Below are 115343 nucleotides of genomic sequence, written 5' to 3' on the forward strand. Positions count from 1 at the left end.
GCGACAAACCGCCTACGAGCTCTTTACGCCCAATAATTCCGGACAACGCTTGCACCCTACGTATTACCGCGGCTGCTGGCACGTAGTTAGCCGGTGCTTATTCAAAAAGTACACTCACTCTCGCTTGCTCCTTAATAAAAGCGGTTTACAACCCGAAGGCCGTCATCCCGCACGCGGCGTCGCTGCATCAGGGTTCCCCCCATTGTGCAATATTCCCCACTGCTGCCTCCCGTAGGAGTCTGGGCCGTATCTCAGTCCCAATGTGGCCGGTCGCCCTCTCAGGCCGGCTACCCGTCGAAGCCTTGGTAGGCCACTACCCCACCAACAAGCTGATAGGACGCGATCCCATCACATAGCACACAAGGCTTTCCCACACTCTCATGCGAAAGCGTGGAGCATAGGGCATTACCACCCGTTTCCAGGAGCTATTCCCCACTATGCGGCAGGTTGATCACGCGTTACTCACCCGTTCGCCACTCTCACCACCCTAGCAAGCTAAGATGGATCCCGTTCGACTTGCATGTGTTAAGCACGCCGCCAGCGTTCGTCCTGAGCCAGAATCAAACCCTCCACAAAAAAATCGTGAAAGAATCCAATCAAAGACTCTTAAAATAATAAAAAATCAACGAAAAACAACTAAAAAGTCATTCAACGCACAAAAATAGACACTCATTAAACTCTTCCAAGTACCCATATACACGGGCGAGTATCACTGGCATTATCAAAACATAAAAAGTAGTACAAAACACGCTCTTGAGTTCTCAAACCACCACAACACAAACACACACAAAACACTAAGAAAAATGATTCATGCCGTATCAGGCAGCGAATAAAAACAATACACCACCACACCCCTCCCACGCAACCACGGCGTGTCGCAGCCAGAATTCACCGCGAACTAGCACAGGACAGAGTGTGATGGTGTATATCCTACCTTCCCTTATGCCTTACGCTTCCGATACGCCCGTATGATGAGTACCTCTACACCGACGGCTACCAGTGCCAGTACTACATCGAGACCTATGGCCACCTTCATCCAGGTTTCCATCCCGCTCCGCGTATTACCAGCCGCATATGCGCGAGAATTGACCACGGTATAGAAGATGTCATGAGCCGCGCGACGCATGTACTGTACGTATACCGGGTTCGTCACATCGGACACGTAGTTCGTCCCCACATCGAACGTGGACAGCGTATTCGCACCACCTGCCGCGATAACCTGGTCTGCGCTCATGTAATATGAGCCCGCGAAGTAATCCGTATCGACGAAGCCACGGAATCCCCACTCATCGCGCAGAACAGTGGTCAAAAGCTGCTTATTACCACCAGCCCAGATAGGCCCGATGTAGTTAAACGAGCTCATGACTGCCTTCGCGCCGCCCTGCTTCACACTCATTTCAAATGGTTTCAGATAGAGCTCACGCAGAGCCTGCTCCTGAATCCATTCACAGATCATAGACCAGCGGTTCGTCTCCTGCTCATTCAGCGCGAAGTGCTTCATATAGCCATACACGCCCTTCTCCCAGGCTGCAGAAATAGCCTGCGAAGCCATGACACCAGAGATAACAGGATCTTCCGAGAAGTACTCATACGCGCGGCCTTCCAGCGCAGAACGATGGAGGTTCATGGATGGAGCATACCAGCCCGAAGCTCCCAGCTCATCAGCCATCTGGCCCATGTCAGAACCATACGTACGTGCCATATCTTTATTCCACGTGGCAGCTATCATCACAGCAGACGGGAATCCTACGGATCCCTTCTTCGTGAAGTTATTACTCAGTGCAGATGGTCCATCTACATCCACAGTCGTAGACTTGCCCACGGATGGAGCTGCAGCGGTCTGGAAGCCTCCGTGTGCGATGAGGTCTTGCATCTCAGGGATGGTCAGCTGATCAAGCACGCTCTCCCATGCTGGGTCATCATAGGCTTTCCCCCGCATCTGAGAGAGCTGAGCATCACCCTTTACCCCAGTCTTCGGCATCTGAGCAGAATCATCCTTTTCGTGGGGATAATTCGAGGTATTGATGAATTGAGCTTTCTGCGCTTCCGGCATCTCGAAACTATCCGGAGCAGCCGTCGCCTGCGCGAAATTCGCGAAGCGGTTCGCGCGAGACAGATAGTTCACGCTCCCCTCGGCATACTCGAACTGATTCACAGCCGGAATCTTATCTCCCGCATGCGTACGCTCGGCCGAGTTATAGACGATAGTCTCCGGAACGCGGACCGTATCCTGCGCGAGAACGGTATGCGAGTCAGCCTGCACAGAAATGCCATAATCGCCAGCCTCAAGCACATACGCCTTCGCATTCTTCGCATCATACGACGCGAGATCATCCACGGACAGTTCCACGGATACAGTCTGCGACTCGCCTGGCTGTAAAAGCTTCGTCTTCTCAAAACCCAGCAGCACAGTGGACGCCTTCTCTATACCGCGCTGTGCATCTTCCGCCGTGTACGGAGGCTGACCGTAGACCTGCACGACGTCCTTACCAGCGACTGAACCTGTATTCGTCACCGTCACATCCACAGAGATCTTCCCGGATTCAGCATCGTAGCGTACCGGACTCATCGTCTGCGCAAACTGGGTGTACGACAGCCCATATCCGAACGGGAACTGCACAGTACGGGCGTAATCGATGACGCCTTCTGCCGCAGCCGTCTCGAACCAGCGGTAGCCCACATAAATGCCTTCCACATAATTCACGAAAGTCGGAACAGCACCGCCCATGTACGGATCCTTCTTATCCACCATGAACTCATTCATATTCGTATAGGCGAAGTTCCCCACATTATTCCACCACGGAGTCTGCTTCTGGTCGTAGACGAGCGTATCCGTGGTCTTACCAGAAGGATTCGTCTCGCCAGACAGAATGCGGCCGAGTGCGTTAAATCCAGTCTGACCAGGACCGGCTACCCAGAGAGCAGACTTCACGTGGTCGTAGTCATTCAAGAAGCCGAACTCGAGTGGGTTGAGACCATCATAGACCACGACGACATTCTCGAAGCGCTCGTTCACGAGATTCAGCAGATCACGCTCCGTACGGCTGAGCTGCAAGTAGGACCGCCCTTCTTCAAAGTCCTTATAATCGCTGGAATTCTCCGTATAGTTCACCTTGCTCATATCCGCTGGGAGGTCGTCACCCTCACCACCCGTGCGAGCGAGCACCACTACGGCTGTGGAGGAATACTCGCGTGCCGAATCGAGAAGAGACTGTGATGCCTCATAATCCTTCACCGTAGGCTCTGGAAGAGTCCAGTCGCTAGCTTTCGGGTTATTCCCCACGGCACCACGCTGCACCTTCTTCTGCGCATCATACTCGGCATAGAACTTCTCGAGCTGAGGATTCAGCTGGAACCCGGCATTCTTCAGACCATCGGTCAGAGATACACGTTCGTAGATGTCATTCAGAGCGCCTGCTCCTGAGCCACCGTAGACTGGGCGTGCGCTGGACCAGCCAAAGACGTTCAGCTTGCTGTTCTTCTGGAGAGGGAGGCCGGCGTCTGCGCTGCTCGCGCTGTCTGCGCTGCTCGAACCGTTCGAACCGTTCGAACCGTCGGCACTGCTCGAGCTCACAGCACCGCCGTTTTTCAGCAGCACGATACCTTCACCCGCTATGTCTTCGATGTGCTGGTTTGCCCGGCGGATCGTGGAAGCTGAGATGTTCCCGCTGCCCCCTGTGGACAGCGTCAGCAGCGTACTCAGGGGCCCGAAGCTCACGAGATTTGCTATAACCACTATTCCTGCGATAAGGCCCACAAGTATCTCACGGCGAATGAGCGCTCGAAGTGCATATTTCGGCCCAGTTTTCACTCCTGTGCTCGCGCCGCTTATCTGTTCCGATTTCTCGTCACTACTGACTTTCGTAAAAACGTGATTCGTCATCATAGCCACCACAGCTATGAAGACGAGTACACCTAATGCGATGAGATAATTCCTGCATAAGTTCAGGATGCTGATGACATCGCTCATATTCAGCTGAATCATATACCTAACCTCGTCGTTCTCTGTATCTGCTCTGTTATGGTTTTATCCTGTATGATCCTGTATGCACGGCCATGCGTGTGATACGTACGCCTCACACACCGGGCTGCATATACTTTCACAGTACGGCGTCGTTATACGAGAGCAGAGAGCCCTCCACACGTTTGGTCATAAAATCGCCGTAAACGGGGATGAGCTGACCCCACCTGAGCTGCCCCCCATAAGCTGTCCCCTCACAGGAACCACACCCCGCATAAACCACCACAGCCCGCATGTCCATGTCTGTCATTCCAGTACGCTAGAAGATATCGCACAGAAGCCTGTGAAAAAGCACACGCAGAAAGACCCCATTACACAGCACAGCCATAAGGAGCACGCACAGTGATTCATCTCGCTATCGTCGAAGATAACGATGCCACAGCACAGCTCCTGTGCTCATATCTCGAAAAGTTTTCACGAGAGCAGTCTGTTCACAAGGGTCAGACTCCCCCACCTCAGACATTCACCATCCAGAGATTCGCCACAGCTGATTCCTTTCTCGAGGCATATTCTCAGAACTTTCATCTCGTCTTCCTCGACATTCAGATGCCCGGCACAGATGGAATGAACGCTGCCCAGATACTGCGAGCGCGCGACTCGAACGTCAGCATCGTCTTCATCACGAGTTTGGCGCAGTTTGCCATGCAGGGGTATTCTGTCAGCGCTCTCGATTACATCGTCAAGCCACTTGATTATCCACGCTTCTCCACGAAAATGCATCGTATTATGCGTTCACTACCCGCCGTACGAGCTCTCGACCAGCCATCGATCCTCATCTCATCCGCAGGAAAACGGCATGTTCTGTCCGCACAGGACGTGTATTACGTCCACGTAGAAGACCACCATGTGACTCTTTCCACGAGTGCTGGCACGCTCCCTGTCTCTTCCAGTCTCCGTTCTCTACAGAACGACTGTGAGCGCCTCGGACTCGTGCGTATCAGCGCGAAGGCTATGGTCAATTACCGCTTTGTGACACGTATGGATAGAACATCTGTCACGGTTCTGCAGCCTGGTTCTTCTCCTAGTGTGACACTTCCCCTCTCTCGCGCCCGTAGCTCCGCTGCTCGTGCACAGCTTACTCAGCTCCTCGCTTCTGGAGGACGTACTGGAGGCACCGTATGACTATCACTCAGATTCTTTCCCCGTCCCCTCTCCAGTGGACGAATATCCAGATCATGCTCGAGGCTTTGCTCGCTGGTCATCTCGTCGCGCTCAAGTTACAGAAACGTTCTCATTACTGGGCACGCGTATTCATCACGTCACTCCTGAGCTGCATCATCGTAGCATCCATACCGGTAAACCAGATGGGTACTCCTTCTGTTCTTCTTTCTGGAATTCTGCTGTATTCATGCGCTCTTCTCGTCCTCACGGTCGCGCTGTACGCATGTTACCGAGAGACTGCATGGACAGTACTGTTCTGCGCGGTGGCCGGATATACTATCCAGCATCTGCTGTCTGCTCTGAATACACTCGCCGAGCGCATACACGCGTATGATGCTCTCTCCTCTTTATTTCCAGCATTCCCCGGTCTACGCATAGTGACGTACCTCGCTCTGCTTCTGTCCGTGTATCTCGTCTGCTTTTCGACTGTCTGCCGTCCGGCGCGTACGCTCGGACACATTATGGTGGAGAACCGCTCGATGATAGTTCTGACTATCGTGGCTGCCTGCGCGGATATCGCGTTAAGCTTCTACGTTTTCCAACTTTTCCTCGACTACCCTTCATCGCCTTTCGGAGTCGTCCTCGCTCTTTACGATGCCCTCTTATGCGCACTCCTGCTCTATATGCTCTTCGAACTCGCTATAAACCGTTCTCTCAAAGAGCGCGCCTCGACTGTGGAACGCCTTCTCGACGATCAGCGCCAGCAGTATGCCATGAGTGCAGATATTATCGAACGTGTAAATATAAAAACTCATGACCTTAAGCATCAGCTCACCGTTTCTCCGAGCGTCCAGAATCTACTTCATGATTATGAGTCGGTCTATCATACAGGAAGTTCTGCGCTCGACCTTCTCCTATCCCAGAAGCATTCTGAGATAGAGAATCTCGGGATAGACTTTTCCTGTATGGCAGACGGACAGTCTCTCAGCTCTCTAGCAGACGATGACGTCTATGCGCTCTGCGGAAATATCCTTGATAATGCTGTGAATGCCTTGAGCGCTATCTCTCCAGTGTCTGAGCGTCTTCTCGTGCTCACCATAAAAACTCAGGGAGAGCTCCTTCTCATTCATGAAGAGAATCCTTTCGTAGGTTCACTCGCCTATGCGGATGGACTGCCTCTTACCACCCAAGAGAATGAAAACTACGCGCATGGTTTCGGAACAGCATCCATACGACGTATCGTGGAGAACTATCGAGGGACTCTCTATCTCCATGACCGCGATGGATGGTTCTACGTGGACATCGCTATCCCTTTGCCCTCTGAAGATCCGGCGAACGCGAGGTAACAGCCATGTCTCTCCGCCCACGGATAGCACTGCTCAGTACAGACAAGTCCTGCATCACTGTAGTGCAGGAGGTTCTCGAAGGTCAGAATCTCAGTATCTATAGTGATTCTCAGGCTTTTCTCGACTCGTATGAACCAGAGTATGCTGTTCTTATCCTCGACCTCGAGATGAGCTCCCATGTCCTCCCTCTGGCTGAAAGAGTCCGCCAGCACGATGCTGCAGTGCGCATCATTCTTCTCGCGAAATCTCCACGCTATGCTTTGCTCGGGTATTCCCTCCATGCGTCGGCCTATCTTCTGAAGCCTTTGAGTGTAGAGACGTTCCGCACAGAGTGGAACCACATCAGAACGCATCTTATTAAGCCAGAGGATACTATCCTTATTCCAGTCTCTGGCACATCCGTGCGCATCCTCATATCCCATATTCTCTTTATCGAGTCTGTGAAGCATACCATCACCGTGCACACTCTCGAAGGACAGATATCCACGACTCTATCTCTCACCACTTTCGAAGAGTTACTCTCTTCTTCTCTCTTTTTCCGCTGTCATGCCTCGTATATCGTGAACCTTACAGCTATCACCGAAGTAAGAGATACTGACTGCGTCCTCACTACCGGTGAATACATCCGTATAGCGAGAAATAGGCGTAAAGAGTTTCTCTCTCGCCTTTCATCCACAATTACAGCATGATGAAAGGGCTGTATCCTCTCAGAGAAAAGATACAGCCCTTACATAAGTGAGGATTGACACTACCCCTTCGTCACATGCCCACCAAACTGCGCACGCAGCGAGGACACCACACGCAGGGTATCATCGCCACCGCCACGGGAGGTCTGGCGCGCCCAGAGTGCGGACGCAGTGGCAGGAGTCGGCACACCCAGTTCGAGTGCAGCTTCTACCATCCATTTGGCTTCGCCGGACTCATTTGCCACAGGTGGCATCTCATGCAAGGTCGGATCAGATGCAGCAGCGCGCGCGAAGAGGTCGAGCAGCCAGGACTGCACCACGGAGCCTTGACGCCAGGAGGTCATCACTTCAGCCGGCGAATCTATAAGAGACGAGCGCATCATAGTCTCGAAGCCTTCACCGAAGGCCTGCATCATGCCGTATTCGATGCCGTTATGCACCATCTTCGCGAAGTGTCCGCCGCCCACTGGTCCGGCGAGTACGAGTCCGTCCACACCAGCTGGCTTGAGCGTCTCGAAGATAGGCAGCGCGCGTTCATAGTCCTCCCGCTCACCGCCCGCCATGAGCGCATAGCCACGCTCTTTGCCCCAGACGCCGCCCGATACGCCCACGTCGAGGAAGTGGATGCCGCGTTCTGCCAGTTCGGCTGCGTGACGCTGGTCGTCCGTATAGCGCGTGTTTCCGCCGTCGATGACGAGGTCGCCCTCCTCGAGCAGTCCACCGAGGGACGTGATAATCTGGTCGGTCGGCTCGCCCGCTGGGACCATGACCCACACGATGCGCGGTGCGTCGAGCGCGGATACGAGCGCGTCGAGGCTGTCCACGTCACGCTCCGAGTCCGGTGAGACGTCGAAGCCCACGACCTCGTGTCCGCCTTCGCGCAGACGCTTGAGCATGTTTCCGCCCATACGGCCGAGTCCTATGATACCGAGTTTCATTTTTCTGTCCTCCAATTCTTCCTCTGCACGTCCTAGTGCACGACTACAGAGACGAGTAGTACGATGACGAGCCCACACACAGACAGTGCTGTCTCCATAAGGGACCACGTCTTAAAGGTCTGACCCACAGTCATCCCAAAGTATTCCTTCACCAGCCAGAATCCCGCATCATTGACATGAGACAGGAAGATGGACCCTGCTCCGATGGCCAGCACGAGCAGAGACAGCTGGACTGGGGAGAGATTCACAGCCAGTGGCGCGATGATGCCCGAGGCCGTCACTGTGGCCACGGTGGCCGAGCCAGTAGCCAGGCGGATGAGCACTGCCACGAGCCATCCCGCGAAGAGCGGATTCATATTCGCTTCGGTGATGCTGTGCGCTATCACTTCGCCTATGCCCGAGTCCACGAGTGTCTGCTTAAAACCGCCTCCTGCTGCCACGATGAGCAGGATTCCGGCTATGGATGCGAACGATGAGCCCACGATGGAATTGAGCTTCTCGCGAGCCCAGCCAGCGCGGAAAGCCAGCAGAACCATGGCATACACGGTCGTGATGGTCAGCGCTTCCAGCGGCGTGCCCACCCAGACGATGGCGCGACCAGCCGGCGAGGCCTTCAGCCCGGCGAGGTCCACCACGCTCGCCGCGAGCATGAGCAGAACCGGCAGAATGATGACGCTGACGGCCTCGAGGAAGCTCGGACGGCCGGACTGACCAGAATTGCCCTCGCCCTCGCCCTCACTCTGCGCGGACGTCTCAGCTCCCGGCGCCATGATGGGCACCCAGCGCACCATGAGGCGAGCCAGAAGCGGACCGGACAGGATGACCGTCGGCACAGCGATGAGCAAGCCGAGCCCGAGCGTCATCCCCAGATGCGCATGCAGCGCGTCGATGGCTACGAGCGGGCCAGGATGCGGCGGCACGAACGCGTGGAGCGCGGACAGGCCGGCGAGGGCCGGAATGCCGAGCGCGACCACAGGCATCTTCGCGCGGCGTGCCACGAGCAGAATAATAGGAATGAGGATGACCACGCCCACCTCGAAGAAGAGCGGAATGCCCACGATGAACGCGCTCAGAGCCATGGCCCAGCCGAGCTTATTCTTCGGCGCTTTAGCGAGAATGGTATCCACGATGACGTCCGCCCCGCCCGAGCGCGTCAGCAGAATGCCTATGATCCCACCGAGCGCGATGAGCAGCCCCACGCCCGAGACCGTGCTGCCCACGCCGGTGGTGAAGCTGGCGAAGCTTTTATCATACGGAACGCCGGCCAGGATAGCAGTGGCGGCCGAGCCGAGCATGAGTGCGAGGAATGGGTGCAGTTTCACCACGGCTATGAGTATGACTATGAGCGCTATACCGAGCAGCGCTGCTATGATTAACGAACTCATCACATCCTCCTTGATTTGTGTGAGTGTGCTGTCTGAGTGTGCTATATGGAGCCGGCTAGGCCTGCGCCCCAGCCTGAGCCTCAGCCTCAGCTCCAGCCTGCTTCGCCTCGTACGCGCGCACGGCATCGACTGCACGGCGCACCACGTCATCGACGTTTCCTTCTATGGACACCACCACGCCGTTTTCCTCTGGAGCGAGCGGTTCGAGAATGGCGAATTGGCTCGGGAGGAGTTCCGGCGGCATGAAGTGTCCTTTCCGCGCGGCCAGACGCTGCGCGATGAGCTCGTGCGAACCGTCGAGGTGGAGGAAGAAGACGTTCAGGTTTTTCGTCAGCGCGTCACGGTAGGAGCGCTTGAGTGCCGAGCTGGAGACGACGGTATTCTCACCGAGGCTTTCGCGCGCTACCATCCAGGCGTTAATGACGTCGAGCCATGGCCAGCGGTCCTCATCCGTCAGCGGGATTCCGGCGGACATCTTCTCTATGTTTGCCTGAGGATGGAAGTCATCCCCCTCAGCCAGCGTGTAGCCTAGTGCGTCGCGTATCGCCTCGACGACTGTGGACTTTCCGCAGCCTGCTACTCCCATCACCACGATGTGAACGGCCATAATTACTCCCTCGAAATGTATGACTTTTTTTCTGACGTTTTCGGACTTTTCGTCGTTCGTACTTGTATCGTACGTCCGCAAAGACTCTTTGTCAATTCTTTCGTACTCTTTGCTCACCGCGTGTCGTGTCGTTATGCACATCCAGAGAGTATGAGCCCGCATCGCACGGCACGTTTTGCCCGCGTTCAGGCTAGGATTATGCCCATGAGTACTGATGACGCTAAGCATGTGGCCGTGGCAGATGCCCTCGCCCACCAGATCCTCGAAGACGAGTGGACGCCGGGAACCTCGAAGAAGCTCGAGGATATCCAGGCAGAATTCGAGATATCCCGCACTGTGGCACGAGAAGCCACGCGCCTGCTCGGCTCGCTGGACTGCGTGCAGTTTCAGCGCGGGACGGGCGTCATCGCCCTCGACCCTGCGACGTGGAATGACTTAAATACGCGCGTCATCACGTGGAAGCTGCACTCGCGCTACCGCGAGGATGAGCTCCGTGCGCTGACCGAACTGCGCCTCGCCGTAGAGCCAGCGGCAGCTGCAGGCTGTGCACAGCACGGATCCGTGGAAGCGCGCACACGGGTGGGCGTGCTCGGCTATGAGATGCTGCGTGCCGTGGCTGAAGGCCGCCTGCGCGACTTCCACAGCCTCGACGTGGAGTTCCACTCCACTCTTCTCGCCCACAGCGGTAACCCCCTCTTTGCAGACTTCAGCGGTCTCGTCGAGTCCGTGCTACGCGGCCGCGTGGAGATAAACCTCTACCCTGAGCACCCAGCGCAGGCGGCTCTGGATGCCCATGCAGGAGTGGCTGAAGCTGTGGCCGCGGGGGATGCGAGCGCGGCGCATGATGCCATGCGCTCCATCGTCACAGAAGTGAATTCCGCGCTCGGCCTGTCCGCGCTATAAGACGTCAGACTGACGCGCGTCTACTCCCCGTACACGTCCGTCTTCTCCAGCTGCTCCACGAGCCAGCTGGACTGAGACAGTGGACGCCCGAGGACGAGTCCTACGACTAGTGCAGGGATAATAAACAGCGCGAACTGTCCCAGTGCCACCCAGTATTCTGAGCCATAGGAGCCAGCGATGGCTGCATGCATGGCGCGCAGCGCATACGGGAACGGGAGCAGCGGGTACACATGCTGGAAGAAGGATGGCAGCAGCTCCACAGGGAAGGTTCCACCCGAGCCTGCTATCTGCATGACCATGATGATGACGGCTATGGCCTTTCCCACCGCGCCGAACGTGAAGGTGAGCGCGTACATAATCATGGAGAAGACGAGGCTGGCCACCCACCCCACGAGGAAGATGCGCGGAATACTGTCATGCTGAATGCCGAGGTACCAGAGGTCTCCCATGACGATGAGAGTGGACTGCAGTAGGGAGATGAAGAGGAAGGTGAGATAACGTCCCCAGTATTCCGAGCCGAAGCCGAGTCCGAAAGCCGCCGCGTTCCCCACGGTTTCAGGCTTCGCGAACACCGCCCCTCCACGAGTCAAGCCCAGCACAGCCGCCTTGCGCTTATCCGAGACATACACGCGCACCATGGAGACGAGGAAGACGCTCCCCACCCACGTGGCCAGGATCGTGTAGAAGGCGGACATGGCAGTGCCGTAATTGGCCACAGCGTACACGGCCGTACGCGACAGCTTCACCGGCGAGGTGAGCACGGCTGCCAGCTCCACGGCTGAGCGGTCACTGCCCGTCAGCTTCTGCAGCGCGGACGTGCCGGTCGCATACCCGTCCGACACACGCTGCGAAAGCCCACGTACAGACGAGGCGGCCTCCGAAAGCTTACCCTGCGCATCCTTCATGGACGTCACGACGTCGTCCACACGCGTACTGGCATCCGAGCCGCGCGTGGATAATTGGGACAGGACAGAACGCACGGACGACCCCGCAGCCGCAGCGCGCGTAGACGTCTCGCGCAGCTGAGAAGCGAGCGCATCCAGCTGTGGCTTCACGTTCGTCGTATAGTCGGACCGCGCGGACTCGATGTCCGCTTTCAGCGCCGCCACGCGAGCCTTCAGGTCGTCCTTCTGCGCGGAAATAGTCTGCTGCGCCTTCTGCGCATCGCTCGACGCAGCAGATATCTGCGCGCCGAGGCCCGAAACATCCGAGCGCACCTGCTGCAGCTGCGCGATGATGGAATCGAGATTACTGAGCGTCCGTGCGCGCGCCTCACTCGACAGCCCACCCGAGCCTGAACCCGAGCCCGCGTCCGAAGCCTCGACCTGAGCGCGCACCGCCTGCAGCGCCGTCACGAGCTCATCATAGCGCGAGCTGCCCTCCTCGAGAGCCGAGCCGAGCGCCGTCACGCGCGCGCTGAGCTGGCCCGCCGGAGCGCTCACGCCAGAAGCCAAAGAGTCTATCTGAGCGGCTACGGAGTCGAGGCTTGAGCCCGCCGCGCTGAGCGCCTGACTCACCGAACCAGACGACGCACTCACCGCCTGTCCGAGCGTCTTCACATTCGTTACCGTGCTCTGAAGCGCCGCACGCACGTCGTCACTTCCAGACGCGCTCGAGTTCATAATGTCTCGGGCTGAGGTGACCAGGCCCGCACTTGACTCGAGCAGCCCGGCGTACGACCCCACTTGCGTGCTGTAGGCGTCGAGATTATCCGCCATGTTTTTCAGACGCTGCACCGTGGTCGTCACATACTGCTGGGTATCCCCGCGCGTAGCGAAGGTGTTCACGCTCTGCGCCACATCCAGCGCCACACTGGCTATGGTCTCGGAGAAGGTGCTTGAGACCTGGGACACGACGGTATCTGCGGCCTTTTCGGTAATCTTCGGCGCTATGGCGTTCGACTTTTCGTTAATGTAATACTCGATGGTCGCTCGGCTCGCATTCGGCGAGAAGAGCGTCATCATCTGCGTACTGAAATTCTTCGGAATGACGATGGCCGCGTAGTACTCGCCCGAGCGCACGCCTTCCACGGCCTTGTCGCGCGAGACGAACTGCCAGTCGAGGCTGTCATTTCCGCGCAGCGAGGACTCCACGTTACTGCCCACGTTCACCGGGATGGACACGAGGTCCGAGTGGTACCCCGCGTCCTCGTTCGCCACGGCCACCTTTAACTGCCGCGTGTTCCCGTACGGATCCCAGCTCGCCGCGATGTTAAACCACGCGTACATGGCCGGCACGATGACGAGACCTAAGGCGACGACGAGACCGATGAGATTACGCAGGAGATGCTTCTGGTCGTCGAGGAAGATCTTCGCGACGTTCACGAGCGGGTTCTGCTTTTTCTGTTTTTGGACGGCCGGCTTTTTCGGCTGCGGCGGGCGCTTCTGCTCGGTTTTCTTCTGCTCTTCTGCCAATTTACTCGCCCTCCTTCGCGGTCTGCACGGCGGATGTTTCACGTGAAACATCGCTCGTGCTGTCCGCGCTCTCTTCGTTCTCTGAGTTCTCCGAGCCCTCTGCACCGTCCGCGCTGTCCTCATGGCTCCACTTATGGACGATTCGCTCGAGCACCTGCGCGCGCAGAGCATCCTCAGACAGCTCGCTCATGCCCAGCTCGCGCTCGTAGATTTCGCGGACATACTCGAGACCGATGAGGTAGAAGTCTATGAGCACCACCGAAATAAGCCACAGCATAAGGAAGACCAGCTTCGCCTCCACTGTAAAGAGCAGCACGAGGAAAAGCACTGGTATGACGAAGATGATGCCTATACCCCACGCCACGAGCTTCGGATATGCTTGCGCGAAGCGCGCTGCGCGGCGGCGGATGGACCGACCGAACTCATCGTGACGCATAAAGGACTGGACTGCCGAGCTCAGGCGGAAGCGCGGACGAGACCCCTGCGGAGCTTTACCCACGAGGAGGTCCGTGTCCGCGAGCCGGCGGTCGAAAAGATTATTCAAATTCATAAGGTACGGCCGTACCACGAGCCCCAGCACGAAGGAGAAGACTCCGAAGAGCACAAGCATTCCGAGATTCTGCCAGTACCGCCCTTCGTAGAATCCGCCGATGGTCTCGCGCATGACATTATTACTGTATGTAAAAGGCAGCCACGGCTCGAGCTTACGGAAGAACTCCGGCATAATCTCTATAGGGTACGTCCCCGACGACCCCGGCACCTGCATGACCACGATGATGACCGCCAGTGCCTTTCCTATGTGCCGGAAAGTGGATGCTAGAGCATAGATGAGGCTCACGAAGACGAGAGACGCCACCACGCCAGCGAAGACGAAGGCCACAGGATTTTCCATCTGAATGCCTATGATGAGGTCTCCCACCGTGGCCACCACAGCCTGCACCACGCCTATGGCGGCGAAGAGCAGCCAGCGGCCCATATACAGGTCCCGGTTCCTGAGCTTACGCTGACCGCGAGCGCGGCGCTGCGCATTAAACGCGAGCACATACTGGCGTTTCACATCCAGCTGCACGAGAGCGATGAGGGTAAAGCCGCCCACCCACAGCGCCACATTTGTAAAGAATGGTGCGATGGCCGAGCCATAGTTCTTTACTGGGTAGATGCGCTTCTGCTCGAGCTGAATAGGGCTGAGCATGAAGCTGGCCACGGATTCTGTGTTCACATTCGTGCCGCGCAGTGCCTGGACGAGCTGACTCGAGTCGAGCGCCGCCATGTCGGTGCGCACCTGGGTGAGCTGACTGAGCGTGGAGTCCAGCGAGCTTTCCGTGGTGCCCATGGTCTGCGCGGTAGAGGCGAGCACGCCGCTCACCTGATCGAGCAGAGTCTGTGCCTGGTCGATGGATGTGCCGAGCTGTCCGAGAGCAGTAGCCGTGGCCGTCGAGAAGGCGGATGCGCTCTGCAGGATGGAGACGAGCGAGCCAGAGACTGCGCCATTCTGCGCGCCTGAGCCCGACCCGAGCCCGGAGGCCGCTGCATTCAGCGCCGTTCCGCCGCTTACCGCCGCCGAGCCGAACGAGCTGGACAGCGAGCCCGCTGCCGCATTCGCTGCCGTCAGCGCCTGCTGCGTCCCGCTCGTGAAAGAGGCGAGCGTGGTCTTCTGATTCTGCGAGAGCGTGCGCAAAGCATCGAGGCGCTGCCGCATCTGCGTGTATGCGCCCGAGTTCGTGTCGAGTCCAGAATTCGCCGCGTTATCGAGGATGGTCTGGAGCTGTGCTATGGCCGCGTCATTCTGCGCGATAACCGTGGTGAGTGTACCGTTTACCGTAGCCACGTCTGTGCTGGCCGTGCCGAGCGCCGCGCTCATCTGGCTTCCCGCCTGGCCGGCTTGTATGCCGAGCAGAGAGAGGGATGCTCCCGCGGAGGCGAGGCTGGAGGATGTTTTCGCGCTAAATGTGCTGGCGGTAGACGTGAGCGTATCCGCCGTGCGTGCGGCGCTGCGTGCAGAGTTTTGCGCAGAACTGACCGCACTACGCACCGTACTGAGCGTGTTTTTCGAGCTTTGAATGCCGCGCGCCGTGTCCTCGAGCGCAGTGCGCGCCTCGCCCACTTTCTGCTTCATCTGCGTGAGCGACGCGCTCGTGTCATCTATCTTCGCGATGGCCTCCGCATGCGCGCCCTGGATGAGCTTTTTCGCGTCATCTGTACTGATGTTCAATTTTTCCGACACCGTCTTCGCCACTGTGCTCACGAAAGTCGAGTTCAGCGTGCGGTCGAGCGTAGTGGCTCCCGTATCGGTAATCTTCGGCGCTATGGGGTTCAGCTTTTCGTTCACATAATACTCGAGCTGAGGCTGCGGTCCGCTGGCCGTCACCATGTCCAGCAGCTGCTGGGAGAACTGCTCATCGATGACGATGGAGGCGTAGTATTTTCCCGACTTCACGCCATCAATCGCATCGTTCTTCGTCTTCACGAAGGTCCAGCCGAGCTGCGTATTCTTTTTCAGCTGGTCTTCGAGCTGCTGGCCCACATTCACCGAGCCCGTCAGGTCCGAGTGTCCGCCTCGGTCGAGATCCGCCACAGCCACCGTGATGGCACTCGTGTTCGCATACGGATCCCAATTCGCTATAATGTTCAGCCACGCATAAGCCGAAGGAAGAATGGCTATTCCTATGGTCACGATAATGGCCACTGGATTCGTAAAAATCGCCTTCAGGTCGCGCCTAAAGATGCCCCACACGCGCTCTACCCCCACTCTCTACTGCACCCAATTATTTAGACTACGCTTGATATTACACCCTGAGAGGGAAGATTGACCTTCCGTCTACTCAGAGCGCGAACGGCGTATCTCCTGCATCAGCCTGAGCACCTTATTCTGCCCCACACGCACGCCCTGCGCGCGCAGAGCAGCCGTCACGCGCCGGTAGCCGAACGCCGGACCGCGCGTATCCATAATGGTCATAATGGCCGCGCGCAGCTCCTCGCGGGCAGTATCCACGAGATGCGCCTGAATGTAATAATACGTCGAACGGCTCAGCTCCAGCGCTTCAAGCACATCCGTAATGAGGTATCCTTCGCTCACGAGGTCTCGCGCTATGGCAGCCTTCGCGCGGTTCACGTCCTTCGCGATGCGCGCGCTCTTCAGCTCATCCGAGTTCTGCATAGCCTGCTGCACAGCCTCGCGCGCGCTATTCTCGCCGAGCAAACCCGTTTCTCCGAAACGCTTATACGCGGCGCACCACGCCAGAAGCGCCGCCTGCGTGGAAATGCCATACGTGGCGAGCACCTCGCCCATACTCACACCCTCCTCGAGGTGAGCGCGCACGGCCGCTATCTTCAGATCCGACGTATATGTCCGAATATCCACCATACGTTATTTCTCCGGCTTTCCCAGCAGGAACTCAAGCGCCGTATCCATCATCTCATGCACGGTCTGCGTCTGCTCTGCTTCCATCTCATGCCGCGAGTGCTCGAGGACGACCTTGCGGACGGGGGCGCCCGCGCGCTCTGCCAGCTCATTCTGCTTCTCCACACTCACCCAGGCATCATTCGGCGCCTGGAAAAGCAGAACTGGGACGGTGATTTTACCCGCGTTCTGCAGAATGTAATCTGTAAGCTTCCCCGCCGCTTTCATCCAGCCGTACGAGGCAGCATACATCTGATTCGTCTCTACTGCACAGCGCTGCTCGTGCAGCCACAGGGCACGGCCGTGATTCAGACCGCGCGCATAGTTCTCATCAAAGACACGATTAAACTCCGTCTGATTCTTCTGGATGAAGATGCGCTTTTTACTCGCGAAAAAGGCGCCGAGATTCGCGATAAGCCGCGTGAGCCCATCCGACAGGGTGCTGCGCGGGGCCACCATGGGAGCTGTGAGGACGTATGCATCGACGAGGGCGCGCTCGGCAGAGTGCTCGGCCAGATGCTCGGCGAGCGCGAGCGCCACGCCTCCACCCATGGAGTGCGCGTAGACATGCACTGGTGCTGAGGTGGCGCCTGCCGAGACATCAGTAGATGCCGGGCGCACCACTGTGCGAATCAGCTTTTCCACATCTGCTACATAGCGGCGGAAATCATCTATCCAGATGAGTCCGAGGTCCTCCACGTCGCGAGGCGAGCGTCCATGTCCGCGATGCTCGAGAATGTAGATGCTGTACCCCGCCTGCCAGAAGTAATATGCCATCTCGCGCATGTGCTCGGCCATCTCGGTAAACCCCGTGAGCATGACCATGGCAGGAGTCTCTGGACTAGGATTCTTCGCACGAATGTGCACGTAGTGCAGCTTTCCCCCGTTTTCGGCGACTACTGGCTCGGGGGCGCTCTTCATGCCCGCGAAGTCCGTGCCGGTTTCGTCTTCGGGACCGGCTGGCTCGAACCATCCGTCTGTCGTAAAAGCGTCGAGGAGCGCATGTACGCCGCGCATCCCCGTAAAGTACGTTTCGTCGGTCGTGTCATCGAGGAAAGTGACACCATACCGTGACGCTCTTTCATCTAACTGCATCGCTATCCCCTGACCCTCATACATTCCGTGTTCTCTCCCTTATATACTTCATCATATCGCATTTTACGGTCAGTTCGCTTGGGGTGGGTGCGGCGGGTGGAGGGTGCTTGTGTCAATTTTCCCCGAGGAGTGAGCTTTTCGGGACGCGAAGGCTGGAGCACACCCTTACGGAGCAAACATGATCGGCGTTTTTCTGCGGTTTTGTCATCTGGCTCTCTCTCGCCGCGGTGCGGATGTGTCACGAAAAGCTCACTCCTCGCCGCAGGGGCGCGCTCGAGCTGAAGATTGTGAAGGTTTCCCGGTTTTGGGCTGATTCCGATGCGCAGCGCAGCGCTCTCTGGCACTTTTGGGCTAATCTCGACGCCCAGGTTCGCAGTCTCAGAGAGATTCGGATGAAAACCCACTATTTAGTCCGACCTTCGCGGCCTGGATTCGGGCAGTGCGGAGAGCGAGCGCCGGAATAAGCCCTAAAGTGAATAGAGGCCTCACACCGCGCGTCGAGATTAGCCCTAAAGTGACCGCGGACCCCACCCAGCGCCCACCCCGCCCACATCAGCAGACGAAAGTTGTGGATGGCGTGTGTGAATGCGCCCAGAACTGCCCCACGCCACCATTTTTTGCACTAGAAATAAGAGAAGATGATGTGCATATCTATAAAAACTGGAGGAAAGGGACGTCATGGGATTCCTGGATCGCTTAGAGAAGACCGTAGAAGGCGCTGTCGAGGGAGCTTTTTCGCGCTTTGGTTCTAAGGATTTACAGCCTGTGGATCTGTCGAGTGCACTGGAGCGCGAGATTGATGCACAGAGCATGAGCGTGGGACGCGACCGCACGGTGGCGCCAAACGAGTACCGCATTAAGCTCTCCACGCCGGACTTCGATAACATCGAGAAGTGGGGCAGCGAAACTCTCGCGAATGAATTGGCAGATAATCTCACGAAGTATGCCGAAAGCCAGCATTACGCTTTCGTGGGTCCCGTCGTGGTCATCTTCGAAGAAGACCTGAATCTGCCGAAGGGGGACTTCACGCTGAGCTCCGAGTCTGTGCAGGGGAACGCCGCACCCGTGACCACCACCGCCGGTACGAAGGACTGCCCGGTTCTGGAGATAAACGGCCGCCAGTACCTGCTCACCGCTCCGAAGACGGTCATAGGTCGCGGTTCGAGTAGCGACATCGTCATCGATGATCCAGGTATCTCGCGTAACCATCTCGAGATAGATATCACGGATAATGGCGTGATAGCTCGAGACATGGGCTCCACAAACGGCACATACGTAGAAGGCCACCAGACTCCTGCCGCTACCCTGCTGGACGGGAACACTATCACCATAGGCCGCACCCGAATCCTGTTCTGGTCCAGCGCCGTCACGGACTAAGTCACGGACTAAGACACGGACTAGCCAGCTCAGATTAGCCCGGCCACGCAGAGTCGAGCCACACTAGTGGAGCGACTGGAGTAAAATCCTTAAGTACTATGACAGATTTAACTTTCGCCATCCTGAAGTACGGATTCCTTCTGGGACTGTGGTTCTTCGTATGGCTTACTGTACGCGCTCTGAACCGTGACGTGACGTCACTGGCACCGCGCCGCTCACAGCAGCGGGCGGCGCGTGAGCGTGGCCGCGAGCGCGCCAGCGCTACGGCTGCCTCCGTTGCACTCTCCGCAGAACCGCAGCGCGTAGCCGTGGGAGCTCTGGGACCAGTCATCGTCCCGTCCACCTCCCCTCACGCACCTGAAGATTTTACCCAGCCAGCCCAGGTTCAGCACGCGAACCACCGTTCTCCTGCGATGCTCACCATTATGGACGGCCCACTGTCGGGCACGACCATGCCTCTGAGCCAGGGCACCATCACACTCGGCAGAGCTGCGAATAACACTCTCGTCCTGGATGATGAATTTGTCTCCTCGCACCACGCCCGCGTCTTCCTCGACGACGCCTCTGGCCAGTGGGCTGTGGAAGACCTCCACTCCACGAATGGCACGAAAGTGGCAGACCAGCCTATCCATGCCGTATGCCTGCTCAGTCCTGGTGTGCCTGTGCGCATAGGCGCCACGACGTTCGAGCTGCGCTAGTGATTCTGAGACAAAGCAAGGAGGAGACATACACATGGTTCTGAGTATGACGTCCACCACGGTCTCAGACATCGGCCTGGTGCGTAAAGATAATCAAGACTCGACATTCGCTGGAGTGCGTCTCGTCGCTGTGTGTGACGGTATGGGCGGCCACGCGGGAGGAGATACTGCCTCTACCATCGCTATCCGCTCTCTCGCACACATCGAGACGGTGCCGCTCATCGCGAAACGCACGAAGGCTGTGGAAGATGTGGCCACGATGCTGTCCACATCCGTCATCGCCGCGCATGACGCCATCGTGGGGAAAGCACACCGCGAAAAGCAGCTGGCCGGCATGGGCACCACAGTCACGGCTGTAGCTCTCGTGGCTGGATACTGGGTTATCTCGCACATAGGAGACTCGCGCGCCTACATGCTGCGCGAAGGTGAGATTATCCGCGTGACGAAAGATCACTCGTACGTTCAGCATCTCATCGACACCGGGCGCATTAGTCAGGAGGAAGCGAAGTCGCATCCTCAGCGGAACGTGGTCATGCGCGTTCTGGGCGATTTCGACATCGACCCGCGCCCAGACATCTCCATCCGCAAAGCGAAGCCGGGCGACCGCTGGCTACTGTGCTCAGACGGCCTGAGCGGTTCCGTTAGCGACGCTTCCATTCGCGAGACGCTCATGGCGCGCTCTCACCTGCAGGACTGCGCCCAGACTCTCGTATCCATGGCCCTCAAAGGCGGCAGCACAGATAATGTCTCTGCTGTCATCGCAGAGGCCTACGACTCGGAAGATCCGCATGCGCCGGTGTCGCTGGCGAATGCCTCGAAAAAGATGTGCCTCGTGGGTGGAGCTGCGAGTAAGCAGCCGCAGACCATCGCCGATACGCTGAATATCCTCGTGGCTCTCGCGCCGCAGTTCGAAGCTGAGTCCATTTCGGACTCGCCTGCTGCGAAGGCTGCTCTCCTGTCCGCCCCGTCCGCGCAGGACACGCAGAACGACGGCGTGGAAGACGGCGCGCAGGATGCGGAAGAATTGACAGAAAGCATGAGCGCTGTCCTGGCTGCCGAAGACCGCGCGTATCTGACGGACGAGAGCCTCGACGAGCGTTACGAGGTGGCGCGCATCGTCTCGCCGAGCTACGAAAGCCTGAACCCGGACGACGACGCGGCCGAAGTGCCTCAGACGGGCGAGATTCCCGTCATTCGTAAGACAGACGGCTCACTCGCGGATGACCCGCATGACCCGGACGTCGCGGAAGCGCTGCATCTCAAGCGTGCCGAGGACGCGCACGAGGAGCACCGCCACCGTCTGCGCAGGCGCATTCTCGGCGCCGTTCTCGCGCTGCTCGTCGTTCTGGCGGCAGGCGCGGGCACGTTTGGCGCGTATCGCTGGACGCAGACGCAGTACTTCATCTCGGATTCGAACTCTCGCGTCGCGCTCTATCAAGGCGTGAATACGAACGTCTTCGGCATCTCGCTCAGTCACGTGGACGAGGAGACGAGCATCCGTCTGAGCGCGCTTCCACAAGGCTGGCGTGAGCGTGTGCGCCGCGGGATAGACGCGAGTAGCTACAGCGACGCGCGCAGCATTCTGCGTACGCTGGAAGAGCAGGCTTCTTCTTCTGCCAATTCTTCCTCTACCTCCGAGTCTGCCTCCTCCACGCAGCAGGAGGCAGCACAGTGACAGATACTCGTGAGAAACGCACTGGGGATCTCGGCCATCAGCTCGCTCTGCTCGCACTCGTAGCAGTGCTGAGCAGTGTGGGCTTCCTGCATATGTTCGAAAGTGTGAGTGCGGGCAGCGTACCGCAGCGCTATATGATGGCGCTCGGTGCTGCAGGCGTGCTCAGCCTCGTGGTGTGGATTATCCTCCGTCAGCTCAAAAGCTATGCGAACCAGAATATCTTCTTCGGAGTGACCATGCTCACACTTTTAGGGTGCATGGAAATCATCCGCATCGACTACGAGAATGAAGGACTCGGACGCGCGTCGTCCGCGGGATTTAACCAGCTCGTGTGGTTCCTACTCTCCCTCGTCCTCATGGGCGGCACGCTCGTGGCGGTAAAAGATTACCGCATTTTTAGGAAGTTCAGCTACATCTCTATGGTCATCGGCCTAGCGCTGCTCTTCTCCCCTATGGTTCCGGGGCTCGGCGTCTCCATTAACGGCTCGCGCATCTGGATAAACGTGCTGGGACACAGCGTCCAGCCGGCAGAATTCGCGAAGATATTCATGGCATTCTTCTTCGCCTCGTACCTCTTCGACCACCGAGACCGTCTGGCTGTGGGAGGCAAAAAGATAGGCGCTCTACACCTGCCACGCTTGCGCGACTTCGGTCCCATCATCGTGGTGTGGGCGGCGTGCATGGGCGTGCTCGTCCTGCAGAAGGACCTAGGTACTGGCCTCCTCTTCTTTGCTATGTTTGTGTGCATGCTCTACGTGGCCACGGGACGCGTGAGCTGGATCATCATCGGTTTTATCTTCTTTGTGGCCGCTGCCTTCTTCGCCTCTCAGGTCTTTAGCCACGTGGGTAACCGCGTAGAGGCGTGGCTTCATCCTTTCGATAACCACGTCTACCTCGCGGTGGGAGGCTCTCAGCAGCTCGTCACGGGCATCTTCGGCCTGGCAGCGGGTGGCCTCTTCGGCACTGGACTCGGCCAGGGTTACCCAGCGCTCACTCCTCTCGCAAACTCAGACTTCATCTACTCCTCTCTCGGCGAGGAGCTGGGGCTGACGGGGCTTTTCGCTGTGCTGGCCATCTATACGGTCATCATCTGCACGGGCATAGTCACCGCCATAAAAGTGAAGGATGGTTTCGGAAAGCTTCTGGCTTCTGGACTGGTCTTCACCATGGCATTCCAGATCTTCACCGTGGTGGGTGGCATCACTCTGGTTATTCCGCTGACGGGTCTGACTCTGCCATACATGGCAGCAGGCGGATCGAGTCTCGTGGCGAACTGGATGGTGGCCACACTCCTGCTCATCATCTCCCATCAAGCGAACCGTCCTGATGAGGATACGAGCTCGGACACCTTCGCCATGGCTGCTCTCGAAGTGATTAACGAGAAGAAAGCACAGGAAGAAAAGCAGAAGATGCTGCGCTCGCACCGGGCATCTCGCGAAGTAGCCTCGCAGGCTGTATCCACTGCGACACAGTTCATCACGGATGCCGAATCAGACACGGAATCGGACGCCGAACCAGACAGCACAGAACCACCTACAGATACCCGAGAACAGGAGGAATACGATGAATAGGACACTTCGTCACATCTTTTACGTCATCGTGGCCCTCTTTACCATACTGGGCATCTCGTCGAGCATCCTCATGGTGGTGAACGCGCAGTCTCTCAACTCAGATACGCGGAACACGCGCGCACTCTACCACGAGTATGCCCAGCCACGCGGATCCATCCTCGCTGCGGACGGCACAGTGCTGGCCAGCTCTACAGAGTCAAAGGACATCTTCTCCTTCCAGCGCTCGTACAGTAACGGTCCGGTCTACTCCCCCGTGACAGGATACTTCTCCGTCACTGTGCGCGCAGACCGAGGCATAGAGGCGTCGCGTAACTCCCAGCTGTCCGGGCAGTCCAGCTCGCTGTGGATGGCGAAGTTGAAGGGGCTGCTGAGCGGGGAGAAGAACTCGGGAGCCATCATCACCACGTCCATAGATACGAAGCTGCAGAACCTCGCTTACGAGCTGCTGCAGAAGAATGGATATGATGGCGCTGTAGTAGCCATGGAGCCGACTACGGGACGCATTCTCGCCATGGCATCCACGCCGAGCTATGATCCGAATGAGCTGGCCAGCCATAACACCTCGGAAGTGGCGAACTCGTGGACTCAGCTGGCGAGCAGCGACTCGAGCCCACTCATTAACCGTGCCACGAGCCAGCTGTACTCTCCAGGATCCACTTTTAAGGTGGTCGTAGCAGCGGCAGCTCTCGAATCGGGTAACTACCAGCCAGATACCATGATTCCAGCGGGCTCCGAGTACACTCTGCCAGGCACCACCACGGTGCTGCCGAATGCAGTGAGCCGAGGCGATGGCACGAATGGGCAGATCTCGCTCATGAATGCGCTCACCTACTCCTCGAATACTGCTTTCGCGCAGCTGGGCGTCACACTCGGCCAGGATGCTGTGGCAAATATGGCGAAAAAGCTCGGCTATGGAAGTACCATAAACATCGATGGTACCGACAGCATAGGCGTACCTATGCAAGCTACGGCGTCGAAGTTCCCGAGCAACCTGAGTGCAGATAAGCTCGCGCTCAGCTCCATAGGACAGTCGGATGTGCGTACCACGCCGCTGCTGAACGCCATGATAGCTTCTACTGTGGCGAATAATGGCGTCATGCTGAAGCCTACGCTCGTGGACTCGGTGCGTGCCAGTGACTTATCCATCATCTCTGAGCGTTCTACTACGACCCTATCCGAGGCATTCAGCGCGGACACAGCGGGAAAATTGAACACGATGATGCAGTCCGTGGTCGATAACGATACGCCGACGCTGAAAATAAGTAACATAAAAATAGCAGCAAAAACGGGCACAGCAGAACTCGGAAACGGAACGAATAACGGATGGCTCATGGGCTTCGCACCCGCGGACGGAACGCCGAAGATAGCCATCAGCGTCGTGCTGCACGGCATTAAAGGATACGGAATTCAGGAAGCAGGTCCTATCATGCGCTCTCTCATCCAGGAGTACCTGTCATGAGATTAGTAGAAGGTCAGTTAATACACCGCCGCTACAGGCTCGACCAGCGCCTCGCACAGGGAGGCATGGGCGAAGTGTGGCGCGGCTGGGACATGGAAATCAACCGTACTGTGGCCATCAAAGCCATGCGCGCGGACCTCACCGTGGACGATTCGAAGCTACGTCGTCTCAGGGCAGAAGCCCGGAACTCCGCGAACCTCGCGCACCCGAACATAGCCGCGCTCTTCGAATACTACGAAGATAATGGCATAGGCTACATCATCATGGAGTACGTGCCGAGCCCGAGCCTATCCCAGATTTTTAAAAAGAACGGCGCTATGCCCGCCACTCAGCTGCTGCCTATCCTCATTCAGACGGCGCGCGGCCTGTTCGTGGCGCACTCGCACGGCATCATTCATCGCGATGTGAAGCCTGCGAACATCATGGTTTCGGACACCGGCGAAGTAAAGATAACCGACTTCGGTGTCTCCTACTCCATGGACCAAGGACAGATTACTCAGGACGGCATGGTAGTGGGTACAGCCCAGTACATCTCCCCTGAGCAGGCTCAGGGCGAGCAGGCCACGCCACAGTCGGACATCTACTCACTGGGTGTGGTGGCATACGAGGGACTGTGCGGACACCGTCCGTTTACCGGGAAGACGCCAGTGGACATCGCTGCGGCTCATGTAAACGAAGCGGTACCACCGCTTCCTGAATCCGTAGACTGGCAGCTGAACGAATTCATTATGAGCATGCTGGCGAAGAATCCAGCAGACCGCCCAGAAAATGCACTTGTCATCTCCCGAACGCTGGCGAAGATAGAACGCAGGCTCCTCGACGCCGAAGCGCAGGCTCTCGGCGAGCAGGAGAATGATAACGGTGGATTTCGCTTTGGCTTTAAAACTCAGGAGATTCATAAAGAACCTCGCACGGTAAGCAGCGCAAAGCACTATCCACGCTACATTTATACGACGAACGCGCCGGAAGGCGAACACGCGGTGCAGCAGGGCGCGGCGCAGCAGAGTGCAGCCCACGCAGCCCACGCAGCTCACGCGGCCCACGCAACGTATGCAGAACAGAACGACGTACACATCCAGGCATCACACGCACCACACGGCACACCTGGCACACACGCAAAGGAAGGCGAACGATGAGTATCTTCACACCATCGACTCTCTCGCGAGGACGCTACACCGTCGGTGAGCTCCTCGGCCATGGAGGCATGGCAGAAGTCCGCAAGGGTATAGATACCCGCTTAGGCCGCACTGTGGCCATAAAGATTATGCGTTCAGACTTAGCGAATGACCAGACCTTCCTGAAGCGTTTCCGCCTGGAAGCACGGTCCATCGCTCTGCTGAATAATCCGAACATCGTGTCCATCTTCGACACGGATGAAGAGGAGATTACTGACCCAGACACAGGGAACACACTGCGTCTGCCGTTCATCGTTATGGAGTATGTGAAGGGCCAGACTCTGCGCGACATCCTGAAAGTGAATGGTACGCTGAACCAGCGCGATACCAGCCAGATCATGCTCGGTATGCTGAACGCTCTCGAGTACTCGCACCGCATGGGCATCATCCACCGCGACATCAAGCCGGGGAACATCATGATCTCCGAGCAGGGCGCCGTGAAGGTCATGGACTTCGGCATCGCTCGTATGATGGATGACTCCGCAGCCACTCTCACCCAGAGCCAGGGCGTGGTGGGCACTGCCCAGTACCTCAGCCCGGAACAGGCGCGCGGTGAAGTGGTGGATACCCGCTCGGATCTGTACTCGGCAGGCTGCGTGCTCTACGAAATGCTCACGGGCCGCCCACCGTTTACGGGCGACTCAGCTGTGGCCATAGCCTACCAGCACGTCAGCGAGACGGCTACGAAGCCTACGGACATTATTCCTGCTCTGAATCCTATCTGGGATGCTGTCTGCGCGAAGGCCATGGCGAAGGACCGCACACAGCGCTACGCTACGGCCGCGCAGTTCCGTAAGGACATCGCGACCATAGCGGCTGGCGGTACGCCGGCTATAGAAGGTGTGGACCGCGTGGCTCCGCTCGCTGGAGCCGGCGCTGCTGCGGCTGGTGCAGCAGGCGCGGCAGCAGCGGCAGCGGGCGCTACGGCCGTCATGCCGGCGGCGAACGCGGCAGGCATGAACGGTACAGCAGGCACCCCAGGAGCGGGCGCCGGATCAGGCACCGTCCCGCCGACGCAGGCCCTGCCACAAGAGACTACCGCCACCCGCGCTTTCGACAGCCTCGACTTCCCTGGCACCTTCGGCGAGGACATGAATGACTTCGAGGACGCCTCCATGGCGAACCTCGCCCACTCCGCAGCAGATGTGAACTCGAACCCGGGAGCCGCGGCGAACAGCCGCACGCAGCAGCGCCAGGCAGCTCTCGCGGAAAAGCAGAAGAAGCGCAGGAAGGCCATCACCATCTGGTCCTGCGTAGCCGGTGCCGTCATCATCCTGGCAGCCGTGCTCGGCTGGTGGTTCCTCGGTCGCGCGCAGGCTTCTGCCACGGTGCCTACCATCACCGCGTCCATGACGCAGGCTCAGGCGAAGGATGCTGTGGAGCGCGCTGGATTCGTCTTCCAAGCGGAGACGGACTCGGAGTCTTCCGAGGATGCGGGTACCTTCACGAAGCAGGATCCTGCTGGTGGCGCGAGCGCGCGCCGCGGGTCCACGGTGCGCGTCTGGTTCTCCGCTGGCCCGCAGTCTACCGCTGTGCCGGATGTGTCTGGTATGACGCAGTCTGCCGCACGTCAGGCGCTGGAGAAGGCCGGATTTAAGGTGGGCTCGGTGTCCTCGGAGGACTCGGATAGCGTGGATAAGGATAAGGTGACGCGCACGGATCCGGCATCCGGCTCGAACGCGACGAGAGGTTCCACGGTGAACCTGTACATCGCGTCCGGTAACGCTTCTGTGCCGACGGGTCTGACCGGTCAGACGCAGCAGGATGCCACGAAGATTCTGCAGGATCACGGCTTTACGGCCGTCGTGCGTGACGGCGACTACAGCGACGACGTTCCTGCTGGTTCGGTCATGACGGTCGATCCTGCTGAAGGTACGAGCGTCGCGCGCGGCTCGTCCGTGACCCTCGTCGTTTCGAAGGGCCAGAAGCCGCAGGAGACCGTTTCGCTGGATCCGTCTCGTTACGTAGGTCAATCTTACCGTAACGCCACCTGGGCCCTCGGCGTTCTGGGATTCACTGCTTCGGCACAGAACGGGTCGAGCACGGATGACAGCGCAGTGGTCACGCATATTTACGCGAATGGCACGGAAGTGACGTCCACCACGGATGTCCCGAAGGATGCTACCATCACGCTGGCTACGCGTGCTGGCTCGGGCAGCTCGAACTCCTCGACGTCAAACTCGAATTCCGGCTCGACCACAAACCAGCAGAATGGCTCGGGAACGAACTAACTAACGCGCAATGACATGGGGGCGGCCATCTGGTCGCCCCTCGTTTTCCCTCTACTCGTGCAAAGGAGCACAGTATGGTGCCAGCACTGTCACGCTTACTGTGCGCGATGACCCCTTTTCTCAGAGCTTGTGTGCGAGTAACGACCATGACTGTTCGGCGCTTCTGTCCGCCGTAGAGCGCTATGGAGCAGATAAAATCGCACTCGTCCACATAGATGAAACGCACCCTGAAGGCTCTAGTCTCAGCCACACATGCTACTATGCCCTCGACGGTGAGGGCTCGCGTATACGCTGGATTTATCTCTTCGAGACACGTGGATTCTTCTAGCCCTACGCAAACGAGCCTCCCTGAAGGGAGGCTCGTCTCCTGTGCAAAGAGGGTTAATTGGCCGAAACGGATACGTAGTTCGACGCCACCTGCAGATACGGCACATGCACAGCCGCCCACGGGAAGAGCCACTCAAAGCATGCCGCCGTCACGACGAGGAAGAGCAGCACAGCCAGAATGATGCGCACGGCCAGAACGCCCGGCTGCAGGCGCATCAGCCAGCCGTACAGGCTGAAGATGCGCTGCGAGCGCGAACGCTGACGGTATGCGCGCACAGCAGGCCAGCGCCATGCCACAGCGCCTGCCACAGCCACTACAGCATAAGCCACGAGCAGCCATAGCATGACTATCTTCAAATCCGGAATCTGCGAGGTAATCGTGCGCGTGGAGTCCGCGGTGAAGGTCACCTGACCGCTCGCGCTCTTCTGCGTGAGCACGCTCGGCACGCCTTCCGAGACATTCGACCAGCTCACGAGCTTTCCGAAAACGATGAGACGATGCGTCGCCTCCGCGTACTTCGGCTCACACGTGGTCAGCGTAATGTAGCGCTGAGTAGGCGTCTCGCCTGGCTTTTCTGGCACTGGCGAGACCACATCGTAGCGGTCTGGCGTCACTATCTCAGTGCGCTCATACTGGTAGACATACCAGTAGTTCTGCGTGCGCATGACGATGTAGTCGCCATTCGTGAGCTTATCCGCGTTACCCAGCGGCTCACCGTATCCCGCGCGATGTCCCGCCAGAGCGAAGTTCCCCACTTCGCCCGGCTTCTGCGTGTCCGTATAGTGTCCCATGCCGTGACGGTTCAGCTGGGCATCATCCGTGCCCTCCACCACCGTTCGGCTCCAATTCTGCCCGAATCGTGGGATGTATATCTTTCCGAGAGTATCCCCGTACTTATACGACGCATCCTCCACAGGCGTGGTGTCCACAGGATTATCCGCGGCCACCTGCACGCTACCGTCTTTCGCCGTCGGATCCGTCCACGAGGACGTGGTCGGGTCGCTCAGCTGCACTTTTTCGGCTTCCACGCCGGTCCACCACAGCTGCCAGACGATGTAGAGTGCGCACACGAGGGCGAAGGTGATGAGCGCCTCGCCCACCACGCTGAGGGTCGTGTTCAGAGCGCGCTTACCTGCGCCGTTCGAGCCGTCTGCACTCGAGCCGTCTGCACTGCCCGTGCTCGAGCCGCGTACGTTCGTGCTCGAGCCGTCTGCGCGTCCTGCCACAGACCGCGCCGAGCGCGCCTCGCGCCTGCTGCTATATTCTAAGTCACTCATGCTGTATCACCTGTCCCGTGGATGTGCTCAGTGCGCCGGAACGCTCAGTGCGAGCGCGTATTCGCGCTGTCCGAAGTTCGGTCAGCCGTCGCGTACTTCATGGCCTGAAGTGGCGCCGACGTTTCCTTAAACGTCAGCGTTTTGCTCGTATCGAGCTGCCAGCCCAGGCCGTCTGCATCCACGTATTGCTTATAAATTCGTACAGTTTCTGACGTATTAATACTAGACGTGAGACTATCGATATCGCCGATAGCCGAAATGCGATACGGCGGCGCGTACTGCTTTCCGTTCAGCAGCAGCACGTTTCCTATGCATTTGATGGCAGACGTAGGCAGCAGGCGCTGATCCTGGATGGTGATGGCTTCCGCACCGCCCGCCCACATAGCGTTCACTACGGCCTCGATGTCCTGCTGATGGACCACGTAATCGTTCGGATTTGCGTTCTGCGTCTTCACTGCCTGCTCCCACTTCTGCGAGTCGCTCAGCGTGACGGTGACGCCCGGGCCCTCGAGCGCCGGCAGCTTTCCGCTGGCATCGTCCGCGCTCGTGCTCGGGTCGTTCGTACTGGTATCCGCGACGACCTTCTGGAGAGTATCTATCTTTTGCGTTTTATCATCGATGTCTTTTTGCAATTCATCAATGCGCTTCTGCCTCCCCGCGATGATCTCGGCCGTATCCGCATGATACGTCGTCCCAGGGTTCTTCACATTCGTAACTGCTATCCAGCCCACGATGGCGAAAGACAGGAATATGGCCACTGCGCCTAAGAGACTTCCATGCTTCGAGTGGCGTGCACGCTTTTTCATGAGACACCACCCTTCTGGCGCGTTTACGAATTCCCACGCTTTTACTACTATATCTATTAGCGTAAACGAAAAGGAGAAGCTTTCATGGCTGAAAACGAAGAAAATCTCGACCAGGTCGAGCTGAACGACGACGTCGCTCAGAATGTCGAGCAGGACGAGACACGCGCTGACGAGAGCGCAGAGCAGGCAGAGTCTGGCGAAGAGTCTGCCGAAGAACACACCGCCGAAGAGCTGGCAGGTATCCGCGCTGCTGAAGCACTGAAGAAGACTCTGGATAACCCAGAATCCCTCAGCCCACGCGTCCAGGCCGCAGTGAAGCGTACCGAGGAAGAGACGCGTCGCGTGGAAAAGGCTGTGGAAGGAACGAAGTCGAACCCCGTCTGGTTCGTCCCACTCTTTAGCTTCTTCCTCGTGCTCGGCCTCGTGTGGGTCATCGTGTACTACGTGAAGCCAGGCTATCCTATCCCAGGCATCAATTTCTGGAACCTCGTCATAGGCTTCGCCCTGATGATGGTAGGCTTCGTGCTCATGATGTTCTGGCACTAAAGCGTAATACATACAGAAAAGGGAGGGGCTGCCGGTCGATACGGTGCCTCTCCCTTTTCTCTGCCTGCAGTTATGTGTAAATCATCTCATTTTTCATCCCTGTGAGAGCCAATCTGGTGAGAAAATGAGATGATTTACACATAACTTAGATAAACGCTGCAGCCACCCACACGCCGAGCAGCAGAACAGTCAGTGCTGACCCATAGATAGACATACGCTTGTGTATGCTCGCAGTGCGTAAGGCTGGAAGGCCGTGCATCATGAGCAGCGAGAGCGCTCCACCTGTGATAAATCCACCGAGGTGAGCCTGCCAGGCCACGTTCCCGAAAAAGATAGGCACCACGAGCAGGAAGAAGAGCAGAACGAGAGTGCTCTGGCTGCGTGTTCCTATGCGGTTATACACCGTCATCATAGCTGCGAAGAGGCCATAGATGGCTCCCGAAGCACCCACAGCAGGAACCATGCCCATGCCCGGCCACAGAGCGTAGACCACGTTCGCACCGATGGCACTGACCAGATACATGCTGAGGAATGCACAGTGTCCCAGCATCTTTTCGAGCTCTTTACCCACGAAGTAGAGGGAGAGCATATTCATGAGGATATGCAGGATACCACCATGGAGGAATGCAGAAGTCAGCAGCGTCCACGGACGCGCGTAGGCGAAGTTCGGTACGAGAACGGTATAGGAGAGGAAGATGTTCGACAGTCTCGGGAAAAATCTGAGGAGAGAATCCACGAGGAAGATGAGCACATTCAGTGCCACGAGCACTTGCGTCATGTTCGGGCCGTTCATGCGCCATGTATTTGACCAGCGGCGCGTAAAGCGCTGCCAGCGCTCACCTGCTGAAGCGGTGTTTCTATTCGGGTTCCTCGGATCCCACGGACCTGCTGGTCCGGACGTCCCACGTGTAAAAGGATTAGCCATGCGTCTATATTAGCGGACACGCACACCACTTTCACAAATCCGCGGTAGAATAGAAACCATAACCGGACGAAAGGAGCACATCTATGGAGAATCGATCTAGTAATGGCTGGAAGTTCTTCGCGCTGCTTTTTGGCGCTATGCTCGCAGGTGTCGTAGGCTTGTACATCTACAGGCAGCAGAACCCAGAGTACGACCCATGGGAGGAACCATGGGAGAACTCGTCTTCTCCTGTCGATTTAGGTAACGGCGCAGCTAAAGAAGTAGCTACAGAATATGAAGACGTTACAGACGACGAAGAGGCAAGCGAAGAGTAGAGCGATACTTCTCATTTCATTACTTCTACGGTAATGCAGAGGAGCCCAGCTGGAGAAGTCCTGCAGTGGCGACTGAACCATTACCCCAGTCCCTCAGGGATAAAAAGTGAATACGATTCGTGAGAGCCAGGGGTTCTCACGAGAGCGGCCGAGAGGTCACGAAGGGAAGGCACTATGCGAGCGCCTTCCCTTTTTACGTGTGAGGAAGAATTGACCACAGGAAAGCTGTAGAATACTCGTATGCCAGTCATAAAAGCAGAAGATATCCTCGAGGGCGAAACCGCGCTGAGGCAGTGGGCAGGTCTCGCGCGCGCGGCCGCTGTGCAGGCTCATACGAGCAGCGAGCGCCTCACCATAGCGCCACGGCTCGGCCGCCGGCAGATGGCCATGGCGGTACGCTACGCGCTCTACATGCTGCAGCTGCGCGCACCCGGGCCGGGCGTGGAAGTCCGCGTGGCGCCCTTCGCCGCGGTAAAAGTACTCGACGGACCGAAGTCGGATCCGCATAATCTCACGCCGCCGGACGTCATCGAGCTCGAGCCGGCCGTCTGGCTACGTCTCGCATGCGGAATCACGAGGTGGGACGAGGAGCGCGAGGCCGGGCACATCAGCGCCATGGGAGAGCGGGATAATCTCAGCAGATTCCTGCCGCTGCCGGTGGACTAAGGGCTGTCGGGCAGGTGTCGCACGCCTGTCGTGTGTCTGTCGGGTCGCACGCACGCCTTCTTTTCTAGGATGAACAGTATGAACACTACAACTCCAGAAAACACATCAGAAATGTCAGAATATAACGCGCCTTCGAGCGCATCCGCTGCCTCGACGACGCCACAGACGAAGCCTGCGGACACGCTCTCGCGCATCGCACAGCTCCGTAAAGAGCACGGATGGACTCAGCAGTACCTCGCGAGCCTCACAGGCCTGACGGTACGCACCATCCAGCGTATGGAAGCCGGCGAGAACATGAGTCTGGAGACTCTACGCCTCCTCGCCGATGCATTCGGCATCAGCGTGGGCGAGCTCTTCGACTCCGTGGATGATCAACCGCGCGCCGAGGACATCCATCGCCTCGACCGCGAGCGCGAAGAGGCAGAGCAGCGCCGTGTGGCACGCGAGCGAGAACGCGCGCTCCAGAACCGGAAGCGCTCTGAAGACATGCGGATGGCTCAGCACCTGAGTTCTCTCGTGTACGTGGTAGCAGCCATGCTGTGCGGCGCGTATTACATGGTCGTGGGACCGGGAAGTATGCCCCGCATCTGGACGTACCTCGGCACCGCCTGCTGGATACTCATCTGGGTGGGGATTCCGCTCGTTATGCGCTTCGTACTGCGCGTGTGGCTTCCGAGGAAGCTGGATGATAAGTATCCGCTGAGCGCGGAGGGTGCGTACAGTGGGGATGGCGGGGATACTGCGGAGGACGAGTAAAACTAGAGAGCTGATTACAGAGTCATATACCATTCAGAGCACACATCTCTAACCTGGCCCCCTACAGTTCACAGGCCCTGTCACATGTGTAGAGCGCGCTACCTTCGTATCACGCATTTATGAAGTATGAAGGTAGCGCGCTTCTCATTATTATTTGTACAAATTATTTGTACAAATATTTTGTTATACTTGCTTCTAACTGATATCACCAAGCGAAATCAGAATACTCAGACACGAAGGAGTAAGATAACATGCCATCACAGCACGCACCCACTCACGAAAAGCACGTATCAGCTACACCACCCGACTCCGCTGCCATGCTCAAAGTCATCTCCCACCCCATCCGCATGCGGATTCTCGGCACACTGCGCGTAGATGGCCCTCAAAATGTGGGAAGTATCAGCCAGCACATCCACGAAGCGCCTGGAGTAACGAGTTATCATCTCTCCTTATTAGAAAAGAACCAGCTCGCCCATAAAGTTCCCTCCCCCGATGGAGACTCGCGCTCGAGCTGGTGGGAAGCAAGCCAGACTCATACTACAGTCCACACCAGCGACGCATCCGACGAGTCTCTGGATCTTTTCCGGCGCTCAGCAGCATTGAACCATCACATGGCATACGAACGCTATCTCGACCACATGGATGAGATAGAACCAGAGTGGAAAGAAGTTCTGACGAGTGATGACCATGTCCTCACTCTCTCTCCCGAGCAAACTCGTGGACTTATCCAGGAACTCACTGAAGTCATCCGTAAATGGGAAAACGTAGAGACACCCACTACATCCCCCGATGCTTCTTCTGACACATCTTCTCCTGCACGAGAAAAGCAGAAGAAGGTATCCCTTATTCTCGATGTCTTCAGGTGGATACCATGATATCCTCTGTTTCCTCAGCATCCATGAAGCATGCCCTGCACACCGCCTCCTATATAGCGTGGTTTACTGCAGATACAGCATCTCAGGCATCCGCTACGCTTCACTCACTAGCCATCTCGCTGCTTACTTTCACCCTTACCCAGTCCACTGTGTCAGCAGGATGGGTAGGAACTGCATCACTTCTCGCGCAGCTGTGCACAGGTGTATTCGGAGGGACATTCGTCGATAGACATGATAGAAAGATCCTACTTTTCACGAATTCGCTCCTGAACACCTTCGGATGGGGCTTGCTGTGCATCCTTCTCGTGATCGGCAAACTGGATTTCACTATCCTGCTCATCTTCTGCGTGGGTCTTTCTGCAGTTCAGGGATTTCTCTCTCCAGCAGCAGATGCACTCCTGAAGTCTGTGATTCCACTGGAAGATTATGCATATGCACGGAGTATTACAGAGGGTCGAAACGCATTCTTATCCTTATCTGGCGCACCTCTCAGTAGCATTCTCTTTACTGCTGCAGCATGGCTACCTTTCTTCGCATCTACGTGCTTATCTGCACTTTCCAGTATCGCTACGCCTTTTATACGGCCTCATGCACGGTCGAATGGCCATACTCGTGAGCATCCCCAGACCACTAGCCATTCGGACTTCCCCCAATCCCGCATCTCCCACAGTTCCCCCAGCTCCCGCAGTTCCTTCCTCACGGACTTCAGTGAAGGATGGACATGGACTTTCCATCATTCCACCCTGGTGCGCATCATCGTAGCCATGAGCATAGTAAATTTTTCCATCAATGGCATCCAGTACACTATCCAGCTTCATCTACTCTCCACTGGAGCAAGCGCCATCTCTATAGGCATTATCAGTGCAGGGATAGCATCCACTATGCTTCTCGGATCAGTCCTGTCAGCACGCATGAGCTCTTTTCTCCACACAGGAAAAGCTGTCTGTTCTAGCCTCATAGCTCTACCACTTCTCGCATCTGCTTTACTTCTCAGTGCGCACTTCATCCCCACGTTAGCTGTGAACTCACTTCTCGGCCTGCCCATTCCTCTCATGAATGCGCTTTTACTCGGTTTTATCTTCGCGAAAGCTCCTGATACGATGCAGGGCCGCCTCGCCACCACACTCACCATCCCTGCTCAGGCGCTCAGCGCCCTATGCGGAGCCGTAGCAGGTAGCCTCTTGCCTATCCTCGGATACCGTATGACGTTAGTTACTTTCTCCGTACCGCTTATCCTCAGCGCACTTCTCTGTCTGTGCTCGGCACAGATACGCCGAATCCCGCGAGCCGAACTTTGGGCCTCTACGTCGCTATAACAGCGCATTACGACAGCACCGTGAGAGCATCGTCGCTCCCCCGATGCCGCCGCATCGCCACACCCCGCGAGTCCTTCACACCCTGCGAGTCCTTCAGCAACGCCCCTCAGCAGCGCCCTAGTACACCATCCCCATGGCCTCGCGCACTTCTTCCAGCGTCTGGTTCGCTATCGCGTTCGCGCGCTTGTTCCCCTCGTGCAGGATGTCGCGCACCGTGTCCATATCCTGAGCAAGCTCTGCGCGGCGTTCACGATGTGGTTCGAGGAACGCGTTCACCGACTCGATGACGTACGCCTTCAGCGCACCTGCACCGCTGTTTCCTATCTCCTCAGCTATCTCGCGTGGGTCGCGGCCGGTGACCAGTCCTGCGGTAGTCAGCAGAGCGGACACCTGCGGGCGGTTCACTGGATCAAAAGTAATCATGCGCTCGGAGTCCGTCGGGCTCTTCTTGATGAGCTTCGCCGTCTCTGCAGCCGTCGCACCCAGCATGATGGAATTTCCGTACGACTTGCTCATCTTACGTCCGTCCAGGCCTGGAATCTCTGGCGCTTCGGACAGGATAGCCGCTGGCTCTGGGAAGACTGGATTCTTCTTCGCATAGCGCTCGTTAAAGCGTCGCGCGATGGTACGCGTGAGCTCCACGTGTGGCAGGTTATCCTTCCCGATAGGCACCACGTTCGCCTTGCAGAAGAGGATGTCGCACGCCTGATGCACCGGATACGTGAGCAGCAGGCCGGTCAGCGCATGTCCGGAGGACTCCATTTCGGACTTCACTGTCGGGTTACGGTGTAGCTCCGCTTCCGTCACGAGCGAGAGGAACGGCAGCATAAGCTGGTTCGCCGCGGAGACTGCCGAATGCGTGAAAATCATGGTTTTCGCCGGGTCGATGCCTGCTGCCATGTAGTCCAGCACGAGGTTCAGCACGTTATCCTGGATATTATCCGTCGTGTCGCGGTCCGTAATGACCTGATAGTCCGCGATAATGACGTTCGTGTGCACGCCCTTGTTCTGCATGGCCACACGTTCACGGATGGATCCGAAGTAGTGGCCCAGATGCAGGCGTCCGGTCGGGCGGTCTCCGGTCAGCATGGTGTATGCTTCTGGATTTTTTTCCAATTTTTCCGCTGTCTTCTCAGAACGCTCTTTCGCGGCGAGAAAGCTCGCACTGATTTCGTTCCCCGCTGCGGTCAGTTCCTGCTCGTCAGCCATGTCGCTCCCCTTATAAGCCGTCTTTTCTTTAGCTTTTAGTGTAGAAGTTTTAGCCGACATTACGGGGGCGTGGTACTCTATAAAAGATGAACTAATTTATGTCGCGCTTTGAGAGCGCTTATACGTACGTGAAGGGGGTCAGATGGGCCGCGGACGCCAGAAGGCAAAACAGACGAAGATAGCCCGTAAGCTCAAATATCTGACAACTGATACAGATTACGACGAGCTCGCTAAGGAACTCAGCCACCACGATGACGTCCAGAATGAGGACATCGTGGAGTCAGCTGAACCAGTCGAGACCGTTTCTGACGCATCAGTGACCAGTGAGAACACTAGCGAAAACACTGAAGATTTAGACGACTACGCTGCATGGGCTGCGCAAGCTGCAAAGCGCGCTGAGGAGAAGCCAGCCGTCACCATCAAACCGCACAAGCCATTCCCGAAGATGCCTGTGCCAGGTATGGGCGCGCATAAAAACTAAGCCCACACTTCATAAACCAGACGGAGGGACTGCCCACACTAGGGCAGCCCCTCCTTTTCTTTACGCGAGACTGTATTTTTGCCCACGCTCATCACGCTGAACGATGCCCATATCCACACTGTAGCGTCGCGCGGTAATAGGCTCCGTGACGAGCATACTCAGCCGAGCAGTATATTCCGTCTCGGTGAGCCACGCCCGCCCATCTGGCCCGGCTGCGAAGACACGTTCACACACAGCCCTCACCAGATGCTTCCTGTCTCGCCAGTCCTGTGGCCACTCATCGATGCGCTCCGTAAAAAGAATGCTCTGCGGGCCCAGCACATCATTCAGCAGCTGTATCTGCTGCCCTATCTCCTCCATACTGTCCTCATACCCAGCATCCAGCCATCGAAGCTGTCTAAAAGGGTTATCGAGTGCGGCCGGTGTCACGCCAGACTGCGCACTCGTCTCCTTCTGCTCAGCCAGCAGCTCCAGCAGCCGCACCCGCACCTTCGGCGTGCGCAGGCTCGTTAAGAGAATGCGGTACTGCTTAAGCACCCCGCTCATCTCCTGTGTCATACTCATGGTGTTCTCCTCACGACGTTGTGTGATTCCGTACCTCACAGTATACACAGAATAAGAAAGGCCTGGATGCTGTCATCTCAGCATCCAGGCCCCTGCTTACTCCTGAGTCTTCAGCAAGTCCTCTTTCCTAAACTGCCGCACCGGCTTTTTCGGGGCCAGTTTCGGAGCACGCATCGGCGTTCCTGCAGGCATCGGCTCTGGGCATGGCAGGGAGAAGATGTGCGTCGGATGGTTCGCCGCCTCTACCTTCACGCCATTGCCATCCCAGATATCGTCATCCACTGTGAGCACATACGGCTGCACGCCAGGACGCACGAATTCGATGGCGTGCCCTGGAATAATCTTATTTTTCGCCTTAAAGGTCACGCGCCCATCCTCCCAGGACAGCACGTCTCCCACCATCTGCCAGTCGTTAATATATCCGCCACGCTCCGTCTCCTGACCTGCCGGATTCTCTGGATAGTAGAATGCCGTGCAGTACGGGCGGTGCACCACCTTAAATGGCTCTTCTTTCAGCCACTCTGGCAGCTCGAGATGCCCGAAGTCCCCCGCTTCACGCTGCTCGACGTACATAGTCGTGGCCATCTTATACGCATTCGTTACCACGGCTGAGTACAGGGCCGACTTCGCACGCCCTTCTATCTTCAGGCTCGTGGCTCCCGCATCGATGAGGTCGTCGATGTGCTCGAGCATGTTCATATCTTGAGAATTGAACAGATAGGCGCCATGCTCCGTCTGCTCGATAGGATAAAACTCATTCGGACGGCGCTCTTCGACCACGCTGTACTTCCAGCGGCAGGACTGTGCACAGTCTCCATGGTTCGCATCGCGGCCAGTCATATGCTGAGATATGAGACAGCGTCCCGAAAACGCCATGCACATCGATCCGTGCACGAAGCACTCGATGTCCAGATCTGGCGGCGTATTTTTTCGAATGGCGCGTACCGCGTCGAGGCTCAGCTCGCGGGCGAGTACCACACGCTTCGCCCCCAGTTCGTACAGGGAGTTCGCCGCGAGATAGTTCACCACGCCCGCCTGCGTAGAGATGTGAATTTCGAGCTGGGGCGCCACGCGATGAGCCATCATCATCACGCCGATGTCCGAGACGATGACCGCGTCCACGCCGATGTCCGCCAGATCGCTGATATACTGCTGAATCCCCTCTATCTCAGGGTTCGTAGGCAGCACATTACACGTGATGAAGATGCGCGCCCCGCGTGCGTGCGCGTAGCGGACGGCTTCCTGCAGATCCTCGTACGAGAGATTTTTCGGCGCGGTCCGCATGCCGAACATCTTTCCCGCGCAGTACACCGAATCTGCGCCGTAGTCTATGGCCAATTTCACCGTTTCGAGATTTCCGGCCGGTGCGAGAACTTCTGGCCTGTGCCGCCGCGGCATGGGATGGTCTGGCCCGTACGGTGTGTACGTGTCGAGAAGCGTCTGCTGGATGCGTGGCGCGAGGTCGCCGAAGTGTTCTGCGTTTATCATACTGCCATCATACATCGTAGCGCCATCGAGGATCCGTGAGGATGCGTGCGAGCGCGAGCCCTATAGGCAGTCCCACGATGACGAGCATAGCGCGGAACATCCAGTCGAGCGCGCTCACCGTCTGCAGATTTCCCAATTCATACACTGCGCGATACATATACAGTCCCGGAACCATAATCACGATGGATGGCACGGTCAGACTGATGCGTGGGAATCCGAGACGCGCCGGAATAATCCCTCGCCGCGCGCTGATGCGCCACGCCGAGGCCAGCAGTCCCGCGATAAGCGCGCCCAGAAATGCTCCCAGTTCGAGGGAAACGTGTCCGTAATTGACCATAACCAGGCGTGCCGTATCTGCCACAGCGCCGATGATCGCCGCCACGAATGCCATGGAGAAGGGAGAATTGAACAAAACAGAAAAGCCCCACACGCCGCCGATGGCCGTGACGAAGATGAGCGCTATCTCCAGCCAGAGCGGAAGAACGGGCGATTCAAAGCCATTCGGGCTCAAGCCGACCATCGTGGCCACGAGCCAGGCCGCAAGCGTGCCCACGCCCACGATGCACAGGAAGTAGGCCGTGCGCTGCAGGCCAGACGGGAAGTCCAGCTTCGCGAAGTCGAGACCGCCCGTGATGAGCGGGAAGCCCGGCACGATGAACAGAATAGCGCCGATATATGCGGTATCATGCCCGAGCGCCGACGGATCTGCGAAGCTCACGAGGCGCAGCGTGCCGATGGTCACGAGCGCGGCGACGATGACGGCCACGCCCACGCCGAGGAATTGGTTCAAACGACGCGCGCCCATCCTGCTGCGTACATACTGACCCACGCCCGCGCCCACGAACGCGCCGAGCATGTCATATGGAGCGCCGCCGAGCAGGAAAACGAAGCACGCGCAGGCCACAGCCGAGCCGAGCGCCTGCATCCACGGACCGTACAGCCGCGGCTTCTTTTCGATGGCGTCGAGCCGCGCATGCGCCTCGCGGACGGTGAGCGTCTCATTTCGGGCGCTGATGTCCGCCGTCAGCGCATCCGCGAAACGTTCCATGAGCATAATGCGGTCCGTATTCACGCCCACCGTGGGAAGGTCCACTACTTCCGTCACGCGCTCCTTCCCATCCGAGCACGATGCCTCGATGCTCGTCAAGTTCACATCTGCGCGCACATACACGCCCAGCGACTCCGCTATCCGGTTCATAATTTCCTTCACCCGATAGCTGCCCGTGCCAGCGCTGAGGTCGAGATAGCCCGTGCGCACGATGACGCTCGTCTTCGCGGCCAGGCACGCGTCGGCGAGCGGGGTGTCGAGGTCCGCGCGAATGTCATCCATGTCGAGAGGGATGGAGTGGCGGTGCGTGGGGTGGTGGGTGTGTGTGGTCTGCTCGGTCTGGGTCTGCTCGTTGTTCATGCGCACCATTTTTCGCCTGAGGGGTGACAGGAGCAGTGAGGAGAAGGCATAGCGGGGTTGAGCTTCACAGTTTCATCACACTCAAAAAAATTACGCTAAAGATTTAGCCATTTTTCACCCCATCTGAAGGAGAAAATGGCTAAAACTTTAGCGTAAGTTGAGAAGTGAGATTGCCACCTTCACACTTCCATCACATCGCGCAAAATCAGCCTATACTTTTGTCCACTTTTTACCCCGAGAACGTTTCGAAATGGACGAAAGTATTGGCTAAGTTTCAGCGATCCAGCACACCCACCCCAGCCACCCACTCTCCCACCATGTGAGACAGCCTCCACCACCCTCACATCACCCCTTCCACACGCAGGCGTACACTAAAAGTGTCAGATTAAATCAGCGTCCGCGTGGCTTTGGGTTCGCTACGTTTAGCTCACAAAACTGGGGAGGAGCCCCAGAAGCTAAAAGACCGAGCAACCACGACGGCGCCGGATGGAGGTCTCATGGCTGAATTGGCTGAAATGGCTGAATTGACTGAATTAGTCGAAAAAGCCGAGAAAAGCCTGCCAGAACGTCTGCATGCAAACATGGATTTGTGCTTGCAGATTCTGCGCAAGGTTCTCGGCGAGTATGATACTGAGCTCTTGTCTCAGTTTGATGAGCTGCGCGAAGATGTGATCATCGCCAGTAATGTCCACCAGGAAGATGACCCAGACGCTGTCGAAGTAGCAGCGCGTGGTCTGGAAAAAGCATATGAGCTACTGGATGATGCATCTCTCCAGGATGCCACCATGCTCTCCCGTGCATTTACCGTGTACTTCCACCTCGCGAACCTCTGCGAGGAGAACTACCGCGTCTCGGTCCTCCAGGAGCGAGAGTGGCAGGTGGATACGCATGCGGCCACAGACCCAGTGAATGAATTGACCGTCGCGTATAAGCAGCTCATCGATGAAGTGGGCGTCGCCGGCGCGAACGAGCTGCTCGAAAAGCTCGAATTCCATCCGGTCTTTACCGCGCACCCTACGGAAGCGCGGCGTAAGGCGGTCGAGGGGAAGATCCGCCGTATCGCGAAGTTCCTCGACCAGCGCGACCGTACGGGCGGATCGGCGCGTGCCGAGATAGACCGCCGCCTGCACTCCGAGATAGACTCCCTGTTCCGCACCTCGCCTATCGGACTGAAGAAGCCGACGCCAGTCGAGGAAGCGGACACGGTCATCGACGTCTTCGACAGTGCTCTCTTTAACGTCATACCGAACGTCTACCGCCGCTTCGACGACTGGATCCTCGGCGCGAAAGCCGGCACCGTTCCGCCGGTCTGCCCTGCCTTCTTCCACCCGGGAAGCTGGGTGGGCACAGACCGCGACGGTAACCCGAACGTCACCGCGAAAGTCTCACGCCAGGTGGCCCGCAAGTACTACGACCACATGGTCACGAAGCTCGAAGAAGCTACGCGCAAAACCGCCACCCGCCTCACGGTAGAAGCGCAGACCACCCCGGCCAGCGACGAAATGAAGGCCCTGTGGAGCCGCCAGCTCGAAATGAGCGAGCGCCTGACCAGCCGCGCCTCCATCATCTCCACGAGCGAACCACACCGCGCAGCCATGCTCGTCATGGCAGACCGCCTCGCAGCCACTGTGGAGCGCGACGCGGACCTCATGTATCACTCTGCGGAGGACTTCCTGAATGATTTGCGCATCGTCCAGCGCTCGCTGGCCGCAGCCGGCGCTGTCCGCATAGCATATGGAGACATTCAGGCGCTTATCTGGCGCGTGGAGACCTTCGGATTCCACATGGTGGAGATGGAGTTCCGCCAGCATTCCGTGGTGCACTCGCGCGCACTCGAAGACATTCGCGAGCATGGCCTGCACGGCGAGCGTGGACCTCTGCAGCCTATGACGGTGGAAGTGCTGGACACCTTCCGCGCCATTGGATGGATTCAGCGCCGCCACGGCCGTAAGGCTGCCGGCCGCTACCTCATCTCCTTCGCGAAGTCCGCACAGAATGTGCGCGACGTGTACGAGCTGAATCGTCTCGCTTTCGCGAACCCTGCAGACGCTCCTGTGCTGGACGTGATTCCACTTTTCGAACAGCTCGAAGACCTGGATAATTCCGTCAGCGTGCTCGAAGACATCCTGCGCATCCCAGAGATCCAGCAGCGTCTCAAGGAGACGGGCCGCCGCATGGAGGTCATGCTCGGATACTCGGATTCCTCGAAGGATGCTGGCCCTACGTCAGCTACCCTAGCACTGCACCGCGCTCAGGAGAACATCGCGAAGTGGGCGAAGAGCCACGATATCGATGTGACGCTCTTCCATGGCCGCGGTGGTGCTGTGGGCCGCGGTGGCGGTCCTGCGAACCGCGCTGTGCTCGCGCAGCCAGTGGGCTCGGTAAACTGCCGCTTTAAGCTCACCGAGCAGGGTGAAGTCATCTTCGCGCGCTATGGGAACCAGGTTCTGGCCACGCGCCACGTGGAGTCTGTGGCTGCGGCTACGCTCCTGCAGTCTGCCCCATCTGTGGAGAAGACGAATACGGAGATGACCCAGAAGTTCGCTCCTATGGCTCAGGCGCTCGACGAGGCGTCCCACGCGCGCTTCCTCGACCTGCTGACCAGCGAGGACTTCGCGCCATGGTTCTCCATCGTCACACCTCTGACCGAGGTGGGCTTGCTGCCTATCGGCTCGCGTCCGGCTAAGCGCGGTCTGGGTGCGAAGTCTCTGGACGACCTGCGCACCATTCCGTGGGTGTTCTCCTGGTCGCAGGCGCGCATTAACCTCGCCGCGTGGTACGGCTTAGGGACGGCATGCGAGCGCTTCGGCGACCTCGCCACGCTGCGTGAGGCATATAAGACCTGGCCGCTGTTCAGCACCTTCATCGATAACATCGAGATGTCCATCGCGAAGACGGATGAACGCATCGCGCGCATGTATCTGAGCATGGGCGACCGCGAGGATCTCAGCGAGAAGGTCCTCAGCGAGATGGCGCTGACCCGCAAGTGGGTGCTCGCCATTAAGGACGCGGAGTGGCCGCTGCAGCATTCGCACACGCTCGGCATGGTGGTGAAGCTGCGTTCGCCGTACGTGGATGCGCTGTCGCTCGCGCAGGTTCGCGCGCTGAAGACGCTGCGCCGTCGCGTGGATAAGGAAGAGCTGAGCGAGTCGCAGATAGGCGACTACATCTACCTCATTCTCTGCACTGTGAGCGGCGTTTCTGCCGGTTTGCAGAATACGGGCTGATATTCTGGTCAATTCTTCCCTGCCGTGGCCTGGTCTTCTTCACGAGACCGGGCCACGGCTCGTTTTTTGGCTGTACGGATGCGTGCTCGTGAAGTTCTCGTTCACGTCCGCATGCTGTCCTCGTGTCTGACGGCGTGTGCGACTAGGCTAGAAGTGGAGTATTCTGCAGTGAATCAAGGAGCATTATGGCATTAAGCTGGACACCGAAGCGTTTCGTCGCGCGCAGGCGCTGGACCATAGCCGCCTCAGCAGCAGTGTGCCTCGCCGTCGCGTCCACGTCCTTCGTCTTCGGAACGTATAAGTCCGTGGCCCTGACAGTGAATGGGAAGACCTCGCAGGTAAAGACTCTCGCCATGAGCGTGAACGGACTGCTTAGCCAGCAGGGCGTTCAGGTAAAGACCCATGACTTTGTAGACTCCTCGTCCGGCCAGCGCCTGACGAATAACGCATCTGTGGTCGTGCGCACAGCCTACGAAGCCACCATCACCATAGACGGCCAGAGCGTACCGTTCTGGACGTATGCCACGAGTGCAGACCAGCTCCTCAAGCTCTTTAAGCAGAATGAAGAAAACGCCGTCAAAGTCACGGTGAATATCACGAATGTGTATAACAAGCTCACGGGAGGCTTCGTCATAAACGCAGACGGCCCTGTGACAGTCATCGCTGATGGTAAGACGAGCACAGCCCCCGACGGAAAGCTTCCAGCCGCCTCTATCCTCGACTCTCAGGGGATAAACCTCGGCCAGCATGACCGCGTGAGCGTGGAACAGAATGGCTCGGAAACCATTCTGCGCGTGACACGCATCGCGTACTCGGACTCCACGCGTGATGTGGAGATTCCATTCACCACGCGCACTGTGGAGGATGATACTCTCGACGAAGGCACCCAGGTAGTCGAGCAGCAAGGTGTAAATGGAACGAAGACGCAGTACCTGCGGAACACCGTGGCCGACGGCCAGGTGGAGTCGAGCGATGTGACGAAGGAAGTGGTCACGCGCGACCCTCAGGAGCAGATCATCCGCGTGGGAACGAAGAAGAAGGTAGAGGCACAGCCTGCTCCGTCTGAGCAGGCGCAGACGCAAAACCAGAGCCAGTCTCAGCAGCAAGATCAGAATCAGAGCGCACAGCAGTCCCAGCAGGCGCAGCAGCAGGCTCAGGACCAGGCTGCACAGCAGAAAGCTCAGCAGGACGCTGCGGCTCAGCAGCAAGCGCAGGCTCAGGCGCAGCAGCAGGCCGCTCAGGCAGCGGAAGCCGCTCGCCAGGCAGAAGCCGCACGTCAAGCCGAGGCAGCCCGCCAAGCGGAAGCGGCACGTCAGCAGGCAGCGCAGCAGCAAGCGCAAGCCCAGCAGCAGAGCGGCCTGTGGCATCCTACCGTAGCCCAGGCGAAGGCCTACGCCCAGGCAGCAGCAGCCCAGTATGGCTGGACCGGAGATAATTGGTCTGCACTCGAGTGGCTCTGGAACCGCGAGTCCGGCTGGCGCTGGAATGCGGAAAATAAGTCTTCCGGCGCGTACGGCATCCCGCAGTCTCTTCCGGGGAACAAAATGGCCGTATACGGCGCGAATTGGCGCGATGATGCCTCCATCCAGATAAACTGGGGGCTGAACTACATTAAGAATCGTTACGGCTCACCACTGAGCGCACAGAATCACAGCAAGCAGACAGGCTGGTACTAAATACATGGAGACTACGCAGAACACGGGCACACTTCTCGGCGCCGCAGACATCCGCGCTATCGCGGCTGAGGCGGGCATCTCGCCGACGAAGAAGTTCGGCCAGAACTTCGTCATCGACCCCGGCACCGTTCGTAAGATAGTGCGTACGGCTGGCGTGACGGCTGCGTCCCGCGTCCTCGAGGTGGGGCCGGGCCTCGGCTCGCTCACCCTCGGCTTGCTCGAGACGGGCGCGCACGTGACGGCCATCGAGATCGACACGCCTGTAGCCGAGCGTCTTCCTCAGACCGTAGGCCAATTCATGCCCGACGCTGCGGACCGCCTCCGCGTCATCGAGATGGACGCCCTGAAGGCTACCCCAGAAAACACGGGGATACCCACGGATGAGCCACTCACTCTCGTGGCAAATCTCCCCTATAACGTGGCCACGCCTATCATTCTTACCCTGCTCGAGCGCTTCGAGAACATCACGTCCTTCGTAGTCATGGTCCAGAAGGAAGTGGCAGATCGTCTCAGCGCCCATCCGGGTAATAAAGTGTATGGCGTCCCGAGTGTAAAGCTCGCCTGGTATGGATCTGCAGCCCCTGCAGGCGTCATAGGACGAAACGTGTTCTGGCCTGCACCGCATGTGGACTCTGCTCTCGTGGAGTTCCATCGCAGTGAACAGCCCCTCGACCCACAGCTGCGCGACGAGGTGTTCACCCTCATCGATGCAGCATTTAGCCAGCGTCGTAAGACACTCAGGGCAGTACTGAAAAAATTGGTCTCAGAAGACGCCTTTACGCGAGCTGGCATAGACTCCAGCAGGCGCGGAGAGACGCTGAGCATAGACGAATTTATAGCGCTCGCGCAGGCGAGGGCGTAACGTTTCACGTGAAACATAGCGCTATACTAGGAGAAGAGCAGACGGAGGAAAAATGGCAGACAGCAGCATAAAGAAGGAACGCGAGCAGCGCAGACTCTACCTGCGCGCACGCCAGCGCATGATACTCAGTGCCACCATAGGCTTTCTCGTCGTGGCAGTCATCCTGTCCATACTGAGTCTGACCACGGGTCTGTTCACTTCGCGCGCGCGGCAGAATGCGGGCAGTATCGAGGCCAACTACGGCGTTATCACCGCCTGCCCTGTGGACGGGACAACCTCGCTGAATCCGTCCGAGATTACTCTGCGCGTGCTGAACGGCACGAATAAGTCCGGACTCGGTACCGCTGTGGGCGAAGAACTGCGAAACCGCGGATTTAACCTCCAGGGCGTGGGAGATTACGACTCGGCCAGCGTGCTGCAGCGCACGGAGATACACTTCGGAAAGAATGCCATCACGCAGGCCTACACCCTGGCCATGCAGTTTAATGATGCCATCCTGCGCATGGATAACCGCGAAGATGCCTTAATCGATGTGGTCATCGGCTCCTCCTTTGATGACTTGATCGCCTCGGATAAGACGCCGAAGGTGGGCACGAAGCTCACTGCTCTGGCGAACTGCGTGGCGGCGGATAAGCTGACGAACGTACCGCAGGCGTCTGAGCATCAGGCGGTGTAGGGCAGGCAGAGGCGTCTGCTCATAAAAACTTAGCCTATAGTTTTGTCCATTTTAGACTCTCTATACGGAGAAAAATGGACAGAACTATAGGCTAAGTTCACAATACGTGTACTGTCATACCTCATCGACGGTGACGCCAACAATACACAACTGCAGACACAAAACACACTCCTGCCTCGCAACCATAAGCCATAAGAAACTCTTTCGGTACAGAATGAATGCCATCGGATAGCCAACTCAAGCCGCCTGCTACGAGAGCTACAGGAAGTGGAAGAAAAAGCAGTATCACTATAGTCCCGACCCACGAAACCACAGGCCCCGGGTCCTTGTTTCTCCTTTTCTTTTTCGACATAGCTCTAGTCCTCTATTACCAGATTTCCTTCACAGCGCATAAGCTACAAGCCCACGCTATCTGTCCAGCAAAACCTCCTGGTAATGCTAGATGCGCGATTCTTTTAATGACGAATGCGGCGGCAGCTTTCCCGACGCACTTTTGTAAGGTACGGAAGAAAATGGCAGATGCTACTTTCCACTGCTGTGACTTAAGCGCCATACGAACTTCAGCAGTAAATGCTTTACGGATTACATCAATTCCATATGCTCGCACTAGTTTCGTGACGATGCAATCTGCAAAAGTACTCCAGCTCCTCGTCTGATAATCTGATACGGGTAAATTATCATATAATCCCTGATTACCATAATATTCGAAGTCTTTTTCCATCTCATGAAGAATCTGTATTACTTCTTGATCATCTGTATCATACTCAGTAGAAATCCGGGACATATCTACATCTCTAACAACACCATCCACAGTCTTTTCTGCACCAAATGCGCTGAGCCCCGAGCTACATAACAGACCCACTACTAACGTCATTACCAGTAGCTGAATCCAAAAAATTCTTCCCTGACTTTTCATGAGAACTCCTTTGCTCTTATGCTCTTCTCACGTTTATCATAACACATAGAATGAGGAAAAGCAGATATGAAATTACCGCTATAGATTCGTACAAAAACTTACCCCAGTTTTTCCATCCGGTGCGTTCTGCGAACGTTCACCATGGAAAAATCCTAGGGGAAGTTTTTTCTTACAGATTCTTATGTAATGAACGTGTGAAGACCCGGATAGGTCGCTCAAACTTACGCTAAAGATTTAGCCATTTTTAGACGAAGGGGTCGTAAAAAATGGCTAAATCTTTAGCGTAAGTTTTCATCCGCGTCTCTGAAGAGGAAATCCACCCCCAGCGCCCCTACTCCCGCGTTTCATCCTCATACCAGCGCAGAAGTTCCGCCACAGCCACATCGTGCTCTGCTGGGCCGTTATCGAGACGGTAGTCGAGCATGTGACGGTACGCGCGGCCCACGAGAGGACCTGGCTTCAGGGATAGGATGCTCATGATTTCGTCGCCATTAAGGTCTGGACGAATAGAGTCGAAATCTTCCTTCTTTTTCAGCTCGATGACGCGCTCTTCGAGGTCATCCATCGCACGCGCGAACATCTGCTCTTTCGCCTTATTCTGCGTGGTAGCATCGGCTCGCGTGAGGCGATTCAGGCGGTGGTAGAGGTGTCCGGAATCCTTCACATACCGGCGCACTGCTGCATCACTCCAGCGCTCATCCACGTAGCCGTGGAAGCGCAGATGCATCTCCACGAGAGCGCTGACGTCCTCGACCATGTGGTTGTCGAAATGGAGCGCACGCATACGCTTCTTCGTCATCTTCGCGCCCACCACATCGTGGTGGAGGAAGCTCACTTTTCCATTCGCTTCATATTTGCGCGTGCGCGGCTTGCCGATGTCATGCATAATGGCTGCCAGGCGCAGCATGAGGTCAGGGCCTGGTACAGGGCCCTCCTCATCCGTCTCGAGAGCGATGGCGCGCTCGAGCACCTGGAGCGTGTGCTCGTACACATCCTTATGACGGTGGTGCTCGTCTATCTCCAGCTCGAGGTCAGGAAGTTCAGGGAAGACATAGTCCGCCAGTCCCGAATCCACGAGGGCTTCGAGACCCTGCCGTGGATGGTCAGACAGCAGAAGCTTGCATAGTTCATCACGCACGCGCTCAGCAGATACTATCTCGATGCGCGGCGCCATATCAGCCAGCGCTTCGGCGGTGTCGAGGGCTATACGGAAATTGAGTTGGGCGACGAAACGCACGGCACGCATCATGCGTAACGGGTCGTCGTCGAACGACTGCTCAGGCGCGACCGGAGTACGCAGCATACCGCGCTCGAGGTCGCGGCGGCCATCGAACGGATCGACGAACTCGAGGCTCGGCACACGGATAGCCATCGCGTTCACCGTAAAATCGCGACGCGAGAGGTCACCCTCGAGCGAGTCGCCATAATTCACGTCCGGCTTACGCGAGTCCGGCTCATACGAATCCGAGCGGTACGTGGTCACCTCGACCGAATACTCGCGGCCGTCCGGCATGCGCTTGAGCGCGCCGAGCGTGCCGAATTTGCGGCCCATGTCCCAGAATCCGTTCCCCCACTCTTTAAGCAGATGCTCGAACTCCTCCGGCCGCGCGGACGTGCAGAAGTCGAGGTCATGCGCCGGCCGGCCGAGCAGGAGGTCGCGCACCGGACCGCCTACGAGAGCGAGCTCGTAGCCGTGCGCCGCGAACAGCTCTCCGAGTTCCAGCGCCACCGGGGACACTGCATATTCCTTCGCGTTATCCACGAGTATCCTTTCGTAGGAGGTTTCTGCTTTTCTTCAGACAATTGTACGCCTGTACTCTGTGCGTAGGCTATTCTACCGCACAGGACGGGCGCGTGTCCGCGAGGAGAAACGACGTACCATAGAAAAAACGGCGAAGTGACACTGAAGCGCAGCGCGCCAGCGCACACCATAGCACGCCACAAGGAGGTGACCCCACAGCATGTCTTTTACACGCATACACTCCCTCACCCCCGCCCTGCGCTGGGCACTGCTCGGATTTAGCCTGTCCACTCTGGGGAACAGCGTGTATGAAGGCTCCGTCCTACCTTCCATCCTCGTTACCTCTCTGCCCGTGTGGGTGGTCGCTTTCCGTAAAACGTTTATGACAGTAGTGGATTTTATGGCTCCACTCGCAGCATGGGTAGTAGAAAAAGTCGGAGGTTTTCGCGCATTAGCAGGAGCTGAGACTCTGGAAGGATTCCTCAGTCTCATCCCGCTCCTCCTGTGGTATTTCGCTCCGAGTTCTCCGAGCTCCCCGAACTCTCCAGACTCCCCATACTGGAAGTGGTCTTTACTCGCCTTATCGTGTGCCCTAGGTATCACGGGACACGTTATAGACATAGCGAGTGAGGTGTTTGAAGTCGAGGCTGCTCAAGGCAGCGAGACGCTCCTCATCCAGTACAGCGGGATTATAGCTGTACTCTCGAGTGTGCTCGGCAGCCTCCTAGGCAGTCCTCTCGGCGCCAGCATAGCGAGCTGGTCTATCCCCACTGTTCTGGGCATTTCTGTCCTCTCCTCCTGGGCAGCTGCATCCACACGTCTGGCCATGCAGCGCGTCATAGCACCCGTTACGCGTGAGATGCGCTCGTGTTCCTCCTCTGAGCCCACGCCCGACGAAAGCTCCGACCCTCCACTCGACAGCGCCCCTGCGCGCTCCACTTCCCACGTCCCACACCGTGCGCGCCTCCTGCTCGGCTCGTTTCTCCTCGCTTTCATTCCCGCCTGTTCACTCCCCTATATTCTTCTCGGCATAGGTGCCGCCCGCGGATCAGAAATTATCGCCGTTCTTACCTTGTGTGTAGGGGCAGGAGATGTGCTCGGCTCTGTCCTTTATGCGCGGTCCGCTACTTCGACACGGGCGACGTGCGATTCAGACAGACGCGTACAGCGTTCTCTCAGCATGCGTACTCTAGCATCGACAGGCGTAGTATGCTCTGGAGCTGGCTTCCTGTGCATGATTCTCGCGCTTTTTTCCGCACCTTACGTCTTAGAATCCCTCCTCTGCGCTGGTTTCCTGCTCGTTAGTCTCGGTCTCGTCCTCATCACGCATCCCGTCATCGTTACGCGTCAGCTCCTTTTCTCCGGAAGTACGCTCGCTCGCTTTTCGGGCTTCGCGCGCTTCGCTTTCGCTCTCGGCGCGGCGAGTGGCTCGTGGCTTGGATGGATCCTCTCCAGCTCCTGGGGTTCTGTTCCTTTCCTCGCCATCATCGCACTTTCCGCGTTTCTCCTCGTTCTGCCTGCGCTTCCTCATCGTTCGTGATTTTCGCTTTTTTCCTGTCAATTTTTCCTCTCCACGCGCTATGCACACGGTGGCAAGTAGACTAGTAACTATGATTAATCCGGCAGATGTGCACCGCATGGTTCAGCGCGCCCATGAGAAGGCGAGCGCTGCACGTGAGTCTGCCCGGAATCAGGCGGATAGTCCTGCAGACACGCCGCTCACTGTCCAGCGCCACTTCGAGATAGCGTACTCCTCACATTATTCCAGTGGATTCTTTATGGAGGATGAGGAGTACCGCGCAGAGTATGACCTCGAGCTGGACTCGGGGGCGGATGCATCCTCCTTTAGCAGCATATCCAGTGCCATCGTTCCGCTGTACACCACGAGTACGCAGAACTTTATCTCGAGCATGGCTGCTGCTGCCCAGTCTTCTGACGCCCAGAGTCTCCACTCCACAGAAGACGATGCGACCACTACGTCCTGCGCTCAGAGTGAACCATCGTCAGACGCGGTGAAAACGCGCTCTCGTCGCCCGGCCATCACTCCTGCCATCATGGCGAAGAAGCGCGAGGACAGTCCGCTCACCTTTGCTTCTCTAGATAACAGGGATCTTCCGGTGGTGCGCGAGTACTCCGCTGGTGGTCTCATCTTCGACGACCAGGACCGCGTGGCCATCATCGCCCGCCATTCGCGCTCGGGCCACCTCGAGTGGTGCCTGCCGAAGGGACACATCGAGAAGGGCGAGACTCCGGCGCAGACGGCTGTGCGTGAGATTCACGAGGAGACTGGCATTCTCGGTGAAGTCGTGGACTCCATCGCCACTATCGATTACTGGTTTACCGGGGACGCGCAGCGCATTCATAAGCTCGTGCATCATTACGCACTGCGCATGACGGGCGGATATCTGACCGTGGAGGGAGACCCGGATCACGAGGCTGAGGACGCCACGTGGGTGAAGTTTGAGGACCTCACCGACGTGCTGAGTTACCCGAACGAGCGCCGCATCGTGTGGCTGTATGCTAAAAAACATAGGAAAGATGCCTAAACTTATGTCGTTTTCATCTACGTTTTCGCGTTATGCTCGCGCTGCGTGCGCCCTCGCCGTTCTGGCGGGCGCCACGTTCGCATTTTCTCTCCAGCCCCTTCCTGCAGCCCTCGCAGCCTCCGCTTCTCCACTGACCGTAGACAGCTCCACGAGTGTCATCACGCCGAGCTCAGGATACGACGCCACTTTCACTGTCACGAATACGTCCCGTACTGACCTCACCGACGGCACGCTTACACTCAGCATGAATCCGTGGTATGAATTCCAGACCAGTGATGACCTCCAGGCCTGGGCGGATGGACACCTTCGTCTGCGCGGCTTAACCACGTTTACTCAGGCAGATGTGCCTGCTCTGAAAGCTGGTGCCTCCACACAGGTGAAAGTCCATCTGAATGCGGATGATTCAGCCCTGACCAGCCTCACCTCGTGGGGTGCGAAGCCCCTCCTCGTCACGTACGAGGATAACGATTCCACCCAGACGCAGACTCTGCGTACCTTCGTGACGCGTTCGAATGAAGGCACTGCTTCCGAAGGACTTCCCCAGCTGAAGTTCGTCCTCACTCTTCCTGCCAGCACAGGCACCATAGCCGCGTGCGTCACAGGAAAAGACCAGACCACAGCAGCACACACATCCATGGAGACTCTGCTCAGTGGCAGCACCGAGATCACTGCCACGCACACCACTCCCGAGTGCGCCTCCTCGACGGTCAGCGCACTAAAAAAGCTCGCTGCTTCGCATCCGAATGTGGAGGTCCTCACCGCGCCGGAGCTCAGCTCCCAGGTCTCCTCCGCACATTCTCTCCAGCCGTATGCCACAGACATAGCCACGCTGGCAGAAACCGCGCAAGCACAGGACATCATCCAGACCAGTGCACACGCGGGCGCGAATGCTGTGGCCATGGATGGGCATAGCGGATGGACCACGAAAGCCTTAGAATCCGCCCACTCTCTCGGATATACCACCGTCCTCGCAAACGAAGGCTACGGGGCTGCGGCCTCGGAGTCTCCCCTTCATAATTCCGTCACTCACGTGAGCGTGCAGGGCACGGATATGACGGTGCTCACCGCACAGAAAGAGCTGAGCACGCTCGCTCAGGGACAGGCCACATCCGAAGACGCTACGGCAGAAAAAACAGATGCGGGCATCCGGAACCGTTTCCTCGCCCAGACTGCTCTCTTCGAGACTCAGGCTCCGTATGAGGACCGCACTGTGCTCATAAACACTGCCACGCTGAGCACTGACCTGACGGCTGAGAAGGTCGAAGCAGTGGGAGAATTGGCAGACGAACTGAATGCAGCACCATGGGCCACGCTCACAAGCCTGAACGCGCTCGAAACCGCGCAAAGCTCCACGGATAGCGCGGACGCCGAAGAGTACGCGCGAACCGTCAGCAGCGCGAATAAAAACGCAGTGCAGGCGGTAAGTGGCATCGCGGAGCAGATAAATGCCACGCACGCGCGCATGAGCAGCTTCCTGAACAGCATCATCAGTAGCTCGCAGGCGGAAAATGCAGACCGTAAAACGCGAAATCCACAGGACCTCGCGCGTGGAAAGGCAGACCAGTCGCGCGCGCTGTCTGAAGACGACTTCCAGAAGTGGCGTGGGACGGTGGAAGGGCTCGCGTCGAACGCCGCAGAACAGGCGTTCTCTGCGCGGGCCATCAGCACCTATCAGAGCGCATCCAGCACACAGAATGCCTCCGGCCTCGACGCGCTAAACGCCCAGGCAGCTGTAGCCAGCGACCTCTTCAGCGCAGTATCCATGAGCGCTCCGCAGTCACTGAACGTGGTGAGTGAAACGGCGGACGTGCCTGTCACTCTCTCGAATAATCTTCCGGTGGGCCTCACGCTGAACGTGGTCACGGCAGCAGCCTCGGATACTATCCGTTCAGAAGTAACTCTCGCGGGAAAACAGAACGTAGAAGTGGCAGCACACAGTGAGCAGCAAGTCATGCTGCCCGTGCGCGCACTGTCTGGGTGGACCACACAGTTTAAGCTTCACCTCACCACCCCGGAGGGCGTGGCTGTGACGAGCGAGAAGAGCATCACCATCTCCAGCTCCATCACCATTCTGGATAATGCCGGCTATGCCATCTTCGGCCTGGCCATCGTGCTCGCAGTGGTGGGCGCGAAACGGCAGATAGCCCGCATCCGCAGTGGTGAACCAGCTGAAGGAAACGAGGAATAAAAACCGCATGAGTTCTGAAGAAGTAGCGAAAAACTCCGTCCGCCGTAACTCTCTCATCATGGCCTCCGGCACCCTCGCCTCACGCCTCACGGGCATGATCCGCACCATTCTGCTCGCCGCCGCCGTGGGCACCACGGGCATAGCGGCGAACGCATACCAGACAGGTTCTTCGGTCCCGCAGATCGTGTACACGCTCATCTCTGGAGGCCTCTTTAACGCCATTCTCGTGCCGCAGATAGTGCGCACGCTGAAGTCTGAGGACTCAAAAAAGCATCTCGATAAGCTCGTCACCTTGAGCATTCTGCTACTTCTCGGCATTACGGCCATCATGATGCTCGGTACTAATATCCTCACTTCCATCTTCCTGAGCTCGTCCTGGACGGGTCCTCAGCGCGCACTCGCGAACGCCTTCACCCTGTGGTGCACTCCGCAGATTTTCTTCTACGGCTTGTATACCGTCCTCGGCCAGATTCTCGCTGCGAAAGATAAATTCACCATGTACGCGTGGAGCTCCGTAGCGGCGAATGTGGTCAGCAGCGCGGGCTTCATCGCTTTCCTCGTTCTCTTCGGGAATGCCTCACGCCAGCCGCTCGAATTCTGGACTACGGATAAGATAGCGCTCACCGCGGGCACGTGGACTCTCGGCGTGGCTGTACAGGCTCTGCTCCTGTTCATTCCGCTCATCCGTAGCGGATACCGCTTCGGCTTCTCCTGGGGCTTCCGCGGCATAGGCCTGCGGTCCATGGGCAGTGTGGCTGTGTGGAGTCTGGCCATTACCGTGATGATGCAAATCACTTCCATCATCACCTCGCGCATCGCTTCGGGCGCACCTCTGGCTGCAGGAGACGAGTTCCACGTGGCGGGAAATGGTTCCTATCAGAATGCTATGAGCATCTACATTCTGCCGTATTCGCTTTTCGCTGTGTCCCTCGCCACGGCCACGTTCCCGCAGATATCCAGTTTCGTGGCTGAGCATAAGCTCCAGAAGGCTTCTGAAGTGGTCAGCCGCACTATGCGCTCGTCGAGCCTTATCATGTTCTTCTTCACGTCCGTTATGCTGGCCATTCCGCTGGAGCTGGCTGCTGTATTCCTGCCATCTGTGGATGGCGAGCAGATGATGCTGCTCAGTCCCATCATCTTCACTATGACGCTCGGTCTGCCGTTTACGTCGCTCGTTCTGCTGGCTCAGCGGACGTTTTATGCTTTCGAGGACGGGAAAAGTCCGTTCATTATTCAGGCTGTACAGTCTGCCATTATGGTGGCCATTCAGGTGGGCATCTGGCTGCTCGCTCCTGCGCAGATTCAGACGTCTCTGCTCGGTCTGGCTGTGAGCGTGAGCTACATCGTGTGCATTCCGCTTCTGCTCGTTATGGTCTACCGCCGTTTCCGCGGGGATTTCGCCATAGGCCACCTCGTGGTCGTGCATATAAAGATCCTGCTTGCCTCAGTAGGTGCATATGTGGCGTCGGAGGGGACCGAGTATGTGCTCAGCGTTCTGCTGCACTTTAATCCGTCCACGTCCTCGGGCCGCACCGCTTGGTTCGTGGCCGTGTTCATCTGTGCTGTGGTGGCACTCGTGGGCTTTGCCGCGTATGCGCTCGTCCTCGTGGCTCTGGGGACGCGCGAGTTTACGGATGGCATGCGTGCTGTGCTCGCTCGGCTTTCTTCTTTGCCAATTCTTCCTGCTCTTTTCAGTAAGATTTCCTCAGTAGATTCCTCGACGAAATCCTCACGACGCCGCCATGCTAAATAACCACCCCCGTGGGTAAAATAGTCTCCAGGATCCGGATACCAGCATATAGAGAGATGCTATGAACTTTGCACTAGGCGATGTATTACTGAATCGCTTCCGCTTGGTCGATATCTTACGCGACGAGCCAGGTTTTTCTGTGTGGACAGCACGAGATAATACTCTGCAGCGCAGCTGCCAGATATTCATCGTGGCGAACTCTACCGTTATCTCTCGCGTGAATGCTGCCGCATCCTACTTAGCACTTTCTCAAGATCCTCACTTCGTAGACGTTCTGCACCTGCACCGCGATGGTGAAGTGTGCGTCATCGTCACAGACGCAGATCCAGGTCTGACGCTACGTGAGTACCTCAGTGACGTCGCCGCAGATCCACAGATGTATCCTCTGAGCCTCGAATCCATCCGTTCTATCCTTGGCGAGACGGTGGAGATATGCCAGGACCTGGATAATCACTTCCAGGCACACTACTGCCTCGATGATCTAAATATCCGCCTGACGAATGAGCGCGTGGTTCTGGCGAATTTCCCTGTCTCAGCAGCACTCTTACCTCCTACGGCTCCACGCCTGAAGGCCACGAACCATGACGTGGAAAGCGTCATGGTCTACCAGATAGCTGCAGTGGCTTTCGAGCTGCTCACGCGCATGCCGTATAAGTCTGTTCTGGCCTCGCGCGCACGCCAGATGCTCCACGATGCTCATGCTCCAGAGGACCTCACGCTCATCTGCACGCGTGCTCTGGGTCTTCCTGACGCTCAGGGCCGCACGCCTATCCCACTGGTTACTCTGCTCGAGATGAGCATTCTTATGGAGGAGTATAAGCCTCTACGCGAGCTGACTGCTCACCCGCAGAAGCACTTAAATGTAGCTGGCCGCCGATTCTCTGCCCCATCCATCTCGCAGGCCGTACTCAAGCGTGTAGACTCCCAGTTCATCACGCCTATCCCAGGATCTTTGCGCGATTCTGACCAGGAGAAGTCATCTGACCGTAATCCTGCCTGGAGCGCTTCCGAGCTTATCTTCGGCGGTCGCCGCGCTGTGGATATGGCGAAGCCAGACACCTCCACAGATCTTTTCCACGCTCTCGGTGAGCTGGATGCAGCGAAGCTCGAGCGTGTCTATGACCCGTATGATTTTAATGACTTCGACCCGCGCACGCAGACCATGGATACTCTGCGTCCGGCTGCACCAGTGCAGGCTGTGGAGTCTTCCGAAAAGAAGTCTGCGGAAAAGCCAGCCTCCTACGAGCCGATTACTCAGACCATCCCTCCGGTCTTCGTCCCACAGAAGAAACAGGATACGCAGCCAGAGTCTGGGTCACAGTCTGAACAGCAGAAGCCAAAGCCGAAAGCTCAGCCGAAATCGCAGCCGAAGCCTGCTCAGAGCACGAAAAAGCCGAAGCGCCGAGGCCTGTCCGACCGCATCAGCGCTATGCTCCAGTCCCGCGTGGCCTCCATCACTGCTGTGGTGGTCATCCTCGTGGCTCTCGTGGCAGGAGCAGTGTATTCCCTCGGCATAGGCCGTCTCGGAGATAACAGCACCACGAATGACCCGTGGTCGCAGCTGGCAGACGAGACTGTCCGCTTCCCTGGCCAGGAGAATAATAAGGGTGCAAATCCGCAGCCTGCGCAGGGCCAGAACCAGAGCCAGAATGCTACGACGAGTGACGACACTGCGAAGCTGAATGAAAAGAAGGCCTCCGCCGTCCCTCAGCCTGCCGTCACGCAGAACACCACGCCTATAGAGCCGACGGGATACACCTTCCTGAACCGCCCTGCAGGCATCCGCAGCTGGGGATACTCCTTCGCGTTCGACCAGCCTCACACTTTCTGGCGCGTGGACATCGCGAATGAGACAGGCGGTGGCCAGGTCCATATCTTCGCCGACCCGACTACGGATGATCCTCGCTCGGGTAAGGACGTGGCACAGTTTACCTTCGCGAATGATGGCCAGACCACGTCCGTCACTCTGAATGAGCCTGTACAGGCCCAGCGCCTCGTCGTGTGGATAGATGGTACGGATGCCTCCACTCTGCCACAGACCATTAAGATGACGAAGTACGCTTTCTACTAAAAAGCAGCAGACCGCATAGCACACACAGCACAGCACACAGCACAGCAGACCAGAAGTATGGAGAGACTATGACGAATCCTACGCAGCCGAACTCACAGCCGAACGCACAGCCAAACTCGGCACACGTCATTAAGAATGACCCGTGGTTCGGATCCTACGCCTCGCGCGCGGAAGACATGCGCGCTTCCGAGATTCGCGCTCTCTTCGCTGTGGCCAGCCGCCCGGAAGTAGTCTCTCTGGCTGGCGGTATGCCGTACCTCGAGTATCTTCCCTTCGACGAACTCTCTGAGCTCGTGGCGAAGATGCTGCGCGAACAGGGCACGAAGGCCTGGCAGTATGGCAGCGCGCAGGGTGACCCTCACTTGCGCGAGCGCATTCTGGACATCGTACGTCTCGAAGGCATTACGGATGCGCAGGCGGATGACGTGGTCATCACGAATGGATCGCAGAATGGCCTGGACCTCATCACGCGCCTCATGTGTGATCCGGGAGACGTCATCATCGCTGAAGATCCGAACTATGTGGGCGCTCTCGGCGTCTTTAAGAGCTTCCAGACCGAAGTGATTAATGCGCACATGGATGCGGACGGCCTCATCCCTGAGTCTTTCGAGGAAGCCATACGTGGCGCTCGCGCCCAGGGCAAGCGCGTGAAGTTCCTCTACACTGTGCCGAACTTCCATAACCCTGCAGGCGTTACCATGAGCATAGAGCGCCGAGCGCGTATCCTGGAAATTGCCAGAAAATACCACGTGCTCGTCGTGGAAGATAATCCGTACGGCCTGCTCAGCTTCGAAAACAAGACGTATCCAGCGCTGCGCAGTATGGACGCGGAAAACGTGGTCTACCTCTCGAGCTTCTCGAAAATCATCGCTCCAGGCATGCGCGTCGCGTGGATGATAGCGCCTCCAGGCATCCGCCATAAGCTCGTCCTCGCGAACGAATCATCCATCCTCAGCCCGTCGAATATGAGCCAGATGACCATCTCCACATATCTGGATAATTTCGACTGGAAGAAGCAGATAGAAGACTACCGCGGCATGTATAAGTCGCGCTGTGAAGCCATGGACGAGGCGCTGCGCACGTATATGCCGTACTGCAGCTGGAATAAGCCGAAGGGCGGCTTCTACATCTGGCTGAAGATTCCAGAAGGCCTGGACGCGAAAGCCATGCTGCCGCGCGCCATCACCGCGCGCGTGGCATACGTATCCGGCACCGCGTTCTATGACACGGGCGAGGGCGCCGACCATATGCGCCTGAGCTTCTGCTACCCGACTGAAGAGCGCATACGCGAAGGCATTCGCCGCCTGTCCACCGTCATGGATGATGAGCTGGCCACGGTCGAACTCTTCGGCACAGCGAAGCACGACACCCCACACGAAGCATAAGGAGAAACCCCATGAACCCACGCGTTTTGATACTCTGCGGAGGCCTCAGCCACGAGCGTGACGTCTCCTTAAGCTCCGGGCACCGCGTAGCCGGCTTCCTCGAGGAATCTGGCCAGTGGACGGTGGACGTCCATGACGTGGACAGCACTCTCGTGGACTACCTCACTGACCCTGCCACGCGCCCTGATGTGGTCTGGCCGCTGCTGCACGGTTCTTACGGCGAGGACGGCTCCATCCGTGACGTCCTCGAGATGCTGGATCTGCCGTACATCGGTTCGCGCGCGAAGGCCTCCACGCTCGCGTGGAACAAGCCGGTGGCGAAGAACATCGTACGTAAGATAGGCCGCGTGCACACCCCGCATTCGGTCACGCTTCCTCAGGACGTCTTCCGCGAGCTGGGCGTGCAGTCCATCATCCGCCTCGTGGTCGATGCGCTGGGTCTGCCGCTCATCGTGAAGCCGCATAAGGGCGGTAGCGCGCTGGGCTGCACGGTGGTGCGCGAGGCTGAGCACATGCCGCAGGCTCTCGTGGACTGCTTCGCGTACGGAGATACCGCGCTCATCGAGCATTTCGTGGAGGGTACGGAGGTGTCCGTGTCCATCCTGGATACGGGCGACGAGATCATCGCTCTGCCGCCTATCGAGATCAGCACGCCGAGCGGCGTATACGACTATTCTGAGCGCTACACGCCGGGTGCCACGGAGTTCATCGTTCCGGCTCGGCTGTACGAGGAGACGCTCGAGCGCGTGAAAGAGGATGCCTTAAGTGCTTACCAGGTGCTCGGTCTGCGGGACATCGCGCGCATGGACTTCATCGTGGATCTGGACGGCACGCCGCAGTTCATGGAGGCGAACGTGACGCCGGGCATGACGGACGTGTCCATTCTGCCGCGTGAGGCCGTGGCTGCTGGCTTTAACCTCAGCGAGCTGTATTCGCGGATGGTGCGCGCTGTCCTGGACGAGCACCGGAACGTTCCGCACGAGGCGACGTCGCGTTAGCTTTCTGCTTTTTCTTATGGCCAATTTTCGCTCTCCGCGTCCCTCGGGAATACCCACGGACGTGTGCGCGTTAAAGGAGATACTATGACTATTCGTAACGCTATCATCATCGGCTCGGGTCCTGCCGGTTACACTGCGGCCCTGTATCTGGCGCGCGCTGGATATGCCCCTCTGGTCATCGCGGGAGCCATCACTCCTGGCGGACAGCTCGTGAACACCACCGAAGTGGAGAACTTCCCAGGCTTCCCTGAGGGCATTATGGGGCCTGACCTCATGGAGAACATGCGGGAGCAGGCAGAGAAATTCGGCGCTGAAGTGGAGTATGATGACGTGGTCTCCGTGGACTTCAGTGGAGACGTCAAGACCGTCACCACAGACATGGGTGAGACCTACTCGGCACGCACCATCATCCTGGCCACCGGTGCATCCTACCGTCACCTGGGCGTGCCAGGCGAAGAAGAGTACTCTGGCCGCGGTGTGTCCTACTGCGCCACCTGCGACGGCTTCTTCTTTAAGGATAAGCCTATCGTCGTGGTGGGTGGCGGCGACTCTGCCATGGAAGAGGCAGACTTCCTCTCCCGCTATGGGTCTTCCGTCACTCTCATCCACCGCCGCGACACCTTCCGCGCTTCACAGGTCATGCTGGACCGCGTGCGTGCGAACGAGAAGATCACCATCCTCACGAATACCGTGGTGAAAGAAGTGCTCGGTGATGACGCACAGGGCGTCACCTCGGTACGCCTCGAAAACACGGTGGATGGCACGGAATCCTCCCTCGATGTGAACGGCCTGTTCATAGCCATCGGTCACATCCCCCAGTCGGGATTCCTCGGGGATGCTGTCCAGCTGGATGCTGAAGGCTACATCGTTCCTGCAGAAGGTACGGGCCGTAATACTCTCACTTCTGTACCAGGCGTCTTCGCCGCAGGCGACGCCGTGGATAAGGTCTACCGCCAGGCCATCGTGGCCGCAGGCGCTGGCTGCCAGGCAGCACTCGATGCTCAGGCGTATCTCGTAGAGCACGCAGAGTAAGTTTTTTAGGATACCACGTTACACGACGCGCGAGGCTTTCTCTTTTCTGAGGAGCCTCGCGCTTGTGTCTTTTAAAGATTACGGATGGAGATGCGCTCATCCTTCGTAGTCTGATGATTCTTCTTCAGGTACTTCACTGCAGCCATAGTGAGCACCCCTAATGCCCCGAGAATGAAGACTACCAGGAGTATACCGAAGATACATCCAAACACAGCTCCTATCATGATTCCTGCCCCTTTCTGTACTCATCGATGAGTACTTTTGCAGTATCGATGTCATATTTTTCTTCTATAGCGAGCCTTTTCACGAGAAGGACGAAGTCATCATCGTGCTCCTGATCAGTGAGCTGAATCTTTTCCCTCACTTTATCGAGTCTGGCGCGAATAGTGGGATACGAGACCTGGTACAGACTCGCCATCGTCTTCAGAGAGCCCGAAGACAGCAGAAAATTCCGGATGAATGCATGATCATCCTCGGATAACACTGCGAACCACCGTGGAATTTCTGCCATGACTCTCCTTCCCGATATTTAATATTATTAAATAATATTAAATATATTTTATATATAAGAAGAACTTTTTGTCAATTCACCATCCACCGAAGCCATAAAGAGATAGAATGTAAGTACTTTCATCCAGAAAAGGAGGCCATAATGGCGTGGGCTATAGCGGATATAGCATTATCTGTCATTCTCAGTTTCGCAGCTTTTATGGGCGGATGGTATACCGTGAAGGCATATCTCACTAAGAGAACTGCTAAGGAGGAGAAGTAATCATGTGGTGGTGGATAGAAAAATTACTCATCATCGTGAGTTTTTTCATTTCCGGAGGATTCTCCGCTTATGGAAGTATGACATGGGGAAAATTATCTGAGAAAAAATAAAGGCGAGGTCCACGCATACGCGAACCTCGCCTTCAGAGCGGAATATTAGTTCAGCACGTTTAGAATCCTGTCCAGCTCCTCCTGCGAGGTGAAGCTGATCTCTATACGTCCGCGCTTCGCTGAACCCTTGATAGCTACGTGCGTGGAGAAGCGAGACTCGAGACGCTCCACGAGTTCTGGGTTCTCCCACGGATTCGTCCGCACAGCGCGCGGCTTCTTCTCCGAGTCGCTCATGCGTGCCACGAGCTCCTCCACGGAGCGCACAGACAGGCCTTCCTTCACTATCTTCTCAGCCAGCTTTTCCATGTCCTCCTGGTTCTGCAGGCTCAGCAGAGCACGTGCATGTCCAGCAGACAGTTCACCGGCCGCCACACGCTTCTGAATGCCCCCAGGAAGCTGGAGAAGACGCAGGGTGTTCGTAATCTGTGGGCGAGACTTCGAGACGCTCTGAGCGAGCTTTTCTTGCGTCAGACCGAACTCTTTAAGCATCTGCTGGTATGCAGCTGCCTCTTCGAGTGGATTCAGTGCCACACGGTGCAGGTTTTCCAGCAGAGCATCGCGCAGCATGTCTGTATCTGCCGTGGTCTTCACGATGGCTGGAATCTTCTCCAGCTGAGCCAGACGGCTCGCACGCGTACGGCGCTCACCCATGATGAGCTCATAGTGGTGACCATCATGCGTCTGAGGATCCACTTCGCGCACCACGATAGGCTGGAGCACACCCACTTCTTTAATGGAGTTCGAGAGCTCCTGAAGCTCCTGCTCTTCGAAGACGTGACGTGGCTGGTATTCATTCGCCACGATGTCATCGAGACGCACTTCTGTGAGGTATGCACCCTTCACCGGACGCAGGCCAGAGATGACCGTAGCACCCTCTGTAGAGGACAGCAAGGCATCCAGCGCATCCGTAGACTTATAGTGCGGGATAGAGTCCTGCAGCGATGGGATCGCTGGGCGCTCTTCTTCCAGGGAATCAGCAGCAGAGCCCCTATCCGAGCCCATACCAGGCATCTCGATGGCTGGCATAGCTGCACGCTGAGTCTTCGTCTTCTTCACAGGCTTATTAGCTCCTTGTGCTGGAGAGGATGCGGCGGATGCAGAAGCAGCTACAGCTGCCTCATTCACTTCTTCTTCGCCGGATTCATTAATCGTAGGGAAGAGTGCTCCGAGGCCTTTTCCGAGTCGAGAACGTCCTGGCATCTTACTGCTCCTTCTTCAGGCGGTCTAACAGAGTGAATATGTGTGTGCTCTTTTTATTAATCTCGAGAGCTGCTTCGCGGTACGCTATGGCACCCATTCCGCGCGGATCATACGCGATGACGGACTGGGCGAAGCTCGGCGCTTCCGCTATGCGCACCGCGCGTGGGATGGTAGTCTCGAGCAGAAGTGACGCGTAATGCTGCCCCACTTCCTCATACACTTCGTGGCTCAGCAGTGTGCGCTTGTCGTACATGGTGATGAGGATGGCCGAGATGACCAGCTCGCGGTTCATGCTCTTCTGGACGAGCTGAATGGTGCGCAAAAGCTGGCCGAGGCCTTCCAGAGCGTAGTACTCTGCCTGGATAGGGATGACCACTTCGTGCACAGCGCACAGCGAGTTCAGTACGAGCAGTCCCAGGCTTGGTGGGCAGTCGATGATGACGTAATCGTACTTCTTCTCACTGGACTCGAGGTACGCGCGAAGCTGGTCACGCAGCAGGTAGACGCGGTTTTCCAGCGAAGATATTTCGAGTTCAGCACCCGAAAGATCGATAGTGGACGGCACCACGTCGAGGTTCTCGAAGTCAGGGCATACCTGCAGCGCCTCGGCTATGCTGGCGCGGCCTTCGATGACGTCGTACAGAGACAGGGTCTGCGAGTCATGCTGAGCTCCGAGAGCAGTGGAAGCATTGCCCTGAGGATCCATATCCAGAACGAGCACGTTCATGCCAGCCTCAGCCAGCGCTGCCGCCAGATTCACGGACGACGTGGTCTTTCCCACGCCACCCTTCTGATTCGCCACAGCGAGGAATCGCGTGGACTGCGGCCTCTCGAACGTCTGCGAAGCCAGCTTATCGATGCGGTTAATCTCTTCAGTAATGGACGCGCCTACCTCAGACTCAGGCGAATCCTTAAAAATGCGGTTAATAACGTGCGAGGCAGATTCGAACTGAGGGTCGTCGGTCGGGAATGTTTCACGTGAAACATCACTCATGGTCTACCTCCACTTATTTCTTATTCACTACGAGTACGCGCGTCGGCTCGAGGCCTTCGCCTACAGGCGCTTCATACACATGCGGATGCACTGCCCCATACTTTTTCATCTCTTTGGCAGCCTTCTCCAGCTCCGCTTCCACGCTCCTGCCCTTCAGAGTTACTAATTTACCACCTGAAGCAAGCAGTGGGAATATCATACCCGTAAGCTTAGTCATAGGAGCCACAGCACGGCACGTAGCGATGTCAAACCCTCTAAAACCGCGAGGCAGCAGGCTTTTCACATTCCCCGCCACATGTCCCGGCGTCACTTCCTGCGCACGCGCGCGCACCACCGTCACGTTCGTCAAGCCCAGCTCAGCGACCACTTCATGCAGCCACTCCACGCGGCGTTCCATAGGCTCCACGAGATACACAGGAACATCCGGCATGCACGCCGCCACGATGATTCCCGGGAAGCCGCCGCCGCTGCCGATGTCGCCGATGATAGGCTCGCGACCGCCCTTCACCGAGCGCAGATCCTCCATCTCCTCCCAGAGGAATGGCACGAGCGCAGCCGAGTTCAGGATGTGGCGCTCCCAGATAATGTCCACATCCCGCGGTCCTATGATACCGCGCGGCTCACCCTCCTTCTCCAGCTTGGCATGAAAAAGGGCGAGCGGTTCGTACGCCTCTGCGAGCACCTCGCGTGGCAGGGGCGATGAAGAAAGAAGATCAGTCATACTCTCGATACTACTCGTTCGTCTCGGCTGTGTCTGGGGTGTCCTCGAAGTCCTCGTCGAGCTCGTCTACGTCCGGCTTATCCCCAGCATCTGCCGTGTCTGCTGGACGCTGGTAGACGGTGACGTACCGCTTCGGATCGACGCCATGCGAGCGGGACTTCAGGCCTTCTTCGCGGATGACGTCGTGGACTATCTTTCGCTCGTACGAGTTCATAGGCCGCATGTCCACCGGTTCGCCGGTGTCCAGGACTTCCTGAACGGCGTCGAGCGCGAGGTTTACGAGGCGTTCGCGGCGCTTGCGCAGATATCCGTCCACGTCCACGATGACGCGCGAATGCTCGCCTGTGGCCTGCTGAACGGCGAGGCGTGTCAGATGCTGCAATGCGCTGACCACCTGTCCGTCGCGCCCGATAAGGTGTCGGATATCCGTATCATCGTCCGCTACTATCTGCACGACAGGGTGCCCCTGGCGCACGCCCATCTCGATGTCGCCGTCATAGTCGGCTATGTCGAGCAGCTCCTCCAGGTAGTCTGCCGCGATGTCAGCTTCTTCGTTGAGCTGATCGATGTCGACTTCAGTGTTCTGATTCATAATGCTCCTTACATTACTTTCAGTTTACCGCCGGATAAGTATATCGACGCGCGATGCCTCGTAAGAAGCACCGCGCTCGTTTCGTTCTTTTTTTTATGTCAATTTTTCCGTTTTAGGAGCGCTTCTTTTTGCGCGATGGCTGGTAGCGCTGCGTGCCCCCATTTTTCTTCAGTTCTGCTTCAGCTTCCTTAGCTTTCTGCAGCTCTTCTTCCTCGATGGATGGCAGGCCTTCCCTCTGGCGGCGCTCCTGCTCCTTCGTGTAATCGCGCTTTTCCTTCGCCTCATAAGCCGCAGATCCTGGGGTCGGGAAATTCTCTACCTGGTAGATCATCTGAAGCAGCGTCCACGTGTTATTCGTAGCCCAGTAGACGAGTACTGCGAACGGGAATGCCACACCAGAGAAGATGTACATCACCGGGAAGATGAAGGCCATAATGCGCTGCGTGTTATACTGCTGAGTTCCGATGGACGCCTTCGGCATATTACGACGCAGGCTGTAGTACTGCGAAAGGAACATGGTCACGCACATGTAGGCCACAAACAGACCGATGATGATCTTTCCGGAGCCTTCTGCGCTCGTAAAGTTCGTGGAGATCTTCGTCCCGAAGACCGTGGTGTGCATAATCTCTTCAGCCACCGTCTTATCGAATCCACCGAGGGCATCTCTCGTACCATTCGCTATAGGCTGGATGGCGTAAAGAATGTAGAACAGGGCCATGAACACAGGGCCCTGGATAAGGGATGGGACACACGAGCCCATAGGATTCACATTATTATCCTGGTAGAGCTTCATGGTCTCGCGGCTCTGAGCTTCGCGAGACGCAGCATCCGTCTTTCCCTTATACTTGTTCTGTATCTTCTGCATCTTCGGCTGGAGAGCCTGCATACGGCTCATGGACGCCATCTGCTTGGCGAAGAATGGCAGAATGATGATGCGCACCGTAATGGTCAGAAAGATGATGGACAGTACCCAGGCAAATCCTGGCCCGGACTGCATCCCCAGTGCCACGAAGATACGGTGGAAGAACACCATAACCTGCGTCATGACCCATTCCAGTGGGTACAGGATTCTATAAATAAATCCGAAGAAACCTTGATCGAGATTCATACTTTTATTCTTCCTCTCCGTACGGATGGTACTGAGGTTCTATGCTCGGCTCTTCGTGAGCTGAAGACCACGAGAATCTATACCAGACCGAAAACTTTTTCGGTACGTCATCGATGCCGCCACGTGACCAGGGTCTGCAACGCAGAAGCCTGAGAATGGCCAGTACACTGCCACGAAATGCACCGAAGCGCTCCACAGCAGTGAGAGCATACGTAGAGCAGGTGGGATAGTACTTACAGGATGGCAGTGTCCGAGCAGAAATCTGCGTGCGGTACCACTGAATCATCCGTATCACTACCCTACTCGCCCAGCTCATGCTCAGTCTTTCTGAGATTCTACGATGCTGGCTATCTTCGTCAGCGCCTTTTCTACCTGCGGCTCGAGATCACTAAAGGGGACGCTGTAGCACCCCGGTTTGGCTCTCATTACACAGTCGATGCCATATCCCGCTGGGAGGAGATGCTCGTACCGGCGTGCGAGTACGCGAAAACGGCGCTTCACCGTATTTCGCTGAACCGCATGTCCCACAGACTTCGACACTGCCAGCCCCAGACGATGTACTGCCGTAGAACTGACTAAGTCGTCCATTTGATTCTTACTATCTGAGCTCTGTGGCGTAGACGTAACAAGGAAATGAACGACTATATCGTGTGTGGAAACGCGCTGGCGCTTCCGTAAAACTGCAGTAAAGTCCTGGTGACTCTGTAACCGCTCCACTGTCAGGCGCTTTTTTCGCGCGTATCGCTTATGCAGAGAGGGACTTGCGGCCCTTTGCACGACGACGGTTAATAACTGCGCGACCCGCACGGGTACGCATGCGCAAACGGAAACCGTGCTTCATATGACGACGACGGTTGTTTGGCTGGAATGTACGCTTCATAGTTAACGCTCCCATATGTAGCCGTGACCATCACGGCTTCCTTTTATTAAGTCAATCTCTACAACCTTACTTGAAACCCTGTACCAGAGCAAGTTCACCCCGTTATCCACGCGTCGTACACAAGTTACCCACACATTATCCACCATGTGCATAACTTCCTCATTTCATGCACATTTAAAAATTACACCCGTGTAGTTATGCACACAAAGGCTTGTGAATAAGCGGATAACATTGTGGATAACTTTATCCACTTATCCACAAATTACACCCGTGTTATTCACAAACCCTTATTTTCAACACACGTGCTTGTGGATAACTTACTGTGGATAGTGTAAACTGTGGTAGGCGTGAAAAAGATGCGCGGAATTTTTCGTTCGAGGAGAGGCTATGGCACAGAACATGGATGCTACTGAGGTCTGGAATCAGACCTATCAGTTGCTGCTTGATCAGCCGCTGGACCTCACCTTACGTGAAGTGGCCTGCCTGAATGACATTAAGGTCACAAATATCTTCGGCACCATGCTGGTGCTGACCGTCTCGAGCGAATCCACACGTAGCGTCGTGGAAAAGAAGCTGCATTCTGCTCTTACTCAGACTTTTTCTCAGGTTATGGGCCAGGCCATGACCTACGTGGTTCAGATAGATCCACAGGTCCTTGAGCAAAACGCTCAGAATGTAAATGTACCAGTCCCCCAGCCTGTACCACAGAACATCGCGCAGGTGCGTGAACCTGCGCCTCCAGTGGCAGCACCGAGGATAGTAGAGCCGGAGATAGTCCCTCCGAATGCCGCTCTCGACGTTCCGCAGAATACGCGCGACGAGGTCACGCACCTGAATAAAAGCGCGCGCTTCGATAACTTTGTTCCAGGCGACTCGAACCAGTTCGCGAAGTCTATAGCCTTCGCCACGGCTGAGCGTCCAGGCTTCGAATATAACCCACTGTTTATCTATGGCGGGTCGGGGCTCGGAAAGACGCACCTGCTGAACGCCATCGGAAACCAGGCGCTGCTTATTAATCCGCGTCTGAAGGTGCGCTACACGAATTCTGAGGAATTCACGAACGAGCTGGTCATCGCTCTGGGTAATAACGCGAGCAGCCGCCGCGCGGAAATGGTGGAATTTAACCGCCGCTACCGCGGAGTGGATATCCTCCTGGTCGATGACGTGCAGTTCATCGCAGGACGAGATACCACCGTCGAAGCGTTCTTTAATACCTTTAATGAACTCTATGAACAGGGTAAGCAGATAGTCCTCGCCTCAGATGTTCCTCCGAAGAACCTGAAGGGACTTCCAGACCGCTTAATCTCACGCTTTAGCCAGGGCCTGCCGGTAAGCATCGACCCGCCATCGCACGAGCTGCGCGTAGCTATCCTGCGTATGAAGGCGAAGGCTCAGCACATCGATATTCCTATGGAAGTGCTGAATCTTATCGCAGAAAAGGTCACGGATAATGTCCGCGTCCTCGAAGGTGCGCTCACGCGTATCTCCGCTATGGCGAGTTTGAGTAATCAGATTATTACGAAGAATCTGGCAGAACAGACTCTGAAAGACTTCGCGAATTCCACGGTGGAGATTACTCCTACGAATATCATCACTTTCGTGGCGAAGTATTATAAGCTTACGTTCGAGGACATCGTCGGATCCTCGCGCACGAAGAACGTAGCGCAAGCACGCCAGGTGGCTATGTATCTGTCCCGAGAGCTCACATCTATGTCTCTCGTGGACATCGGATCCACCTTTGGCGGCCGCGACCACTCGACTGTGATGCATGCCTGCCGTAAGATTTCTGCAGAAATGCAGGAAAATCCAGAGACGTATACGGCTGTAACAGAGCTGACCACGCAGCTGAAGCAGGGAAACGGCTTCTAAAAAAGGCTTCTAAAACTTCGCCCAGAATGCGTCCCGTTCATCTGAGCGCTTCTCAGAGACGAAAAACGTATTTCACGGAAAAAATCCATAATTTCAGAGCGCGCCACGCCGAACGGAAAAGAATTTTTAAAAAAAAGTTATCCACATGTCTATCCACATTATGCGCAAAAACCCGTGGAAAAGCCGTGAGTAACCCGTGAAAAAGAGACCCGAAAATGTGGATAATTCAGAAATCATCGAAACCATGTGGATAACCACCCTAGTTATACACATTTTTTCATCCACCTATACACACTGTGGATATCTTCGAGAAGCGCAGTATTTCGCCCTTCCGCGTAGTTTTCCACAGTATCCACAGCCCTTATTATTACTACTATCTTAGTTATCTTTTATCCTCGTCATCATAAAACTTACGTAAGTAGCGCGCGTATAAACGTTCAGCAGAAAACCGCCCAGTTTTCGGCTACAATGGTTCCTAGCTCGTGAATCTGAAGAATTTTTAAGCATCCGCGCTCTCAGAGCGCCACAGAAGGAGAAGTTTTATGAAACTCGACGTCGATTCTGCTGCCTTTGCCGACGCAGTCGCCTGGGCTACGCGCATTCTGCCGTCTCGTCCAGCTACGCCTATCCTTGCTGGCATTAAGCTCGAAGCTCGTGACGGTGAGCTCGCTTTTTCCACTTTCGATTACGAAAAGTCCGCTCGTCACCACATCGAGGCCGCTGTGGACGAGGATGGCACTATCGTGGTGCTTGGTAAGCTTCTCGCAGACATAGCGAAAGCTCTTCCTCAGGGCACTATTTCGCTACAAACTGCGAATTCTCGCGTGACGATATCCGGCGGAAAGTCGAAATTCTCCCTGCAGCTCATGCCGGAGAGCGACTATCCACAGCTTCCAGAAATTCCTGCTGCCGTAGGCCAAGTAGACGCGGAAACCTTCTCTGCGGCTGTGAATAAGACTGCAGTAGCTGTGGCGCGTGAGGAAAACCGCATCGTTCTCAAAGGCATCCGCGTAAACATCGATGGGGATAAAGTGGTGATGACGTCCACAGACCGCTTCCGTCTGGCGCGCACCAGCTTCACGTGGACCCCGGAAAACGCAGACTTCCAGTCCACGCTGCTCATCGATGGCAGCGTCATCAAGGACATCTCAAGGAGCCTCGACACCACGAGTAACGTGGTCCTCGGCTATAACCCAGAAAAGTCCACGCTTCTAAGCGTGTCGAATGCGGGCCGCCAGTCTACGGCGCAGCTTATCGATGGCGAGTTCCCTGCTGTGGACCGCCTCTTTGTGGATGAGTATCCTATCCACGCGGTCATTAACCGTTCCGAGCTCATCAGCGCCATTACGCGTGTAGCTCTCGTGGCGGAAAAGAACGCGCCTATCCGCATGGTCTTTACGAATAATGAAGTCCAGCTTTCTGCAGGATCTGCCGACGAGTCCCAGGCGAAGGAGACCATCGACGCACAGCTGGACGGTGAAGCCATCACCGTGGCCTTTAATCCGTCCTATCTTAAGGAAGGTCTGGGTGCTATCGACGAGCCGTACGTGCGCATGAAGATGGTGAATGCGGCACGCGCTGTGGAATTTAACGGACAGCAGGAGCTCGACGGCGACGAATCGCTGGATTACCGCTATCTGCTCGTTCCTATGCGTTTCATCGACTAGGCGCACGCGAACCGTATGTATATATCGCGTCTCGCGCTGGACCATTTTCGTTCCTGGGAGCAGTGTCTGCTGGACCTCGCTCCCGGGATCACCATTTTTTATGGGGCGAACGGCATCGGGAAGACAAATATCGTGGAGGCTGTGGAGTTCCTCTCTACGGGGATGAGCCACCGCGCGTCGTCAGCGAAGCCGCTTATTCAGGCAGGTCAGCCATCAGCCCACATCCGCGCGAATGTGGAGTTTCGCGAGGAGCAGCAGACGCAGTATGCGGTGACGCTTTCGTCTCGCGGAGGCCACCGCGCTCGCGTGAATGGCGGCGCGTCCGGCTTTCTGCGTGACGTCCTCGGACAGGTTCCGAGTGTGACGTTCGCGCCGGAAGATCAGCGCCTCGTTTCTGCTGAGCCGGCTCTTCGCCGTCAATTTCTCGATACCGCTGCTATAGTGCTTTTCCCGCGGTATTATGACCTCTTACAGCGTTACACGCATATAGCGAAGCAGCGCGCTGCACTGCTGAAAAATGTGGCGGCTTTGCGTGCCCAGCCCGATGCAGACCTTTCTCAGGTCTTCGTAGGCCTTGAGATATGGACTGCACAGCTCGTACAGACTGGTCTTGAGATTACGCAGATGCGTTCTCAGGTGTGTGAACGCCTCGCTGAGCCCTTCTGCGAGATTTATGAGCATGTAGCGGGAGAAAAGCAGACAGTAGAACTGCGCTACTCCCCTTCCTATGCTGAGGGTGAGTACGAGGCAGTCATAGCACACTATCAGCGGCTTTTCGAAGGAGAAGTAGCGCAGGCTCGAAACCTCATAGGTCCACATCGCGATGATGTAGAGTTCATCTTAAACGGTATGCCTGCGAAAGACTATGCCTCGAATGGGGAGATGTGGAGCATCGCACTCGCCCTGAAAATGGCTCTCTTCGAAGTGATGAAAGAGGCGAAAGAGACCATACCCATCCTCATTCTTGATGATGTCTTCGCCCAGCTGGATAATGCTCGGCGCTCGCAAATCCTAGATTTTGCTTCTCAAAATGATCAGGTGTTCATTACCGTAGCTGCGAAAGATGATGTTCCTGCACAGCTGCTGAGCACAGAGCTTCAGGAACGTGTGCATTTCGTCGATGTAGAGGCGCTGCGCCAGGCGGAGGAAAAATTGGCAGAAATGCCGAAACTCGAGGACTTTCTGAAGCATGACGCGTAAACCCATACCCGAGGAATTCCGCCTGAACACGGACGCTCTGGCCGCGCGGCTCTTCGAACCGTACGCCCATCAGTTCGTACAGAAACGCAGCTTCGACGAGGAAAACAGAAAAGCCGCCGAAAGCTTCGGACAGAAGGGCCGCGACTGGACGGATTTCGGATCTGTCCTCGCTTCCCTCACGCAAAACCCGCTGTGGAAGACGCGGATGGCGCTCGCCCGGCTGTATGATGACTGGACAAGCATCGTGGGAGACAGCATAGCGCGAAACTCACGCGTGGGACGCCTCAGGGGCGGAGAGCTGAGCATCATCGTGAACTCTCCGGCCTGGGCGAATACCATCAGCTTCATGTCCGAGGCGATTCTCGAAAAACTCCACACGCATCCGGCCACGAAAGACCTCGATATCCGCTCCATAAAAGTGATAGGTGGGCAGAATGAGCCGTATAAAAGGCGGCGGTATTAAGGGCGGCATGAACGGCTATATAAACGGTAGTATGAAGTCGCGCTCTGTGTGGGACATGTCCCACTTTTCTAGTACCCTATTAGTAAATAGTAAAAACGCGTGTGAGGCCCCTTTATGGGGCTGTGAGCGTGAATGGGATAAAAAATAAGCCTCGGAAACGGGGTTTATTTTTATAGTGGAAGGAATGTCAGTGGCGGACGAAGAGAGCACCTCAGCTCAGCTTGATGACACCATGTCCCCAGAGCATTATGATGCTAGCGACCTGAAGGTGCTGGAGGGGCTGGAAGCAGTCCGAGTACGACCAGGTATGTACATCGGCTCTACAGGTCCTCGCGGCTTGCACCATCTCGTGTACGAGATAGTGGATAACTCCGTGGATGAAGCACTGGCAGGGTATGCGTCACACATCGAAGTGACTATCCTGCCGGATAATGGCATCCGCGTGGTGGATAACGGCCGTGGTATTCCTGTGGACGAAGTGCCTGGCGAAGGAAAGTCTGGCGTGGAAGTAGTGCTCACGAAGCTGCACGCAGGCGGTAAGTTCGGTGGCGGCGGATATGCCGTCTCCGGTGGTCTGCATGGTGTGGGTATATCTGTGGTGAATGCTCTGTCCACGCGCATAAATGTGGAAGTGCGCCGCCAGGGATACTACTGGACTCAGAACTTCGAAGACCAGCATTCCGTGACCCCACTCATTCAGGGACGCGCTCTCGAAGAGGGTGAAGAAACGGGTACATCCGTTACCTTCTGGGCGGATCCTGCCATCTTCGAAGTAACGGAATATGACTTCGAAACTCTGCGCGCACGCTTCCAGCAGATGGCCTTCCTGAATAAGGGGCTGCAGATTACTCTGACGGATGAGCGAAGCTTCGACGAAGCTGGAGATGAGATAGCGTCTGAATCCGGTGAGGATGGGAACGGCGAGCCACAGCACCAGACCGTCACCTATAAGTACCCGAACGGTATTAAAGATTATGTCGAGTACCTCGTGAGGGGAAAGAAGTCCGCTCCTGTGGAAGACGAAGTCATCGACTTCGCATCCGAAGACCTGAGCTTGGGTATTTCTGCAGAGATAGCCATGCAGTGGACGCGCGCGTACTCCGAGTCCATCCACTCCTTCGCGAATACCATCACTACGACCGAGGGTGGCACACACGAAGAGGGCTTCCGTGCAGCCCTCACCGGTCTTATAAACCGCTATGCGCGCGAAAAGGGCCTGCTGAAGGATAAGGATGATAATCTTTCTGGTGATGACGTACGTGAAGGCCTCACTGCTGTCATCTCCGTAAAGCTGACCGTGCCACAGTTCGAAGGTCAGACGAAGACGAAGCTCGGAAACTCTGAAGCTAAGACCTTCGTCCAGCGCGTCGTCACCGAAAAGCTCGGAGACTGGCTTGGCGAGCATCCAGCAGAAGCGAAGATGATAGTCCAGAAGGGGCAGGAAGCAGCACGCGCACGCATTGCAGCGAAGAAAGCCCGCGAGAATACTCGCCGCAAGTCCATCTTCGAGTCTGCAGGCATGCCGGATAAGCTGAAGGACTGCCAGTCGAATAATCCTGCTGAGTGCGAGCTGTTCATCGTCGAGGGAGATTCCGCAGGTGGTTCCGCTATCCAGGGACGTAACCCTATCACGCAGGCCATTCTGCCTTTGCGCGGTAAGATCCTGAACACGGAGCGCGCGAGCCTGGACCGCATGATGAAGTCAGACACCATCGAGTCCCTCATCACGGCCATCGGCGGAGGATATGGCGAAGACTTCGACATAGAAAAGGTCCGCTACCATAAGATCATCATTATGGCAGATGCGGATGTGGATGGTGCACACATCGCCACTCTGAACCTTACACTCATGTTCCGCTATATGCGCCCACTCATTAATGCTGGATACGTGTATGTGGCCATGCCACCTCTGTACCGCTTGAAGTGGACGAAGGGGAACCATGACTTCGTGTACACGGATGAAGAGCGCGACCGCGCGCTCGCAGAGGGCCGTGCTGCAGGACGTCAGCTACCGAAGGGTGAAGGTATCCAGCGTTATAAGGGTCTGGGTGAGATGAGCTACCAGGAGCTGTGGGAGACCACTATGGATCCTCACCAGCGTATCCTGAAGCAGATTCACATCGAAGATGCAGCGCAGGCAGATGAAACCTTCTCCATGCTCATGGGAGACGACGTGGAGCCACGCCGCCTGTTCATCCAGCGAAATGCTCACGACGCCCGCTTCATCGATGCGTAAGTGGTCAGCACAGATACGAGAACATTTCACACGTCTTTACACTAAAAGGTGACACACATGGCAGATGATATGACGCCAGAAAACCAGAATGCTGCTGAGCACGATTCTGGGAACGCAGCAGCCCTTCCGAATAACGCGCCGACAGCAGAGGACCCAGGCCTTATGGCTGGACACCGCGTCCAGCGCACTGACCTGCAGAAGGAGATGCGCGAGTCCTACCTCGCGTATGCTCTGTCCGTTATCGTCGAGCGTGCACTTCCAGATGTACGCGACGGTATGAAGCCAGTGCACCGCCGCGTCGTCTACGCGATGTATGACGGTGGCTACCGTCCAGACCGCGGGTATAACAAGTGCTCGCGCGTGGTCGGAGACGTGATGGGTAAGTACCATCCACACGGTGATTCGGCTATCTATGACACTCTCGTGCGTATGGCTCAGAGCTGGTCCATGCGCTACATGCTCGTGGATGGTCAGGGAAACTTCGGCTCTCCTGGTGATGACCCTGCAGCAGCTATGCGATATACCGAGTGCCGCATGGCTCCACTAGCCATGGAGCTCGTACGCGATATCGATAAAGAGACTGTAGACTTCGTCCCGAATTATGACGGTAAGACTCAGGAGCCTACAGTTCTGCCGAGTCGCTTCCCGAACCTTCTGGTGAACGGTTCCTCCGGCATCGCCGTGGGTATGGCTACGAATATTCCTCCGCATAACATGCGTGAGGTAGCAGAAGGTGTGCACTGGGCTCTCGAGCATCCAGATGCCTCGAAGGAAGAGCTGCTGAATAACCTCATAGCCATCATTAAGGGGCCGGACTTCCCTACGGGAGCTACTATCCTCGGACATAATGGCATCGAGCAGGCATATCGCACGGGTCGCGGTCTCATCACCATGCGTGCCGTGGTGAATACGGAAGAGATTCATGGACGCCTCTGTCTCGTGGTCACTGAGCTACCGTACCAGGTGAATCCAGACCGTCTCGCTTCCTCCATCCGCGAGGGTGTGCGCGACGGAAAGATTCAGGGTATAGCAGACATGCGTGATGAGACGTCGGGACGCACTGGACAGCGTCTCGTCCTCGTCCTGAAGCGTGATGCTGTGCCGAAGGTCGTGCTGAATAACCTGTACAAGCACACACAGCTCCAGCAGACGTTTGGTGCGAACATGCTCGCTCTCGTGGACGGTGTGCCACGCACGCTCAGCCTCGACGCGTTCATCCGCCACTGGATTAACCACCAGCTGGACGTCATCTACCGCCGTACCGAGTACCTGAAGCGCGAAGCTGAAGAGCGCGATCACATCCTCCAGGGGTACCTGAAGGCTTTGGATATGATAGAAGAGGTCATAGCTCTTATCCGCCGCTCCCCTGATGTAGACCAGGCACGTACAGGCCTCATGGACCTGCTGGACGTGGACCAGATTCAGGCAGATGCCATTCTGGCCATGCAGCTGCGTCGCCTGGCAGCTCTCGAACGCCAGAAGATTCTCGACGAGCATGAAGAGCTCATGCGCCGCATCGCAGATTATAACGATATCCTCTCGAGCCCAGAGCGTCGTCGTCGTATCGTCGGCGAAGAGCTGGACGAGATAGTGGATAAATATGGAGACGAGCGCCGTACGCAGATTCTGCCATTCTCTGGCGAGGTGAATGTGGAAGACCTCATCGCCGAAGAAAATGTGGTCGTGACCGTGACCCATTCTGGCTACATTAAGCGTACGAAGGCAGACGAGTACCGCGCTCAGCATCGCGGCGGTAAGGGCATTAAGGGTGCGAAGCTGCGTGAGGATGATGTCGTGGATCACTTCTTCGCCACCTCCACGCATAACTGGCTGCTCTTCTTCACGAACGAAGGCCGCGTGTACCGTCTGAAGGCGTATGAGCTGCCGGAAGGTTCGCGTGACTCGAAGGGTCAGCACGTGGCGAACCTGCTGCAGCTGGGACCGGACGAGCATATACAGCAGATTCTGTCCATTAAGGATTACGAGGCTGCCGAGTACCTCGTTCTGGCGACGAAGAGCGGAAAGATTAAGAAGACGCGCCTTCCTGAGTATGATTCGACTCGTCAGGGCGGCCTTATAGCCGTGCGTTTGATGGAGTTCGGCTCTGAGGATTCTGAGGTCAATTCTTCCTCGACTCACGACGAGCTCATCGGCGCAGCGCTGTGTAATAAGGATGATGAGATTATCGTCGTCTCTCACAGCGGCATGTCTGTGAAGTTCGCGGCAGACGATGAGACGCTACGTCCTATGGGACGCCAGACTGCTGGCGTACAGGCCATGAAGTTTAAGGGTGCTGAAGGCGAAGACTACCTGCTGAGCATGGCAGTAGTCCCGGCAGATTCAGACTCGAGCCTTCTCGTGGTAACGAGCGAAGGGTACGCGAAGCGTACGGCGCTGTCCGAATACCGTCTTCAGGGTCGAAATGGCTACGGTGTGAAGGCCATAAACCTCGTCGAAGGTCGCGGAGAACTCGTCGGAGCTGTCGTGGTAAGCGAAGACGACCAGATTATGGCCATCATGAAGTCGGGTAAGGTCATCCGCTCCCATGTGAACGAGATAAACCTCACCGGCCGTAATACACAGGGAGTCACCCTCGCAAAGCCAGATTCTGGTGATGAGATAGTATCCATAGCGAGAAACGAAGAAAAGGAATCTTCTGAGGAAGAATCCTCAGTATCGAGTGAAAATGCAGTAACGGAAACGGTCTCTGCAGCGCAGTAGGCAGAACATTTGGTATTCTGAGAAAAGAGAATACCCCGACGAGAAAAAGGGAATCACATGAGTGAGGAAACCGAAGTCATACAGCCAGTAGGCCAGGAGAACACTTCTGCCCCTACTCCTGCTACCCCAGCAGCAGCACCAGAACCTGCTACTCCTGCGCCAGTGGCAAAGGCAGAGCGAGAAAAGAAGAAGTCTGTTCCTCGCGCTCGCCGCATGAAGCTGAGCCTGACGCAGATAGACCCATGGTCGGTGACGAAGGTATCCTTCATGCTGCTCTTGGCTGGAGCACTCATTCAGCTCGTAGCAGTCATTTTCCTTTTCTACGTTCTGCAGGCCGTGGGCATCTTCGACTCGCTCACCTCCATCGTCTCCAGTGCTGGACTGAACTCGAGCGGATTCGACCTTTCCGCGTTCATTAGCCTGAACCGCGTGGTGTCCATCTTCACCATCATCGGCGTGTTCGAGATAGTGGTGGGTACAGTGCTCGCAGCCATAGCCGCGTTCCTGTATAACATCGTCAGCTCGCTCGTCGGCGGCATCCATGTGACGCTGGGTGATGACTAAATCTCCTCTGTAAAAAGGCTCCCTTCCTTCTGGCTGGGGAGCCTTTTTGTATGAGCACCTGCTACACTGAGAAACCATGAACGAAATAGCACAGTCGCGCCTGTATCTTTTTACGAGTCTCGCCTGCATCATCTGGTTAGGACAGAGCCTCTACAGTTCCTCGCAGGATGGAACGCTCCTGCACTGGTCCACCTGGGTCTTCGCTTTTTGCATAGGCATCGTCGCTGTATACACGGGATACCAAGGGTGGAAGCTCTACGTAAAAACGCGTCCTGCAGACGATGATGAGGAAGAAAACGAAGACTAACGCTTCTTCAGCGTGCGCATATTCTTCGGGCGGAATATCTTAAAGCGCTGCACAAACCAAAGGTGCACGGCAGGAATCTTCGCTACGCCGAAACCTACGAGCATAAAGCCTATGAAAGCATAAGATGCCCAGTCGTTCTTCGTAATGACGAGCGCGAGGAACAGGCCGAGGCTCAGGAAGCTGAGGGCTGAGCCATAGCTCTCCTGCTTGCGCGTCATCTGCGTACTCTTCAGTGGGAATGCGCCGAAAAGAACACCGAGTGCGAGCCCCACGAAACAGCTGCTGATGAGAATGGTAAGAGTAAGTGTAGTCATAATAGATTCCTCCTTGAATACTTTTAGTTATACCTGTCGATGAGCTTATGTGGCACAGGAACAGTGTCATTATTCACGAATTCTTCATTCACATGACGAGCGCCCGCTATTTCAGCGATGACCTGCTCGTATGTGGTTTCATGCGTCTGATGGATGGCCACTATCTTTCCATGCCGCATAATGGCTATCCTGTCTGCCACGGCGAAGACGTCGGGAAGATTATGACAGACGAGAAGAATGGCCTTTCCCTGGCTGCGCAGCTCCTTAATATAAGAGAGAACCTGTGCTGTCTGAATGACAGACAGGGATGCGGTCGGTTCATCCATAAGAACTATCTCGGGGTCATTCAGCATGGCGCGCGCTATGGCCACAGTCTGCATCTCTCCATGAGACAGGCCATCCATAGAGCGAAAAGCACTCAGGGGTGAAGTGAGAGTGGAGAGGATTTTCCTCGCTTTCAGATGCATGGCGGTATCATCGCGGGTAGTGATGCCTGAAGCTATCTCCTGACCGAGGAAGATGTTTGCTGCTATGTCGAGGTTCATGCAGAAGCTGACGTCCTGGAAGATGGCAGTGATACCGAGAGCGTTTGCTACTTTAATGCTCGAGATATGTGTCTCTTCGCCGCGCACGAGGATGCGACCGGTATCTGGCATGTGGACGCCCGCTATGGTTTTTAAAAGAGTGGACTTTCCGGCGCCGTTATCTCCTACGATGGCTACGACTTCGTGGTCATGCATAGTGAGGCTGACGTCGTGGAGGGTATCCACGTAGTCAAAGCTTAAGCCTAAGTGCTGTACTTCTAGTAATGCTGTCATACTCGAAAGTCACCCTTGTCCTCGGTCTTCTCATGTACTCTAGTATAACTCAGTTTCCCGTAGGGGCGAGTTCTAATGCACTCAGTGCCGCGCCTAAGGCTACGCTTGTGCTGGAGATAGGGGAGGAGATGATAAGAATTGGCTCTACGGCATCCGGGAAAAGCAGCCGCGCGATGGACTGCCGCAGCGGCTCCATGAACACGTCTCCCGCCTCACACAGCGCGCCGCCTATGATAATGCAGCCCGGATCCATGGATATGCAGGTCTGCGCGATAACGGTCCCCACGCGCACGGCCGCATCCGACACGACGCGCCGGCAGCCCGCATCGCCGTCTGACGCGCGGCGGATTAAGTCATCCAGCGTGAGTGAGCCGTGCGTGATGGACAGCACGGACACGAGGCGCTGCTCGTTCACGACGGTATCGAGGCAGCCGCGGTTTCCGCACACGCAGATGTCGCCGAACGGGTCCACCTGAACGTGGCCTATCTCACCAGCCAAGCCCATAGAACCGCGGTAGAGGGCGCCGTTAATGAACATGGCAGAGCCCACGCCATCGCCCGCCTGCACGTATAGGAAGTTCGGGTAGTCCACGCCCGCGCCGCGCTTCGACTCAGCCACAGCAGCGCAGTTCGCGTCGTTATCCACGAAAACGGGGCAGTGGAAGGACTGCGCGAAATGCGCCACCACGTCCACGTCATCCCAGTCGGGCAGAATGCCACGCACGCCTATCTGCTGATGCTTCCAGTCGATGGGCGTGGCCATGGCCACCATAATGGCAGAAATCTCCTCGACGCTCGCACCGATGTTCTCGATGGTCTCGTGGATGAGGCGCAGCGCCTGGATAAGAGTGGAGTCGGGCTTATGGCCGAAAGGCAGAGGGTGGTCGTGGTAGGCGAGAGTGGTCTGCGAAAAGTCGGTCACACAGATGGACAGCTGGCTGCGCCCTATGTACAGGCCCACGCCTATGCCCACTTTACGCGCGATGGATACGAGGGTGGCACGCCGGCCACTGCGGATGGTGTCTGTGGTGGTGAAGGTGCCCTCTTCGACGAGGCGGCGCACGAGGATGGAGACGGTGGAGGAGGACAGGCCAGTATTTTCTGCTAACTCGACCTGCGTCATAGCACCGTATTTAGTGATGGCATCGAAAAGAAGTGCCATATTTGCCTCGCGTAAGGATACTTGGGATCCTGTGATGTGACTCGCCATGAGTTTAAGCATAAACGTTAAGTGGTAGAAAATAAAGTTCCGAGTGGCGGTTTTATGCGTGTTTTCGCGGTTTTTGGGGCTTTTGCTGGGTGAAGCACGGGTCTTGAGTTCGAGAAATAAAGACAAAACTCGAAAATTAGGCGTGTTGAGTTGAAATCTAAAACTCAATGCTTTATACTCGATATCACGTGAGCGGAATCACAGTAGACGTCCGTTCGCCACTTCCTACGAAGGAGAAGGATATGAAGAATGTAAAGAAGCTGGTAGCTCTGGTAGCTGCGGCAGCGATGATGGTAGGTCTGGGTGCCTGCAGCACGAGCCGTGGCGGCGGTGCTTCGGGCGAAGGTAGCAAGATAGAAAAGGGTGCTACCATCGGTATCTCTATGCCTACGAAGTCTGAAGAGCGCTGGAATAAGGATGGTAATAACCTGAAGGCAAAGCTGGAAAAGGCTGGATATAAGGTTATTCTCTCCTTCGCAGATGATAAGCCAGCACAGCAGAACGCAGACATCGAAAACATGGTGAATAACAGCGCAAAGGTGGTCGTGGTGGCATCGAAGGATGGTACCGCTGTAGGACCAGCTGTAGAAAAGGCTAAGGAAGCCGGCGCTAAGGTCATCGCATACGACCGCCTCATCATGAACACGAAGGCTGTGGACTACTACGCGACCTTCCAGCTCGAGCAGGTGGGCGTTCTCGAAGCGAACTACATCATCGATAAGCTCGGCCTGAAGAATGGTGCTAAGGGACCATTTAACATCGAGCTGTTCGCTGGTTCTGCAGATGATAATAACGCGAAGTACTTCTTCAAGGGTGCATGGGATCTGCTCCAGCCGTACTTTAAGAGTGGCGTGCTGGTGAACCCATCGAACCACGGTGGCGGTCTGAATGCAGACAGCACGGTGGATGCATCCTGGCAGAAGATAGCAGTAGAGTCCTGGAAGACTGCAAACGCGCAGAAGGATATGGAATCCATCCTCGACTCCACCTACGCACAGGGTCAGAAGCTCGACGCAGTACTCTCTCCATACGATGGCATCTCTCAGGGCATCATTAACGCTATCCAGCAGAAGCGCCCAGACATGAAGCCAAACACAGACACCTGGCCAGTAATCACCGGTCAGGATGCTATGGAGATCGCTGTGGCGAACATCGCTAAGGGCCTGCAGGGTGAAACCGTCTTTAAGGATGTGAACAAGCTGGCTGAGGCTGTCTACCAGATGGTAGTGGAGATCGCCGAAGGTAAGGAAGTCTCTGGTCTGAACGGTTCCTTTAATAACGGTCAGATAGATGTGAAGTCGAAGCTGCTCGACCCAGTATCTATCACGAAGGATAACCTCTCTGATCTGGTGAAGGCGAACTACGTCTCCCAGGAGAAGTTCGACAAGCTGACGAAGGAATAGTCAGTAGATAGCTCAGTATGAGTGCGGGGTGTGCGCCTGAAGCGAGGCGCCCAGGTGGCCCAGGCAGCCCAGGTGGCCTAGGCGCACACAAAGCGAGGCGCACAGGCGCACACCCCATCTTTAAAACCCTAAGGAGTGATTATGGCTGAGGCACAGACTATTCTGCGCATGCGCGATATCACCAAGACGTTCGGTCCTGTGAAGGCACTGACAGACGTAAACTTGAGCGTAGATCGCGGTGAGATTCACGCTATCTGCGGTGAAAATGGTGCAGGTAAGTCCACGCTGATGAACGTTCTGTCTGGCGTGTACCCATACGGAACCTACAGCGGTGATATCGAATTCGAAGGAAAGATCTGCAAGTATAAGAACATTAAAGACTCGGAAGAAGACGGCATCGTCATCATCCACCAGGAGCTGGCGCTGATCCCATTCCTGTCCATCGCAGAAAACATCTTCCTCGGGAACGAGACGCAGAAGAATGGTGTGATTAACTGGGAAGAGACGCGTGCGAAGGCTCAGGAGCTGCTCGACCGCGTGGGACTTCCGGAAGACCCAGACACGAAGATTATGGACATCGGTGTGGGTAAGCAGCAGCTCGTCGAGATAGCGAAGGCGCTGACGAAGGATGTGAAGCTGCTCATCCTCGACGAACCGACCGCTGCACTGAATGATGAAGACTCTGCACACCTGCTCGGCCTCATCCGTGACCTCAGGGATAACCATGGCGTGACCAGCATCATCATCTCGCATAAGCTGAATGAGATCGCGGCCATCGCAGATAACATCACCATCATCCGAGATGGTTCCACAGTGGGTGTCATGTACATCGACGAGGAGCAGCCTCTGGATACGGATGAACTCATCCGTAAGATGGTGGGTCGTCCGCTGACGAACCTGTACCCAGTCCACGAGTCGAAGGTGGGCGAGGAGATTCTGCGTGTGGAGAACTGGACTGTCCATTCGCCACTGGATCCTGAGCGCGTCATCGTCGATCATGCGAACTTCCATGTGCGTGCCGGCGAAATCGTGGGCTTCGCAGGCCTGATGGGTGCGGGCCGCACCGAGATGGCCATGAGCCTGTTCGGTCATTCGTACGGTGTGGGCATCTCTGGAGACATGTACGTCCACGGAAAGAAGCAGAACATTAAGAGCGTGCAGCAGGCCATTAACGCAGGCCTGGCATACGCCACGGAAGACCGTAAGTCCTACGGTCTGAACCTCCTGCAGAACATCCGCGAGAACTCGTCTCTGGCATCGCTTATGAAGCTCAGCTCGCGCGGCATCATGGATGCGAACGCCGAGCGTAAGGCTGTGGAAGAATACCGCCATGGCTTTAACATCAAGTGCCAGAACATCGACGTGAACGTGGGAACGCTTTCTGGTGGTAACCAGCAGAAGGTCGTGCTCGCGAAGTGGGTTATCTCGGATCCAGACATCCTCATCCTCGACGAGCCGACCCGAGGCATCGACGTAGGTGCGAAGTATGAGATCTACGAGATTATCGATCGCATGGCAGATGCGGGGAAGGCAGTAGTGGTCATCTCGTCCGAACTGCCAGAACTCATCGGTATCTGCGACCGCATCTACACGGTAAACCAGGGCGTTATAACCGCAGACGTATCCAAAGAAGGATTTACTCAGGAATATCTCATGCGCTGCATGACTAAGGAAAAGGAGGAGATTTAAATGGCTACTTCCGCATCTCCAGCATCCACAGCTGCCGTCCAGCCGAAAGCTGCACCGGGTGCTAAGAACCCAAAGGGCAGTGATAACACACTTCTGTCCACCGTCATGGGGAACCTGCGCCAGTACGGTATCGTGGGCGCACTCATCATCATCGTGGTGGCATTCCAGATTCTCACCGGTGGCGTGCTCCTGAAGCCGAACAGCTTCGTCTCGCTCATCCAGCAGAACGCGTATGTGATTATCCTGGCCATCGGTATGGTTATGGTCATCATCGCCACGCACATCGACCTGTCGGTCGGTTCCCTCGTGGCCTTCATCGGCGGTGTGTGCGCACTGCTCATGGAACACTATAACGTGAACTGGATAGTGGCCATCGTGGTCTCTATCATCCTGGGTCTGCTCATCGGTATATGGAACGGCTTCTGGGTGGCATACGTGCGCATCCCAGGCTTCATCACCACACTGGCAGGCATGCTCATCTTCCGTGGTCTGGCCACGGTTATCGTAGGTGAGTCTGTGCCTATCACCTCGCGCGACTTCCGCGGTATCGCGAGCAACTACATTCCAAACTTCCTTGGCTTCGGCCCTGGCGGTATGTCTATCCTCACCATCGTGGTGGGTGCTCTGGTCTTCGCTCTCTTCGTCTTCCTGCAGTTCCGTAACCGCGCGAAGGTGGCTGCATCTGGCCTTCAGCCAGAGCCGATGAGCCTGACCTGGATTAAGATAGTGGTCGCAGGTGTGGTCATCGCCTTCGTCACCTATCTCCTCTCTCTTTCGGGTAATGATGAAAACGGTGGTATCCCTATCATGCTCGTCATCGTGGGCGTGCTCGTGGTCATCTATAACTTCATCCTCACCCGTACAGTATTTGGTCGTCACGTCTACGCCGTCGGTGGCAACCGTAAGGCTGCTCGCCTCTCCGGTATCGATGACCGCAAGGTAGACTTCTTCCTCTACGTCCATATGGGCTTCCTGTCCGCAGTAGCAGCAGTGTGCATGCTCTCGCGCCTCGCATCTGCGACCGCTCAGGCAGGTATGGAATTCGAGATGGATGCTATCGCTGCGTGCTTCATCGGTGGAACGGCTGTGACCGGTGGTATCGGTACTATTCCGGGCGCTGTGGTCGGTGCATTCGTTATGGGTGTCATTAACCAGGGTCTGTCCATCATGGGTGTGGATACCGCCATCGTGAAGACCATCAAGGGCCTCGTGCTCCTCGGCGCTGTGGCTGTGGATCTCATGTCCAAGCGCAAGAAGGGCTAGTAGCCTGTACCTGGCTGGTGGGTAAGGCGGCGAACGTTCTGTTCCTTTGTGGGACGCTCGTCGCCCGTGCTAGGCCCGCCAGCTGGGCTCTCCATTAACGGCTCGGCGCCTCGTGCGCGCTGTATCGTCTGGTACAGCGTGTGCGGGGCGCTGAGTTTTTTTATGGTCAATTTTTCCTCTAGCACATGCACTTTAAGAAAGAAAAACGTCCACTCAGGAAGTATCTCTTCTTCTCTCGAGTCTCCTCCCGTAGAATGACAGCGTATGCATTTTGCGAGACAAGAGTCGTCGCTCGGAATGCGCCTCTCGACCTGAGGAGACTAGAGATAAGAAAGGAGTGGAGATGCTCGGCATTAATATGGATGACGTTATAGCACTGATCGAGTCTATGCGGACTCAGCTTATCGTCATCGGTGTAGCTCTCTGCGTGGCTATCGTTCTGACGGTAGCAGTAAATAAGTTCTGGCTGAAGTCCCAGGGATGGCGAAAGCTCATCCATTCGTGGTCTTGGATAGCCGCGACCGTGGCCATTATGGTGGCTGTATCTATGATTTTGTTCGGACCGCTGAACACGACTTTGAACCTGATGTCGGGTTCGGGTACGCTGTCTGCCGCATCGAAGGCGCGTGCGGAGAAGCTGGCTACGGAGATTCAGAATGAGGGTGTGACCCTTCTGGAGAATAATGATTCCAGCCTTCCTCTGGCAGATGGTTCTGCTGTGAATGTGTTCGGCTGGGCTTCCTCGAATCCTATCTACGGTGGTACCGGTTCTGGTTCCATGAATACGAAGTATCCTACGACGTCTCTGATTCAGGGCTTGCAGGATGCTGGTTTGAAGACGAATGAACAGCTGACGAAGAAGTATACCGACTATCGTGCAGACCGCCCTATCGTGGGTATGGTGAGCCAGGACTGGTCGCTTCCTGAGCCTACTGCTGCGTCTTATACGGATGCTGAGATGAGCCAGGCGAAGAACTTCTCGAAGAAGGCTATCGTGGTCATCGGTCGTTCTGGTGGTGAAGGTGCAGACCTTCCTACGGATATGAGTAAGGTATCCACCCACCCAGCAGGCTATGTCTCTAAGGTACAGGCCTTCGGCGGTGAAGAGACTCACGATTACGTGAATAACGGTGATTATAACGACTTCGAGGCTGGCCAGGGCTATCTGACCCTTTCGAAGACTGAGCAGGATCTCGTGAAGCTCGTGACCTCGAACTTTGATGATGTGACGGTGATTTATAACGGTGCGAATGCGATGAATCTGAACTGGGTGAATGATTACTCGCAGATCAAGTCTGTGCTCTGGTGCCCACCAGCAGGTCAGACCGGTTTCGCATCCCTCGGCTCCATTCTGGCCGGTAAGGTGAACCCTTCGGGTAAGACCTCGGACACCTTCATCCGTGACTTCACTAAGGCTGCTTGGTATAATAACATCGGTCACTGGAACTATGAGAACATGACCGATTTTAACACCGATGGTGGTTTCTTCGGTAAGTTTACTCCGTCTTTCGTGAATTACGTCGAGGGTATTTATGTGGGTTATAAGTTCTTCGAGACTGCTGCTGCAGAAGGTGCTCTGAACTATGATGAGGCTGTGCAGTATCCATTCGGTTATGGCCTGTCCTACACGACCTTCTCTCAGACCATGAGTGATCCTACCGTTTCGGATGGTAAGGTGTCCTTCGACGTGACCGTAACGAATACGGGTTCTGCTGAGGGTAAGACTGCTGTGGAAGTGTTCTATAACCCTCCATACACGAATGGTGGCATCGAAAAGTCTACCGCGAACCTGGTGGCTTTCGAGAAGACGAAGAGCCTCAAGCCTGGCGAGTCTGAGACGGTGAAGATTTCGTTTAACGAGTCTGATATGGCGTCGTATGATACGCGTGGTAACGGTGGCTATGTGCTCGAGGCTGGTGACTACCAGATCTCTATTAACTCGGATTCGCATAACCGTATCGAGTCGAAGACTCTGAATGTGGCTTCTGAAGTGCGTTACGATGGGTCGAATACGCATAATGGGGATAAGACTGCTGCTGTAAACCACTTCGCAGACGCTGACGGTAACGGCTCGGTCACCTACCTGTCTCGCGCTAACGGCTTCGCAAACCTCGCTCAGGCTACCGCAGCACCGACAAATACCGAACTCTCCAGCGAATACAAGCAGTCCTTCGTGAACTCCTCGAATGTGGAGAAGTATCTGTCTGATGCACGCTCTGCTGAGGGCGACGTGAAGATGCCGACGACGGGCGCGAAGAATAATATCCAGCTCTACCAGCTGTATGGTAAGGATTATAACGATTCCATGTGGGATAAGCTGCTCGACCAGCTCACCTACGAACAGATGGCTCAGCTCATCGGCTACGCCGGTTATAATAACGGCGCCATTCCTTCCATCGGTAAGGTGCGTCAGAGCGACGTGGACGGTCCAGCTGCTCTGAATAATAACTTCACGCAGCAGGGTTCCATCGGTCTGCCTTCGAGCACCACCGTGGCTTCTACCTGGAATAAGAACCTGGCGAAGGAATTCGGTAAGGCTATCGCTCAGATGGGTAAGGATCTGCAGGTGACCGGTTGGTATGCGCCAGCTATGAACATTCACCGTAGCCCATATGCAGGCCGTAACTTCGAGTACTTCTCCGAAGATCCAGTTCTGTCTGGTGTCATGGCTTCTTCCGAGATTAAGGAAGTCCAGGATGCTGGTATGTACGCCTTCATGAAGCACTTCGCTCTGAATGACCAGGAAGACTACCGTCTCGGTATGCTTCACACCTGGACGAATGAGCAGGCTCTGCGCGAGATCTACCTCAAGCCATTTGAGATGAGCGTGAAGGATGGCGGCGCTACCGCTGTCATGTCTGCCTTCAACTACGTCGGTAACACCTGGGCTGGTGCAAATAACGCTCTGCTGAACGACGTTCTGCGCAAGGAATGGGGCTTTAACGGCTTCGTTCTGACCGACTACTTCGGCGGCTACGGCTACATGGATGCTACGGAGTCCATCTATAACGGTGGTAACGCGATGCTCGCTACCGTGAAGACCACGAACGAGATTACGGATAAGTCCGCGAACACGGTGGCGCACATGCGTGAAGCAGCTCATGGCATTCTCTACGCGGCAGTGAACACCTACGTGTACGCGAACGGTGCTCCGAAGGTAGAGATAGCCCTGTGGCAGTGGATCTACTACGCAGCAGTGGCTGTGATCACCCTCCTGCTCCTGTGGGCAGCATGGGTCTCCATCCGCCGCTTCCTCAAGCGCCACGCAGCAGAAAAAGCTGCAGCAGAAGTAGAAGCTGAAGTCCTCGACGAGACTGAAGCCGACGCTCCTGCTGAAGCTGAAGCTCCGGCTGCTGAGTAAGCTGCTCGCTAAGTAAAAGACTCGGGGTCTGGCATCCTTCCTCCGCTGTGGAGGGATGCCAGACCCCCTTCTTATATGCGCGGAGAGCAGTTTAGGGCTAAAACCGACGCCCGCGTTTCTGCTGTTCTGCACTTTAGGGCCAATTCCGACGAGAGCTCTCCACACGGTCAGACGCCCGGGAGACGCAATGGCATAAATATGGGGTGCTGCCGTTCGCGGGACACAGCGCACGGCGGCACCCGCGTCGGAATTAGCCCCAAACTGCCAGACCGCTCCAGAACACACGTCCGAATTAGCCCATAACTGCGCATTCGCCACACAATCATCACATACCCACCCGCGTCGCCAGCCCACTACCGCTCGAAACCCCTCCTCCGAGCAAGGAGTGAGCTTTTCGGGACGCTTCCTCGCTCCCGCCCCGTACGCGCACGCGGAAAATTGGCAGAAAAAAGCCATTCTCGTACCCAGCCTAGCACGCAGCTCCACGCCTGAGCGTCCCGAAAAGCTCACTCCTCTCGCCCGGAGCCCCCGCGTCGCCGCCAGCCCGCCCCGCCCACAGCAAAAATTGCCATTCATGAACGAAAACGTGCTATTCATGCACAAAGCCTACCGTCCCGCGCGCACAGCCCCTACACTAAAAATTAGAAACGTGACATCGTGTGCAAAGCGGCGTCCGTCACGCGACGTAAAACGCAGCGCAGAGCGCGACACAGACGCCCACAGAACGCAGCGTCCAGCGCCCCACACGACAGACCTCACAGAAAGCGGAGACAGCAGTGACACCAGCACAGGACATGACGCTCCTCGAGCGAGCATCGTTACTTTCCGGACAGTCGGAGTGGGAAAGCCGCGCGCTCCCGCAGCACGACGTGCCAGCATTCGTCATGAGCGACGGCCCGAACGGTGTGCGCCGCCAGACGGGTGCGGGTGACCATCTGGGCCTCGGCGAATCGAAGCCAGCCACGTGCTTCCCTACGGCGGGCACGGTGGCGAACTCGTGGGATCCGGACGCTGCTCGCGTCGTGGGTCAGGCGCTCGGCGAGGAAGCGCGCGACCTCGGCGTGCAGGTGCTGCTCGGACCGGGCATTAACATGAAGCGTAACCCGCTGTGCGGACGTAATTTCGAGTACTATTCGGAAGATCCTCTCGTGGCAGGACGCCTGGCTGCGGGGTTTATCGAGGGCATTCAGTCGAACGGTGTGGGCGCATGTCCGAAGCATTTCGCGGTGAACTCGCAGGAGTTGCGCCGTCAGGCTTCGAACTCCATCGTGGACGAGCGTACACTGCGCGAATACTACCTCACTGCCTTCGAGATAGCGGTGAAGGAAGCGAAGCCGTGGACCATTATGTCCTCGTATAACATGGTGAACGGTACGTATGCGCATGAGAGCGACCATCTCATTAAGGACATTTTGAAGGGGGAGTGGGGCTTTGATGGCCTCGTCATCTCGGACTGGGGTGGCTCGAATGACATCGTCGAATCGGCTCGCGTGGGTGCGGCGCTCGAGATGCCGGCTGCAGGCCTTGCGTCGGCGCGTCAGGTCGTCGAAGGCGTGCGTGCTGGACGCCTCACGGAGGCTGAGCTCACCGCGTCCGCGCAGGACGTGCTGAACGTGGTGGAGCGCACCCGCGGCACGCATCCGACCGGCGACGGCTTCCTCACCGACGCTCAGAAGGCTGAGCATCACGAGATCGCGCGTCAGATCGCGCAGAAGACCGCCGTTCTGCTGCAGAACACGGGGTCAATTCTTCCTCTCTCTCATCATTCTCGCCTCGTCGTGGTGGGCGATATGGCTGCTACCGCACGTTACCAGGGATCTGGTTCCTCGAAGGTAAACGCCTACCGTGTGGACCATCTTCTCGATGCTCTGCGTGCGAGCGAGGATGTAGAAGTCCTCGCTTACGAACAGGGCTACGACCGCCAGGGAGCATCGCGCCCAGACCTCGTGAGCGCGGCTGTGGCTACCGTGCGCGAGCAGAATCCAGACGTCGTGGTGGCCTGCATAGGCCTCGATGAGCGCTCCGAGTCCGAAGGTCTCGACCGCTCGCACATGCACATTCCACAGGCTCAGCTCGATATGCTTTCTGCTGTGGCAGAAGCGGGCAAGCCAGTGGTCGTCGTGCTCGTGGCAGGTTCGGCTGTGGAAGTGGACTTTGCTGACAGTGTGGATGCCATCCTGTACATAGGCCTGTCTGGTCAGGCAGGGGCACTGGCCACTGTGGACGTGCTCACCGGTGCGGTGAATCCGTCCGGACACTTGGCCGAGTCCTGGCCAGTGCGCTACGAAGACGTGCCAAGTGCGGGTAACTTCCCTGTGGAAGAGCGCGACTCCGTCTACCGAGAAGGTCCTTTCGTGGGCTACCGCTACTACAGCACGCAGAGCATTCCTGTGCGCTACCCATTCGGCTATGGTCTGAGCTACTCCACCTTTGAGTACTCGGCTCTCAGCGTGGATGACAAGGGCGTGAGCTTCACGGTGACGAATACCTCGTCCGTGGCTGGCACAGACGTGGCTCAGCTCTACGTCCATCCAGTGCATTCGGGAGTGCTGCGCCCAGCACGTGAGCTGAAGGGCTTTACGCGTGTGGAGCTTGAGGCTGGTGAGTCGAAGCAGGTGCGCATCGACTTCGACGAGTACACGTACCGTCACTTCGACCTCGCCTCGAACTCGTGGCAAGTAGAGTCTGGCGCCTGGGAGCTCTTCGTGGGGAACAGTGTGGAAAATACCCCACTGTCTGCCACGCACGTCGTGCAGGGCACCATGGAGCCAGCTGCCGAGAAGAACGACGTTCTCGGCCACTACTGGACGGGTGACGTGCGTCACGTGACGGACACTGAGTTCGAGGCACTGTACGCGGGGACGCCACACCGCACGCTCGAAACCACGCCAGGAGTCTTCGTGGCAAACGATGCCATCTCGTCCTGGACCTCGTCTCGCTCGTGGGTGGCTCGTACCATAGCCTCCACGCTCATCAAGCAGAGTGATAAGGCATTAGAAAAGACGGGTGCACCAGACCTGAACACCCTCTTCGTTCTGAATATGCCTCCACGTGCTATGGCGAAGATGACTGCCGGTGCTGTGAGCCCACAGATGGTGGACGGCATCGTGGACATAGCAAACAAGCACTTCTGGCGTGGGGTCACCCACGTCATCGCGGAATACTTCCGTAACGCGAAGGATAACAAGCAGACCTTAAAGGAGATATCGCATGAGTAACACCGCCGCTACGAGCGCGACCGCATCCGAAGCGACCGCATCCGAGCAGTTAGGCGCCGAAACCGCACAGAAGGCAGAGAAGACAGAGAAGGCACAGAAGGCAGAGAAGGAAAAGTCCGCCTTCCAGAGCTGGATAGCTGAACATCCAGACCTGTGGGAGTTCATCCTCTTTAACATTCTCTCGAATGTGTCCACAGCCTCGCGCTTCGCCGTCCTGTGGTCGCTGACTCCCCTGTTCGTGAACGTGCTGCACATGACCACGCCATTCCACTTCGCGTTCTATAACTATGACGCGGCAGCTGGCGGCCTGGGCGTCTTCCTGGCTACCATTCTCGCGGAAATCGTGGCTCAGGTGGTGAACTTCTTCGTCCAGATGAAGTGGGTCTTTAAGTCCGACTCGAACTTTAAGGATGCAGCCTGGAAGTACGTGGTACTGTCCATTCTGCTCATCATCGTCTCCGGTTTCGCACCGAGCTACATCACCGCATGGGCGAATGGCGCTGGATTTGGCGGCATAGCGAGCACTCTGACCGCTGTGTTTAACACGATGCTGGCCGTGGTGGTCTCGTATCCGCTGCTGAAGTTCTGGATCATGCCGAAGACGAAGTAAGGGCCCGCGCCCTTACGGAGCCTGTAAACGCTCAGCTGTATAATGAGAGTCTGTCTCGTGCGCGTCGCGAGGCAGACTTTTATCATGGAGGACACACGACGGGAGACGACATGAGCACGACGTCCGGCTTTACGAAGTGGAAAGAAGAGCATCCAGATTTGTGGGAGTTCATTAAATTTAATGGCCTGTCCCAGATCTCCACGGTCGTGCGCTTCGTCCTGCTGTGGATCCTCACTCCGCTCTTCGTCAGCGGCCTGGGCCTGACCGAACCGTTCCACTTCGCGTTCTATAACTATGACACGGCGGCCGGCGGCGTGGGCATCTTCCTGGCTACCATCATCACGGAAGTCATCGCGCAGACGGTAAACTTTTTCGTGCAGATGAAGTGGGTGTTCGTCTCGGACGCGAGTTTCGCGCAGGCTGCCTGGAAGTACGTTCTGCTTTCGCTGCTCATCATCGTCATCTCCGGTTTCGCGCCGAGCTACATCAGCGCCTGGGCCAATTCTATAGGATGGGGCGCTGCAAGCAGCACACTATCCGCCGTGTTTAACACCATCGCAGCGACCATAGTGGCGTACCCACTTCTCAAGTTCTGGATAGCACCGAAAAGCAAGTAGAGATATATGACTGATAAGACTATAACCTTCGTCGTTCCTTCCTATAATGTGGAAGATTACCTCGCGCGCTGCGTGGATTCGCTCGTGGATACGGCAGATACGCGGGATGTAGAAATTGTCATAGTAAATGACGGCTCGCACGACCGCACAGCCGAGATAGCCGACGCGTATGCCGAGCGCTACCCAGACGTAGTCCGCGTCATCCACCAGGAAAACGCGGGACACGGCGGCGCGTGTAATGCCGGCATAGCAGCGGCGCGCGGGCAGTACCTGAAGATAGTGGACGCGGACGACTGGGTGGATAAAGCCGCGTACGTCACGTACCTCACGTTCCTGCGCGCGCAGGCCGCGTCGGACCAGCCGGTGGACCTCCTCGTGAGTAACTACACCTACGAAAACGTGGAAAAGCACCACACGAGCACCATCCGCTACGCGAACGTCTTCGAAGCGGGCAAGCGCCTCACGTGGGACGACGTGAAACCGTTCCATATCCAGCAGTATCTGCTCATGCACACGCTTACGTACCGTACGGCCGTGCTGCGCGACAGCGGGCTGAAGCTGCCGGAGCACACCTTCTACGTGGACTTCATCTTCTCCTTCCAGCCACTGCCATGGGTGAAGACGCTCACATACCTGAACATCGACTTTTACCGCTATTTCATAGGCCGCGAAGGCCAGAGCGTGCAGAAGGACATCATGATCAAGCGCGTCGATCAGCTCATACGCGTGAATGACGTGATGGTAAAGGCTATGCCGGGCGCAGACGCGGTGCCGGCGGGCCTCTACCGCTACATGCTGCACTACCTCGCTTCGGAATTCATCGTGACCAGCGTCTTCCTCATTCTGTCGAATGATAAGCAGCGCTGGGCGCAGAAGGACGAGCTGTGGGAGCGGCTGCGCGCGCAGGATGAGCGCGTGTATGCGGATATGCGCCGCTATGAGGGGCTGACTCGACTGGCTGGTAGCCGGGGGGCGCTCGGGCGTGCGCTGGTGAAGACGGGATATACGCTGTCGAATCTGGCTGTCGGGTTTAATAGCTAGAGGCGGGGCTGCTGGGGGCTGGACGTTTTGGCTCAGTGGTCCGACTGAGCCTAGCACAGCGTCCCTTCGTCACGTGTATGGTGTCTGAAAAAACTTGCGCTCAAGATTTAGCTATTTTTCACGCTCTGCGCCGTCTATAATGGCTAAATCTTGAGCGCAAGTTTTTGTATGGAGTCTTCGTCTGAGAATAGGAGACTAATCTGCCATTTCTTTTAAAGACTCTTCCCAGAGCTGCGCAGTGGCTACGCTATCAAAAGCGCTGACGAGATTACCATCTACCCAAGAATATTCACTATTCTGGGTATCAAGGTAAGCGCGAACGAATGCCCGTGCTTCCTCTGGTGTGGCTCCTTGGTCTCCGAAATGTCTAGAGTAGGCATGTGAAAAATCCTCGTAGAGTGCAGGGTCAGCGGAACCTTCATCTTGCCAAAGAAATGGGTTAGCTTCTGATAAAAATAATCGTAGTCGTTCTGTGCTCTTGTGCTCGAAAGCAGCATCGAGAGCGTAGAACATAGATAGAAATGTGTGATAGCTGTGTACTCTCATACTAGTTCTTCTTTCTAAAAACATTGCGTGGATTACCATGAGGATTCCGATTTAAGCCTGTTTCTTTATCCCAAACTCTGGGAGTCACATTACTTCCTCCCTCCTGGATGGTTCCGTTGAGAGCTGAAACCCATGTTTGAGTGCCATCTTGTTCTGTACGCGCATACCATTCGATACCTAGTTTATCTTTGCCTAGATAGTATGTTTCATCATTTGCGAGTTCCATCAATTTTTGTCGGTTTCGAGGAGTATCCACGAGGTGACCTTTTCGACTACCGAATATATGTCTTAACTGTGCTTCTCCAGATGGCAGTATATTTCCGCGAGACTTATTAAATCCTCCTATTCCATGTCCTTTCTCACACATTGGTGTCACCTCTATAATAGCGTTCTGTAGTGCCGCTGAAGAAGTGTAAAGGAATATTATTTTTTTTGGCATAATCAAAAACTCCATAAGAGTCTTTGCCAACTACTACTAGCCCTGTAGGATGTAATTCGTGAATAGCTCGGATTAATCCTCCTAAGAAACGATTGCGGTCTTGACAATTTTTTACACACCCTATCTCGCCTATAGCGATAATGCTATTGCGAGGAGCTCCTGTAAGAAAATAGTCTGAGCCAGTTGCAGGGCACCGTACGTTACACAGGACATGAAAACCAAGAGTCTGCAGCCATGCTCCCGTAAGCTGATTGCGATAGACATTCCATCTGCGGATAGGATCAGGAAGATCTGTCCCAGTACTATAATCTGTGGCAATGAATCCAGAAAATTTACTCAGACGTGGTAGGTATCTCCATGGAGAATTCCAGAAACGCTCAATTTGATCGTCATTCTCGAAAAAATGAATGTAGTTACTATAATCTAGTGATTTAGTAGACATCGCTTCTGAAAAAGAAATTATTCCCGTTGGAATAGAATTTTCAGAATGCATAATAGGCATATTGAATACTGGGTCGAAAGCTACGCCTTTGGTCATATATGTATGGAATATGTCACGTGATGATCCTCGTTTGACTCTATGCTCTGGGAGAGGAAAATCCAATGAGTTTTGATAAAAAGTTTTCATTTTTAAATTCCTGTTCCGTTGCTATGCAACATTAAAAGACAATACGGTAATTTGGAATTCGCTGAAAACTTATGGTATATGCTGAACTTAGCGTATACTTATAGAGTGTACGGTTTCCAACGAATTCCGACTATTGGTCGCACCTGTTGCAGCAGGTGCGACTTTACATTTGACTAAGTAACCCACCTCCAATCCAAGTAGACTTCTCTAAAAGCCATTGTTCATGTGGACGCCATGATCCTTCATTAACTCGAGAATTTGCTTGATCATATGCGAAGCTCGCACAATCAATACTTACTCCGAAGGCCTCAGCGAAGTTTGTATTTGCTGGAGACGTCAAAATGAGTGGATGGGGAGCTAAGAAGTATCCTGCAAAATAATTGGCTTCTTCTTCTATATTAGGTTGGTCTTCTTTATGCGCTAACCAGATGTGCCCCAGCTCGTGGGCTCCCGAAAAACGGGATCGATAGAAATATGCGCCACAAGTATCATCTACAATAATCCGGATGTCCATAAAATTCGAAGTACGAATATGGAAAGCATCACTGGATGCTGCATATGCCATTACTCTTTCTTCATCGGACAGACTAGAGTAGGGGACAACTTTTATTCCAAGTATTTCAGCTGTCCTTTGAATGCTCATAGGGTAGGTTGGTTTAATACCAAAGTCCTGGAACATTTCGATGATAGATTCTTCGATTTCAACCTGGCGTTTACGACTTAGCAATGCAGATATCACCTAGTCCTTTGAAAGGATTGCCTGAATTAGGCTTTCGCGTTGTGCGTCGGAAAGATTATTTTTATTACGGGCGATAAGAGTAACAGCGTTATCGATTTCTCGTTCCTGGGCAAATCCGGTTAAGTCCTCGGGAGAAGTATCAAGAGCTTTTGCGATCTTAGCGAGCATTATGGGGCGTGGTGCTCGTTCACCATTTGCATAGCGACTGATTGCAGCAGGCGTAATCCCTGTCTTGTCGGATAGGTCTTTCTGTGACATGTTTTTTTCATGGAGTAGGCTTACTAATTTGCCTGTAATTAGCCTATTCATGTCGTTCCTTTCTCTAAGAGAATTACCATCTAAAAGAAATATTACCATTATTTGGCAATATGTCAAGATTAAACGGAAAATGGTTAGGTGCAACTTAAAAGTGCTGTGGTCTGGTTTTTTATTCCGCTACTAGGGTGGCTTAGCTTCTTGCTTTAGTATGTCAATCCACCCCATGGAAAAGTCGCGTACTCGAGCTCTTTGTCACTATAAAAATGCTGATGCCTCTGCCTTATACGCATTATTCGTTTTTCTGCTAGAGCGGTATCATACGAATCTCTTTCAGCATTTCTCCTTCATAAACTACATAAGGATAGATATATTCTTCCCCCTCGTAGTAGTGTACGAGAAGCTTCTTAAATTCCGGTACTTCTGACTCTGGTATGACGAGGTAGCCACCTGCATGAGAGATGAGATAGTGGTTTGCGAAGATAATCGCCGCGCGCTTATTCCCGTCTAGGAATATCTGCTTTGCATGCAGTAAAGGCAGAGTGTAATGGTAGTAGTGATGGGTTTATCTGCGGAAGTGCTCGCATTCTCAGCGGGGTCCGTTATGTCATGAATCATGTCTTACACATCCGCTTCGAAAGGAATCTTTGGAACATACGATGATCTTCCTATAGTAACTGGTACTCCACGTATACGACCACCCTGAGCGAAGAATCCTTCGTTCACGAGCTGCGCTGTATGGCTGAGGACAGAGTAGTCTGTTCGGCTGTACAGCACGTCATTATCCAGTATGAATTCCCGTGCAAAGTCTCGGTTTCCGAGAATATCAGGAGCGGGCGCAGAATCGGTGTATCTGTTCTGCGATAATTCTTTTTCTATGCGACGGAGTTCTTTACGTAGTGAGCGTGCTTTGTGCGCATTACGCAGAAGGAGGTTATACAGGTCTTCCGTATATGCTCCCGCATACGTAGAGGTGAGCTTTCCTGCCACACGTTTGCTAGTGTAAAGGTAACGTCCATCTCCGGGCTCTTTAATTTCCGGGAATCCGTTATAAGGGAGGAGCTGAAGGCGTGCATGGATATCTACTCGCGCGTGGAGTAGTTCTTCTATATCTTCATACTTCGGTGCCATCTGAGTGTTCCTTCGTGAACACGATACCGGATTTTAGGGAACTTTGTATATAGAATCTTACTGCAAAAGTTCCCTAAATTGTGCAGCCTCGTACCGGCCTGAGAAGTTACCTCAAAGATACCTCCTAGTGCATCCGCACTGTGCTCGACACTCACGAAGGATGAGAGATGAATTGGCATTCAGGAATCCCCTCCCGAAGCGCACTCGTGAGTTTTCTGTATAGACGTCGCGTCCGCCCGCCCGCCGCCAGCCCAAAGCTTTTAGAGTAGAACGTATGGTTACTAGTCCGGAATATCGTGGTGTCTCGCATGGGAAAGTCATACTCATCGGCGAGCACTCCGCGGTATACGCGCAGCCGGCCATCGTGCTGCCACTGGCGGACGCGCGCATGGAAGCCGTGGTGAGCCCGAGTGTGCGGTCCTCGGCGGACGTGTACATCCACTGTGAGTATTTTAGCGGGAAACTGTCTCAAGCTCCGGACATTTTAAAGAATCTGCAGGTGCTCGTGCAGCGCGTACGGTATGACTTCGCGCTTGAGGAGCAGGGCTTCGACCTCACCATTACGTCCACGATTCCGCACGAGCGTGGGATGGGTTCGTCGGCTGCCGTGGCCGTGGCCATAGTACGGGCGCTGGCGAAGTATGCGAGTGTGCCGCTGAGCTTGACGCAGGAGTTTGAGTACGCACAGATAGCGGAAAACATCGCGCATACGAACGCGTCCGGCATGGATAGTGCTACCGTGGCTTCGGATAGCGCAGTCTGGTTTAAGCGCACGGATGACGCTCCGGACATCTCCACATTTGCCTTCCATACGGACGGTGTGCTCGTGGTGGCAGATACGGGCGTAGAAGGAAACACGCGCGAGGCAGTGAGCGCCGTGCGTGCCCTGCTGCGTTCTAGCGATACGCAGACTGCCGAGCGTGCGCGCGCCGGCATAGAGAAGCTGGGACGGCTTGCGTATGCGTGCGCTGACTCGCTGCAGCTGAATGAGCTTGCTGCGGTGGGACGCATGATGGATACCGCGCAGGAGACGCTGGCAGCGCTAGGCGTCTCGAGTGCTGAGCTTGATGCGCTCAATTCTACCGCGCGGCAGGCTGGTGCTCTCGGTGCGAAGCTTACGGGGAGCGGGGGAGGCGGCTGCATGATAGCTCTAGCTGGCTCGCGGGCCTCTGCGGGGTATATACGCCAGGCACTCGAAGATGCAGGAGCGAAGCGCACGTGGTATGTGCCACTTATCTCGCAAGGATAGAGGGAGAGAAATGACCGGGATGGCCGCCGCTCGAGCGCATACGAATATAGCGCTCATCAAGTACTGGGGTAAGCGGGATGACGTTCTGTACTTACCGACGAGTACGAGTTTATCCTTCACACTCAGCTCTCTGTATACGGACACATGCGTCCGCTTCGTGGATGGGGCTGCTGAGGATGTACTCGTACTGGATGGTGAAGTCCAGGATGCAGCATCGACGGCGAAGGTGACGCGTGTGGTGGATCTTTTCCGCACGCGCTATGGTGTGGGAGACTCAGCGGCCGGTGCAGCTTTCGGTGCCGATGCGCCACGCGTGCGGGTGGAAAGCCATAATCACGTGCCTACAGCTGCAGGACTGGCGAGCTCTTCCAGTGGTTTTGCCGCGCTCGCCTTCGCGCTGCGCGCGCTCTTCGAAGAGCGCTACCCAGATGCTCCACGCATGAGTGACACCGAGCTGAGCACCTTCGCACGCCGAGGCTCAGGCTCGGCCACGCGCAGCATCTTCGGAGGATTCGTGGAGTGGGTGTACGGGACAGGCAGCGACGATAGCGTGGCTGTGCCTGTGGATGATGCGCAGTGGGATGTGGCCATGGTGCTTGTGGCGTTATCTACGCAGAAAAAGAAGATTTCGAGCACGTATGGCATGAAGCATACTGCTGAAACGTCTGCATTCTACCCTCTTTGGCGTGAAGTATCGGAGAAGGACTTGGACGAGGTTCGTGCGGGTATCCGCGAGCGGGACATCGACCGCGTGGGAGCAGCTATGGAGGCGAACTGTATGAAGTTCCATGCCACCATGTTTGCTGCGAATCCGCCGTTTACCTACCTCACGTCGCGAAGCCTCGAGGTTATCGAGTACATTCAGGAACTGCGTGCTCAGGGGCTCAGCGTGTACTACACCATGGATGCTGGCCCGAATGTAAAAGTACTCTGCCGCCGCTCAGAGCAGCCGCGCGTGCATGAGCTGCTCGCTCAGCGCTTTCCGAATGTGACACTTTTCGACGCAGGAGCAGGATCAGGTCCGCGCATTCTCTCTGAGCAGGAGTGGGAGGAGCTCTATGGCTAAAGGCGCTCAAGGAAAGCTGTACCTGTGTGGTGAGTATGCCGTCGTGGATGGGGGAGCTGCGGTGGTCAGCGCTGTGGACCGCGAGATTACTGCACAGCTCGTCCCTGCCGGCACGGGCACTGTACGTGTAGAATCGCAGCCAGAAGTTCGGGTGGACGACCCGTTACGCTATGTGCTCGCAGCCATGCGAGTGGCAGACGTGGATGTGCCGGACGCAGACCTCGCTTTTATTTCTCAGCTCGTGGAAGCCGACGGTCGCAAGTTCGGTCTCGGCTCCTCAGGAGCTGTAACCGTAGCGACCCTACGAGCGCTTTTTACTGCAGGAGAAGTCTATCCATCCCCAGAAGAACTCTATAAATATGCCGTCTGCGCACTTCTCCTCGCAGGGGATAATGGCTCCTTCGGAGATGTAGCGTGCAGTGCATACGGCCAGCTCATCTTTTATGTGAAACCTTCAAAGGAATGGATTCAGTATGTGCGAGATGCTCTCACTGAAGACACCTCAGACGTACGTCCCCTCGTCGCCCAGCACTGGGAGGGACTCGAAATAGAGCCTCTCGAGTGGCCAGAGGGCATCGACCGGCGCATAGGCTGGACTGGGCACCCAGCGAGCTCCGCAGACCTCGTGAATGCTGTGCGTGCGTATAAGACAGAGCAGACTGAGCAGTATGCAGACTTCGTGCGCATGTCTGACGGCATAGCGCGCACCATGCGCCAGGCCTGCCGGGAGAATGATGCGGATGCTTTCCTGCGTGTGTATGGCCTCGCAGGCAGAATCCTTAGTGACTTCTCGGACTGCACAGGGGGATATGCGCTGACAGAAGAATTGGCCACACTGAACCGTCTCGCTGAACGCCACGGATATACGGCGAAATTCTCCGGCGCGGGCGGCGGCGACTGCGGCATCGCGCTCGCGCAGAACAGTACAGACGAGCAGGCGCGTGCGCTCGAGCAGGACTGGCGGGCGGCGGGCATCGAGCCGATGCACTGGACGCTGAGCTAGCTCGCGGCCGGATCGGGTAGAGCAGAAGCAGAAAAGGACGAGTATGTACGACTCTCACATCTCCTCACGTAAAGATGATCACGTGCGGCTCGCGCAGCAGTATTACGAGCAGAACGCGCTGAATCCGCGCACGCACGCGGAGATAGACGCCATGCAGTTCATCCCGAACGCACTGCCGGAAGTCAGCCGCGCGGACGTTTCACGTGAAACATCCTTCGCGGGGCTCGCGCTCGAGCGGCCGTACTTTATTAACGCGATGACGGGAGGAACGCCGCGCGCGAACGAGATCAACCGCCGTCTGGCTCGCGTGGCTCAGGAGACGCACTCGCCGATGGCGCTCGGATCCATGAGCATAGCCGTGAAAAATCCGGACACGCGTGCTGCTTACGCGCAGCTCGCCTCGGACTTCCCGGACGTGCGCTTCCTCGCGAATCTCGGCGCGGAGCATACGCTCGAGTCTGCTCGCTTCGTCGTGGACCTCGTGGGGGCGAAGGCACTGCAGATCCATCTGAATGCTGCGCAGGAGATAGTCATGCCGGAGGGGGAGAAGGACTTTCGAGGCTGGACGGAGCATATTCGTACAGTGACGGAGGGCCTGGGGGCTGACGGTGTGCCTGTCATCGTGAAAGAAGTGGGATTCGGCATGAGTGCTGAGACTGTGGCTCAGCTCGTGGATGCCGGAGTCCACACTGTGGACGTGGCGGGACGCGGTGGAACGAATTTCGTGCAGATAGAAAACGCGCGGAATGCCGAGCAGGATTTTAGCTACCTCGAAGACTGGGGGCTGTCCACGCTGCGTTCGCTGCTGGAGGCTATGCATGTGCGCGAGGAGCGCGAGGAGCTGCGTGCTCACGAGGAGCGCGCGGAAGGCCTCGGTGGTACGCACCTCGACATCATCGCTTCCGGTGGCGTGCGCGGTCCGCTCGACATCGTCAAATACGTGGCGCTCGGCGCGGATGCGGTGGGACTGTCCGCGGCCTTCCTGCAGGCTGTGACGGCGTCGGAGGATGCGGACGAGGCTGTGGCTGGCGCGGTGGCGCTCGTGCGTGCGTGGGATGAGCACGTGACGAACCTGCTGACCATCCTCGGCGTGCGCTCGCTGCCTCAGCTGCGCGCGCGGGCGCCGTACGTGCTTCCCGAGAGCGTGCACGCGTACGTACGTCAGCGTTTTGCGTGAGTCTTACCTCGAGGTCAATTCTTCCTCTAACACACTCCTCTCATCGCGTTCTGTGAGTACAGTAGGACTGTACAGAAAACAGGACTACTGCAGGATAGAGCAGAATAGATGAGGAGGCGCTATGACGAACTCTCCTGTACGCCAGAGTGTGCGTGACTTACGAGGATCACTCATCCGCTCGTTTGATGCGGATATCTCAGGCATCGAGGGCATTATTAAGCTCACTCTCGGCGAGCCAGACTTTCCTACGCCTCAGCGCATCGTGGATGCGGGCATAGCCTCCATCCAGGCTGGGCGCACGCATTATGCGCCAAATGCGGGAACGATGGGACTTCGTGAGGCTGCAGCAGGATATCTGCGCCGCCGCCGCGGGCTCGAGTATACAGCAGAGAACATCGTGTGCACGGTGGGTGCATCCGAGGCTCTGTCTGCAGTCTTCGGCTCTGTCTTAAGCGATGAGACGGTGTCCATTATCCCTATCCCTGCTTTCGGAGCATATAAGACGCAGACGCTCCTGGCTGGCGGTGCGGTGGATCTTATCGATACCACGGACACCGGTTTTAAGCTCACTCCTGAGCAGCTCGAAGCGGCACTGAGCCGCGCGAAGGGAGCTGGGAAAAAGCCCGTACTCATCCTGAATTACCCGAATAATCCTACGGGTGTGGCTCTGAATAGCGCAGAAATCCAGGCTCTGGCAGACGTGGTTCTCGAGCATGACGTCCTCGTCATCTCGGATGAAGTGTATGCGGAGATCTCGTATGGCACGGAGCGTGTGGACTCCATCGCACGCTATGCTCCTGAGAATACTGTGCTCATCGACTCCGCCTCGAAGGCCTTCGCTATGACGGGCTGGCGCGTGGGATACATCGCCGCTCCGGTCGAGCTCGCGAACGAATTCGTGAAAGTACACCAGTCGAACGTGGCCACCGGTGCCACCTTCACCATGGACGCGGCCCAGGAAGGCTATGAGCATGGTGATGCAGACATCGACGCTATGGTGGCTGAGTACTCTGAGCGCCGCAACTACCTTTATAACCAGCTCACGGACATGGGCTTGAGCGTGGCCTACCCGGATGGCGCGTTCTACCTGTTCATCCAGATGCCAGACTGGTTCGAGGGCTCGAGCCTCGAGTTCTGCACGAAGCTCGCCTATGAGGCGAAAGTGGCGCTTATCCCCGGTGCTGCCTTCGGAGACCCGGCCTCGCGCTGGGTGCGTGCGAGCTATGCGGCCAGCATGGAGAATCTCAGAGAGTCCGCACGCCGCATTCGCGCGTGGGTGGGCGCACAGAGCGCTAGCGCTGCGCAGGGCGCTGCACAGAGCGCACACTAGGCGTAGAACGCGGAAAAATTGACCTATAGAGCAGAAAAAAGAGAAAAGGAAAGAAGGACACGGTGAGCGATACTGACCTCACGCGAAACGACGTGAACGGCGCGGCCGAAACGAGCGCGGCGGAAGCACACACACACGAAGCACACACCGCCGCAGATAAGGGCGACGCGGGCTACGACAAAGCGCTTAAAGCGCGGCACATCCAGATGATAGCCATCGGCGGGTCCATCGGCACGGGCCTCTTCCTCGGCGCGGGCGGCCGCCTCGCGCAGGGCGGTGCGGGCCTCGTCCTCGCCTACGCCATCTGCGGCATCTTCGCCTTCCTCATGGTGCGCGCACTCGGCGAGCTGGCCATCCGCCGCCCGAGCTCCGGCGCTTTCGTGTCCTACTCGCGCGAATTCCTCGGCGAAAAGGGTGCGTACATTACGGGATGGATGTTCTTCCTCGACTGGGCCACCACCGTCATGGCAGATATCACGGCTGTGGCGCTCTACATGCACTACTGGTCACTCTTTAAACCGGTCCCGCAATGGGTGCTCGCACTCATCGCGCTGGCCGTGGTCTTCGTACTGAACATGATGAGTGTGAAGATGTTCGGCGAGGCAGAATTCTGGTTCGCGGCCATCAAAGTGACCACCATCATCGCCTTCATGGTCATAGCCATCGGCGCTATCATCTTCCACGCACACACGGGCACGGCTGCAGACGGCACCGCGTATACGGCCGGCTTCCATAACATTACGAATTACGGCGGATTCCTGCCTCAGGGCCTGACCATCGTCTTCTCGCTCACCCTCGGCGTCGTGTACGCGTTCGGCGGCACGGAGATGGTGGGCGTGGCGGCCGGCGAGACCGCGGATGCGCAGAAGGTGCTGCCGAAAGCTATCAATTCCATGATCGTGCGCATTTTCGTCTTCTACGTCGGCTCGGTGCTGCTCATGGCTCTCGTTCTGCCGTATATGGCGTACTCCTCGGCCGAGTCCCCGTTCGTCACCTTCTTCTCCGGCCTGAATGTGCCGTACGCGGGAGACATCATCCAGGTGGTCGTGCTCACGGCCGCGCTGTCCTCGCTGAATGCGGGGCTGTATGCTACGGGCCGTACGCTGCGTTCTATGGCCATCGCGGGCTCGGGTCCGCGCTTTGCGGCGAAGCTGAATGCGCATAAAGTTCCGTTCGGTGGCATTATGATTACGTCCGCGCTCGGCCTCGTGGGCGTGGTGCTGAACGCGGTGCTGGCTGAGGATGCGTTTAACGTCATCATGGACCTGGCGGGCATAGGCATCGCGGGAACGTGGGGCATGATCCTCGTCACGCACATCGCGTTTATGCGCCGCGTGCGTGCCGGCCAGGAGACGCGTCCGGCGTATCACATGCCGTGGGCGCCGTATAGCGACTACATTTCGCTGGCATTCTTCGCTATCGTCGTCGTGTCGAACTTCTGGAGCGAGTCCGGCCGTAAGACGCTCGCTTTGTTCGGCGTGGTCATCGTCGCGCTCGTCATCGGCTGGTTCGCCGTCCGAGGACGTATTAAGGCCAATCTACTCGACTCCATGCTAGATGAGGAGCAGAACTAAAATGCGTATACACGTGACCTATACCGGTGGAACCATAGGCATGGTGGATTCGCCGAAGGGGCTGATTCCGGGAGCGGACCTCCACGGCTGGCTCTCCTTGATTCTGAAGGGGACGCAGCTGGGCGAGGGGAATGTGACCATCACCGACCTCGACCCGCTTATCGACTCTTCGAATGCCACTCCAGATAACTGGCAGGCCATCATCGACGACCTGTGGATGAACCACGATGATGCGGATGCTTTCGTGGTTCTTCACGGTACAGATACCATGAGCTACTCTGCAGCCGCTCTGAGCTATGCTCTGACCGACTTCGGAAAGCCTGTAGTGCTCACGGGCTCGCAGCTGCCGCTGGGCATGGTGGAGACGGATGCGACGGCGAATGTGACAGGTGCGCTGAATGCGACGTTATCGCATCGTGCCGATGGGGTGACTCTCTTCTTCGGACACCACCTCTTCGCAGGAAACCGTGTGACGAAGAGCTCGTCCTGGGCTTTCGAGGGCTTCTCCTCTCCAGCCACGGGGCCTCTGGCGCGTACAGGTGCTCCGTGGCGCTGGTATCCGGTGGAGCGAGCAGGGTGTGGCTGGGCGGATCCTCAGCCATATACCCGCCATGATGTAGTAGTGCTGGACATGGTGCCAGGCATTACTGCTGAGCGCCTTTCGCATATCCTCAAGCCACGTCCAGAAGCCGTACTTCTGCGTGCGTATGGTGTGGGTAATGTTCCGTCCGATGAGCCGGGCCTTACCGATGTGCTGCGGGAGGCTATAGAGGATGGCGTGCCGGTGATAGTGGCCTCCCAGTGCGAGCAGTCCGAAGTGCTTCTCGGCCACTATGAGACGGGCGATGCCATAGCACGCGCCGGCGCTGTGGGAGCAGGGGACATGACTCTCGAAGCAGCATATGCGAAGATAGTCTTCCTCCTTTCGCAGGGGCTGCGTGGCCAGGAGCTCGCCTCCTGGGTGTGTAAGTCCATAGCGGGCGAGCTGACACCGGCGTATAAGGCGCTGCGGTAGGGACGTTTATGAAAATGTGAAGTGTGGTGTTATACAGTAGCACCACACTTTTTATGTGCAGATGTGGCACGCTGGAGTGCCAGACTATAGAGCACTTACTATACATCCGTAAGAATACGTCAACTCCACGAATAAATTCACATAATATTTTCCCGAGACACTCTGTACCCCATCTGCTACCCTAGTAGAATGGGAGAGGGAAATAATGGGAGGATACTATGTGTGGCATAGCTGGCTTTATTAATGACTTCTCCATGGAGGAGAAGCACGCTATCCTGACGGACATGACGGATAGGATAGCGCATCGTGGGCCTGATGCGTATGGCGAGCATGTGGATGAGCATGCTGCGCTGGGCTTTCGCCGCCTGAGCATCATCGACCTCGCAGGTGGAGACCAGCCCATCTATAACGAAGATAAGTCCCTGTGCATCACGTTTAACGGCGAGATATATAACTATCAGCCTCTGCGTGAGGAGCTGCTCGCGCTGGGGCATACGTTCCGTACACATGCAGATACGGAAGTCATTCTTCACGGATACGAGCAGTGGGGCACGCATTTGCTGAACAGGCTTCGCGGTATGTTTGCTTTCGTCATCTGGAACTCGAAGACACACGAGCTTTTCGGCGCGCGCGACCACTTCGGCATTAAGCCGTTCTACTACGCACAGATGAACGGCACGTTTATGTACGCCTCGGAGATTAAGGCTCTGCTGGCGCATCCTCATTTCGAGAAGGAATTGAATAAAAAAGCGCTGAAGCCGTACCTCACCTTCCAGTACCCAGCGCTGCGCGAGACCTTCTTTAAGGGCGTTTTTAAGCTGCCAGAAGGCCACTACTTCACGTATAAGGACGGTCAGCTGGACATCCACGAGTACTATGACGAAGCATTCGAGGAGACGCGCCAGAAGCTCGATGACGTGGTGGATACTATAGACGCCACCGTCCAGGATTCGGTTCGCGCGCATCAGATAGCGGACGTGGAAGTGGGATCCTTCCTGTCCTCTGGCGTGGACTCGTCCTACGTGGCCGCGCTCGCACGCCCAGAACATACATACTCTATAGGCTTCGGTCAGGGCTCGTATAACGAGTCTCACCAGGCTCAGGAGCTGGCAGGCATGATTCATCTGAATAACACGTCGCGCGAGCTTACGGATGAGGAGGCATTCTCGTACTTCCCACAAATTCAGTGGTATATGGATGAGCCAGACTCAAACCCATCCTGTGTGCCGCTCTTCTTCCTGTCCCAGCTGGCAGCAAAGGATGTGAAGTGTGTGCTCTCTGGCGAGGGAGCAGATGAGCTTTTCGCGGGATACATAGATTACGGTGTTCACACGCGCTCGAAAGCCATTAAGAAGGCTACGCATCTGCTGCAGATGCTGCCAGAAAGCACTCGCCAGGCCATAGGTCGTTTCGCGAAGGGAAAGACCTTCCACGGAGCCATGCACCTGTATGAAAATCTCGCTCCAGCACGCGAGAATTTCATCGGTCAGGCGCGTGTCTTCACCTGTGATGAAGCGGATGCTCTCGTCACAGATGAGTACCGCGATGCGCCGAGCGTCCAGTCCATCGTGGATGCGGTGTACGACCGTGTGGAGGCGAAGACTGCGCAGAAGAGTCAGAAGATTTCCGAGCTGAAGAAGAAGCAGTATCTCGACCTCCACCAGTGGATGCCGGGAGATATCCTTCTGAAGGCAGATAAGATGACCATGGCACATTCGCTCGAGCTGCGCGTGCCGCTGCTGGATAAGGAGCTTATGGCCGTGGCTCAGAAGGTTCCTACGCGTTACCTTATTTCCGAGGAGAATACGAAGTACGCATTCCGTAAGGCTGCAGCCCGCCATCTTCCGGAAGCATGGTATAAGCGTGAGAAGCTCGGCTTCCCTGTGCCTATCCGCCAGTGGCTGCGTGAGGAGAAGTTCTACACGGTAGTGCGGAGCCTGTTTGCGCAGGACTTCGTGCGCGAGTTCTTCGACCAGGATGCGCTGCTGAAGATGGTAGATGATAATTTCGCGGGGAAGACGGACGACCGCCGTAAGATCTGGACGGTCTACTCCTTCCTCACCTGGTACTCCATTTACTTCCTCGGGGATGGGACGAAGCCGGACGTGCAGAAATTGGCCTAAGCCTGAGAAAAGCCGAAAAAGCTACGCGCGCAGCTTCTGAGCCAGACGTATGGACTCGTCCACGAGCTCAGACTGCGCGTCGATGACCGGCAGCTCGGGCAGCGGGAACGCCTCGTTCAGCACGCTCAGCTCGGTGCAGCCGAGGATAAGCGCGTCGCAGCGGTACGCGCCGGACGGGTCGAGGAACGCGTCCAGCACCGCGCGGTACGCCTGCTCGTCGAGCCGCCCCGCGTCCTTCACGTCATCATAGATGAGCCGCGTGATGGCCGCCTGCAGCTCGTCCGACGGCTCCACATACGTGTATCCGGCATCCTCGATGGCCTTCTGGTAAGCGCCCGCCGTCCGCGTGCCCACCGTGGCGAGCAGACCGACGCGGTGGAAGCGTTCAGCCGGATACTTTTCTGCCAATTTTTCCACTGCCAGCTTCGGCATGTGCAGAACGGGAACGTCAGTGAGCGCCTGGAAGCGGTCATAAAAGTAATGCGCGGTATTACACGTGAGCACGAGGAAGGACGCCCCCACAGCCGTAGCCTTCTGAATGTCATCAGCGATGACCGGGAACGGATCCTCCTCGCTCTTCTGAGTAATGAACGCCGTACGGTCCGGAACCGACGCATCATTAAAAACGAGGTAGTCCAGGTAGTCCTGGTCCTTCGCAGCCTCAGTACGCGCATTCAGGACGCGGATGTACGATTCCGTAGCCAGCGTACCCATGCCACCGAGGACAGCAAAAAACGGACGTTTCATGTCTACCACCTCTCTTACTGAAAAGCCTAAGCTTCTATACTACTACGTCGGCTCTTCTACGTCGGCTCTTCTACTTCAGCTCTTCTTTATGGGTGAAGAACTGACGGTAACGGCGGATGTAGGCGAAGAAGATGCGGCGAATCATGAGCCAGCGCTTCACATTCATGTCGTCTTTCGACTCGAGCGTGGTGCCCCAGTTTCCCTCGCGCAGCATCTGCAGGCCGCGGGTCTTATCCTCTCCTGGGAGCACATATGTCTTAAAGATGGTGCGCGGGATCTCCAGCCAGAGCTTGTCTCCCTTACCGATGAGGGTCTCACCGTCGAATGGGGTGTCGAAGATGAGGTCTTCGGTAAAGTAGCGGGCGAGGTTAAAACCATTCAGCGTGACATAATAGCTCGAACGACCCTGACGGAGGTTAATCTCGAAAAGCTTAAACTGGCCGTCACGCTCGTCATACTTCATGTCGAAATTCGCCACACCCTGGTAGCCGATGTCTTCGAGGAATGCCTTCAGCTTCAGGCAGATCTCCTCGTTATAATCCGGAATAATGGCAGCGTAGTTCCCCACGGCTTCCGGAGTCGGGTCTTCGAGGAGTGGGTGGCCGAGGAACATCATGCGCACGTTATGATGCTGGTCCACATACGCATTCAGCACACGCATATGGGTATCATCTCCAGGAATGAAGTCCTGGAGGATCATACGTCCCTCATATCCTGCAGCGTAGGAACGCTGGATAAGCTCGTCGAGTTCTTCTGGCGTCTCGATGATGAATGCCTTCTTACGGCCGGGGAAGTCCACCTTCAGCCACGCTGCAGAATCTGCTGGTTTCATGGCCACAGGGAAGGCGAAAGGAAGGTCTTTATATTCGTGTGCTTCTACGGCTTTTTTATCGACGACCTTCGTGGCAGGGTGAGGGATATCATACTTTTCGCACAGCTCATAGAAGCTGTTCTTCATGCTGAGCTGATGGTTCAGTTCAGGTGGAAGTGTGTTAAAGATGAAGTAATCTTTCAGCTGCTCGGCTGTCTGGCTCAGCAGGTTCGCGTAGACGTCTCCGCAGGGGATGAGCAGGAGCTTTACGTTAGGATGTTCGGCGCGCATCTGGCGGGCGTACTCGAGCAGGTGGTGTGCGAAACTCTCTGGCTGGTCGAAGTCATCAAAAGCGTGTACATCCACGAAACGGCTGTACTGTGTAGGCAGCATGTGGCTCTTCGCGAAGGAGATGGACTGGATACCATACTCTTCGTAAAAGGCACGTGCCATGCCGTACACGTTAATGTCACTTCCTGTCAGTACTGGCTGGAAGCCTAGTTTTTCTGCTGTATTTTCACCTGTAGTAGTCCGCTTCATAGAGTCTAGACTAGCATGGGTGGTGGGCGGTATGGAAAGAATGGAAAACCGGAGGGGAGCAAGGGTGTTCCCCTCCGGACCCTTTAGCGACTCGTGATAATGTGGAGGACGATGAGAGCGATAACTAATCCCGAGATAATCGGATCAGTGTTCACCGCTAACGCGGTGGCTATCATCACTAGATACATCCATCGTGAGTCGTCATTGGGTTGACTATTATCTGCCATGAGCAGAATCCTTTGCTATGTTCACCGCGTACCGCGAGGACACGCGGTGCAGTGATGTCATGCACGGCTGTGCAAGACAAGAAGACATATCATCTCGTCAAAAATGTCGTCTTCTAGTAGCAAGTCTAGCGTATAATAAGAGATATCAAGTTAGAGCATCGTCACGTCACTTCTTTTTAGGTGCGCAACTAAACTTTTCGTAGAAGTGATGGTTCTAGCTTGTAGGGCGTGGACTATTCGTCCTTGTGTTTACCGCGTAGGGGGTATCCAGTTTACTGGGTACCCCCGTGTGGTGTTTAGGACTGTAAGTTCCTATATGCCTAGTCGTTTTAAGAGAGTATAAAAGAGTAGACCTATAGGACAGATTGTGTGTATGGTTTTCTTGTTTTGGCGTGTATTTTCGAGGCGTGTCGGGTTTTTAAATCGGTGATGGGTTTTTAAACTTTGGACACTATGTGTGTATATAACGCCGTGTGAGGCATTGTGTTTACTGGCGTGAGGACTGGTTTAAATTCTTGCGTGTGGTGTGGTTATGCTCGTTTGTATGAAAATACTAAAGTGTGGCTCGTGTGGCCAAGCAATGAAAAAGAACGGGTATACCAGTAGTGGTAAGCAACGCTGGAGGTGTTTTACGTGTCGAGTCTCGCGTACTGTAATCTACCAGACTCGACGAGCGTATTTCACCCAGTTTATTGACTGGTTAACGAGTAAAACAGAGCAAGCATCCATGAAGGGTAAAGGCCGTACATTTCGCCGGCATACCAGCCAGTTCTGGCAGTATTGGCCGATCCCCCGACAGGCTGCTTCGCCTAGTGATGTGGTATTTTGCGATGGTATTTATGTAAAACGACGTCTGGTTGTTCTTATTGCTCGTGGACGAGAGTATGTATCAGGCTGGTATCTAGCGCGTAGTGAAAACACGTATGCGTGGGAAAGTCTTCTCCAACGCATTCCTCCCCCAATTATGGTGGTCAGTGACGGCAGTAACGGGTTTGCCAGCGCTGTCAACACAGTGTGGCCATCTACGCGTATTCAACGGTGCTTATTCCACGTGCATAACCAGATTATACGGTGTACGACCAGGAAGCCTCAACTCCAAGCAGGCAAAGAACTCTATGCTCTGGCCGAGCGGATCGCGCGTCGTATGACCGCCAGTCAAGCCCAGCAATGGGTGAAAGACTATAACCAGTGGTGTCAAACCTGGGATGAGTTCCTGAAACAAAAAACAATCATTAATAAGAAAAGCGAGTATACACATAAACGGTTGCGTAAAGCACGCCGCGCGATTAACCAGCTTATTCGTGAAGGAACGTTGTTTACGTATATCGAGCTCGATCCGGATAATCAGGGTCTTTATCCACACACGAATAACATGATTGAAGGAGGAGTGAACTCTCAACTTCGGGATATGATTCGATGGCATCGAGGCCTTCCCCTGAGTAAACAAGCAAAAGCTATTTTCTGGTGGTGTACCCTGCATTCTGGTAAAAACATAGACCTCTACGAGCAGTTAGACACACTTCCCACAGACGAAACAATCACTGGTTTCTACGCGCAAGCCCACGAGAAGTACGAAGACGATAAAGACATGCGTTTATGGGGAGACCAACCCGTATGGGAAGAATTCCACACAAGCGCAAGACCCTACTAAACCCCACACTATTTTTAGCAGAAACCTCTCAAAACAAAGAGGTCTTGCACACCACCGTGGAAGACCCCTAAACCACCCCAAATACACACAAAATGTCCTATAAGCCAAAGAGTAACAAAAAAGCCCCGAAAACCAACGTTTCCAAGGCTTTTAACCTAGTGGAGGTAAGGGGACTCGAACCCCTGACCCTCTGCTTGCAAAGCAGATGCGCTACCAGCTGCGCCATACCCCCGTCCGAAGAAAAAGCATACCACATACTGTGGATACCGACACGCCGCTTTGACTAATCAAACCGAACGTGGGCCCGGAGGGACTCGAACCTTCGACCTCATCCTTATCAGGGATGCGCTCTAACCTGCTGAGCTACGGGCCCATTCTTCATTTGTGGTGCTGTGAATAAGTCTCCTTAAGTCACAACAAAAGAAAATCATAGCCCACTTTTTCGAGAAAGTCAATTCCGCTTTTTCCGCGTGTCGCGCTCATCCTCCGCACGCCGCCACGCACATCTATGGCACACTAGACCCATGCCATCTCCGACGAAAAGTACACATCACCTCCTCATCGACGGCCTTCCCGTCACCGTCACTCTGAAAAACCAGAAGAACATGTATCTGCGCGTGCGACCGGGAGTACTCGTCCATCGCGGTGAGCAGGACCAGCGCGTCAGCGAACCCACTGTGGACATCACCGCCCCGTACTCCATTCATCTGAGCGACGTGGAGAAATTCGTCAGGTCGAGGAGGAATTGGATAGAGGAAGCGCGAGACCGCATCCAGATGGAAGCTGAGGTCCGCGCGAACTCCCAGAACCCCGCGGGCCCCCAGAACGCCGCCCAGCACGAAAACCTCCTCGGCGCCTGGCCACTAGAACGCGAAAACGAAGCCCGCGCCATCCTTGAAACTAAGCTCCCACCCATCCTCGAAAAGTGGCAGCAGCGCACCGGCCGCGCGCCGAGCCACGTGACGCTGCGGCACATGAAGACGCGGTGGGGATCGTGCACGCCGGCCACAGGGCGCATTCGGCTGAATCTCGCCCTCGCGTACGTGCCGGACGAGCTGCTCGAGTACGTGCTCGTGCACGAGCTGACGCATCTGGATGAACGCGGGCACGGCGCTGGTTTTCAGCGCAGGCTCAGCGCATATCTGCCGGACTGGAAAGAAAAGAGGCGAGCGCTGAACTCCTACGGGAGTTATTAACTGCAGGAGAGATATCTGCAGTGCGCTCGCCTCGAGGCGAATAGAAGGAGGTGGGAAACTATTCGCCATTATCTCAGGGAAAGCCCGAGACTCCTTTTCCTTCACCACGCCTCTTCTCGAGAAAGCCGTGATAGCGGTAAAAGTCTAGCGGAGTGTTCTGTACGAATGCCGCCCTCAGCCACTTCTGGTGAGAACTGTCGTTACTACCCTCTACAGCTTCTATTCTACCGCATTTTCGTGAGAAGTGGTAATCGCCTGTGTCATCTGATTAAAGAGCTCCTGGTAGCCTCCCGGAGTGGCCACAGGCAGCACCACAGTCTTCGCATTCTGCGACTCGGACAGGTCTCGCATGACGTCTAGATACTGGTTAAACAGCACTACGTTATTCACATCTTCGATGTTCATGCCCACGTTCTGCAGGCTGCGGATCTGGTCCACGATACCGTTCGCTATCTCGCGGCGGTAGTTCGCCTGGCCTTCACCCTGCAGGCGCGTGCGCTCGGCATCTGCTGCTGCCTGCGTTTCGATGGCGATGCGCTTGGCCTCCGCGCGTTCGCGCGTGGCTTCCTTTTCGCGCTGGGCGGCGTTAATGGAGTCCATAGCGGCCTTCACCTGCTCAGACGGGTCGATGGCGGTGATGAGCGACTTCACCACGGTAAAGCCGAAGCGCGCCATCTCCGCGCCCACGGTCTCCTGAACGTCGCGCGCCACGTCATCCTTGCGTGCGAAGGCGTCGTCGAGCGTGAGCTGCGGGATGGCCGAGCGCAGAGCGTCTTCCATGTACGAGCGCAGCTGGCCTGCTGGGTCGCCGAGCTCGTAGTACGCGGTGGCCACGTTCT

General features: G+C 56.3%; 94 protein-coding genes, 2 tRNA genes, 1 rRNA gene and 1 pseudogene (1 of these 98 running past the window's edge). 56 read left to right on the forward strand and 42 right to left on the reverse strand.

Going from position 1 to position 115343, the window contains the following annotated elements; genetic code table 11:
* Positions 1 to 576, reverse strand: a 16S ribosomal RNA gene (locus ALMA_RS00005); the annotation flags it as partial.
* Positions 577 to 940: 364 nt separating this feature from the next.
* A complete protein-coding gene (locus ALMA_RS00010; RefSeq protein WP_094725846.1) occupies positions 941 to 3985 on the reverse strand; it encodes a glycoside hydrolase family 3 N-terminal domain-containing protein in 3045 nt (1014 codons plus the stop codon).
* A gap of 378 nt (positions 3986 to 4363) precedes the next feature.
* Here ALMA_RS00010 and ALMA_RS00015 point away from each other — a divergent pair, with 378 nt between their 5' ends.
* Genes ALMA_RS00015 through ALMA_RS00025 form a run of 3 tightly spaced genes read left to right on the forward strand, consistent with a single transcriptional unit; the run spans position 4364 to position 7157 of the window.
* Entirely contained in the window at positions 4364 to 5143 is a 780-nt protein-coding gene (locus tag ALMA_RS00015) for a LytR/AlgR family response regulator transcription factor (RefSeq protein WP_094725847.1), read from the forward strand.
* A complete protein-coding gene (locus ALMA_RS08430) occupies positions 5140 to 6468 on the forward strand; it encodes an ATP-binding protein (protein ID WP_094725848.1) in 1329 nt (442 codons plus the stop codon). The genes ALMA_RS00015 and ALMA_RS08430 overlap by 4 nt, the downstream gene beginning before the upstream one ends.
* Positions 6469 to 6473: 5 nt before the next feature.
* Positions 6474 to 7157: a LytR/AlgR family response regulator transcription factor gene (locus tag ALMA_RS00025; protein WP_094725849.1), complete on the forward strand. Its 684-nt coding sequence runs from the start codon at positions 6474 to 6476 to the stop codon at positions 7155 to 7157.
* A 59-nt stretch (positions 7158 to 7216) separates the two neighbouring features.
* Here ALMA_RS00025 and gnd read toward each other — a convergent pair whose 3' ends face one another.
* Genes gnd through ALMA_RS00040 form a run of 3 tightly spaced genes read right to left on the reverse strand, consistent with a single transcriptional unit; the run spans position 7217 to position 10084 of the window.
* Positions 7217 to 8092, reverse strand: a complete 876-nt coding sequence (gene gnd / locus ALMA_RS00030; RefSeq protein ID WP_094725850.1) for a phosphogluconate dehydrogenase (NAD(+)-dependent, decarboxylating) — start codon at positions 8090 to 8092, stop codon at positions 7217 to 7219.
* A gap of 32 nt (positions 8093 to 8124) precedes the next feature.
* On the reverse strand, positions 8125 to 9477 hold the full coding sequence (locus ALMA_RS00035) for a GntP family permease (protein WP_094725851.1): 1353 nt from the start codon (positions 9475 to 9477) through the stop codon (positions 8125 to 8127).
* Positions 9478 to 9532: 55 nt separating this feature from the next.
* The gene (locus ALMA_RS00040) at positions 9533 to 10084 is read right to left on the reverse strand and encodes a gluconokinase (protein ID WP_094725852.1); all 552 of its coding nucleotides are present in this window, start codon (positions 10082 to 10084) and stop codon (positions 9533 to 9535) included.
* Between the two features lie 204 nt (positions 10085 to 10288).
* Here ALMA_RS00040 and ALMA_RS00045 point away from each other — a divergent pair, with 204 nt between their 5' ends.
* Positions 10289 to 10987, forward strand: a complete 699-nt coding sequence (locus tag ALMA_RS00045) for a FadR/GntR family transcriptional regulator (protein WP_244568799.1) — start codon at positions 10289 to 10291, stop codon at positions 10985 to 10987.
* A gap of 20 nt (positions 10988 to 11007) precedes the next feature.
* On the opposite strand, the gene ALMA_RS00050 is transcribed toward ALMA_RS00045, so the two are convergent.
* The 4 genes from ALMA_RS00050 to ALMA_RS00065 all read right to left on the reverse strand — a co-directional run bounded on the left by ALMA_RS00050 (position 11008) and on the right by ALMA_RS00065 (position 17896).
* The gene (locus tag ALMA_RS00050; protein ID WP_244568800.1) at positions 11008 to 13401 is read right to left on the reverse strand and encodes a YhgE/Pip domain-containing protein; all 2394 of its coding nucleotides are present in this window, start codon (positions 13399 to 13401) and stop codon (positions 11008 to 11010) included.
* Between the two features lies 1 nt (position 13402).
* Positions 13403 to 16150: a YhgE/Pip domain-containing protein gene (locus ALMA_RS00055; RefSeq protein ID WP_094725855.1), complete on the reverse strand. Its 2748-nt coding sequence runs from the start codon at positions 16148 to 16150 to the stop codon at positions 13403 to 13405.
* Between the two features lie 69 nt (positions 16151 to 16219).
* The gene (locus tag ALMA_RS00060) at positions 16220 to 16765 is read right to left on the reverse strand and encodes an IS3 family transposase (protein WP_094725856.1); all 546 of its coding nucleotides are present in this window, start codon (positions 16763 to 16765) and stop codon (positions 16220 to 16222) included.
* A gap of 3 nt (positions 16766 to 16768) precedes the next feature.
* Positions 16769 to 17896: an alpha/beta hydrolase gene (locus ALMA_RS00065; RefSeq protein WP_158520614.1), complete on the reverse strand. Its 1128-nt coding sequence runs from the start codon at positions 17894 to 17896 to the stop codon at positions 16769 to 16771.
* 678 nt (positions 17897 to 18574) lie between these two features.
* Between ALMA_RS00065 and ALMA_RS00070 the strand changes: the two genes are divergently transcribed.
* From ALMA_RS00070 to ALMA_RS00100, 7 genes are all read left to right on the forward strand, one after another.
* Positions 18575 to 19273 carry an FhaA domain-containing protein gene (locus ALMA_RS00070; protein ID WP_086106601.1) on the forward strand — a complete coding sequence of 233 codons (699 nt, stop codon included), beginning with the start codon at positions 18575 to 18577 and terminating at the stop codon, positions 19271 to 19273.
* Positions 19274 to 19371: 98 nt separating this feature from the next.
* Positions 19372 to 19971: an FHA domain-containing protein FhaB/FipA gene (locus ALMA_RS00075; protein WP_094725858.1), complete on the forward strand. Its 600-nt coding sequence runs from the start codon at positions 19372 to 19374 to the stop codon at positions 19969 to 19971.
* Between the two features lie 34 nt (positions 19972 to 20005).
* On the forward strand, positions 20006 to 21646 hold the full coding sequence (locus ALMA_RS00080; protein WP_094725859.1) for a PP2C family protein-serine/threonine phosphatase: 1641 nt from the start codon (positions 20006 to 20008) through the stop codon (positions 21644 to 21646).
* 92 nt (positions 21647 to 21738) lie between these two features.
* Positions 21739 to 23217 (forward strand): FtsW/RodA/SpoVE family cell cycle protein, encoded by a 1479-nt coding sequence (locus tag ALMA_RS00085; protein ID WP_094726162.1) that lies wholly within the window; start codon positions 21739 to 21741, stop codon positions 23215 to 23217.
* Positions 23210 to 24676 (forward strand): peptidoglycan D,D-transpeptidase FtsI family protein, encoded by a 1467-nt coding sequence (locus ALMA_RS00090; protein WP_094725860.1) that lies wholly within the window; start codon positions 23210 to 23212, stop codon positions 24674 to 24676. The genes ALMA_RS00085 and ALMA_RS00090 overlap by 8 nt, the downstream gene beginning before the upstream one ends.
* The gene (locus ALMA_RS00095) at positions 24673 to 25812 is read left to right on the forward strand and encodes a serine/threonine-protein kinase (protein WP_094725861.1); all 1140 of its coding nucleotides are present in this window, start codon (positions 24673 to 24675) and stop codon (positions 25810 to 25812) included. Before ALMA_RS00090 ends, ALMA_RS00095 begins: the two co-directional genes overlap by 4 nt.
* Positions 25809 to 28082 carry a protein kinase domain-containing protein gene (locus tag ALMA_RS00100; protein ID WP_094725862.1) on the forward strand — a complete coding sequence of 758 codons (2274 nt, stop codon included), beginning with the start codon at positions 25809 to 25811 and terminating at the stop codon, positions 28080 to 28082. The genes ALMA_RS00095 and ALMA_RS00100 overlap by 4 nt, the downstream gene beginning before the upstream one ends.
* 381 nt (positions 28083 to 28463) lie before the next feature.
* On the opposite strand, the gene ALMA_RS00110 is transcribed toward ALMA_RS00100, so the two are convergent.
* Together ALMA_RS00110 and ALMA_RS00115 are read right to left on the reverse strand one after the other, a co-directional pair.
* On the reverse strand, positions 28464 to 29687 hold the full coding sequence (locus ALMA_RS00110; RefSeq protein WP_094725864.1) for a class E sortase: 1224 nt from the start codon (positions 29685 to 29687) through the stop codon (positions 28464 to 28466).
* Positions 29688 to 29731: 44 nt separating this feature from the next.
* Positions 29732 to 30493 carry a DUF881 domain-containing protein gene (locus ALMA_RS00115; RefSeq protein WP_094725865.1) on the reverse strand — a complete coding sequence of 254 codons (762 nt, stop codon included), beginning with the start codon at positions 30491 to 30493 and terminating at the stop codon, positions 29732 to 29734.
* 84 nt (positions 30494 to 30577) lie between these two features.
* Between ALMA_RS00115 and ALMA_RS00120 the strand changes: the two genes are divergently transcribed.
* Positions 30578 to 31039, forward strand: a complete 462-nt coding sequence (locus ALMA_RS00120) for a cell division protein CrgA (protein ID WP_094725866.1) — start codon at positions 30578 to 30580, stop codon at positions 31037 to 31039.
* Between the two features lie 145 nt (positions 31040 to 31184).
* On the opposite strand, the gene ALMA_RS00125 is transcribed toward ALMA_RS00120, so the two are convergent.
* Positions 31185 to 31964: a rhomboid family intramembrane serine protease gene (locus tag ALMA_RS00125; protein ID WP_094725867.1), complete on the reverse strand. Its 780-nt coding sequence runs from the start codon at positions 31962 to 31964 to the stop codon at positions 31185 to 31187.
* 83 nt (positions 31965 to 32047) lie between these two features.
* On the opposite strand from ALMA_RS00125, the gene ALMA_RS00130 reads away from it, so the two are divergent.
* The 5 genes from ALMA_RS00130 to ALMA_RS00150 all read left to right on the forward strand — a co-directional run bounded on the left by ALMA_RS00130 (position 32048) and on the right by ALMA_RS00150 (position 35891).
* Positions 32048 to 32278 (forward strand): hypothetical protein, encoded by a 231-nt coding sequence (locus ALMA_RS00130; protein ID WP_094725868.1) that lies wholly within the window; start codon positions 32048 to 32050, stop codon positions 32276 to 32278.
* A 240-nt stretch (positions 32279 to 32518) separates the two neighbouring features.
* The gene (locus ALMA_RS00135; protein ID WP_094725869.1) at positions 32519 to 32944 is read left to right on the forward strand and encodes a sterol carrier family protein; all 426 of its coding nucleotides are present in this window, start codon (positions 32519 to 32521) and stop codon (positions 32942 to 32944) included.
* Positions 32945 to 33022: 78 nt separating this feature from the next.
* Positions 33023 to 33700 (forward strand): helix-turn-helix domain-containing protein, encoded by a 678-nt coding sequence (locus ALMA_RS00140; protein ID WP_158520615.1) that lies wholly within the window; start codon positions 33023 to 33025, stop codon positions 33698 to 33700.
* 251 nt (positions 33701 to 33951) lie between these two features.
* Positions 33952 to 34575, forward strand: a complete 624-nt coding sequence (locus tag ALMA_RS00145; protein WP_094725871.1) for a winged helix-turn-helix domain-containing protein — start codon at positions 33952 to 33954, stop codon at positions 34573 to 34575.
* Positions 34572 to 35891, forward strand: coding sequence for an MFS transporter (locus ALMA_RS00150; RefSeq protein ID WP_094725872.1), 1320 nt, complete (start codon positions 34572 to 34574; stop codon positions 35889 to 35891). The genes ALMA_RS00145 and ALMA_RS00150 overlap by 4 nt, the downstream gene beginning before the upstream one ends.
* Before the next feature lie 117 nt (positions 35892 to 36008).
* On the opposite strand, the gene trpS is transcribed toward ALMA_RS00150, so the two are convergent.
* Positions 36009 to 37100 carry a tryptophan--tRNA ligase gene (gene trpS / locus ALMA_RS00155; RefSeq protein ID WP_094725873.1) on the reverse strand — a complete coding sequence of 364 codons (1092 nt, stop codon included), beginning with the start codon at positions 37098 to 37100 and terminating at the stop codon, positions 36009 to 36011.
* Between the two features lie 142 nt (positions 37101 to 37242).
* Between trpS and ALMA_RS00160 the strand changes: the two genes are divergently transcribed.
* The gene (locus ALMA_RS00160) at positions 37243 to 37581 is read left to right on the forward strand and encodes a DUF3073 domain-containing protein (RefSeq protein ID WP_094725874.1); all 339 of its coding nucleotides are present in this window, start codon (positions 37243 to 37245) and stop codon (positions 37579 to 37581) included.
* Between the two features lie 60 nt (positions 37582 to 37641).
* On the opposite strand, the gene ALMA_RS00165 is transcribed toward ALMA_RS00160, so the two are convergent.
* The 3 genes from ALMA_RS00165 to ALMA_RS00175 form a co-directional block, all read right to left on the reverse strand.
* Complete coding sequence (locus ALMA_RS00165) at positions 37642 to 38145, reverse strand: DUF2087 domain-containing protein (protein WP_094725875.1); 504 nt, start codon at positions 38143 to 38145, stop codon at positions 37642 to 37644.
* A 96-nt stretch (positions 38146 to 38241) separates the two neighbouring features.
* Entirely contained in the window at positions 38242 to 39543 is a 1302-nt protein-coding gene (locus ALMA_RS00170) for a peptidase U32 family protein (protein ID WP_244568821.1), read from the reverse strand.
* Positions 39544 to 39640: 97 nt separating this feature from the next.
* On the reverse strand, positions 39641 to 41041 hold the full coding sequence (locus ALMA_RS00175) for a threonine/serine exporter family protein (protein ID WP_244568802.1): 1401 nt from the start codon (positions 41039 to 41041) through the stop codon (positions 39641 to 39643).
* Between the two features lie 548 nt (positions 41042 to 41589).
* Between ALMA_RS00175 and ALMA_RS00180 the strand changes: the two are divergent.
* The 4 genes and pseudogenes from ALMA_RS00180 to ALMA_RS00195 form a co-directional block, all read left to right on the forward strand.
* A pseudogene (locus ALMA_RS00180) lies at positions 41590 to 44268 on the forward strand (phosphoenolpyruvate carboxylase); the annotation flags it as partial.
* 185 nt (positions 44269 to 44453) lie between these two features.
* On the forward strand, positions 44454 to 45944 hold the full coding sequence (locus tag ALMA_RS00185) for an aggregation-promoting factor C-terminal-like domain-containing protein (protein ID WP_094725878.1): 1491 nt from the start codon (positions 44454 to 44456) through the stop codon (positions 45942 to 45944).
* A gap of 4 nt (positions 45945 to 45948) precedes the next feature.
* A complete protein-coding gene (gene rsmA, locus ALMA_RS00190) occupies positions 45949 to 46806 on the forward strand; it encodes a 16S rRNA (adenine(1518)-N(6)/adenine(1519)-N(6))-dimethyltransferase RsmA (protein WP_094725879.1) in 858 nt (285 codons plus the stop codon).
* Between the two features lie 52 nt (positions 46807 to 46858).
* The gene (locus tag ALMA_RS00195; protein WP_086106621.1) at positions 46859 to 47482 is read left to right on the forward strand and encodes a LytR C-terminal domain-containing protein; all 624 of its coding nucleotides are present in this window, start codon (positions 46859 to 46861) and stop codon (positions 47480 to 47482) included.
* 367 nt (positions 47483 to 47849) lie between these two features.
* Here the strand turns inward: ALMA_RS00195 and ALMA_RS00200 are convergent, their stop codons facing one another.
* Together ALMA_RS00200 and ALMA_RS00205 are read right to left on the reverse strand one after the other, a co-directional pair.
* Positions 47850 to 48398: a hypothetical protein gene (locus ALMA_RS00200; protein WP_094725880.1), complete on the reverse strand. Its 549-nt coding sequence runs from the start codon at positions 48396 to 48398 to the stop codon at positions 47850 to 47852.
* Positions 48399 to 48729: 331 nt separating this feature from the next.
* A complete protein-coding gene (locus ALMA_RS00205; protein WP_094725881.1) occupies positions 48730 to 50160 on the reverse strand; it encodes a CCA tRNA nucleotidyltransferase in 1431 nt (476 codons plus the stop codon).
* Between the two features lie 199 nt (positions 50161 to 50359).
* Here ALMA_RS00205 and ALMA_RS00210 point away from each other — a divergent pair, with 199 nt between their 5' ends.
* From ALMA_RS00210 to trxB, 8 genes are all read left to right on the forward strand, one after another.
* The gene (locus tag ALMA_RS00210) at positions 50360 to 51679 is read left to right on the forward strand and encodes an MFS transporter (RefSeq protein ID WP_094725882.1); all 1320 of its coding nucleotides are present in this window, start codon (positions 50360 to 50362) and stop codon (positions 51677 to 51679) included.
* Between the two features lie 70 nt (positions 51680 to 51749).
* Positions 51750 to 52685: an NUDIX hydrolase gene (locus tag ALMA_RS00215; RefSeq protein WP_244568804.1), complete on the forward strand. Its 936-nt coding sequence runs from the start codon at positions 51750 to 51752 to the stop codon at positions 52683 to 52685.
* 4 nt (positions 52686 to 52689) lie between these two features.
* The gene (locus ALMA_RS00220) at positions 52690 to 54873 is read left to right on the forward strand and encodes a DUF6049 family protein (RefSeq protein WP_094725884.1); all 2184 of its coding nucleotides are present in this window, start codon (positions 52690 to 52692) and stop codon (positions 54871 to 54873) included.
* Between the two features lie 7 nt (positions 54874 to 54880).
* Complete coding sequence (gene murJ, locus ALMA_RS00225) at positions 54881 to 56626, forward strand: murein biosynthesis integral membrane protein MurJ (RefSeq protein ID WP_094725885.1); 1746 nt, start codon at positions 54881 to 54883, stop codon at positions 56624 to 56626.
* A 58-nt stretch (positions 56627 to 56684) separates the two neighbouring features.
* Positions 56685 to 58694: a hypothetical protein gene (locus ALMA_RS00230; protein WP_094725886.1), complete on the forward strand. Its 2010-nt coding sequence runs from the start codon at positions 56685 to 56687 to the stop codon at positions 58692 to 58694.
* A 68-nt stretch (positions 58695 to 58762) separates the two neighbouring features.
* Complete coding sequence (locus ALMA_RS00235) at positions 58763 to 60079, forward strand: aminotransferase-like domain-containing protein (protein ID WP_094725887.1); 1317 nt, start codon at positions 58763 to 58765, stop codon at positions 60077 to 60079.
* 11 nt (positions 60080 to 60090) lie between these two features.
* Positions 60091 to 61077, forward strand: a complete 987-nt coding sequence (locus ALMA_RS00240; RefSeq protein ID WP_094725888.1) for a D-alanine--D-alanine ligase family protein — start codon at positions 60091 to 60093, stop codon at positions 61075 to 61077.
* A gap of 84 nt (positions 61078 to 61161) precedes the next feature.
* The gene (gene trxB / locus ALMA_RS00245) at positions 61162 to 62109 is read left to right on the forward strand and encodes a thioredoxin-disulfide reductase (protein WP_094725889.1); all 948 of its coding nucleotides are present in this window, start codon (positions 61162 to 61164) and stop codon (positions 62107 to 62109) included.
* Positions 62110 to 62180: 71 nt separating this feature from the next.
* On the opposite strand, the gene ALMA_RS08115 is transcribed toward trxB, so the two are convergent.
* From ALMA_RS08115 to rpmH, 10 genes are all read right to left on the reverse strand, one after another.
* The gene (locus tag ALMA_RS08115; protein ID WP_158520616.1) at positions 62181 to 62333 is read right to left on the reverse strand and encodes a hypothetical protein; all 153 of its coding nucleotides are present in this window, start codon (positions 62331 to 62333) and stop codon (positions 62181 to 62183) included.
* Positions 62330 to 62620, reverse strand: a complete 291-nt coding sequence (locus tag ALMA_RS00250) for a DUF2089 family protein (RefSeq protein ID WP_086106630.1) — start codon at positions 62618 to 62620, stop codon at positions 62330 to 62332. Before ALMA_RS00250 ends, ALMA_RS08115 begins: the two co-directional genes overlap by 4 nt.
* A gap of 416 nt (positions 62621 to 63036) precedes the next feature.
* Complete coding sequence (locus tag ALMA_RS00255) at positions 63037 to 64191, reverse strand: ParB/RepB/Spo0J family partition protein (RefSeq protein WP_094725890.1); 1155 nt, start codon at positions 64189 to 64191, stop codon at positions 63037 to 63039.
* 1 nt (position 64192) lies between these two features.
* On the reverse strand, positions 64193 to 65185 hold the full coding sequence (locus ALMA_RS00260) for a ParA family protein (RefSeq protein ID WP_094725891.1): 993 nt from the start codon (positions 65183 to 65185) through the stop codon (positions 64193 to 64195).
* 13 nt (positions 65186 to 65198) lie between these two features.
* A complete protein-coding gene (gene rsmG / locus ALMA_RS00265) occupies positions 65199 to 65906 on the reverse strand; it encodes a 16S rRNA (guanine(527)-N(7))-methyltransferase RsmG (protein WP_094725892.1) in 708 nt (235 codons plus the stop codon).
* Between the two features lie 10 nt (positions 65907 to 65916).
* Positions 65917 to 66498, reverse strand: coding sequence for a Jag family protein (locus tag ALMA_RS00270; protein WP_086106634.1), 582 nt, complete (start codon positions 66496 to 66498; stop codon positions 65917 to 65919).
* Positions 66499 to 66610: 112 nt separating this feature from the next.
* On the reverse strand, positions 66611 to 67606 hold the full coding sequence (yidC, locus tag ALMA_RS00275; RefSeq protein WP_094725893.1) for a membrane protein insertase YidC: 996 nt from the start codon (positions 67604 to 67606) through the stop codon (positions 66611 to 66613).
* A gap of 4 nt (positions 67607 to 67610) precedes the next feature.
* Positions 67611 to 67922, reverse strand: a complete 312-nt coding sequence (yidD, locus tag ALMA_RS00280) for a membrane protein insertion efficiency factor YidD (protein WP_211278311.1) — start codon at positions 67920 to 67922, stop codon at positions 67611 to 67613.
* A gap of 2 nt (positions 67923 to 67924) precedes the next feature.
* Positions 67925 to 68323, reverse strand: coding sequence for a ribonuclease P protein component (rnpA, locus tag ALMA_RS00285; RefSeq protein ID WP_094725895.1), 399 nt, complete (start codon positions 68321 to 68323; stop codon positions 67925 to 67927).
* A gap of 28 nt (positions 68324 to 68351) precedes the next feature.
* Positions 68352 to 68486, reverse strand: a complete 135-nt coding sequence (gene rpmH / locus ALMA_RS00290; RefSeq protein ID WP_021617360.1) for a 50S ribosomal protein L34 — start codon at positions 68484 to 68486, stop codon at positions 68352 to 68354.
* 387 nt (positions 68487 to 68873) lie between these two features.
* Between rpmH and dnaA the strand changes: the two genes are divergently transcribed.
* From dnaA to ALMA_RS00330, 8 genes are all read left to right on the forward strand, one after another.
* Positions 68874 to 70355 carry a chromosomal replication initiator protein DnaA gene (gene dnaA / locus ALMA_RS00295; protein WP_244568805.1) on the forward strand — a complete coding sequence of 494 codons (1482 nt, stop codon included), beginning with the start codon at positions 68874 to 68876 and terminating at the stop codon, positions 70353 to 70355.
* A gap of 542 nt (positions 70356 to 70897) precedes the next feature.
* Positions 70898 to 72022, forward strand: a complete 1125-nt coding sequence (gene dnaN / locus ALMA_RS00300; protein ID WP_094725896.1) for a DNA polymerase III subunit beta — start codon at positions 70898 to 70900, stop codon at positions 72020 to 72022.
* Positions 72023 to 72037: 15 nt separating this feature from the next.
* Positions 72038 to 73222, forward strand: coding sequence for a DNA replication/repair protein RecF (gene recF / locus ALMA_RS00305; RefSeq protein WP_094725897.1), 1185 nt, complete (start codon positions 72038 to 72040; stop codon positions 73220 to 73222).
* Positions 73212 to 73685, forward strand: coding sequence for a DciA family protein (locus ALMA_RS00310; RefSeq protein ID WP_094725898.1), 474 nt, complete (start codon positions 73212 to 73214; stop codon positions 73683 to 73685). The genes recF and ALMA_RS00310 overlap by 11 nt, the downstream gene beginning before the upstream one ends.
* A 184-nt stretch (positions 73686 to 73869) precedes the next feature.
* The gene (gyrB, locus tag ALMA_RS00315) at positions 73870 to 75921 is read left to right on the forward strand and encodes a DNA topoisomerase (ATP-hydrolyzing) subunit B (protein WP_094725899.1); all 2052 of its coding nucleotides are present in this window, start codon (positions 73870 to 73872) and stop codon (positions 75919 to 75921) included.
* 162 nt (positions 75922 to 76083) lie between these two features.
* Complete coding sequence (gyrA, locus tag ALMA_RS00320) at positions 76084 to 78642, forward strand: DNA gyrase subunit A (RefSeq protein WP_244568822.1); 2559 nt, start codon at positions 76084 to 76086, stop codon at positions 78640 to 78642.
* A gap of 57 nt (positions 78643 to 78699) precedes the next feature.
* Entirely contained in the window at positions 78700 to 79206 is a 507-nt protein-coding gene (locus tag ALMA_RS00325) for a DUF3566 domain-containing protein (protein WP_094725901.1), read from the forward strand.
* A 76-nt stretch (positions 79207 to 79282) separates the two neighbouring features.
* Entirely contained in the window at positions 79283 to 79513 is a 231-nt protein-coding gene (locus ALMA_RS00330) for a hypothetical protein (RefSeq protein WP_094725902.1), read from the forward strand.
* Here ALMA_RS00330 and ALMA_RS00335 read toward each other — a convergent pair.
* The 3 genes from ALMA_RS00335 to ALMA_RS00345 are packed head-to-tail and all read right to left on the reverse strand — an operon-like array spanning position 79510 to position 81855.
* Positions 79510 to 79827, reverse strand: coding sequence for a hypothetical protein (locus ALMA_RS00335; protein ID WP_094725903.1), 318 nt, complete (start codon positions 79825 to 79827; stop codon positions 79510 to 79512). The two genes, ALMA_RS00330 and ALMA_RS00335, sit on opposite strands and share 4 nt — an antisense overlap.
* A 23-nt stretch (positions 79828 to 79850) precedes the next feature.
* Positions 79851 to 80645: an ATP-binding cassette domain-containing protein gene (locus ALMA_RS00340; protein WP_094725904.1), complete on the reverse strand. Its 795-nt coding sequence runs from the start codon at positions 80643 to 80645 to the stop codon at positions 79851 to 79853.
* 49 nt (positions 80646 to 80694) lie between these two features.
* A complete protein-coding gene (locus tag ALMA_RS00345; protein WP_094726165.1) occupies positions 80695 to 81855 on the reverse strand; it encodes an ROK family transcriptional regulator in 1161 nt (386 codons plus the stop codon).
* Between the two features lie 242 nt (positions 81856 to 82097).
* On the opposite strand from ALMA_RS00345, the gene ALMA_RS00350 reads away from it, so the two are divergent.
* The 8 genes from ALMA_RS00350 (at position 82098) to ALMA_RS00390 (ending at position 95057) form a co-directional block, all read left to right on the forward strand.
* Positions 82098 to 83258 (forward strand): substrate-binding domain-containing protein, encoded by a 1161-nt coding sequence (locus ALMA_RS00350; RefSeq protein ID WP_094725905.1) that lies wholly within the window; start codon positions 82098 to 82100, stop codon positions 83256 to 83258.
* Between the two features lie 141 nt (positions 83259 to 83399).
* The gene (gene mmsA, locus ALMA_RS00355) at positions 83400 to 84947 is read left to right on the forward strand and encodes a multiple monosaccharide ABC transporter ATP-binding protein (RefSeq protein ID WP_086106647.1); all 1548 of its coding nucleotides are present in this window, start codon (positions 83400 to 83402) and stop codon (positions 84945 to 84947) included.
* The gene (mmsB, locus tag ALMA_RS00360) at positions 84948 to 86210 is read left to right on the forward strand and encodes a multiple monosaccharide ABC transporter permease (RefSeq protein ID WP_244568806.1); all 1263 of its coding nucleotides are present in this window, start codon (positions 84948 to 84950) and stop codon (positions 86208 to 86210) included.
* 343 nt (positions 86211 to 86553) lie between these two features.
* A complete protein-coding gene (locus ALMA_RS00370) occupies positions 86554 to 89571 on the forward strand; it encodes a glycoside hydrolase family 3 N-terminal domain-containing protein (RefSeq protein ID WP_094725907.1) in 3018 nt (1005 codons plus the stop codon).
* Between the two features lie 794 nt (positions 89572 to 90365).
* Positions 90366 to 92789 (forward strand): glycoside hydrolase family 3 C-terminal domain-containing protein, encoded by a 2424-nt coding sequence (locus ALMA_RS00375; protein ID WP_094726166.1) that lies wholly within the window; start codon positions 90366 to 90368, stop codon positions 92787 to 92789.
* Positions 92782 to 93399, forward strand: a complete 618-nt coding sequence (locus tag ALMA_RS00380; protein ID WP_094725908.1) for a GtrA family protein — start codon at positions 92782 to 92784, stop codon at positions 93397 to 93399. The genes ALMA_RS00375 and ALMA_RS00380 overlap by 8 nt, the downstream gene beginning before the upstream one ends.
* A gap of 110 nt (positions 93400 to 93509) precedes the next feature.
* Complete coding sequence (locus tag ALMA_RS00385) at positions 93510 to 94016, forward strand: GtrA domain-containing protein (RefSeq protein ID WP_094725909.1); 507 nt, start codon at positions 93510 to 93512, stop codon at positions 94014 to 94016.
* A 6-nt stretch (positions 94017 to 94022) separates the two neighbouring features.
* On the forward strand, positions 94023 to 95057 hold the full coding sequence (locus ALMA_RS00390) for a glycosyltransferase family 2 protein (protein WP_094725910.1): 1035 nt from the start codon (positions 94023 to 94025) through the stop codon (positions 95055 to 95057).
* A gap of 195 nt (positions 95058 to 95252) precedes the next feature.
* Here the strand turns inward: ALMA_RS00390 and ALMA_RS00395 are convergent, their stop codons facing one another.
* From ALMA_RS00395 to ALMA_RS00415, 6 genes are all read right to left on the reverse strand, one after another.
* Positions 95253 to 95603, reverse strand: coding sequence for a hypothetical protein (locus tag ALMA_RS00395; protein WP_094725911.1), 351 nt, complete (start codon positions 95601 to 95603; stop codon positions 95253 to 95255).
* A 1-nt stretch (position 95604) separates the two neighbouring features.
* Complete coding sequence (locus ALMA_RS08010; RefSeq protein ID WP_148140226.1) at positions 95605 to 95859, reverse strand: hypothetical protein; 255 nt, start codon at positions 95857 to 95859, stop codon at positions 95605 to 95607.
* Positions 95860 to 95962: 103 nt separating this feature from the next.
* Positions 95963 to 96670, reverse strand: coding sequence for a DUF4417 domain-containing protein (locus tag ALMA_RS00400; protein ID WP_094725912.1), 708 nt, complete (start codon positions 96668 to 96670; stop codon positions 95963 to 95965).
* Between the two features lie 163 nt (positions 96671 to 96833).
* A complete protein-coding gene (locus ALMA_RS00405; RefSeq protein WP_094725913.1) occupies positions 96834 to 97409 on the reverse strand; it encodes an ImmA/IrrE family metallo-endopeptidase in 576 nt (191 codons plus the stop codon).
* Positions 97410 to 97718, reverse strand: coding sequence for a helix-turn-helix domain-containing protein (locus tag ALMA_RS00410; protein ID WP_158520617.1), 309 nt, complete (start codon positions 97716 to 97718; stop codon positions 97410 to 97412). It lies immediately after the preceding gene.
* 567 nt (positions 97719 to 98285) lie between these two features.
* On the reverse strand, positions 98286 to 98795 hold the full coding sequence (locus ALMA_RS00415; RefSeq protein ID WP_211278312.1) for a DUF6788 family protein: 510 nt from the start codon (positions 98793 to 98795) through the stop codon (positions 98286 to 98288).
* A 274-nt stretch (positions 98796 to 99069) separates the two neighbouring features.
* Between ALMA_RS00415 and mvk the strand changes: the two genes are divergently transcribed.
* The 8 genes from mvk (at position 99070) to asnB (ending at position 109332) form a co-directional block, all read left to right on the forward strand.
* Positions 99070 to 100044, forward strand: coding sequence for a mevalonate kinase (gene mvk, locus ALMA_RS00420; RefSeq protein ID WP_094725915.1), 975 nt, complete (start codon positions 99070 to 99072; stop codon positions 100042 to 100044).
* Positions 100045 to 100054: 10 nt separating this feature from the next.
* On the forward strand, positions 100055 to 101110 hold the full coding sequence (gene mvaD, locus ALMA_RS00425) for a diphosphomevalonate decarboxylase (RefSeq protein ID WP_094725916.1): 1056 nt from the start codon (positions 100055 to 100057) through the stop codon (positions 101108 to 101110).
* A complete protein-coding gene (locus ALMA_RS00430) occupies positions 101103 to 102113 on the forward strand; it encodes a phosphomevalonate kinase (protein ID WP_094725917.1) in 1011 nt (336 codons plus the stop codon). Before mvaD ends, ALMA_RS00430 begins: the two co-directional genes overlap by 8 nt.
* Positions 102114 to 102156: 43 nt before the next feature.
* Complete coding sequence (gene fni, locus ALMA_RS00435) at positions 102157 to 103290, forward strand: type 2 isopentenyl-diphosphate Delta-isomerase (RefSeq protein WP_094725918.1); 1134 nt, start codon at positions 102157 to 102159, stop codon at positions 103288 to 103290.
* A 121-nt stretch (positions 103291 to 103411) separates the two neighbouring features.
* Entirely contained in the window at positions 103412 to 104620 is a 1209-nt protein-coding gene (locus ALMA_RS00440) for a pyridoxal phosphate-dependent aminotransferase (protein WP_094725919.1), read from the forward strand.
* Between the two features lie 62 nt (positions 104621 to 104682).
* On the forward strand, positions 104683 to 106194 hold the full coding sequence (locus tag ALMA_RS00445; protein ID WP_244568807.1) for an amino acid permease: 1512 nt from the start codon (positions 104683 to 104685) through the stop codon (positions 106192 to 106194).
* Between the two features lies 1 nt (position 106195).
* Complete coding sequence (locus tag ALMA_RS00450; protein WP_094725920.1) at positions 106196 to 107209, forward strand: asparaginase; 1014 nt, start codon at positions 106196 to 106198, stop codon at positions 107207 to 107209.
* A gap of 218 nt (positions 107210 to 107427) precedes the next feature.
* A complete protein-coding gene (gene asnB / locus ALMA_RS00455) occupies positions 107428 to 109332 on the forward strand; it encodes an asparagine synthase (glutamine-hydrolyzing) (RefSeq protein ID WP_094725921.1) in 1905 nt (634 codons plus the stop codon).
* Positions 109333 to 109353: 21 nt separating this feature from the next.
* On the opposite strand, the gene ALMA_RS00460 is transcribed toward asnB, so the two are convergent.
* Positions 109354 to 110079, reverse strand: coding sequence for an aspartate/glutamate racemase family protein (locus tag ALMA_RS00460; RefSeq protein ID WP_094726167.1), 726 nt, complete (start codon positions 110077 to 110079; stop codon positions 109354 to 109356).
* A gap of 70 nt (positions 110080 to 110149) precedes the next feature.
* Positions 110150 to 111430 carry a carboxylate--amine ligase gene (locus ALMA_RS00465; protein WP_094725922.1) on the reverse strand — a complete coding sequence of 427 codons (1281 nt, stop codon included), beginning with the start codon at positions 111428 to 111430 and terminating at the stop codon, positions 110150 to 110152.
* 771 nt (positions 111431 to 112201) lie between these two features.
* On the opposite strand from ALMA_RS00465, the gene ALMA_RS00470 reads away from it, so the two are divergent.
* On the forward strand, positions 112202 to 113308 hold the full coding sequence (locus ALMA_RS00470; RefSeq protein ID WP_158520618.1) for an IS1249 family transposase: 1107 nt from the start codon (positions 112202 to 112204) through the stop codon (positions 113306 to 113308).
* 159 nt (positions 113309 to 113467) lie between these two features.
* On the opposite strand, the gene ALMA_RS00475 is transcribed toward ALMA_RS00470, so the two are convergent.
* Positions 113468 to 113540, reverse strand: a tRNA-Ala gene (locus tag ALMA_RS00475).
* A gap of 67 nt (positions 113541 to 113607) precedes the next feature.
* Positions 113608 to 113681 (reverse strand) — tRNA-Ile (locus ALMA_RS00480).
* A 151-nt stretch (positions 113682 to 113832) separates the two neighbouring features.
* On the opposite strand from ALMA_RS00480, the gene ALMA_RS00485 reads away from it, so the two are divergent.
* Positions 113833 to 114504, forward strand: coding sequence for a M48 family metallopeptidase (locus tag ALMA_RS00485; RefSeq protein WP_094725924.1), 672 nt, complete (start codon positions 113833 to 113835; stop codon positions 114502 to 114504).
* Between the two features lie 219 nt (positions 114505 to 114723).
* Here the strand turns inward: ALMA_RS00485 and ALMA_RS00490 are convergent, their stop codons facing one another.
* On the reverse strand, positions 114724 to 115343 hold the 3' portion of the coding sequence (locus ALMA_RS00490; protein ID WP_374220043.1) for an SPFH domain-containing protein. Its footprint extends 277 nt past the window's final position; only the last 620 of its 897 coding nucleotides appear in the window; its start codon lies beyond the right edge, outside the window; it ends in the stop codon at positions 114724 to 114726.

It is taken from the genome of Alloscardovia macacae (assembly GCF_002259705.1).
GTDB lineage: Bacteria > Actinomycetota > Actinomycetes > Actinomycetales > Bifidobacteriaceae > Alloscardovia > Alloscardovia macacae.

Bases quoted from the DNA above. Each gene is read 5' to 3' on its own strand.
- ALMA_RS00010 (WP_094725846.1), bottom strand. From the start codon at position 3,985: ATGATTCAGCTGAATATGAGCGATGTCATCAGCATCCTGAACTTATGC.
- ALMA_RS08430 (WP_094725848.1), top strand. From the start codon at position 5,140: ATGACTATCACTCAGATTCTTTCCCCGTCCCCTCTCCAGTGGACGAAT.
- ALMA_RS00025 (WP_094725849.1), top strand. From the start codon at position 6,474: ATGTCTCTCCGCCCACGGATAGCACTGCTCAGTACAGACAAGTCCTGC.
- gnd (WP_094725850.1), bottom strand. From the start codon at position 8,092: ATGAAACTCGGTATCATAGGACTCGGCCGTATGGGCGGAAACATGCTC.
- ALMA_RS00035 (WP_094725851.1), bottom strand. From the start codon at position 9,477: ATGAGTTCGTTAATCATAGCAGCGCTGCTCGGTATAGCGCTCATAGTC.
- ALMA_RS00040 (WP_094725852.1), bottom strand. From the start codon at position 10,084: ATGGCCGTTCACATCGTGGTGATGGGAGTAGCAGGCTGCGGAAAGTCC.
- ALMA_RS00045 (WP_244568799.1), top strand. From the start codon at position 10,289: ATGAGTACTGATGACGCTAAGCATGTGGCCGTGGCAGATGCCCTCGCC.
- ALMA_RS00060 (WP_094725856.1), bottom strand. From the start codon at position 16,765: ATGGTGGATATTCGGACATATACGTCGGATCTGAAGATAGCGGCCGTG.
- ALMA_RS00065 (WP_158520614.1), bottom strand. From the start codon at position 17,896: ATGCAGTTAGATGAAAGAGCGTCACGGTATGGTGTCACTTTCCTCGAT.
- ALMA_RS00070 (WP_086106601.1), top strand. From the start codon at position 18,575: ATGGGATTCCTGGATCGCTTAGAGAAGACCGTAGAAGGCGCTGTCGAG.
- ALMA_RS00075 (WP_094725858.1), top strand. From the start codon at position 19,372: ATGACAGATTTAACTTTCGCCATCCTGAAGTACGGATTCCTTCTGGGA.
- ALMA_RS00080 (WP_094725859.1), top strand. From the start codon at position 20,006: ATGGTTCTGAGTATGACGTCCACCACGGTCTCAGACATCGGCCTGGTG.
- ALMA_RS00085 (WP_094726162.1), top strand. From the start codon at position 21,739: ATGTTCGAAAGTGTGAGTGCGGGCAGCGTACCGCAGCGCTATATGATG.
- ALMA_RS00090 (WP_094725860.1), top strand. From the start codon at position 23,210: ATGAATAGGACACTTCGTCACATCTTTTACGTCATCGTGGCCCTCTTT.
- ALMA_RS00095 (WP_094725861.1), top strand. From the start codon at position 24,673: ATGAGATTAGTAGAAGGTCAGTTAATACACCGCCGCTACAGGCTCGAC.
- ALMA_RS00100 (WP_094725862.1), top strand. From the start codon at position 25,809: ATGAGTATCTTCACACCATCGACTCTCTCGCGAGGACGCTACACCGTC.
- ALMA_RS00110 (WP_094725864.1), bottom strand. From the start codon at position 29,687: ATGAGTGACTTAGAATATAGCAGCAGGCGCGAGGCGCGCTCGGCGCGG.
- ALMA_RS00115 (WP_094725865.1), bottom strand. From the start codon at position 30,493: ATGAAAAAGCGTGCACGCCACTCGAAGCATGGAAGTCTCTTAGGCGCA.
- ALMA_RS00120 (WP_094725866.1), top strand. From the start codon at position 30,578: ATGGCTGAAAACGAAGAAAATCTCGACCAGGTCGAGCTGAACGACGAC.
- ALMA_RS00125 (WP_094725867.1), bottom strand. From the start codon at position 31,964: ATGGCTAATCCTTTTACACGTGGGACGTCCGGACCAGCAGGTCCGTGG.
- ALMA_RS00130 (WP_094725868.1), top strand. From the start codon at position 32,048: ATGGAGAATCGATCTAGTAATGGCTGGAAGTTCTTCGCGCTGCTTTTT.
- ALMA_RS00135 (WP_094725869.1), top strand. From the start codon at position 32,519: ATGCCAGTCATAAAAGCAGAAGATATCCTCGAGGGCGAAACCGCGCTG.
- ALMA_RS00140 (WP_158520615.1), top strand. From the start codon at position 33,023: ATGAACACTACAACTCCAGAAAACACATCAGAAATGTCAGAATATAAC.
- ALMA_RS00145 (WP_094725871.1), top strand. From the start codon at position 33,952: ATGCCATCACAGCACGCACCCACTCACGAAAAGCACGTATCAGCTACA.
- ALMA_RS00150 (WP_094725872.1), top strand. From the start codon at position 34,572: ATGATATCCTCTGTTTCCTCAGCATCCATGAAGCATGCCCTGCACACC.
- trpS (WP_094725873.1), bottom strand. From the start codon at position 37,100: ATGGCTGACGAGCAGGAACTGACCGCAGCGGGGAACGAAATCAGTGCG.
- ALMA_RS00160 (WP_094725874.1), top strand. From the start codon at position 37,243: ATGGGCCGCGGACGCCAGAAGGCAAAACAGACGAAGATAGCCCGTAAG.
- ALMA_RS00165 (WP_094725875.1), bottom strand. From the start codon at position 38,145: ATGAGTATGACACAGGAGATGAGCGGGGTGCTTAAGCAGTACCGCATT.
- ALMA_RS00170 (WP_244568821.1), bottom strand. From the start codon at position 39,543: ATGCCGCGGCGGCACAGGCCAGAAGTTCTCGCACCGGCCGGAAATCTC.
- ALMA_RS00175 (WP_244568802.1), bottom strand. From the start codon at position 41,041: ATGAACAACGAGCAGACCCAGACCGAGCAGACCACACACACCCACCAC.
- ALMA_RS00185 (WP_094725878.1), top strand. From the start codon at position 44,454: ATGGCATTAAGCTGGACACCGAAGCGTTTCGTCGCGCGCAGGCGCTGG.
- rsmA (WP_094725879.1), top strand. From the start codon at position 45,949: ATGGAGACTACGCAGAACACGGGCACACTTCTCGGCGCCGCAGACATC.
- ALMA_RS00195 (WP_086106621.1), top strand. From the start codon at position 46,859: ATGGCAGACAGCAGCATAAAGAAGGAACGCGAGCAGCGCAGACTCTAC.
- ALMA_RS00200 (WP_094725880.1), bottom strand. From the start codon at position 48,398: ATGAAAAGTCAGGGAAGAATTTTTTGGATTCAGCTACTGGTAATGACG.
- ALMA_RS00210 (WP_094725882.1), top strand. From the start codon at position 50,360: ATGTCTTTTACACGCATACACTCCCTCACCCCCGCCCTGCGCTGGGCA.
- ALMA_RS00215 (WP_244568804.1), top strand. From the start codon at position 51,750: ATGATTAATCCGGCAGATGTGCACCGCATGGTTCAGCGCGCCCATGAG.
- ALMA_RS00220 (WP_094725884.1), top strand. From the start codon at position 52,690: ATGTCGTTTTCATCTACGTTTTCGCGTTATGCTCGCGCTGCGTGCGCC.
- murJ (WP_094725885.1), top strand. From the start codon at position 54,881: ATGAGTTCTGAAGAAGTAGCGAAAAACTCCGTCCGCCGTAACTCTCTC.
- ALMA_RS00230 (WP_094725886.1), top strand. From the start codon at position 56,685: ATGAACTTTGCACTAGGCGATGTATTACTGAATCGCTTCCGCTTGGTC.
- ALMA_RS00235 (WP_094725887.1), top strand. From the start codon at position 58,763: ATGACGAATCCTACGCAGCCGAACTCACAGCCGAACGCACAGCCAAAC.
- ALMA_RS00240 (WP_094725888.1), top strand. From the start codon at position 60,091: ATGAACCCACGCGTTTTGATACTCTGCGGAGGCCTCAGCCACGAGCGT.
- trxB (WP_094725889.1), top strand. From the start codon at position 61,162: ATGACTATTCGTAACGCTATCATCATCGGCTCGGGTCCTGCCGGTTAC.
- ALMA_RS08115 (WP_158520616.1), bottom strand. From the start codon at position 62,333: ATGATAGGAGCTGTGTTTGGATGTATCTTCGGTATACTCCTGGTAGTC.
- ALMA_RS00250 (WP_086106630.1), bottom strand. From the start codon at position 62,620: ATGGCAGAAATTCCACGGTGGTTCGCAGTGTTATCCGAGGATGATCAT.
- ALMA_RS00255 (WP_094725890.1), bottom strand. From the start codon at position 64,191: ATGCCAGGACGTTCTCGACTCGGAAAAGGCCTCGGAGCACTCTTCCCT.
- ALMA_RS00260 (WP_094725891.1), bottom strand. From the start codon at position 65,185: ATGAGTGATGTTTCACGTGAAACATTCCCGACCGACGACCCTCAGTTC.
- rsmG (WP_094725892.1), bottom strand. From the start codon at position 65,906: ATGACTGATCTTCTTTCTTCATCGCCCCTGCCACGCGAGGTGCTCGCA.
- ALMA_RS00270 (WP_086106634.1), bottom strand. From the start codon at position 66,498: ATGAATCAGAACACTGAAGTCGACATCGATCAGCTCAACGAAGAAGCT.
- yidC (WP_094725893.1), bottom strand. From the start codon at position 67,606: ATGAATCTCGATCAAGGTTTCTTCGGATTTATTTATAGAATCCTGTAC.
- yidD (WP_211278311.1), bottom strand. From the start codon at position 67,922: ATGAGCTGGGCGAGTAGGGTAGTGATACGGATGATTCAGTGGTACCGC.
- rpmH (WP_021617360.1), bottom strand. From the start codon at position 68,486: ATGAAGCGTACATTCCAGCCAAACAACCGTCGTCGTCATATGAAGCAC.
- dnaA (WP_244568805.1), top strand. From the start codon at position 68,874: ATGGCACAGAACATGGATGCTACTGAGGTCTGGAATCAGACCTATCAG.
- dnaN (WP_094725896.1), top strand. From the start codon at position 70,898: ATGAAACTCGACGTCGATTCTGCTGCCTTTGCCGACGCAGTCGCCTGG.
- recF (WP_094725897.1), top strand. From the start codon at position 72,038: ATGTATATATCGCGTCTCGCGCTGGACCATTTTCGTTCCTGGGAGCAG.
- ALMA_RS00310 (WP_094725898.1), top strand. From the start codon at position 73,212: ATGACGCGTAAACCCATACCCGAGGAATTCCGCCTGAACACGGACGCT.
- gyrB (WP_094725899.1), top strand. From the start codon at position 73,870: ATGTCAGTGGCGGACGAAGAGAGCACCTCAGCTCAGCTTGATGACACC.
- gyrA (WP_244568822.1), top strand. From the start codon at position 76,084: ATGGCTGGACACCGCGTCCAGCGCACTGACCTGCAGAAGGAGATGCGC.
- ALMA_RS00325 (WP_094725901.1), top strand. From the start codon at position 78,700: ATGAGTGAGGAAACCGAAGTCATACAGCCAGTAGGCCAGGAGAACACT.
- ALMA_RS00330 (WP_094725902.1), top strand. From the start codon at position 79,283: ATGAACGAAATAGCACAGTCGCGCCTGTATCTTTTTACGAGTCTCGCC.
- ALMA_RS00335 (WP_094725903.1), bottom strand. From the start codon at position 79,827: ATGACTACACTTACTCTTACCATTCTCATCAGCAGCTGTTTCGTGGGG.
- ALMA_RS00340 (WP_094725904.1), bottom strand. From the start codon at position 80,645: ATGACAGCATTACTAGAAGTACAGCACTTAGGCTTAAGCTTTGACTAC.
- ALMA_RS00345 (WP_094726165.1), bottom strand. From the start codon at position 81,855: ATGGCGAGTCACATCACAGGATCCCAAGTATCCTTACGCGAGGCAAAT.
- ALMA_RS00350 (WP_094725905.1), top strand. From the start codon at position 82,098: ATGAAGAATGTAAAGAAGCTGGTAGCTCTGGTAGCTGCGGCAGCGATG.
- mmsA (WP_086106647.1), top strand. From the start codon at position 83,400: ATGGCTGAGGCACAGACTATTCTGCGCATGCGCGATATCACCAAGACG.
- mmsB (WP_244568806.1), top strand. From the start codon at position 84,948: ATGGCTACTTCCGCATCTCCAGCATCCACAGCTGCCGTCCAGCCGAAA.
- ALMA_RS00370 (WP_094725907.1), top strand. From the start codon at position 86,554: ATGCTCGGCATTAATATGGATGACGTTATAGCACTGATCGAGTCTATG.
- ALMA_RS00375 (WP_094726166.1), top strand. From the start codon at position 90,366: ATGACGCTCCTCGAGCGAGCATCGTTACTTTCCGGACAGTCGGAGTGG.
- ALMA_RS00380 (WP_094725908.1), top strand. From the start codon at position 92,782: ATGAGTAACACCGCCGCTACGAGCGCGACCGCATCCGAAGCGACCGCA.
- ALMA_RS00385 (WP_094725909.1), top strand. From the start codon at position 93,510: ATGAGCACGACGTCCGGCTTTACGAAGTGGAAAGAAGAGCATCCAGAT.
- ALMA_RS00390 (WP_094725910.1), top strand. From the start codon at position 94,023: ATGACTGATAAGACTATAACCTTCGTCGTTCCTTCCTATAATGTGGAA.
- ALMA_RS00395 (WP_094725911.1), bottom strand. From the start codon at position 95,603: ATGAGAGTACACAGCTATCACACATTTCTATCTATGTTCTACGCTCTC.
- ALMA_RS00400 (WP_094725912.1), bottom strand. From the start codon at position 96,670: ATGAAAACTTTTTATCAAAACTCATTGGATTTTCCTCTCCCAGAGCAT.
- ALMA_RS00410 (WP_158520617.1), bottom strand. From the start codon at position 97,718: ATGAATAGGCTAATTACAGGCAAATTAGTAAGCCTACTCCATGAAAAA.
- ALMA_RS00415 (WP_211278312.1), bottom strand. From the start codon at position 98,795: ATGGCACCGAAGTATGAAGATATAGAAGAACTACTCCACGCGCGAGTA.
- mvk (WP_094725915.1), top strand. From the start codon at position 99,070: ATGGTTACTAGTCCGGAATATCGTGGTGTCTCGCATGGGAAAGTCATA.
- mvaD (WP_094725916.1), top strand. From the start codon at position 100,055: ATGACCGGGATGGCCGCCGCTCGAGCGCATACGAATATAGCGCTCATC.
- ALMA_RS00430 (WP_094725917.1), top strand. From the start codon at position 101,103: ATGGCTAAAGGCGCTCAAGGAAAGCTGTACCTGTGTGGTGAGTATGCC.
- fni (WP_094725918.1), top strand. From the start codon at position 102,157: ATGTACGACTCTCACATCTCCTCACGTAAAGATGATCACGTGCGGCTC.
- ALMA_RS00440 (WP_094725919.1), top strand. From the start codon at position 103,412: ATGACGAACTCTCCTGTACGCCAGAGTGTGCGTGACTTACGAGGATCA.
- ALMA_RS00450 (WP_094725920.1), top strand. From the start codon at position 106,196: ATGCGTATACACGTGACCTATACCGGTGGAACCATAGGCATGGTGGAT.
- asnB (WP_094725921.1), top strand. From the start codon at position 107,428: ATGTGTGGCATAGCTGGCTTTATTAATGACTTCTCCATGGAGGAGAAG.
- ALMA_RS00460 (WP_094726167.1), bottom strand. From the start codon at position 110,079: ATGAAACGTCCGTTTTTTGCTGTCCTCGGTGGCATGGGTACGCTGGCT.
- ALMA_RS00465 (WP_094725922.1), bottom strand. From the start codon at position 111,430: ATGAAGCGGACTACTACAGGTGAAAATACAGCAGAAAAACTAGGCTTC.
- ALMA_RS00470 (WP_158520618.1), top strand. From the start codon at position 112,202: ATGAAAATACTAAAGTGTGGCTCGTGTGGCCAAGCAATGAAAAAGAAC.
- ALMA_RS00485 (WP_094725924.1), top strand. From the start codon at position 113,833: ATGCCATCTCCGACGAAAAGTACACATCACCTCCTCATCGACGGCCTT.